Here is a 107,080-nt window from a genome sequence, read left to right on the forward strand (position 1 = left end):
GCCATGAGAATTACTCCAATAAATAGGGGGTGGGGGAAAGAATCGAAGGACAGTGGTGAAATGTCTGTTTTGTCCGTCTGGTTAAAAGACTGACCTCCGCACTTCACGACGCTGTCCGCCGACTGTCACAGGCGCGTGACAGGCCCCCTGGTGCCGGTACGGCCCGCCGCCCGTCACGGCGGGCTGCCCGAGCGGCTACCCCGCGTTACGAGAGCGTGGCGAGTTCGCCCAGGGCGCGGGCTGCCGGCGCCGGGTCGACCAGCCACTTCAGGTGGCTGCCCTCCAGCGTGCGGACGTCGTACGGGTTGTCCGGCGTCAGCTCGTCGCCCTCGCGGATCAGCCGGTCCTGGAGGGCGAGGGGCAGGCTCGCGTCGTCGGCCAGGCGGATGTAGGTCCTCGGTATACGGCCCCAGGTCGCGGCCTGCGCCCGGTCGGCGGGGCCGCCGGCGTCCAGGTTCTCGTCGGGCTGGAAGGTGTTCAGGAAGGCGAGGAACTGCTCGTCGGTGCCGTCGGCGAAGAAGGCCGCCTTGAACGCCGCGAGCGCGTCCGGGTTCGCGGTGCGGAAGTTGACGCGGAGCAGGCCGAGGTCGGCAGGGTTGCCGGCCAGCGCCGAGGCGAAGGCGGCGGGGTCGACCCCGGCCATCTCCGGCTCGGCGTAGTAGTCGCCGACGTCGAGACGGACCGGGCACCAGGCCGAGACGTAGACGATGCGGTCGATCAGGTCCGGGCGCGCGTTGGCCGCGGCCGTGGCCGTGATGCCGCCGCGGCTGTGGGAGACGAGGATCACGGGGCCGTTGCGCTTGGCCCGTTCCAGGATCCCGATCAGGTGCGCGGCGTTGTCGGCGAGCGTGACGCCCTTGATCGCGCCGGGCGCGGTGGCGAGGCCTCCGGGATCCTGCGGCGCCTGGTAGGCGGGGGTGAAGGTCGCCTGGAAGCCGTGGCCGGGCAGGTCGACGGCGACCGAACGGTGCCCGAGGAGGCCGAGTTCGCCCTGGAGGGGCGCGAAGGAGAAGGAGTTCGCGAAGGCTCCGTGGACCAGTACGTACGTCGGTTGCATCTGTGTGCTCACTTTCCGGCCGCCGCGGTTCGGCGGCGGCCATGACGGGGCTCCGGCTCGGCGAGCCGGTGCAGGGCCGGGGAACGGGTCGGCTCGGCTCGGCCCTACGGGATCAGTCCGATGTCCGGCGCAGGACCAGGCAGAGGAAGCCGAAGCTGTCCCGGTACGTGTGCAGCCACTCCGAGCGCTGGGTGGTGGCCGTCTCCAGCACCTGTGCGGCGGCCGGATCCTCGGGGTGGTCCAGGGCCCATGCGGCCAGCGTGCCCCAGCAGGCCCACTCGTAGGCGTCCAGCTCACTGCGGGTGCTGACATGGCCGTGGACGGGGGTCCATCCGTCGGCGACGACGAGGTCCACCGTGGTCGCCAGGTCGGCGAGGTCACCGAACATCTCGACGGCCTCGGGTGAAGGGGTACGGTCCCAGAACGCCTCGCCGATCAGGACGCGGCCGCCGGGAGCCAGGTGCTCGCGGGCCGCCGCGAGGGTGGGGAGAAGGCCGCCGAAGGCGTGCGTGGCGCCGACGCTGATCACCAGGTCGAACGGCTGCGCGGAGACGAAGTCCGCGGCCTCCTGTCGGTGGAGGAGCAGGCGCTCGTCGACTCCGAGTCCGCTCGCTGTCCGGCGGGCCTGCGTCAGGGCGGCTTCGGAGACGTCGACGCCCTCGGCGTGCAGCCGCGGGCGCGTGGCCAGGGCGCGCAAGAGCCATTCCGCCGTGCCGCATCCGAGGTCGAGCACGCGCTCGTCGCCACGCGGCAGGCCGCGTTCGAGCAGCAGGGCGACCGATTCGTCGGCGAGCGGGGACTTTATCGGGTGGTCGGCGTGGGCGATCATGGAGATCAGTTCGCGGCTGACCGGCGCGGCGTGCCCCGTGTCGAGGAGCAGCTTCGCGGCCACCGCCGTCCCGTCGGTGCGGATCGTGTCGGCGACGGCCTTCGCCCGTGCTTGCGTCTCGGGGGTCAGGGCGGTCCTGAGTGCGGCTGACAGGGATGCGAAGGTCGGGGTGGGGCCGTCGTGTGCCGCGCCGATGCCCAGGTCGGCCACGCGGGCGGCCCAGTGCGGCTGGTCCACGAACTGGGGTACCACCACCTGGGGTGCACCGGCTCGGGCGGCGGTGGTCGTGGTGCCGGCGCCGCCGTGGTGTACGACGGCCGCGACGCGGCGGAACAGGGACTGGTGGTTGACGTCGCCGACGGCGAAGCAGTCGTCCGCGTCGTCCGACAGGCCCAGGTCTGCCCAGCCGCGGGAGACGAGCACGCGGCGGCCCTGCGCGCGGGCCGCCTCGACGGTCGTGCGGGCGATGTCGGTGGCCGTGCTCATGGGCATGCTGCCGAACCCGACGTACACCGGTGGGGTGCCGGCGTCCAGGAACGCTTCCAGGTCGGCGGGCAGGGGGCGTTCGTCGGGCAGGATCCATGCGCCGGTCTGTACGAGGTCGAGGTCGGTCAGGTGCTGCCACGGGCCCAGGACCGGGTCCGCGGCCAGCCACGGCCGTTCGGTGAGGACGTGGTCGCGGACGTTGTCCACCGGTGCGAGGCCGATCGCCGTACGGTGGGCGTTGAGGGGCTTGAGGTAGAGGGCGTTGACCTTCTGGGCGTCCAGGTCCCACAGGGCCTGGTGGTCGGTCATGTCGGGCGGAGCGGGCGGGCCGGGCCGCGGCGAGGGCCGGTAGTGCGCGGAGGGCATCTCGAACGGGTGGAAGCCGGCGTACACGTAGCGGATGCCCAGTTTCTCGGCGACCGAGCGGGCGCCGGCCGGCATCAGGCCGCTCGCCACCAGCACGTCACAGTCCTCGGCCGCCCTGGCGACCGTGTCGAAGTGCGCGGCGACGAGCTCGGCCGCGAAGGCGGCCGCGTCCGACGGCGGTGCTCCCGTGCGCAGCGCGCGGACGTCCCGTCCGAAGGGCACCAGTTCGGCGCCGACGCCGGCCAGCAGTTCCGCGAACTCCTCGTCGGGCGGTGCGCACACGCGTACTTGCGCGCCGAGTGTTCGCAACTGCGCCGCCAGGGCCGCCAGCGGCGCGATGTCGCCGCGCGATCCGTATGCCATCAACAGCACGCGCATGTCGTGTTTCTCGTTTCTGTGGTGGTGGGGGGGAGGGTGGGGAGGGTGGCGGCCTCGGCGACCGAGACGTGCCGGAGCTCCATGACGTGTGCGGGTTCGGGCAAGGTGATGGCTTTCGTGGTCGGCCGACGGGGCGCCGGGCGGCGGCTGATGAGGCTGCGTCAGGCCGTGGTGCGCTGACTCCAGCGGTCGAGGGCGGCGTAGGCCGGGATCCACCGGGTGGTGCAGGCGGCGTACGCGGGTGCGGGCAGCCGGGCGAGGAGCCCGGCCGCTGTCGGTGCGTCGGCGCCGTCCAGCAGCCACGGCAGCAGCAGCGGTGCGTCCCGGTCGATGTGCCGGGCCTGGACCCGGCTGAAGTGGCCCCACTGTTCGGCTGTCAGCATCCGTTGGACCAGCGGGAGCGCCGTTTCCTCCTCGTGCTGGAGGTGGCCGGCCAGGCCGCGGGTCAGTGCGTCGGCGAGCTGGCCCAGCCGCAGCGAGCCGGCTCCGGGGTCGGTCAGTGCGCCGTCGATGGCCTCGATCACCGGGGTGATGGCGGCGTGTTCGGCTTCCATCACCTCCAGCAGCGCCAGGTCTTTCGGCCGGCCGGCCAGGTTCTGGCGCAGCGGCGGCCACAGTGCGTCGTCCTGGGCCGTGTGGTGGGCGTGGAGTGCCTTCTTGAACAGCGTCCAGCCGGCGGCGGTGGCCAGCACCTGCCTCGGGTCACGGTCCGCGGCGGTGGTGATCCGGTCCAGGTGGGCCAGTTCGCGGCGCAGGGCAGCGTGCATCGCGTACGTGACGCTCAGGTCGACGGCGTCGCTCATGGGCCTGCGGATGGGGGGTGTCGCACGCGTGACTGCATGCCTTAAACGATCTTGTGGTTCGCACGTAAGATCAAGGAACATTTGTGCGCGGTTCGATAACCGTTGGCTTATCGACGAAGGGCCGGGGGCCGGTGGAGCTGCGGGACATCGAGATCTTCCTGGTGCTGGCCGAGGAGCTGCACTTCGGGCGGACCGCTCAGCGGCTGCACGTCTCCCAGGCGCGTGTCAGCCAGGCCATCAAGAAGCAGGAACGGCGCATCGGTGCCGAGCTGTTCGCCCGCACCAGCCGCACGGTGCGTCTGACGGAGATCGGCCGCCAGTTCCGCGACGATCTGCAGCCGGTCTACGCGGGCCTGCACGAGTCCCTGGAGCGGGCCCAGCTGGCGGCCCGCGGCATCACGGCGGAGCTCCGCGTCCACCTGATGCCCTTCAACGTCGTGGATCTGTACCCCTACTGGAAGGCGTTCCGCGCGCGGTATCCGCACTGGGGACTCCAGATCCGCCAGGCGACCTTCACCGATGTGTTCGGCCAGCTGCGCAGCGGTGCGATGGACGTGATCGTCGCCTGGCTGCCGGTGGAGGAACCGGACTTCACCGTCGGACCGACCCTGTGCACCGATTCGCGGATCCTCGCGGTGGCCGCCGATCACCGGCTCGCGGAGCGGGACTCGGTGCCGCTGGAGCTGCTCGCCGACTTCCCGCACGGCACCGCCCAGGGCCTGCCGGACTACTGGGAGGACAGCTACCTGCCCTTCCACACCCCACGGGGCCGCTCGATCGAGCGGATCACGTCCGCGGCATCGGACAACGCCGATCAGCTGATCAACCACGTCGGCATGGGCGAGATCATCCACACCTTCCCCGGCCATGTCACCCGGCACTGGGGCATGCCGAACATCCGTTGGCTTCCCCTTCCCGACATGGCGACGATGCGTTTCGCCCTGGTCTGGCGGACCGAGGCCGAGAACGACCTCATCCGCGCGCTGGCCGGCACGGTACGGGACCTCGGCGTGTTCCGTTTCTGACGGGGCGGCGCATTCCCCGGACCGCGGGGGTCATTCCGCGGCCCAGCGCTGTGTGATCAGTGCGGCCTGCTCCCGCAGCGCCGCGATCAGTTCCTGGGCGGCGCCGGCCGAGGTGGACCGCAGTAAGGCGACGCTGATCTCGCGGGCGAGGTCGGGGTGGGCCAGGGGGCGTACCGCCAGGTCGGGCCGGTGGTACCCGAGGGCGAGGCGCGGGACGAGGGCGACGCCCGTGCCCGCCGCCACGAGGCCCTGGACGACCGCGTAGTCGTCGGTGCGCATCACGTGCAGGGGCTCGTACCCCTCCTGGGCGCACGCCCAGGCGAGCACGCGGTCGCAGGGGTCGTGGGGGTCGGCGGCGCCCACCCACGCGGTGTCGCGCAGTTCGGCGAGGGGGACCCGGTCCAGCGATGCGCACGGGTGGTCCTCCGGCATGACCAGGAGGAGCGGATCGGCCAGCAGGGGGTGGACCTCGAAGTCCTCTTCGAGGTCGAGGCGGTCGCCGGGCTGGGAGAAGACGAGGGCGGCATCGAGCTCCCTGGCGCGCAACCCGCGCAGCAGCAGCGGAAGTTCGCCTTCGGTGAGGGAGATGTGCACCCCTTGGCGGTGGAGGCGCTTGACCGCGGGCGCCAGCAGCAGGGCGCCCGCGGTGGGGAACGTGCCGATGTGCAGGGTGCGCGTGCCGCGCTCGGCGAGGCCGCGCACCTCCAGCTCGGCCTGGCGCAGTCGCTCGAGCACGGCCTCGGCGTGCGGCAGCAGGGCTTCGCCGAGTTCGGTCAGCGTGGCGCCGCGCGGTCCGCGCTGGACGAGGCGGGCGTCGAAGTGGGCTTCCAGGGCGGCGAGGTGGTGGGTGATCGTGGGCTGGCTGTAGTGCAGTGCGCGGCCGGCGGCGGCGAGCGAGCCCTCCTGCGCGATGGAGCGCAGTACCTGCAGATGCCTGACGTCGAGCATATAGACATCCTATGGAGGGGTAACGAAAAGTCCACCCTTCTTCGATGGCTCGGGGGCTGTCACGCTCCCCGGGTGAACATGAGAACCACCGATCAGCGCACCCACTCCCCCACCGGCCCCGGCGTCGGCGCCGGCCAGCTGTGCGCACCGTACGCCGAGGCGGTGCTGCGCCATGCCGGACGGGACTGGCTGAGGCTGAACGTCCCCGGCCACGCCGCGACGCCCGGCTCGGACCTCGCCGGTTTCTTCGGGCCGCGGATCACGGCCCTGGACTTCCCGCCGCTGCTCGACGGCATCGACCTCGGCCCGGACACCCCGCTGGACCGGGCCCTGGAGCTGGCGGCCGAGGCCTGGGGCGCGCGGCGCACGTGGTTCCTGACGAACGGCGCTTCGCAGGGCAATCAGATCGCCTCGATGGTCGCCCCCGCGCTGGGGCGCACGCTCGTCGTGCAGCGCAGTGTGCACTCCAGCGTGATCGACGGGCTGGTGCTGTCCGGCATGGACGCCGTGTTCGTCCAGCCGTCCGTCGACCCCGAGCAGGGCATCGCCCACGGGGTGAGCGCCGCGGACGTGGCGGCGGCGCTCGAGCGGACTCCGGACGCGGCCGCCGTGTACATCGTCTCCCCCAGCTACTTCGGGGCGGTCGCCGACGTGCGTGCCATCGCGGACGCCGCCCATGCCGCGGGAGTCCCGCTGATCGTCGACGAGGCGTGGGGATCGCACTTCGGTTTCCATCCCGGGCTTCCCGCGCGTGCGCTGTCCCTGGGCGCCGACCTGGCGACCTCCAGTACGCACAAGCTGGCGGGCAGCCTGACGCAGTCGGCGATGCTGCACCTGGCGGAGGGGCCCTTCGCGGACCGGCTCGAGCCGCTGGTGGACCGGGCGTTCCGGCTCGTCCAGTCCACCAGTGCGAGTGCCCTGCTGACGGCGTCGCTGGATCTCGCCCGCAGGAGTCTGGTCACCGGTGCGCAGGGGACGGGCGGCTCGGTCGAGGCCGCGGACACGGTGCGGGGCGTGGTGCGCGCGCTGGGCCGCTTCACGGTGGTGAGCGACGGGTTCCACGCCTTCCCGGACATCGTCGGCGCCGATCCGCTGCGGATCGCGATCGACACCCGCGCCGGCGGGATCGCGGGCCACGAGGCCAGGCGACGGCTCTTCCGGGACCACCAGATCATGGTCGAGGTGGCGACCGACGCGGCGATCGTCGCCGTGATCGGTGCGGGGTCCGCCCCCGACACCGACCGGTTCGTCGAAGCGCTGCACACCCTGCCCTCCCCGCTGACCGACTCGGCGGGCGTCGCCGGGGGCGTGCTGCGGCTGCCGGAGCCCGGTCCTGCGAAACTCACCGCCCGCGAGGCGTTCCTGAGTCCCGCCCGGGTCGTTGCCGCGGAAGAGGCCGTCGGACGGATCTCCGCGGACACGCTGGCCGCGTACCCGCCGGGCATCCCCAACGTCCTGCCGGGCGAGGTCATCACCGCCGAGGTCGTCCGGTTCCTCCAGCGGACCGCGGCCGCGCCGAACGGCCACGTCCGCGGTGCGCTCGACCTGGGCGTGACGCGCCTGCGCGTCGTCGCCTGAGACACCGGGCGGGCCCGGCGTTCCGCCCGGCGCCCCCACGCTCCCCTTCCCCACGGTCCCCTTCCCCGCGCGCCTTTCCCCGCGCTCCCCCGCGCCCTTTTCCCCCGCACACCGTCCCCGAGAGAGAGCACAGCCATGGCCGCACGCACAACGACCCGACGGACGCTCGCCGCCGTCCTCGCCGCAACCAGCGCCGTCCTGCTGCTGGGTGCCTGCGGCGACCAGACCGAGGCGGGCCGCAGCCCCGGCGCCGACGGAGCCGGCGCCGCGAAGAGCGACGCTCCCCTGTTCGCCAAGCTGCCCGCGGACATCCGGGCGGCCGGTGTCATCAAGGTCGGCACGGACGCCACGTACGCCCCGATGGAGTTCATCGAGAACGGAAAGATCGTCGGTGTCGACCCGGACGTCGCCGAAGCGCTCGGCAGGCATCTGGGCGTGAGGTTCGTCTTCACCAGCGGCACCTTCGACAGCCTCGTCACCTCCCTCAACTCCGGACGGCAGGACGTCGTGATGTCGTCGATGTCCGACACCTCGGCCCGCCAGCAGGGTCTGGACGACAAGGGGCAGAAGACCGGCAACGGCGTCGACTTCGTCGACTACTTCGTCGCGGGCTCCGTCGTCTACGTCCAGAAGGGCAACCCCCAGCAGATCGGCTCCATCGCCGATCTCTGCGGGAAGAGGACCGCCGTACAGCGGGGCACCACCTTCGAGGAGGTGGCCAGGACCCGGTCGAAGGAGTGCGAGGCCGCCGGGAAGCCGGCCATCGCGATCGAGTCCTTCCCGACCGACGCCGAGGCGCAGACACGCGTCAAGGCGGGCGGCGCCGTCGCCGGGATCAACGACTACCCCGTGGCCGCCCACCTGGCCCTCAAGGCCGACGGCGGAAACGCCTTCGAGGTCGTCGGCAACCAGATCGGGGCCGGGCCCTTCGGGATCGCCGTGGCCAAGGACAACCCCGAACTGCGCGACGCCCTCAAGGCCGCGCTGGCGGCCAGCATCGCCGACGGTTCGTACCAGAAGGCACTCGACAAGTGGGGTGCGGGCACGGGGACGATCGCCTCGGCGAGCGTCAACGCCGGCTCCTGACCCCCAGCACGCTGAAGGGCAGTCGTAGTAGCTGACGAAATCGACAGGTCTCCCGCCGAGCGGCGCCCGCCCCGGCGGGGGTCCCCCCACAGGCCGGCACGGCCGTGCCGGCCATCACGGCGGTTCCGGTCCGCCACCCCGGACGCTGGGCTGGGGTGGGTTTGCCCGTCAGGGGGTTGGGGGTGGGGGGTCCGGGTTCTTGGGGTCGCGGTCGTTGGTTTTGCCGGGGGGTTCGTCCGGGGAGGGGCCGATGCGGATCTCGAACTCGCCCGCGTACTTCTCGTGGCCCGCGATCACGGCTTCCTCCACCGCCTCCTCGGCGAGTTCGCTGCGGACGATCAGCGGGTCCTGGCGGAGGTCGCGCAAGAGGGCCCAGCACATGCCGATCATCACCAGGACGAACGGGGCCGCGACCAGGATCGTCAGGTGTTGCAGGCCCGCGAGGGCGTCGCCCTTGCCCTCGCCGACGAGCAGCATCACGGCCGCCACGCCACCGGTGACCACGCCCCAGAAGACGACGATGAACCGGGCGGGTTCGAAGGTGCCCCGCTGGGAGAGGGTGCCCATCACGATCGACGCCGCGTCGGCGCCGGAGACGAAGAAGATGCCGACCAGGACCATCACCAGCAGGCTCATCACGCCCGCGATCGGGAACTCCTGGAGCACGCCGAAGAGTTGCGCCTCGGGCGTGGTCGCGCCGGTGAGGTTTCCCTGCTCCTTCAGGTGCATGGCCGTACCACCGAAGATGGCGAACCAGACCAGGCTCACGGTGCTGGGCACCAGGATGACTCCGCCGACGAACTGACGGATCGTACGGCCCCGGCTGATGCGGGCGATGAACATGCCGACGAACGGCGTCCAGGAGATCCACCAGGCCCAGTAGAAGACCGTCCAGCTGCTCAGCCATTCGGCGACGTCACCGCCGCCGGTGGACGCCTCGGTGCGGCCGATCAGCTGGGGCAGTTCCTCGAAGTACGCGGCGAGGGAGGTGGGGATCAGGTCGAGGACCAGGATGGTGGGGCCGACGACGAACACGAAGGCCGCGAGGATGACGGCCAGCACCATGTTGATGTTGGAGAGCCACTGGATGCCCTTCTCCACGCCGGAGACGGCGGAGAAGACGAAGCAGACGGTCAGCACGCCGATGATGGCGACGAGCAGCCCCGTCCCGGCCTTGCTCAGCCAGCCCACCTCGTGCATGCCGCTGCCGATCTGGAGCGCGCCGAGTCCAAGCGACGTCGCGGAGCCGAACAGGGTGGCGAAGATCGCCAGGATGTCGATCACCCGGCCGGGTGCGCCCTCGGCGCGCTCCTTCCCCAGGAGCGGGACGAAGACGGCGCTGATCGTCTGGCGTCTGCGGCGCCGGAAGGTGCTGTACGCGATGGCCAGGCCGACCACCGCGTAGATGGCCCACGGATGCAGCGTCCAGTGGAAGAGCGTGGTGGCGAGCGCCGTCTGCATGGCGTCCGCCGAGTCGGCGGGGTCGGTGCCCGGCGGCGGGGTGGTGAAGTGCGCGAGGGGTTCGCTGACGCCGTAGAACATCAGGCCGATGCCCATGCCGGCGCTGAACATCATGGCGACCCAGGAGACGGTGCTGAACTCCGGTTTCTCGTGCTCCTGGCCCAGTTCGATGCGTCCGTACCGGCTGATGGCGAGCCAGAGCGCGAAGACGACGAACCCCGAGGCGGCCAGGACGAACGCCCAGCCGCCGTTGTGCATCAGGCCGTTCAGCAAGGTGTCGGAGACGCTCTCCAGCGAGCCGGTGGCCGTGACGCCCCAGATCACGAAGCCCAGGGTCAGCACGGCCGTCACGCCGAAGACCACCTTGTCGGTGACGGGTGCCTTGTCCTCGTGGGGGTGGCCGCCGGGCAGGGCCGCCTTCACGGGCAGCCGCGTCCTCTGCCTGCGTTTACGTTGCTCCTGGGACACAGGCGGCACCTTTCGCGATCACGGCCGATGGCTTCGGGTATCCCGTACCACGGCGTGCGCACCTGTCCCGGCATCAACAGGCGTCGTTCGGGCGCTCCGGTGTGCGTGATAGGCCGCACGGGTGTCGAGGAGCGGCGCCGACGGCTGCCGTGTCGCTGCCGGGGTTACCTGCCGGCCAGTCCCGCGTTGGCCCCGCCGCGCAGGTCCGCGAACCCCTGCGCGATGACGGCGGCCGGTTCCAGGCATGCCGTGCGGGTGTCCGCTGCCGTCGGCCCGGTGGCGCATCCCAGGGTTTCGTAGGTGCGGACCGCGGCTTGGAGTTTGCGGGCGGCGGAATCGAGCGTCGCGAATCCCTGGCGGCCGTCGATCTCGGTCAGGGCCAGGCCGGCGGCGTCGGACGTGGCGGCGGCTGCCGCCTTGCACTTCGCGGTGAACATCTGGGGCGATGACGTCGAGCAGGGAGAGTTCGCCCCCGCACCGAACTGCCGTTCATCCGCCGAGATGCGCTTCTCGACGGCGAGCTTCACCTTCTCGGCGGCCTGTGCCTTCGCCGAGACCGGCTCCGCCGACGGCGCGGAGGACGCGGCGGAGGAGGAGGCGGCCGAGGCGGCGGCCGAGGGCCGGTCCGAGGCCTTCGCCCCTTCGGAGTCGCTGCATCCCGTGACGAGCAGAGCCGACACACCCAACACGGCGGCTGCTCGCACCGCTTGCCACTTCATCTTCCGCTCCCCCTGTAACCGGTCGCGTCACCCTACCCGAGGGGGCGGTACAAGATCGGAGAGGCTTCAGGAGCGGGTACGCAGGCCCTGCGCCCGGCCGCGGCGATGCAGGGTGTGCAGGGTGAGGGCGGCGGTGGCCGCGGTGAGGATTCCCGCCGTCATGAATCCGTCGCGTGAGCGCCAGGAGAGCACCGACCAGCTGGACTGTGCGGAGAGCACCGAGCCCGTGCTGAGCCAGGAGCCGGCGCAGAGCAGGGAGAGGGAGGAGCCGATGGACGCGGCGGAGAGGGCCGAGCCCACCGAGCCGACCGACAGCACCGAGCCGACGGACCCGATCGACAGCACCGAACCCACCGATCCGATCGACAGGATCGAGTCCTTGGACCAGAGGGAGAGGTAGGACCCGTCCTTCCGGCACCACGGGTTCGCCGACGCATGTGGTGGGCGCATGGCATTCAGTGTGTCACGCGAGCGGTCCCCCGCACGTGCTGCCGCCGGGTGCGGCAGCACAGCGGGGTGGTGTGGTCGCCGGGTCAGATGACGCCCTGCGCCAGCATCGCGTCCGCGACCCGCTCGAAGCCGGCGATGTTCGCGCCGGTGACGTAGTCGCCCGGGGCGCCGTACCGTTCGGCGGTCTCGTGGGCGACGGCGTGGATGGAGCGCATGATGGCGGCGAGCTCGTCCTCCACCCGCTGCGCGCTCCAGGCCACCCGGCCGGCGTTCTGGCTCATCTCCAGGGCGCTGACCGCGACCCCGCCCGCGTTGGCGGCCTTGCCGGGCCCGAAGGCGACCCCGGCGTCCTGCAGGATCCGTACGGCCTCGGGGGTGGTGGGCATGTTGGCGCCCTCGGAGACCGCCTTGACGCCGTTCGCGACGAGCGTGCGGGCGTCGTGGGCGTCGAGTTCGTTCTGTGTCGCGGAGGGGAAGGCCGCGTCCGCGGGGACCTCCCAGACGCGGCCGCCGGGCACGTACCGTGCCGAGGACCCGCGCCGCGCCGCGTACTCGCTGACGCGCCCGCGCTCGACTTCCTTGATCTGCTTGAGCAGGGCGAGGTCGATGCCCTTGTCGTCGACGACGTAGCCCTGGGAGTCGGAGCAGGTCAGCGGGTTCGCGCCGAGCTGCTGGAGCTTCTCGATGGTGTAGAGGGCGACGTTTCCGGAGCCGGAGACCACCGCGGTCAGGCCGTCGAGGGATGCGCCGCGCACGTGCAGCATTTCGGCGGCGAACAGGACGCTGCCGTAGCCGGTGGCCTGCGGGCGGATCGCGGAGCCGCCCCAGTTCTGCCCCTTGCCGGTCAGGACGCCGGCCTCCCAGCGGTTGGTGATGCGCCGGTACTGGCCGAAGAGGTAGCCGATCTCGCGGCCGCCGACACCGATGTCCCCGGCGGGCACGTCGGTGTGCTCTCCGATGTGCCGGTGCAGCTCGGTCATGAAGGACTGGCAGAACCGCATGACCTCGGCGTCGGAGCGGCCGTGCGGGTCGAAGTCGCTGCCGCCCTTGCCGCCGCCGATCCCGAGGCCGGTCAGCGCGTTCTTGAAGATCTGCTCGAAGCCGAGGAACTTCACCACGCCGATGTCCACCGAGGGGTGGAAGCGCAGGCCGCCCTTGTACGGGCCGAGCGCACTGTTGAACTCGACGCGGTAGCCGCGGTTGACGTGGACCCGGCCGCGGTCGTCCTGCCACGGGACGCGGAAGAGGATCTGCCGCTCGGGCTCGGTGAGCCGCTCCACCAGGGCCACGGCCGGGTCGGCGTACTCGGGCCGGGCGGTGAAGACGGGGGCCAGGGTCTCGAGGACCTCCCGTACCGCCTGGTGGAACTCGGGCTGTGCGGGGTTGCGGCGCTCGATCTCGGCCCGCAGTGCTTCCAGCCTGTCCTTCGAGTCCTTCACGTGTGTCCCTCCAGGAAGTGCGCGGTGCGCGGACGACGGCAGGTGCATGATGCCCACGGGGCCGCGAATTCCGGTTGATTTCGAGTGCAGCGCGCCCCGAACACGCACTTTCGGAAAAGTTTTTCCGGAATGCGGCCCCTTTGCGGAGGCTACCGCGCACGGCGCTGCTCTGGGGAAAGCTTCTGTCCCGCGGACAAAAAACGTCCCCCCGTGCCGGTGCCCGTGCAGGCTTTCGTGAGCGCTCAGGCGTCGGGTGCGACGCCGCGGTCGGGTGCGCTCATGTCCCCGGTGGCGGGGATGCCGTCGGCGAGCCCGTAGCGCAGGTACACCGTGCCCTTCGGGCCGGCCGCCGGGGGCGTGAGGAGCGTGAGGTTGGTGGGTACCGCGCCGTCCTCGAACACCTTCTTCCCGACGCCGAGCACGATCGGGTGCACCCAGAGGTCGAGACGGTCGAAGAGCTTCTCGCGCAGGAGGGTCTGCACGAGGTCCAGGCTCCCGACGACCTTCACGTGCTCGTGCCGTTCACGGATCTCGCGCACCTCGGCGGCGAGGTCCGGGCCGATCCGGGTGGACCCGGCCCACGGGAGGTCGGGCCTGCCGCGGGAGGCCACGTACTTCGGGACGCTGTTGAAGAGCGCGGCGATCTCGCCGTCCTCGCCGCCCTTCTGGTGGGGCCAGTAGGCGGCGAAGATGTCGTACGTCCGCCGGCCGAGCAGGAGGGCGTCCGTGCCCTCGTACGCGGCACCGACCTGCGCCCCGGCGACCTCGTCCAGCAGGGGTGCCTGCCAGCCGCCGAAGGGGAACCCCGCCGGGTCCTCGTCGGGGCCGCCGGGCGCCTGCCCGACGAGGTCGAGGGTCGCGAACAGCTCGATTTCGATGAGGCCCATGGCGTGCTCCCGGTGAGTGGGTCGTCTCCGTCAAGAGATAGACCTGCGATCGCCCGCCCACTCATCGCCGCGCCGGGCCCCGGTTTCACCCGGTCGGAGGGGTGGAGCAACCTCACAGCGCCCTTGATTGCGGACAGTTTCGGTCCGCGATGGCAGGTGGGATCGGCGGGGCGCGGCACCCGGCCGTGGAGCGGGGGTGGGCAGCCGGCTCTGTCCGCCAGAGCGCTATGCCCCATTACGCACATATTCTGGGAAGTGTGATCGAGTCTGGACGGCCGCGGCTGCGTCGGCGCTACGGCCGGGGGTGGCTGGTACGACTGTCGCCGGTCATTCTGACCGTCGTGATCGCCAGCCTGGCCTACGCCACTCCGCGGGAGATGGCCTTCAGCCGGCTCCTGCCCGCGGCGCCGGCCCTGGCCGCCGCCATGTGGCCGGTCCTGCCCACCGTCCTGCTCGGGACGGTGTGCCTCTTCCTGATGGTCGGCCTCGGCTTCCTCTTCCCCGATCTGGGCACGTGGTGGACGGCCGCGGGGATCATCGCGGTCACCGTGGCCGCCGCGTACGGAAGCCATGTCCGCCTCCAGCGGGAGCGCACCCTCTTCCAGGTACGGCTCGTCGCCGACGCGGCGCAGCAGGTGGTGCTGAGCCCCATGCCGCACCGCCTCGGGAACATCGAGATCGAGTCGCTGTACCTCGCGGCGGCGGCGGAGGCCCGTATCGGCGGGGATTTCTACGAGGTGGTCGACACGCCGTTCGGGGTGAGGCTGCTCATCGGTGACGTGCGGGGCAAGGGTCTGCCGGCGGTGGGGGCGGCCGCGGCGATCGTCAATGCCTTCCGGGAGGCGGCGTACGGCGAGGTCGACATGGTCGACGTCGCGCGCCGGCTGGATGCCAGCAGTACCCGTTACAACGCCGCCTTCGCCCCCGACGGGCCGCTGGAACGCTTCGCCACGGCCCTGCTCGTCGAGATCCCGCGCGAGGGCAGTCGTATCCACATCCTCAACTGCGGGCACCCCCCGCCACTGCTCCTGAACCGCGGGAAACTCCGTGTCCTGGAGTCCGCCACCCCCTCGCCGCTGCTCAGCCTCGCGGAGTTGATCGGTGATCACTACACCGTCGACACCTTCGATTTCGCCCCCGGGGACCTGCTGCTCCTCTATACCGACGGGATCGCCGAGGCCCGCGCCCGTGACGGCGAGTTCTTCCCGCTGGCGGCCTGGATGGGCCGGCAGCCCCCGACACCGCCCCGCGAGCTGCTCACGGCTCTTCACGGCGACCTCCTGCGCTACAGCAGGGGACGCCTCGACGACGACATCGCCGCCCTCGCCGTACGCCTGTGCGAGCCCTGAGGGGCGCAGTCCCGGTGCGCGGTCACTGCGCCGGGGCCTGCCGCGGGGTGCGGGTGTCCGGGCGGAGGGCCAGGCCGGTGGGGGTGTTGAGGCCGGTGGAGTCCAGGGTGGTCTGGGCGCCGTCGGGGGGCACGCGCAGGACGCGGTTGTTGAAGCCGTCGGCCACGTAGAGGGTGGCGTGGCGGTCGACCGCGAGGCCGAGCGGGCTGCTCAGGCCGGTGGTGGGGACGGTGGTCTGGGTGCCGGTGCCGGCGGCGATCCTCACCACGCGGTTGTTGCCGCTGTCGGAGACGTAGAGGTCTCCCGTGGCGCTCAGGGCCAGTCCGGTGGGCTGTGAGAGGCCGGTGGTGGGGACGGTGGTCTGGCCGGTGCCGTCGGCCGGTACCTTCACCACGCGGTCGTTGACGAAGTCGGAGACGTAGAGGTCCCCGTCGGGTTCCAGGGCCAGGCCCCAGGGGTGCAGCAGGCCGGTGGTGGGGACGGTGGTCTGGCCGGTGCCGTCGGCGGGCACCTTCACCACGCGGTCGTTGAAGCTGTCGGCGATGTAGAGGTCGCCGACGGGGTCGACGGCCAGGCCCAGGGGGCGCGAGAGGCCGTCGGTGGGGACGGTGGACTGGCCGCCCCCGTCGGGGAGCAGCCGCACCACGCGGTTGTTGCCCGTGTCGGAGACGTAGAGGCTGCCGGTACGGTCGAAGGCCAGGCCCGTCGGGCGTACCAGGCCGTCCAGGGGGAGGGTGCTCTGGCCGCCGCCGTCGGGCAGGGTGACCACGCGGTCGTTGCCGTAGTCGGACACGTACAGCGGCGGGGAGGTGTGCGGGCGGGCGTCGTGGGGCTGGGTGGCGCCCACCGCGTGCGCGGGCAGCACGCACAGGAGCAGCAGTCCCGTGAGGGCGGCGAGGCCGCGGGGCAGCGGGCCGCGGGTCAGCGGTCGGCGGACCCGGCGGGCGGGGGCCGGGGGTTCCTGTCCGTGTGAGTCGGCCGGGACGCGTTCCACGATGCACCCACCTCGTGCGCGGGGGCCGGCCGTCGGTCGTGCCGGCCCGGTTCCGTCGACCCTAGGCGGCGGCCGCGAGCCGGTCCGCAGCCACGCCATCGGCGGCGGCGCGGGCCACTCCAATGCGCTGCCGCCCGTCACCCTCACCGGTCGGGGTGGCCCGCCCGTACGGGCCACCCCGCGGGAATCACTTCGACTGGTAGACGCCGAAGACGTCGAGCACCAGGTCGGCGTCCTGGTAGCCCTGGTTCCAGAAGGTGATGACGCCGTGGTCGCCGTCGCTCGCCTGCACCAGGTTCGGGACGGTCTCGCCGGCCGTCCAGTTCAGGGTGGAGGAGCCGGGGCGCGGCGCGGTGGGCGCGGCGGGTCCGCCTTCGGCCGGCAGCGGGTGGGGGCTCGGTGCCACCGAGAGGTATCCGGTGCCGCCGGTCTCGGTGACGGTGGTGTTCAGCACGTAGGCCTCGACGCCCGTCGCGGCCTCGGGCGTGAACCCCTGCGTGATGTACTCGCGGGCCCGGAACCGGCCGCCGGGCCAGCCGTAGGCCTCCTCGCGGGTGTCGAGCGTCCGGAAGGGGGTGAAGGGCAGGAAGGCGGCCTTGCTGTCCTTGCTGTAGTAGCCGACGACGTCGACCACCACGTGGGCCGGCATCCAGGACCCGTTGAACACCTTGATCGTGCCGTCCGCGGCCACCGGCACGATCACCGCGTTGGCCACCGTCTGGCCGGGCACGAAGTTCAGGTTCGACGCCGTGGGGACCGGCCCGCTGCCGGAAAAGGCGGTCAGGTGGCCCGGCCCCTGGGGTTCGGTCACCGTGACGTTCAGCGCCACGGCGGTGATGCCCTGGGGCACGCCCTGCAGGCCGCCGATCCGGGTCGTGAACGCGCTGCGCGCGGCGAGCTTGCCCCGGGGTGCGCCGAGTCCCTCACGGGTGTCCACGAACCGGGCGGGCGTCATCGAGGTGTAGCCGCCGGCCGAGGCACGGGTGAAGTAGCCGGTGACGTCGGCGATCAGGTCGACCGGCTGCGGGCCGCCGTTGTAGAGCTCCACGTACCCGTCCTCGCCGACCGGCACGATCACCAGGTTCGGGACGGAGCGGCCGGCCGTGTAGTTCAGGTTGGAGGTGCCGGGGCGGTCGTAGCCGGTGCCGGGCCAGGCGGTCACGTACCCGCTGTCGACGGTCTCGGTGACCGTGACGTTGAGGGCGACCGCGGTGACGCCGGCCGGGACGGCGGCGTTGCCGGCGATCTTCACCCGGGCGGAGCCCTGCGCTGGGACCTTGAGCGCGGGTGCGCCGGTGCCGTCGCGGGTGTCGAGGAGCCGGGTGGGGGTGTGCGGGGTGAAGTCGGAGCCGGGGGTGAGGAAGGCGCCCCCGTTGGCGGCCTGGACGGCGTTGGCGGTGTCGGTGACCGTCACCTTCACCTGGTACTCGCCGGACTTGTCGTACGTGTGCGAGTGGTGCAGTTCGGTGGTGCCCTGGGCGGTGACCGTGTCGGTCTTCCCGTCGCCCCAGTCGATGACGACGTCGAGTGCGAAGTCGGCGCTCGTGATCAGGGTGGTGAGTTCGATGCCGTGCGCGGTATAGCTGGTGCCGCTGACGTCGACCGCGAGGGCCGGGTTGGCTGCCGGGTCCGCCGCGGCCGCCGCGTCTGCCGCCGCCGCAGTCTGCGCGCTCTGGGCGGTCTGCGGTGCGGCGGTCTTGGCGTTCGCCTTGCCGTTCGCCGCGGCGGCGGCGGGCAGGGTGGTGCGGATCGTGCGGTCGGCCGGGCTGTGGAAGCCCTCGGAGGTGGCTGCCTTGGCTATCGCCTCGGCCACGCCGGCCGCGACGGGTACGGGATCCGCCGCCTGCGCGGTGCCCGGGATGATGCCGAGACCGGCTGCCACGAGGGCAGCGGTCATTACGAGTCGGTGGTTGCGCACCGGCCCCCCAGTTGTGGTGATGAGCGAGAAGAGGGGCCAACGTATGTAAGGCTCCGGCCAAGGGTCACGGAATCCTGGCGGGATTCACTCCATAGGGGCCAAGGCTTTACCGGCTGTGCGGTTTGTGATCGACAGGAGGCCGGCCGCGGGGTGGGCGGTCACCGTGCGGTCGGGCCCGCCGGTACGGAGGTGTCGGCGTGCCGGAGTTCGGCGAGCAGCTCGCTCTGCCCCGCCAGCAGTTCGGTGAGGATGCGCCGTGCGGCCCGCAGGAGTTCCGCCACGTCACCGCCGGCGAGGGCGTAGCTGACGGTGGAGCCGTCCCGTATCGAGACCACGATGCCGGACCGGCGCAGTACCGCGAGCTGTTGGGAGAGGTTGGACGGTTCGATCTCGATCTCGTTCAGCAGTTCGCGTACGGGTACGGGGCCGTTCTGGAGCAGTTCCAGTACGCGGATGCGGACGGGGTGTCCGAGCATGCGGAAGAACTCCGCCTTGGCCTGGTACAGCGGTACCTGCATGCGACAACACTCCCACCCGGTTCGGCTTTTCGTGAGCTGGCGGCCGGCCTCCATCCTCCCGCCCCTGGCTCCGGTCCACCCTTGGCTGATCACATTCGGATGTGCCGAGTTGAAGAGTCTTTCAACTCGTGGGCGTGCGGAGCCGGGAAGCAGGGGACGGTTACAGCTCCAGTTCCGCCTCGATGCGCTTGAGCTGGTGCCTGGCCATGGCCAGGTTCGCCCTGCCCTTGTCCAGGACGATGTAGAGGAACAGGCCGTTGCCGCCGCGGCCCTTGATCAGCCGGATGAGGTGGTACTGGCTGCCGAGGGTGATCAGCACGTCCTCGATCTCCTCGTCGATGCCCAGCATCTCCATGGTGCGGAGCTTGGCCCGGATCACATCGGTGTTGCCGGCCGCGGCCACCGTGAGATCGAGGTCCTTGCTTCCGCCCAGCGTTCCGAGGGCCATGCCGCTCGTGTAGTCGACCAGTGCGGCCCCCACGCTCCCCTCGATCGAGGTCATCGCTTCCTTCAAAGACGTCTCGACACTCACCATCAGTACTCGCTCCCTCGGTTCTTGACGGCCCCGGCCGGCTTCACGGCTCCGGCCGGGTGGTGACGGCCGACGCTACCGACTGGCCACCGGGAGGGTGGGCAAGATCTGACATTCGGCGGGAAACGGCCCCCCGTGCGGGGGGCGTTGTCAGCCGGTGTTCCGGTGCGGGCGGCGGCCCAGCGGCAGGAGGTACTGCAGGGGCTGGTCCGGGTCGTGGAGGCCGAGGAGTTCGTGGGCCAGGTCGTCGTGGAAGCCGCCCAGCGGGGTTCCGCCCAGGCCCAGGGCCGACGCCGTGAGCAGCAGGGTCTGGGCCAGGTGGCCGGTTTCCAGCAGGGCCAGGCGCAGCGCGCGCAGTCCGTAGCGGCGGCGCAGCAGGCCGAGGTCGGCGTAGAGGGCGAGGAGTACGGGTGCCTGGGCGACGCCGATCCAGTCCGGGTCGGCCGACGGGCGCGAGAGGTACGTCGACAGGGCGGTGATGTCCTCAAGCGGTGCCACCGGGCCGATGCGGCGCAGGGTCCGGCGCTCGGGGACGCAGTCGTAGGTGCCGGCGGGGAGCCCGGCCACGTCGAGGACGAGCAGGCGTACGCGTGCCGTGTGGAGGGCGCCCGCGCTGGGGTAGGGGCGGTGGGCCAGGGTACGGGTCGTGCCGTCGGCGAGGCGCTGCTCGCTGCGGCCGCTCTCGGTGAGGGAGTGCCACAGCAGCGCGCCGAGCGTGCCCGCGTCGAGGGGGCCGGTGAGGGCGCCGCGGAGGCAGGAGCGGGCGGCGAGGACGGCGCCCAGGGACACCTCGGGCAACGGATCGGCGGGGAGCGGGACTTCGGCGGCAGCGGCCGCGACGGTGGCCGTGGCCGTGGCCGTGGCCGGTTGGTCGTCGTCGGTCGGGGCGTACGGGCGCGGTGCCGAGTCCTCGCCGCGGCCGATCTGGAACTTGCTGCGCTCCAGGTACTGCACGTCGGGGGCGGTGTGACCGGGTGGGAAGAACCCGGCCGGTGCGTCGCCGGTTTCCAGCAGGGTGCGTGCGGCCAGCCGGCACACGGCCCGTTCCTCGTCGGGACTCACGCCCAGCCGGTTGAACAGCATGTGCAGCTGCGAGCCCCAGACCGCGGCCCGGGTCCGCTCCCCCAGGCCGTCGAGGCGTGCGTCGGCCTCCCGGACGTGTTCGGCCCAGTGCGCCGGCCAGGGCGCCGCCGTGCCTTCCCGCAGGCGGTCGCGCAGGTCGGCGGCGCGTGCGCCGAGGGTCGTGCGCTGGGCCGCGTGGACGGTGTTGACGCGGGTGTGGATCGCGGCGGCGGGCAGCAGCGGCACCTCGGTGACCCAGCGCCAGCCCGCCGCGTGCGCGCGCAGCCAGCGTGCGGCGGCGAGCCGGTCCATGCCGAGCGCGTACGCGGTGGTGTGCGCCAGGTCCGCGGCCGCGGTGATCCGGGACGCGGCCGTGCCGGCGGCGGGCAGCGCCCGCAGTACGTCGAGGGCGGTGCGGGTGGAGGCGCCGAAGACCGCCTCGGCGACGGGCAGCGCGCGCGGTCCGCCGTAGCGCCGGGTTTCGGGTACGTAGGGCACGGCGCGGACCTCGCCGTGCCGGGAGGTCCACGGGCCGGGCACGGCGGGCACCTGCCGCGCCTTGTGGGCCAGCAGGTCGGGGAGTTCGGGGAGCCGCGCGGTGGTCCGGACACGGATCCGTACGTGGGGGCCGTCCTCCCCGTAGCGGATGAAGAACCAGTCGTCGGCCTCGCCGGCGGCGACGAGGCGGTCGAGGAGCGGGGCCGCGTCCCGGACCAGGAAGCGGTCGGTGTCTTCGGTGGTGGAGTGCAGGAAGAGGTGGTGGCTCTGCCAGGTGCCGGCGGCGGTGCCCGTGCCGGTATCGGTGTCTGTGGTCGTCACGTCGTCCGGTCCTCGTCGTCGCATGTCGGTCGGGGTGGGTCGCGGGTCAGGGGAAGGGGTGCGGGTGCAGGGGCAGTTGCTCGTGGCGCCCGGGCCGGGCGGTGCGGCCCAGGCGGTGGGGCACCTCCAGCAGCCGGGGCAGGCCGAGGGTGCGCCGGTTGACGTGCCCGAAGGTCATCGGCAGGGCGCCGGGGACGACGGTCTTGACGCAGTGCAGGCCGAACCGCTCGCGCAGCCCCGGCTCGCTCTGGTCGACGGTGATCACCTCCAGTCCGGCGCGGGCCAGCCGCTCGACGGTCCGCGTCAGGAGGTCGGAGAGGTCGGGCACCGGGGCGGGGGCACCGGGCCAGGCCTCGGCGACCTGCACGGCCGGGGTGTCGGCGAAGAGGAACTCCAGGCGGGGGGCGGCCTCGGGCAGGGTGCTCAGCCCGACGTGGTCGTCCAGGGTGCGTACGAGTTCCGGGCGCTCCAGCATGGGCCGCAGCCGCTCGGGGTCGCGCGGCCCTCCCTCGGCGAAGGAACGGTGCGGTGCCTCCAGGACGTTGGTGACGGCCTCGGCGACGGCGGAGCGGATGGCGGCGCGCGGATCGTGGTGGGCGCCGGCCGCGAGGAACATCCGCGGCGCGTCCGGGTGGCCGCCCTCGTAGCGGCAGACCGCCAGGACGGCCGGGACGGCGAAGTCGTTGGTCGCGTCGAGGAGGAGCAGCCGGTAGCCGGCGGCGGCCGCCCGGTCCGCGAGCAGCAGGGTGTCGGTGTCCTCGGCCGGCAGGCGGACGCGGCGCAGCGGGGTGGCCGCGTACCAGGCCATGAGGAAGGCGTCGCGCTCGGCGACCTCGAACAGCCCGTACAGGGCGGCTTCTTCGGGGCTGTTGCCGAGCCCGCAGCCGTTGGAGGACTCGTACACGACGCGGGTGCGGTCGGGGCCGGGCACGTCCCAGTAGGCGACGTGCTCGGGGACCGCGGTCGGCCGGCGGTGGGTGAGGGACCAGCCGCGTACCCAGTGGAGCGGCAGGTCCGGGGTGTAGGGGGCGGTGGGCGAGCCGGGGTGGCCGTGGTGGGCGGGGTCGGGCAGGCCGAGCCGTTCGGGGTCCAGTGCCTGGCCGGGGCCCAAGTCGGCGAAGGAGGCCCGCAGGTCGGTGCGGCGGCCGGTCGGGCGCATGCCCGCGTACCGTTCGACGGCCTCGAAGAGGGCGATGCGCTCGCTGTCGGCGAAGGTGCGGGCCCGGCCGTGGCCGCCGTCGTCGACGGACCGGCCGTCGGTGACGACCGCGCTGGTGAGGCTGAACGCCGAGTCCTCGGAGCGGCGCAGCAGCCGGACCGGCCCGAACCGCTCGTCGTACAGGGCGGTCCGCAGTGCGGCGCCGGTGGTACGGGGGTTGGGGCCGCGCAGGACGGCCGGGTCGGGCATCGGGCGCGGTCTGGCGGGCAGGGGGCTGAGGGGGGTGTGCGCGTCGGACGGCAGCGGGCGGCACACGTGGCAGCCGCCGATCGGGCGGACGTGGTGGGTGGACCAGGTGCCGCGGCCCTGGTGGACGACGTGGACGACGGCGGAGTCCGCGTACGGGTCCGGGTTCGGGTCCGGGTTCGGGTCCGGGTTCGGGTCCGGGTGGTCGAGGAGCTGCTGTACGAGGGCCTCGACGGCCGGGGTCAGGGCCGGTGAGGGCACTCCGGCCAGGGTCAGCTTGGGGCTCTGCCACGGGACCCGGCCGCCCGCGGTCGCCAGTCGCTGGTACTCGGTGCAGGCGAGGCAGGCCGCGGCGCCCGGCCGGAGCACCGGGCCGATCACGGCGAGGGCCCCGTCGTAGCGGACCGGGACCAGGGTCAGGGGCCGGCGCAGGGCGTGGCGGCTCAGTTCCTCGGCGAGGCCGAGCGTCCAGTGGGTCAGCAGGACCGCGGCCCGGCCGGTGGTGGCCGCCAGGGCGGTGGCGGCGTCCAGTACGGGGACGGCGGCGCGGGCGGGGGCGGGCGCGGTCATCGGGTTTCCTCGGCGGTGCGCAGCACGGTGAAGCCGAAGGAGCGCAGCAGGCCGGCGGGTTCGGGGGCGGAGGAGGCCGGGGCGAGGGCGGCGGGGCCGGCTCCGGACAGGCGGTGCAGGGTGTTCTGGAAGTCTTCCTCGCGCCCGGCCAGTTCGGCGAGCCAGCCCCCGGTCCAGCCGAGGTCCTCCCAGGCGGCGGTGCGTGCGCCGGCCGCCGCCAGCGGGGCGACCGCGCCGCCGGAGGGCCGGGGCCGGCCGGCGGACGGCCCGGCCGCGGCGGTGCAGGCGGCGGTGACGGCGGCCAGCGCGGCGAAGGACGCGGCGTCGCCGGGCGTCGCCTCGACGGCCTCGCCGAGCACCGGGCCCGGCCCGCGCCCCGGCCCCGCCGGGGCGCGGCGGACCACGGCCCGGTAGGCCTGCGCACGGGGGGCCGCCCGGTGCACCTCCAGGCGCGCGGCGACGGCGAGCCGGTCGGTCAGGGTCGTCCACCAGTGGCGGAGCTGCGGGTGGCCGGACCATCGGGCCGGGTCGACCGCAGTGCGGCCGTCCGGGACGGCGGCGGCGAGGCGGCGTGCGGCAGCGTGGCGCAGGGCGCGGCCGCGGGCGTGCCCCGGGTCGGCCCCGACGGTGAACGCGGTGTCCCCGAGGAGCAGTTCGGCGGCCCGGCAGAACAGTTCCAGCCGGGCCAGGTCGAGGCGGGGCCCGCCGCCGGTCAGTGTGCGGGGCGTCCCGGCGTTCTGGGTGGCGGGGCCGGGCAGCGTGCAGGTGGCGAGGGGCACCGGGAGTTGGGGCAGCTCCCCCGGCAGCGGTCCGGGCAGGGGTCCGCAGCGGTGCTCCCCGAGGGCGGTGACCCGCCGCAGCGCCTCGTCGAGCCCGGCCGGGGGCGCGAGGCGGACGCGGCGGTCCGCGTCGATCCGTTCGGGGCCGAGCCAGCTGTGGTGGTCGGCGCGCGCGGGGCGGGTGTCGGCGAGGAGGACGGCGGGGATCCCGGGGAGCAGCCGCGGGTCCTCTCCCTCGGCGGCCGGGTCGGGCAGTCCGGCGGCCGCGCACAGCAGCCGGTGTGCTGCGGCGCCGGCCAGCAGCGCGGCGAACGCGCCCGGGACCTCAGGGGATTGGGGCTCGCCGGCGCTCCCGGCGCGGTCGGTGAGCCGGGCCTCCAGGGCCGCGGCGTCGGCGCGCGCCTGGGCGGCGCTGCCGGGGGCCGTCACGTATCCGGTGGCGCCGCCCAGGCCTGTCGCGACCGCCCGGCCGTATCCGGCGGCGCGGACGGTCAGCAGGACCCGGTCCCCGGGCAGCCCCGGGTCGGGGATGCCGGTGACGGGCAGACCGCAGGCCTCCAGCGCCCGTAGGGCGGCCGCGGCGGGCGGGGCGGCCAGGTCGCGGGCGAGGACCTCGGCGCGGGCGGTGGCGAGGGCGGCGGCCGCGTCCGCGGGGTGAGCGGCCGTGGCGTCGATCCACCGTACGACGGCAGCTTCCACCGAAGGGTGTTCGGCGGCGGGCGGTCCGGGGACGAGGAGGTCGTGGTCGGCGAGTTGGCCGACGAGGGTGTCGACGGCGACGCGGACGGCCGAGCCCGGCTCCAGGCCTTCCCGGAACTGTGTGAGACGGCCGGAGCGCAGGGGTTCCTCCAGCAGGCCCCACACCACCGGAACGGCGGTGCTGCCCTCCAGGGTGACGCTGCCGCGCCGCCCCCGCAGGTGCAGTCCGGCGCGCAGCGGGGTGACGGCGGTGCCGGGGCGCAGCCTGTCGCCGCCGCCCGCGCGGCCCCTGCCGGTGTCCGCAGTGGTGTCCGTGCCGGTGTCGGTGCCGGTGTCCGTGCCGGTGTCCGTGCCGGTCATGTCCGTGCCTCCACCGCGTCGATGACGGCGCCGATCTCGGTGCGCCAGTCGCAGCCGGTCAGGGCGGGCACGGCGCGGACGACCAGGTGCGCGGCGAGGTAGCGCTCCAGCGGGCGGACGTCGCAGACGGCCAGCAGCCGGTACAGGGCGTTCGTGCAGGCCCGGTGGACGAGGTAGTCGGGGCGGCTCCACATCGCGCCCTGCGGGTCGGCGCGGCGCAGCAGTCGGTGGAACTCGCTGTAGCGGGTGCGGATGTCCTGGTTCCAGCGCTCGTGCGCGGCGGTGTCCCCGGTGGCGGCCGCCCGGGCCCGGTAGGCGAGGGGATCTCCGTGCAGGTCGGCGCCGGCGTCGTGGCGCTCCTGCGTGAGCCGCCAGGCGCCCTGCGAGAAGCCGGCCCAGGCCTGTTCCCAGTCGTCCGCGCGCCCGTCGGCGATCCGTCCGACGAGGCCGGTCACGGTGTCGCCGGCCTGTTCCCCGTGCCGTTCGAAGGTGGCGCGCAGCCTTCCGTCCGGGTCGTCGTGGAGCAGGAAGTCCTCCAGGTGGGAGACGTAGGACCAGTGCCCGCCCGTGAGGCCGCCGGGGTGGGCGCAGGCGTGGGCCGCGAGGGCGGTCACCGCGAGGCGGAGCCGGGCCCGGTCGGTGTCGCCGTGTCGGCCGAGGAAGTCGGCGCCTGCCCGCAGGGCGTCCAGGCCGGACCGCAGCAGGTCCTCCCGCAGGCGGGTCCCGTCCGCTCCGAGCAGGCCCCGTACGGAGGACCGGTCGACGGGCTCGATCCGGACCGTGTTGTCGGGGAGGACCGGCCCGTAGGGCGGGGGAATGAGTTCGGCCCGCCCGGCCTCGGCGGCCCGTTCCAGGAGTTGGGCTTCGGTGAGGTCGCTGTGGGAGGGGTGCGCGCGCAGCCGGGCACGGATGCCCGCGGCCGCGGCGGCGGCGGTGTCGGCGACCCGGGCGGGATCGGTGCCCTGCAGGCGCAGTCGCAGGTGCGGGCCGTGCAGCCAGTGCCGCTCCACGTGGGCGGCGGTGCCGTCCGCGGCGGCGGCAGTGGCGAGCGGCAGCATCACCTCGCGCAGCAGCGGGGCTTTGACGGGGTGGTGGTAGTACGCGACGACGTCGAGCGCGCCGCTGTCGCGCGGGTCGTCTCCGGCGGGGGTTTCGGGGTCGGGGAAAGGCATGTCCGGCAGGCTCCTCTCCTGGTGCTGCGGGCTCGACGGGCTCGGCAGGCTCGGCAGGGGGGTCATCGCGGGTGTCCGTCCCGGTAGACCTCCAGGACGAGTTCGACGGCCCGGGTGGGCGCGGCCAGGCCGCCGGGTGCGGGCAGCGCCTCTTCCAGGACGACGCCGTCGGTGTGCCGGGACAGCCATTTGGCCAGGCAGCGCAGGTGCAGGGCGTTGCCGAGGTCCGCGAGGTGCGGTTTGGGGCGGGCCAGTCGGCTCAGGAAGTCCTCGGTGGCCCGGCCGGTGGGGGCGCCGGCCACCGGGTGCAGGAAGACCTGCTCGGGCAGGCCGAGCAGGGCGCGCCAGTGGGCCGTGGCGGCAGCGGGGACCCGGCCGGGGCCGGTGTCGGCGGCGAGGTCGGCGCGCAGCCGGGCCACCACGGCGGACGGCAGCAGCCAGCGGCGGCGTTGGAGCACCACGTGCCGGTGGCGGAGCCGGGAGCTGAGGGTGACGTGGCCGCCGGGTGCGGGCAGGGCCCGGCGGGGGGCGAGGGGCCGGAAGTCGACGACCCCGCCCGGGTGGTCGGCGAGGTGGGGCGCGATGCGGGCCGGCAGCAGCACGGGGGCGAGGAAGCCGGGGTAGAGGACGTCGAGCAGCTCGCCGGTGGTCCGCAGGCGTATCCGGACCTGGTCGGTGGCTTCGTCGTGGACGAGTTCCAGGTCGGCCTCGGCGATCGGGGTGCGGCGGCGGTCAGGGCCGATCTCGTCCGGGACGAGGAGGGGGTGGAGGTTGGCGTTGAACCCGCCGACGGGGCGGATCTGGGCGGGGCGGGCGCCGGGGCCGAGGCCGCGGCGGAGTTGGCGGGACACCTCGGCGGTGGCGCGGGGGTCCAGGGAGTCCAGGAAGCGGCTGGCGAAGCGGCCCCATCCGCCGTAGACGTGGTTGACGGCCAGCAGCCCGGAGGCGGGGTCGCGCTGGAGGAAGTAGGCGTAGCTGAGGGGCCGTTCGACGGTCGGGGCGGGGAGCCGCTCGCCGAGGGTCTTGAGGGTGTCGGCCGGCAGCGTCGCCTCGTCGCGGGCCTCGGCGGGATCGTTGCGGTCGCGCAGGGCGTCGGCGACTTCCGTACGCAGCCGGGCGAGGGGTTCGGTGGCGCTGGGGAACGCGTCGCGGTCGGCGGGGTCGAGGAGGGCGATCCGTCCGGCGGACTCCCAGGCGGCGGTGACGTCCGGGCCGAACTCCCAGGGGTGTGCGCAGCGTCCGCCGAGGCCGTAGCGCTCGACGAAGCGGTCCCGGACGGCGCGGCGGACGAGGTGGCCGAGGTCGAAGAGTTCGGCGAGGGCGGTGACCTCGCCGAGCGCCTCGTGGTCGGCGGCGCCGAGGAAGCCGTCGAGCGCCAGCGGGCGCGGGGCGACCACGTCCTCGGACAGGACGGTCAGCGGGGCGGAGGCGGTGGGGACGGGCCGGCCGGCGGCGGCCAGCTCGGCGGTCCAGCGTTGGGTGAGGACGGTGAGCCGCTCGGGGCGCTCCGCGGCCGGGGCGGCGGCGAACCGGGCGGTCAGCGAGCCGAGTTCGGCGATCCGGTCGGCGCGTTCGGCGTCCTCGGGGTGGCCGGGCGCGAAGGACCGTAACCAGGCGGCGAGGTGGTGCAGGGGGTCGGGGTCCTGCGGGGGGACGGGGTCCTGCGGGACCAGCAGGCCGGCGTGGGCGAGCTGGTCGAGGAAGGCGGCGGCCGCGGCCCGGCCGCCATCACCGCCGCTACCGCTATCGCCACCTCCGTCGGAGTCGGAGTCGGAGTCGGAGTCGGAGTCGGGGTCGGGGTCGGGGTCGGCGTCGGCCGGGCCGAGTGCCGCGGCCAGCCGCCGTGTCAGCTCCGCGAGCGGTACGGGGTTCTCGGCGAGGGCGGTGAGCAGGCGCAGCGGTCCGCCCAAGGCCACCTCCGCCTCGTCCTCGCCGGGCACGAGGTAGCGGCCGCCGGCGAAGGAGGGCCGGTCGCGGGAGTACGCGGCCCGCCCGTTGGCGGTCCGTGCGGTGCTGGTGATGCGGTGGGGCAGCGTGGTGCGGCGGTGCGGAGCGTCGAGGAGGGCGAGGGTCAGCGCGGTGGTCAGGGTGCGGTTGGCCCGTACGACGGGGCGCAGGGGGCCGTCGAGGACGGGTGCGGCGCCCCAGGAGGTGACCGGGCGGGCGGGGGCGCCTGCGGGGGCGGCGGCCAGCGGGCCCCATCCGACCGCCGTGAACCAGGACAGCGGGCTGGTCTTGGTGCTGGCCCGCAGGGCGTAACGCAGCACGGTGGGCTCCTCTTTGCGGGCCCGGCGGTCGGCCGCGCCGGTGGCGGCACGGTTCACGGCGCGCAGCAGGTCGGCGCTGGTCAGGGCGGTGGCCTTGGCGAGGGCGGGTTCGCGGCAGAGGGAGACGAGTACGGCGCGTTCGGCTTCGAGGGCGGGGCCCGCGGCGGCTTCGAGGGCGGTGAGGAGGGTGTCGCGGTCGGCGCGCAGGGTGAGCCAGGCGTCCAGCCGGGGAAGGCGGGCGGGCAGGTCGCCGAGGCGGGCGAGGACGGCGGGGCGGGGTTCGCGGCCGTTGTGCAGGGCCCGCCGCAGGGGCAGGACGACGTCGCGGTGGAAGTCGGCGGGGTGGTGGTCGCGGGCGGCGTACAGGTCGTCGCAGAGCGGTGCGGCGGTCAGGGCGAGTTCGGTGTCGATCCGGTGGAGGCGGGCCAGCAGGTCCCGGAAGGCGGCCGGGGCCGGGTGCTGGGCCGGGTGGGCGAGCACGGTGGCGCGGGCCAGCGCGCAGGGGGCGGAGCGTACCCGGTAGCCGTCGGCGCCGGGGGTGGAGTGCGGCTGCGGCATGGGTTTCCGTCCTGTGGGTGGGGGCGGGTGCGCGGGCTTCCCGCCGGGCGCGTGGCACGGCGGGAAGCGTCTGCCGAGCGGTCGTGCGGTGGTGCGGTGGTGCGGTGGTGTCTTCGTGCGGTGGTGCGCCCGTCCCCCTTAGACGGGGAGTTCGGGCATCTGCGGGTGGGCGCAGGAGGACGAGCCGCAGGAACAGGAGCTGCCGCCGTTGGACGCGCCGCCCTCGGGCAGCGCGACCGTGTCCCGCATGGAGGTCACGGTGAGTTCACCGAGGTCGAGTTCGTCGAGGTCGAAACCGGAGGACTGCGTGCGGTCGGTCATGGGGTTTCCTCTCGTGTGCGGGGTCAGGCCTCGAGGGGGACGGAGTTCTGCGGCTGGGCGCAGGACGACGATCCCTGGCAGGAGCAGGAGCCCCAGGACGCCCCGCCCTCGGGCAGTGCGGAGGTGTCCCTCATGGAGGTGACGGTGAGGTCGCCGAGATCGAGTTCCAGGTCGTGGAGTTCGAATTCGGGGGTACGTGCAGGGTCGGACATATAAGTCTCCCGGGGTGTGGAAGCGGAAAGCCGAAGGTGCACTGGACTTCAGTCGACCGGATCGCCGGGAAAGCATTGCGAGGTCGTCCGGACGGCGGCAAGCGTGCGGGGCTGCTGCTCGCTACCTGGGCAAGTCCGGTTCGACTTCGTCACGTTGCCGTCGGCGAAATCCGGCCACGGGGGTGTTCCGGCCGATGTTCCGGCCGCTCTCCAGTATTCCCCGGGGGTGCTCGAGCCCCGCCGGAGCGTAAGCGGCCGCATTTCTCGGCGGGTGCGCGGAAATTGCGCCGACCGGCTTGATTTCGGCGAATTCCCCGAGCGCGTTTATCGGTGCCGGCCGATGCCGGGCGGGGCCTGTCGGGTCGGGGGCGGCGGGTCGGGCTGGGCAGGGAAAGAGGCGTGCCCTGGGAACAGCCGAAGTGGCTGTTCCCAGGGCACGGTGGTGGGGCTGGGGCTGCCGGGCGGATCAGTAGGTGACCGTCGCGTTCAGGACGTAGCCCGTGACCCACGGCTTGCCGTCGCGGAGCGGCAGGTAGCTGTGGTCCTGGCCCCGCACGACAGACCACTCGCGCGAGTCGTACAGCCGGGTGGGCGTGACGGGTAGGCCGTGACGTGGCCACCGGAACGGGCTTTGGTTACGGTCAGGTTGAGGGCCACGGCGGTCGCACCGGCCGGAATGCCGCTGTTGCCGCCGACCTTCACACGGGTCGTGCCGTACGGGAGGACCGGGCCGGCGGCGGCGCCGGTGCCGTCGCGGGTGTCCAGCAGCCGGGTCGGGCCGTGCGGGGTGAACTTTGAGCCGGAGGCCTGGACCTCCACGCTGTTGGTGGCGGTCACGTTGTTGTTCAGGTCGGTCGGCGTGACCGTGACCTTGTGGGTCCCGAGCTCGGCGAACTTGTGGTCGGCCTTGAGGAGCTTGGCGTTGGTGGTGTGGCTGGTCCCGGCCTGGCCGTCACCCCAGTTGATCTCGACGCGGATCGAGGACTCGACGCTGGTGCCGATCTGGGACGCGAGGCTGATGCCGTGCGCGGTGGTGGCCTTGCGCACGGTGCGCTCGGCCGGGCTGTGGAAGACGGCGGAACCCGCCGCCGCGGCCTTCGCGGAGTCACTCCTGGCGGCCACGCTGCCCGTACGGTCCGCAGGCTCAAGTCGCCGGCGGCGCGCGGAGTGCCGGGGTGGCACCGGGGGTTGGGGCGGCCGGCGCGGCGCTGCGGCGTCAGGGGCGGCGGCGTCAGGGGCCGCCGGTGACCTTCCGCAGCTGGTACAGGTCCTCGGAATCCGGGCGGCCGACGCGCTGGTAGATCTTGGGCTCCCCCGCGGTGCCGCCGACGCTCCACGCCGGCCAGGAACACCCCGGGACCTGTACGCGGACCTTCTGGGTCCGCGCGCCCCGCCCGGGTTCGTACGACCAGGTGCCGGAGCCCGAGCACTGCGGTGGCCGGCGGTCGGGGTCGTCGCCGGGGCCGTACTCGGCGACGCCGAAGGCCGTGACCCGGCCGTCCGGCGTGAAGACCAGGCTTCCGCTCGTGTGGTCGACCCAGGTCCCGGGCACGGCCGCCGGCCCGATCGCCGGCGGCTCGTACGCGGGCAGCAGGCCGGCGGTGAGCCCCAGTGCGCCGAGCAGGCCCGTCCCCGCCACCGCCGCCGTACCCCACAGCGCCACTTGCCGACCCAGTCCCGGGTGCCGGGGCCGGGCGATCAGGGCGCCAGTCGAGAGCGATGCGGTGGCCATCGCCCAGAAGACGAGCGCGGGCTGCGTCTCCACGTGGTTGTACGAGGCGAAGGCCCAGATCGGCGGTGCCACCAGGGCCGCCACCGCCGGCGGTACCCACCACCAGGCCTCGCGGCCGCCGATCCGGCGGCCGAGCTGGTCCGCCAGCGCCACCGCCGGCAGTACGAAGATCAGGGACAGCAGGAACGCGATCACCGCGACGATCATGCCGAAGGAGAGCAGGCTCGCCGCGAGGGCGGTGTGGTCGACCGGGCTGTCCGGCGGCGGTTGCGTCTGGACGTACAGGAGGATCACGACGACGGTGAGCGCGACCTCCAGGCAGCCCACCAGCGTCGAGACCAGCAACATCCGGCCGTACGACCGTTTCTGATGCACGGCCAACCCCCTCGTGGCACGGCGAAATGAACGCTTCCGCCCTGCTCGGCGGCGCGCGCATCCATACTGCCAGCCGGACTGAACGTGTTCAATTCATCTTCGCGCCCGCCTCGCGCCGAGCGGTCAGGCGACCAGCTCGTAGATGCCGCGGGCCGCCAGCCACAGGCCGACGAGCAGGGAGAGCGTGACGATCAGCTGCTCCTGGTGCCGCTCGAGCCAGATCCGCAGGGCGTCCAGCCTGGTGCCCGCGGCCGCCGGCGCCCAGAGCGTGTACGTCTCCATGACGATGAGGCCGAGGGTGGCCAGCAGGCAGTAGCCGGCGAGTGCGAGCCAGTCGGTGAGGGAGGAGAGGTCCGCGGCGACGACCGTGGCGGCGCCGGCACCGACCAGCGCCCAGGGCTGCAGCAGCCAGGCCAGCCCGGCGGCCGTGACCAGTGAGGCGCCGTCCACCCGGGCGGTCCAGCGCGGCGGGCCGTGCGGGCGGGGCGGCCGACGGCGCCGGTGCGCTGCGTACAGCACCATCCCCAGCCCGATGGCGAGTTTCGCGCTCGCCGCGGCGGTCGAGGGCGCGCTGTGGCGGGCCGGGGGCTCGCCGCCGGTCAACAGCACCACGCACGCGATCACCACGACCAGGTTGGCGAGCCACGACAACAGGAACGCCATGCCCTTGCGGACGCCTCGCCGTGAGGAGAGCAGCAGGATGAAGGCGCTGTTGTGCAGGGGGCCCAGGGTGATGGCCGTACCGATCACGACCAGGTCGAGGACCATCAGCGCAGTCACTCCCGGAGGCCAGGGCCGTCCGCCGGCTTCGGACGGGTGGACCGGAGACGGGGTCGGGCGGCGCTGTGGCGACACCGCGTTCCGACTCTGCGTCCGGCGGCGCGGGCGGTCAAGCAGGCCACGCGCACGTACCCGAATGCCGCACGGCGGATGGCGGGAGGTCCGCCGCGGCCCACACCGCGGTCAAGGCCCTCGATCGGCGAGGGGGTCAGGACACCACGGGGGTGGCGTCCACTTCGGTCAGCTTGACCGTGTACAGGCCGCTGCGCTCGCTCTTCACGTCCGTCACCTTGAGCTGCGTGCCCGGTGTGAGGATGTACTCCTCCTCCCCCGTGAAGGCGGAGAAGCTCCTGATCCCGACCGCCTTGGCGGGCGTCACCTCGAAGAGCGTCCGCTTGCCGCGGCTGCCCAGGAAGGACCGCGCCACGTTCAGCTGGGAGGTGCACGAGGAGACGCCCCACCAGGTGACCGTCCGGCCCACCGGGTACTGCGCCCGCAGGTCCAGCGACACGCCGCGCCACAGCGGCTGCGTGTGCGCGGGCAGCCCCGAGACCGCCGAGAACAGCAGGCGCAGGTACGGCAGGTAGGGCGTGACCCTGGTGCGGTCCGGGGAGCGCAGGACGGCGTTGATCTCGCGGTAGAACGCGGACTCGCAGGTGTAGAGGTAGAGGGCGGCGATCGCGTCGGCGGACAGGCCGCCGGACGTCTCGTCCGCCCGCCGCTTGCCGAAGTCGCGTGAGCGGTCGATGTGTCCGGCGAGCCCGGACAGCGTCCGGGCGACCGGTGCGACGGCGTTCTGGAAGTCCATCAGCGGGGTGTCGAAGACGCCGGTGATCGCGGGGAGGACCAGGCCCTCGTCCTTGACGCTGGTGAGGCGCTCCAGGTACAGCTGGTGCAGGTTCATGGTCGACTCGATGAAGGCGCCCATGCGTGCCGCGACTCCCCCGTCCGCGCCGGCCGCCCCCGCGTTCCATCCCTTGCTGGGCAGCCAGTCGATCACGTCGGCGCCAAGCGAGGTGAGGGCCTCGTTCACCAGGGCGAAGTGGTCGCCCTCGCAGAAGAGGTCGCCCTGCGCCGCCGGGTTCGCGTGGTCGATGTGGCGTACCTCGACGTCCGGGTACTTCTCCTGCAGGCGCAGGACGACCCTCTTCAGGTTGCGGGCGTGCGCCCCCCACCACGCGAAGACGATCCCGCGGTCCTCCTCGTCGGCGTCCTGCTTGGCCTTGAGGATCTCCTCGACGATCCGTTCGGCGACGGGCCGCCAGAACGCCGTGTGCTGGTCGGCGCCCATCGCTCCGTCGCCGCTGGCGGTGAGCGAGGCGTTCAGCAGCAGCACGCCCTGGGTGAGCATCGCCTGGAACCACTCGGGCGGCTGGACGGTGTCCCGCTCCTCCAGCAGCGCGCGCACGTCGGCGATGGGCGTCTTCTTGGCTATGCCGTACTTCCACATCGCCGCCGCCTTGATGAGGCAGCGGATGCTGACGACCCTGCCGAACTGGCTGTCCTTCCAGTCGCTGAAGGTGTTGTCGAACATGGCGATGCCGGTCGCGCTCTCCGGCCGCGGGTAGGGGTTCTGGCCGAAGGCGACGACCTTCCACTTGTGCGGCGGGTTGGGCTTGAGGGCCTGGAAGGTCAGCTCGCGCACCGGGACGACCTCGGGGCTGCGGCCCTTCCCGATGAAGCGGGGGGCGTCCGGCAGCGCCTCGATGACCGGCTTCAGGAGCGGGAGCCAAGGCTCGCCGCCGCCGTCGAAGAGTTCGGTGAGAGCCAGGGGGTCGTTCGCGTCCGTCATGGCAGAGGGGCTCTCGTTCGTCGTGGTCGGGGCGGGGACGTGGCCGGCGGGCTGGCCGGCCGGGGCGGGCGGGGCAGGCGGGACGGTCTTCGGCACCACGATGCGCACCCGCTCCTCGACGGGGGCGTTCTCGATGCCGTTCAGCTGCGTGACGATCGTGGCGCGCAGCTCGTCGTCGTCCTCGAACCAGTGGTCGTGGAAGAGGGTGTAGCCGGTCCACATGAGGTTGGCGCAGACCCTGGCCGGGACCCGGCCGGTCTGCGCGCCCATCCCGACCAGGGCCACGGAGCGGATGCTGCCCGGCTTCTGCCGGTTCTGCCGGTGAACGGCCTGGAACGCGGCGGCGCACGCCAGGGCCACGTTCAGGGTGGCGCTCACGTTCTGCGAGGACTGGACCATGGTCGGCGTCGATATCAGGTACCGGGGGGTGGTCGCCCCCGAGGGGACGCAGACCGCGCTGCCCACCGGGAGGGCTCCGGCGAACCGATCGCGGATCGCGCGCTGCACGCGCACCTGGATGCCGGATCCGAGGTGGCGCTTGATGGCGGCGTCGACCCCGCCGTCCATCCGGCCGCGGGAGTTCGTCGGGGTGACCCAGGCGTCGACGTCCTCTTCGAGGATCGAGCCCCGGCGGATCTCGATGCCGGGGGTGTCCGCGAACGCCGCCCGCCATGCCTCCACCACGCGCTCGTTCACGTCGGTCAGCACCACCCTCAGCGTGGGCTGAACACTGCTGTCGGTCATCGTCCGCTCCTGTCGGGAAAGGCCCCTTGCAACACTCCGAACGTAACCGTCGGCACTGACAACGGCGCTCCGGTGCGGGGGTGGTGACCAGCCGTCACAGCTGCGGAAACGTCCCGCCGGGACCGTTCGGGCCGCGCCGGGGGCGTCGCTGCGGGTGTGTCGCGGCAGGTGTGTCGCTGCGGGTGTGTCCGGGGCGTGCGCGCAAGCTGGGACGGGGCCGCATGTCCGTCCGGTTCGCGGGAACCCGGCAGGGCAGGGGGGCGTTCGCGAAGGAGGGATCAGGGAGCCATGGCATCCGACTCGTCGCCGGTGTCCGTGCCGGCCACCACGGGCACCGTCACCACGGCCGTGCCGGCCCGCCTCGACCGCCTGCCGTGGTCCCGGTGGCACTGGATGATCGTGATCGGTCTCGGCACCGTCTGGATCCTCGACGGCCTCGAGGTCACCATCGTCGGCAACGTCGCCGGCCGCCTCGCCGAGGAAGGCAGCGGCCTGGACATCACCGCCGCCCAGGTCACCGGTGTCGCCGCCGCCCTCTACGTGGCTGGTGCCTGTTCCGGGGCGCTCTTCTTCGGATGGCTGACGGACCGCTACGGCCGCAAGAGGCTGTTCATGGTGACCTTGGTCGTCTACCTGGGTGCGACCGCGATGACCGCGCTCTCGTTCGAGTCCTGGTGGTTCTTCCTCTTCCGCTTCCTCACCGGTTTCGGCATCGGCGGCGAGTACGCGGCCATCAACTCGGCGATCGACGAGCTGATCCCGTCCCTCTACCGGGGCCGCGTCGACCTCATCATCAACGGCAGCTACTGGCTGGGCGCGATCGGCGGCGCCCTGCTGTCCGTCGTGATGCTGGACACCGACATCTTCCCTAAGGACCTCGGCTGGCGGCTCAGTTTCGCCCTCGGCGTCGTCCTCGGCCTGGTCATCCTGCTCGTACGCCGGCACGTTCCGGAGAGTCCCCGCTGGCAGTTCATCCACGGCAAGGAGGAGGACGCCGAGGAACTGGTGTCGTCGGTGGAGCAGCGGATCGAGCGGGAGAAGGGCGAACCGCTGCCGCCGCCGGCCGGCGAGATCACCATCCACCAGCGCAAGAGCATCGGCTTCGGCCTGATCGCCAGGACGGTCTTCGGCCGCTACCCGCGCCGCGCGGTCCTCGGCCTGTCGCTCTTCATCGGCCAGGCGTTCCTCTACAACGCGGTCACCTTCGGCTTCGGCACCATCCTCACGACGTTCTTCGACGTGCCGACGGGCAACACCGGCTACTACTTCGCCGTCATCGCCGCGGGCAACTTCCTCGGGCCCCTGCTGCTCGGCAAGCTGTTCGACACGGTCGGGCGCCGGATCATGATCTCCTCCACCTACCTGCTCTCGGGTGTGCTCCTGTTCGGCACGGCATGGCTCTTCGACCAGGGTTCGCTCACGGCGACGACCATGACGGCCTGCTGGTGCGTGGTGCTGTTCTTCGCGTCGGCGGGCGCCTCCAGTGCGTACCTGACCGTCTCGGAGGTCTTTCCCATGGAGACCCGGGCCATGGCCATCGCCTTCTTCTACGCCCTCGGCACCGCGGCCGGCGGCATCAGCGGCCCGCTGATCTTCGCCGACCTCACCTCGTCGGGCGTGGTCGGCGACACGGCGCTCGCCTTCCGGATCGGCGCCGCGCTGATGTGCGCCGCCGGCCTCGTGGCGGCCTTCCTCGCGGTCAAGGCCGAGCGCCGCTCGCTGGAGGACATCGCCGAGCCGCTGTCGGTGGCGAAGCCGGACCCGGCCGGCTCGCGGTGACCACGCCCTTCGTCGACGGCCTAGCGGCCGCTGTCGGTGAGCTCCGTCAGTTCCGTGCGTTCCGTGGCGATCGACGGTGACGCCCCGCGCTGGTGGGGTACGGGCGCGTGCGGGGGCGGGGCGGGGTGCTCGTCGTGCTGGAGGGCGACGGTGCGGGTCGGGGCGGGGATGGAGATGCCCTCCGTACGGAAGCGCCGGTGCAGGCGCTTGATGAACTCGTGCTTGATCCGGTACTGGTCGCTGAACTCGCCGACGCCCAGGATCACGGTGAAGTTGATGCGGGAGTCGGCGAACGTGTGGAAGCGGACGGCTCCTTCGTGGTCGGGGACCGCGCCGTTGATGTCGGCCATCACGCCGTCGACGACGTCGAGGGTGACGCGCTCGACGTGCTCCAGGTCGCTCTCGTAGCCCACGCCCACCTGGACCAGGATCGAGAACTGCTGTTCCGGCTGGGTGAAGTTGGTCATGTTCGTCCGCGCGAGACGTCCGTTGGGGATGATGACCAGGTTGTTCGACAGGTTGCGCACCACGGTGTTGCGCCAGTTGATGTCGACGACGTACCCCTCCTCGCCGCTGGTGAGCCGGATGTAGTCACCGGGCTGCACGGTCTTCGAGGCGAGGATGTGCACCCCGGCGAAGAGGTTGGCGAGGGTGTCCTGGAGTGCCAGGGCCACCGCCAGGCCGCCCACTCCGAGGGCGGTGACCAGGGGCGCGATGGACACGCCGAGGGTCTCCAGGGCGACGAGGACGCCCATCACGAGGACCACGATCCGGGTGATGTTGACGAAGATGGACGCCGACGCGGCCACCCCGGTGCGGGTCCCCGCCACGGACTGGACCAGGCCCGCGACGACCCGCGCCGTGCTGAGCGTGGCGATGAGGATGAGCAGCGCGGTCAGGGACTGGTTCACGAACCCCGAGACCCGGGCGGTGAGCGGCAGGGTCGTGGCGGCCACCGCGGCGCCGGCGATGAGCGCGGCGCCCGGGGCGATGGTGCGCAGCGCGTCGACGATGACGTCGTCGCCCTTCCACCGGGTCCGCTCGGCGTGCCGGCCCAGCCATCGCAGGAGGGCGCGCAGCAGCAGCCCGGCCGCGGCGCCCGCCGCCAGGGCGATGCCCGCGACGAGCCAGTCGTGGAGGACGAGATCGCGGTTCAACGGACCTCCTCCGCTGCGCGTTCCCGGCCCGGGGGTGTGGCGGCGGGCGCTGCCGAGCGTCGTATGAGGTGTGTCGTCACCTTGTCACCTGTCAGTTCGTCGTGCTGTAAGCCGCGTTCGGGCGTGTGTACGCATCCGGAACGGGCTGCCATCCTGCCCCATGGCGGGGTGACGGACCGCAGGCGGGGCGGCGGCTAGCGGCGTACGGCGGCGTGTTCGAGGACGGCGCGGACCTCGGCGGTGATCGCGCTCTCGTTGTGTTCGAACTCGGGGCCGGTCAGCAGCCGGGGGTCGGCCGGCAGGCCGGTGAGGACGGGGGTGTGGAGGTGCCCGCCGGGCAGGTGCGGGGCGAGTTCGGTGCGCAGCCGGTTGGAGCGGTAGGCGACCTCGTTGGACAGGTAGCCGCCTCCGCCGCCCGCCACGGCGCGCGAGCCGGGTGTGGGCCCGTCGGTCCGGTCCACGGGGGCCGTGGCGCCCGCCGGGATCTCGGTGACGTCGGGGTTGAGGAGGACGGGGTAGGGGCTCTGCACTGCGGCGGTCACCGCGTCCGCGGGGAGGGTGGTGCGGATGAACTCCGGGCCCGGGCCGAGGCCGGGGGCGGTCACGGGGTGTTCGCGGGTGCCGCCGGAGAGGGCGCGTGCGTTGTCGGGGTAGGGGTCGGCGGAGCGTGCGCGCCCGGCCCAGTCCTCCAGGGTGAAGATGCCGGGGTAGCCCTGGCTGACGGTGGTGATGATGTCGGCCGCGGCGGGGCCGGCGGTCAGGTGCGGGGCGAAGGCCCGCTCCACGATGCCGGCGTCGAAGTCTGCGTAGCGGACGGGCAGGACGACGGCGCGGATCTCGGCGGGGCTGCCGTCGGCAAGGGTCACGCGCCGGCCGTTGAGCTGGAGGGCGGCCGATCCGGACGGGTTGGCGCGGCGTATCTCGGCGTCGAGTCCGAAGGGGTCGAAGCCGCTGATGAAGACGCGTCGTACGCCGGGCGCGGCCTGGAAGGCGTTGTCGGTGAGGCCGCGGGAGGCGTCTTCGAAGCGGGCCCGGAGCGCCGCCCGGTCGACGGTGAACCTCGGCTGCCAGCGGGCGAGTTCGGCGGTCATGGCGAGCCGTGCCCAGTACAGCGGGCGGTCGTCCGCGGGGGCGAGGTCGCCGCCGGGCCGCTGTCCCTGGGCGCGGCGTACGGAGGCCTGCCAGAGGGCTTCGCCCCAGGTCCGCAGGAGCCGTTCGGCCTCGGCGGGGCCGCGCGTCGTGCACAGGGCGGCGGGCAGGCGCCGTACGAAGTCCCCGAGTCCGGCTCGTTCGACCAGGGCGGTGGTGCGGGCGTCCGCGAGGCGTGCCTGTTCGGCGTCGAGCGCTGCGGTCGCCGGGGGGCGGCAGGCCGGGGTGCCGTCGGCGGCGTGCGCGGGCGGGGCGACCGTCACGGGGAGGACGGTGACGAGGAGGGCGGCGGCCGATGCCGCACGACGTAAGAGCATCATGCGATGTGACATTACATAGCGGCTGTCACCCCCACCAGGCACACCGGCCGCAGCCGCCGGGACTGGCTCAACTGCGCCGCCGCAGCGTCCGGTTCGCACGCCCCGGGGCCGCCGGGCACGGTCCGCCCCGGGTCACTGCGGGGTGTGCCGGGGCCCGTCGGTCGGCGTTGGACAGGTTCAGGTGCTTCGGATGCCGTCGATGATGCGAGTCCAGTTGTCGCTACCGTGTCCGTTCTCGATCGCGTGCCGGTAGTGGGCCTGCACGGCCAACGGGAGAGCGAGGTCGAGGCCGAGTGCCGCGCTGGTCTCGACGATGTGGTCGGCCGTCGCGCCCATCATGGTGACCGTGCTGAGGTCGCCGGGATGCTCGCCGGCGTCCAGCGCGGCGCCGGGGGTCTCTTCGCCGGCCCTCAGGATGGCGCCGATCGAGTCGGCGGAGGCGAGCAGCTCCGGCAGCGTCTCCGTGGCCTTCATCCCTGCGGTGCCCAGCATCGCGGTGGCGTGCATCAGTGCGGACAGGGTGGTGAGGAACACCGCGAGCTGGGCTTGGTACATCATCTGGGCGAGGCCCGGATCCTCGCCCAGGTACTTCGGCGTGCCGAGGCGGGCCAGGGCCGCCTGGTGGCGGTCCATCACCTCGCCGGGGCCGCTGTAGTAGACGTGGGCGGCCTCCGTGCCGACCATCGGCGCCGGGACCATGACACCGCCGGTGAGGAAGGCGGCCTCGTGGCCGGCTGCCCACGTTGCCGCCTTGCGCGTGCGGTCGGGTGTGTCCGAGCTCAGGTTGACCAGCGTCCGGCCGGTAAGTGATGTGGTGGCGGTGTCGAGGATGTCGTACATCGCCTGGTAGTCGGTGAGGCTGAGGATCACGAGGTCGCTCGCTTCGAGCGCTTCGCCCGGTGTCGCCGCGAGCGTCGCCCCGTCGGCGACGACGCCCTCAGCCCGGCCGGCGGTGCGGTTCCAGACGGTGACCCGGTGGCCGGCGGTCAGGAGTGTGCGGGTGATCGCCTGGCCCATGGGGCCGAGCCCGATGACGGTGACGGCGCTGTTGCGGCTGGTGGTGTGGTGCTGTTGTTCGTTCACCCCTCCATGCTCGGAGAGGGCCACTAGTCTCGGAAGTACCCACTATTTCCTGGGGTACTTACCTTTTAGTAAGGGGGATCGGTGATGGCCAAGGCGCCGAGGCGCGGGCCTTACATCTGCGGCATCGACGCGGCGCTCGATGTGGTGAGCGGCAAGTGGAAGGGGCTGATCCTCTGGGAACTCGAAGCCCATCGCGTACGCCGCTTCGCCGCGCTCCGTCGCGGTCTGCCGGGAGTGAGCGAGAAGATGCTGACCCAGCACCTGCGGGAGATGGAGGAGGACGGGCTCGTGCACCGGGAGGTCTACGCCGAGGTGCCGCCGCGGGTGGAGTACTCCCTGACCGAGCACGGGCGCACGCTCAACCAGGCGCTCGGGGCGCTGGGTGCCTGGGGCAGTGAACGGATGCGTCGCGAAGGCCTTGAGGTGGTGGACGCGGCCGGGGCCTCACACGGCTGAGGGCCCCGGCCGCCGGCGCGCCCGTCAGGGGCGCAGGCCCGCTCGCCTGAGTGCGATCTCGGACAGAGCCGCGACGACCTGCTGGTCGCCGCGGCGCCAGGCGTCCGCGAGGCCGCCCGGCGGGGCGGGGACCGCGAGGAGGTCGCCCGGCGGTCCGGTGAGGGCGCGCAGCGCGAGCAGGTCGGCGCCTGCGGGTGCGTCGCGCAGGCGCCGGATGGTGGCGCTGCGCCGGATCCAGCGCAGGCGCAGGGGAAGCCACAGCAGGAGCACGAAGGCCACGGGGATGACGATGAGGACGACGGTGGCCAGGGTGGCCACCTGGCTGACGGCGTCCTGGAGCGACTGTCCGGCGTCGGCGATCCCGGTGCCGGCGTCGGCCGCGGACTGGAACGGCTTCTTCAGCAGATCGCCGACCAGCGGCACGTCCGAGGCCGTCTCGCCGGCGTCGTGGAGGGCGGTGGCGAGGCCTTCGCCGGAGCTCTCCACCTTCCGTCCGGGCTCGGCCAGCAGCATGATCGCGTCGTGGACGGCCAGGGCGAACCACACCGCGGCGGCGATCAGGACCACGGCGATCAGGTCCGCGAGGATCTGGCGGTTGCGCCGCGCTGGGGTCTGGGCGTAGAGAAGCATCGGCTGCTCCTGTTCCGGTCATGGCGTCGAGGAGCCGACCCCGGCCAGGTGTGCGGTGCCGGCGGCAGGGCTCGGCCGGTTGCTCGACCGTACGTCGGAATCGGCCCTTCCACCGGTGTTCACGGGTACACGTCCGCGAGCCGTTGCCGGGTTGGCGCAGCGTCGTCGATTCCGCCGTGGCGGGCCGTTGCGGGCCCGGGCGGGTCAGGGGGCGGCGGGCGCGTAGTGGTCGGCGTACTCCTGGAGGCGGGGGGCGAGCGGGCCGTCGGCGACGCCGGTGGAGTTCTCCCGCATCCACAGCTCGTTCTCCACGACGAAGCGGTACGCGAACTCCTCGAAGGTGTCGGCGCACCGCATCAGCGAAGCGGCCACCGCGGCCCGGACGTCCTCGGTCGGCTCCCCGTCCGCCCACCAGCCGGCGGACTCCAGTTCCACGTGCGAGAAGACCACGAACGCCTCGCCGCAGGGGTGCAGGTACAGGTACCAGATGACGCAGTCCTGCTGGTCCCGCAAGAACCGTACGAGGCGGGCACCCTCCTCCATCGGGCTGCGCAGCGGGCCGGAGAGGTGGCTCCAGCACGCCGTCACCGAGACCTCGTCGAAGGCGCGGTGGAGGCGCTCGCTGCCGTAGAAGGCGGCGAAGCCCTCGGGGAGCGCCAGCCCGGCCTCCCCCAGCTCGCGCGCCAGGGCCGCGAGGTGCTCCCCGTGTTCCGATCGCGGTCCGTCCGCCCCGCCGAGCCAGTCGAACCGGCCGTCGAGTCGCGCGGCGTCCAGCGGCGGCAGGCTCTCCACGGGATACACGTCGTAGGTGGAGGCGCAGGGCCGGAAACCTCCCAGGTCGGTCGCGCACCAGCCGGTGGGGAACGGAACGCTCGCCGCGGCGTCGGCTGCGGGCCCGGAAACGGAATCGGAAACGGACATGGAAAACCCCTTGGACGGTGGCCGGTTCGGCGCTGTGCCCGCATCCTCGCGCCCGCCACTGACAACGGCCGTCTTCGTGACCGCGGCGTCTGGCCGCGTGCGAGGATCCCCACCATGGATCATGAGGCGGTGTGGACGACGTACGCAGCGGTGGGCAAGCCCTCTGCGGGGCCCGAGGACGTACTGCGCATGGTGCGCGGTGGCGCCCGTACGGAGCCGGGCGGGCGCGTCGAGGCGCTGGTCGCCGAGTGCGTGCTGTGCGGCGGCGGAGCGGACGAGTTCGAAGCCGCCAAGGGCGAGTGCTTCTGCGTGGGTTGCTGCATACCTCTCGGCATCAAGGACGGGGAGATGCGGCCCGACGCCTACCCGTGGACGCTCGAACCGACCGAGACCCCGCTGCCGCCCGCCTCGCCGGGCCCCGGCTTCGAGCGGTCGGACCTCCCCCGTTGCCCCGCAGGGCACGACGTGTTCCAGGTGGCGGTCGCGCTCGCCCTCACGCGGGACGGGGCGGTACGGGGCATCTCGGTCGGCCTGAGGTGCCCCGAGGACGGCGCGCTGTGTCTGTACGTCGACAACGCGCGCGTGGTGCCGGGCGCGTCCTGAACTGGCGTCGGCTTCCGTTTAGTTCGGCGTTGGGCCTTCGGTCTCCGGCGGGGCGGGTTCGTTCTCGGCGGCCGGCGGCCGCCGCGTACGGTGTCGGCATGACGGGTGGGCTGTGGGCAGCGGATCGGTTCGCTGAACCCAAGCGGAGCGGCACGGGCCGCCGGCTCCACGGGGCGTCCTCGCGCCTACGAGGGTTTCCAGGCCGAGGGGACCGGCCAGGGCGCCGGGGCCGCCCTGGAGGCGGCACCTGCGGCGGTACTCGGCGGCGTGGGATGATCAAGAGATGACCGGAACGAGCAGTGAGGACGGTGCCGGCCTCCGGCGCGAGACCGAGCGGGTCGTCAACGAAGTGGCCCAGGAGCTCCGCACGTTGGACGACGGTGCCGCCTGGTTCTCCGGCCTCTCCCCCGCGGGCCGGCAGGAGGTGCTGCGGCAGGTCGGCGGGTACGCGATGCAGGCGCACATCACAGCCGCAGACGGCCGCGCCGGGGTGGCGCGGTCCGGGGCTCCCCGCCGATGAGCACGTGACGGCGTTCCGTGTGCTCGTCTCCGTGTTCGCCGTCGCCGATACCCGCCGCAGGGAGACGTACTGCAAGGGCGCCTGCGGACACGCGTGGCACAACCTCCCTGCGGCAGCCCAAGAATCGTAGCGACGGCTGCTCCCCACTACGGCCACTGTGGCTGATGGGGTTGTGGGGGAACCGTCGTTCCGTGTGTGCCGTCCGTAGGGGGCGGGGCGCGTTCGCGGCGGCCTCCTCGGCGGGCCGCAGTGGCATGGCCGGGGGGTGGGTGAACTGGCCCACGGCGCAAGGGGGGAAACGACATGGCTCTGGACACGAGGGAGCAGCCGGCGGGGGCGGGGGGCCGGGCCCGGGACGAGTGGTGGGGGGCGGTGGGCTGGGCGCTGCTGGGGGTGGTGCTGCTGGCGCTCTCCGCCGCGGTGGGCAGCCTGATCACGGGGCAGATCGCCTACGAGAAGTCGTTCCTGGGAGCCCGGCCGTGCGCCGAGGCGCGGGAAGAGCGGGAGGCGCAGGGGACGGGCGCCTGCCTGCGTACGGTCCGTGCCACCGTGCTGTCCGCTCAGGCCGCCAAGAGCGGCCCGAAGAAGGCGACCATTTTTCAGGTGCGGCTGCGGGCGCCCGTTCCGGCTCCCGCCGATCGGCCGTTCAACCTCGATCCGGACGGCGAACTGTCTCGGCTGGTCAAGCCCGGTGCCGAGGTGGAGGTCGTCACCTGGCGGGACGTCCAGGTCTCCGTCCGCCACGACGGAGTCAGTGAGACGCTGCCGGGGCTGCCCGACGAGGCGACCATGTACGTCGGGATCACGCTGGTCGGCGTGTGGATGACGGGGGTGGCGTTCATCGCCGCGTTCGGCAGTGCCCGCCGGGCCCGCTGTCATGCCACCGGCCGCCCCGTCACGCCGCGGGTCGGCTTCGGCATGGCGAAGGTCCTGTGTGTGGTGGTGGTTCCCCTCGTCGTGTCGTTCTTCGCCATGACGGTGTGGGACGCCTGGATGGCGGCGGGCACGACGGTGGCCGTCTGGGCGCTCATCGCGTTCCCTGCCACGCTCGCCGCCCTGCGGTGGGACCGCGACAGCTGAAGCCGGCCTGTCCGACCGTCAGGTCCGGTACGGCCTAAGGTCGGTGGCATGAAGATCAACATGTTGACGCTGCCCGTGGCCGAGACCGGGGTCGACTCCTGGCTGGCGGTCCTGGCCTCCGCCGCGGCGGCCGACCTGCCGCAGTTGCCCGCTCCCTCGCGGACGGAGGTCGCCGGCCGGCTGCGCGTGCCGTCGGGCCGCGGACGGGCCGTGCTCTGGGCGGCGGAAGAGGGTGCGGGTGTGGCCGCTCTGGTCCTGTTCTCGGAGGAGGCCAACCGGCACACCGCGTTCGTGGACGTGCTGGCCGTGCCGCCGCGGGCGCGGCGCCGGGGCGTGGGCACGGCCTTGTGGGAGCGGGTCCGTGCGGAGCTGGTCGCGGACGGGCGGACCTCCGTCGAGGCGATGGTGGACCTCGGCGGTGCGGGGCAGGCGTTCGCCGAGTCGCTCGGGTTCGTGAACGTGCTGCCGATGGCCTGGTACGAGCAGGAGTTCCCCGAGCGGCCCGCGCCGGTCCCGGCCACGCCCGGCTACGAGCTCCTCGCCTGGCACGGCCTGGTGCCGGACGCCTGGGCTCCGGCCGCGGCGGCGGCCCACGGGGCGATGGAGGATGCGCCGAGCGGGGACATGGACCTGCGGCTCGAGCCCTGGACCGCGCGGCGGCTGCACTTTGTGCAGCAGCTGGTCCTGGACCGGGGCGGGGAGCTGATCACGGTCGCGGCGGTGACCCCCGAGGGTGAGGTGGGGGCCTACACGGAACTGGTCCTGCCGGATCCCTGCGGCACGCGCGCGCTCCAGTACGACACGGTGGTCACCCCCCGCCACCGCGGCCGGGGCCTGGGCCGCGCCGTGAAGCTGCACATGGCGGCCCATGCCGCCGGCCGGTATCCGGCACTGCGCCGGATCGCCACCACGGTGGCGGACGAGAACACGCCCATGCGGACGGTGAACGAGTCCCTCGGCTACCGCCGCGAGCGCGGTACGGCGTACTTCCAGCTCAAGCTGTAGCCGCGCCGTCTAGCGTTTCAGGTAGGCCAGGACGGCCAGGACGCGGCGGTTGTCGTCCGCGGAGGGTTCGATGCGGAGTTTGGTGAAGATGGCGGCGGTGTGTTTGGCGACCGCGCTCTCGCTGATGAACAGGGCGTGGGCGACGGCGGTGTTGGAGCGGCCCTCGGCCATCAGGGCCAGGACGTCCAGTTCGCGCGGTGTCAGTTGCGCGGTGGTGCCGCGGGCGTCGCTGCGGGCCAGGAGCCGTGCGATGACCTGGGGGTCCATGACCGTACCGCCGGTGGCGACGGTGCGGACCGCGTCGATGAACTGGGTGGTGTGCGTGATCCGGTCCTTGAGGAGGTAGCCGATCGCGCCGTGGCCTCCGGCGAGCAGTTCGTGTGCGTAGAGCTGGTCGACGTACTGGGACAGGACGAGGACGGGCAGGGCGGGCCGGGACCGGCGTGCTTCCAGGGCGGCTTGGAGGCCTTCGTCGGTGAAGGTGGGTGGCAGGCGGATGTCGACCACGGCCACGTCCGGTTCCTCTTCGAGGAGGGTTTTGAGCAGGGCGGGGCCGTTGTCGACCGCGGCGATCACCTCGAAGCCGTGTTCCCGCAGGGTGCGCGTCAGCCCGTCCCGGAGGAGGAAGAGGTCTTCGGCGAGGACGACGCGCACGGTATCTCCAAGGTCGCGGTGGTCGGGCCGCCCCGCGGGCTGTGCAGGACGAGGGTTCCGTCGAAGGGGTCCAGCCGGCGCCGTACGCCCCGCAGTCCGCTTCCGTCGGGGTCCGCGCCGCCGCGGCCTTCGTCGGTGACGGTGACGCGCAGGACGTCGTCGGCGTGGCTGAGGCGGATGCGGACCGCGGGGGCGCCGGAGTGCTTGGCGGCGTTGGCGAGGAGTTCCGCGACGGCGAAGTAGCCGGCGGACTCGACGGGGGCGGGGAGCCGGCCGTGCAGGGCCACCTCGATGTGCACGTCGAGGTGGCTGTCGAGGGCCAGGGAGCGCACCGCGTCGCCGAGGCCGCGGTCGGCGAGGACGGGGGGCAGGACGCCGTGGACGAGTTCGCGGAGGTCCTGGAGTGCCCGCTCGGCGGTGGCCCGTACGTCGCGCAGGAGTGCGCGGGCGGCCGGGGGGTCGCGGTCGAGGAGCCGGGTGGCTTCGTCCAGGGTCATGCCCAGGGCGACGAGGCGGGCCTGTGCCCCGTCGTGCAGGTCCCGCTCGATGCGCCGGAGTTCGGCGGCCTGGACGTCGAGGACGTCGGCGCGGGAGCCTGCGAGGTGTTCGATGCGGCGGGCGAGTTCGGTGGTGTGCGGGGCGGCGAGCAGGCGTCCGCTCCAGCGTGCGTGCAGCCGCAGGGTGGCGGGGGCCAGCCGGATCCCGGCGAAGGTGAATCCGAGGCCGAGCAGGAGCGCGGCGAGCATCGCCGGGGTGGAGTCGACCAGGATGAAGGCGTACCAGTTGCCGTCGCCCAGGCGCCGCCAGACGAAGGGCTGCACGGCCGCGCCGAAGAGGCCGTACTCGAGGAGGGCCGGCGGCAGCGCGGCGAGCAGTGCGCCCGTCCACGGCTCCGCCCAGGCCCAGCGCAGGTCGTGCCAGAACCCGTCGTCGCCGAGGAGTGCGCGGGCCTGCCGGTGGCGGCCGGCGGTCCCCCGGGGTGCGGCCGGCCGGGGTGGGAGCGGCTGCGGCGGGCTGATCACGGTTCCCGTCCAGCGGGCGGCCCGGGCGCGGTAGCGGTCGGACATGCGGCGCAGGAACGCCGCGGCGGGCGGGAGCAGGAGGAAGCCGATGCCGACGGGCAGGAGCAGCAGTGCCCCGACCACGAGGGTGCCGGCCCCGGTCACGGCGAGCGCGGTGAGCGAGAGCAGCTGGCATCGGCCGATGTCGGCGAGTTGGCCCCTGATGCCGGGGCGTATGTCTGCCTGTGCCATGCCCACCTGTGGTTCCGTCATGTCAGCGCGGTGCGTGCGCTGTTGCGGCGGTGATCCTATCCGGCGCGCTCGCCGTGCGGCGGGCTCGGGCTCGGGCTCGGGCGAGCCATGGGAGCGCTGCGGCCAGGCAGGCGGCGCCGAAGACCATCATGGGGGCCGCCGCGGGCGACGTCTCGTCCGTCACGAGCAGCAGGCCGAGGTTGACCAGGGTGTGGAAGCCGCCCGCGAGGAGCAGCCGGTTGCTCCGTACGCGTTCCAGGGCCAGGCCGAGGATCACGGACATCGCGACGGTGGCCGTCAGGAATCCGGCCGCGTACGCCGGTCCTTGTGCGAGGGCGGGTACGTGCCACAGGCCCCAGACGGTCCCGACCAGAGCGGAGGCGGTGACCGGGCCGAAGCGGGTGCGCAGCAAGGGCTGGAGGTAGCAGCGCCAGCCGATCTCCTCGGCGCAGGCGCCGAGGAGCTGGGCGGCCACGAGCAGGGCCAGGGGGTGTGCCAGGGCCGGGGGGTTGGTGGCGGGGAGCGTGCCGGAGGTGAGCAGGATGCCGCCTGCGGACAGGGCGATGATCAGGGCGGGGGTGAGCAGGAGGGCCGTCCGGCCGGTGGCCGACCGTGGTGCGCGGCCTGCCGGCCGGCCGGCGCGGGCGGGCAGGGTTCCGGCGAGCCGGTCCTTGGTCCGGGCGGGCCACAGCAGGGCCACGGCCGCCACGGCGAGGGCGGGGCCGAACTGGGTCAGTTGCACCACCTCGGGTGGTATCCCGGTCGCGGGCTGGAGGGCTCCGCAGATTCCCGCCGCGACGAAGGCGACGGCGAGGAACACCCCTGCCTGGGCCGCCCATCCGCTGCGTTCCGCCTTTTCCCGCACCTGGACTTGTACCTGCGCCTGCGCCTGGCCCTGCTTGTGGTCCGGCATGCTGCCCGGCCTCCCCCGTGGGTCGCCGGGGGCGCGGCTCTCACGCCCCCCGTCTTCGACTTTGCCGGTGAGGGGTGCGGTCCGTCCTTGTACGTGGATGCCGAGGGGGGTGTATCCAGGTACACCCCTCCCCCTCGTTGCCGGGCGTTCCGCGGCCGGGGTCAGGGTGCGGTGGTGGACGGGTTCAGCGCGTTGTCCAGCCGCCGTCCACCGAGAGGGTCGTGCCCAGGACGAAGGAGGCGCGGTCGCTGCAGAGCCAGGCGGCCGCCTCGGCGATTTCCGCCGGGTCGGCGATGCGCGGGAGGGGGGCCGACTGGAGGAGGACGTCTTCCATCGCCGGGTTCTGCTGGAGCCAGTTGTCGATCATCTCGCTGCGGGTGGAGCCGGGGGCGATGGCGTTGATGCGGATGTTGTGGGTGGCGTACTCGCAGGCCGCGGCCTTGGTGAAGCCGAGGACGGCGTGTTTGGAGGCGATGTAGGTCGCTGTGACCGGGGTGGCGACGAGGCCGGCGGTGCTGCTGTTGTTCACGATCGAGCCGCCGCCGCCTGCCAGCATGGCGCGGATTTCGTGGCGCATGCAGTTCCAGACGCCGCGGACGTTGGTGTCCATCACGGTGTCGTAGGCGTCTTCGTCGAGCAGGTGCATCGGCTGGGGGGTCGCGCCGACGCCGGCGTTGTTGAAGGCGGCGTCGAGGCGGCCGTGGGCGGCGACGGCCGCGTCGACGGCGCGGGCCACGTCCTCGGTGCGGGAGACGTCGGCGACGACGTACTGGGCCTGGTGGCCGGCGGCGCGCAGTTCCCGGGTGAGGGCGGCGAGTTGGGGTTCGCGGCGGGCCACCAGGGTCACCGAGGCGCCTTCGCGGCAGAAGACGCGTGCGGCGGCCGCGCCGATGCCCGCGCTCGCGCCCGTGATCAGCGCCGATTTGCCCGCCATCAGAGAATTGCTGGTCTCCCCCGTCACGGCGCGACCGTAACACGATGGGATGGGGGGCGTGATGAGAAGAAGAGTTGTGCTGGTGACGGGTGCGGCCGGATTCGTCGGTTCCGTGGTGGTGGAGCGGCTGGTGAAGGAGGGCGTGGGAGTACGGGCGTTGGCGCACCGCTCTGATGTGCCGTCAGGGGTGGAGGGTGTGCGGGGGGACCTCGTGCGGTCCGGGTCGCTGCGCGGGCTGTGCGAGGGGGTGGACTGCGTGCTGCATCTCGCCGCGCGGATCGGGGGCACGGCCGAGGAGTGCCGGGCCGTCAACGTGGACGGTACGCGGGCGCTGTTGGCGGAGGCGGAGCGGGCCGGGGTGCGGCGGATCGTGCAGCTGGGCACGGCGGCCGTGTACCGGGAGGGGGCGCACCGGGGTGCGGTGGAAGGGGAGCTCGCCGAGGAGCCGGGGTCGGTGACCAGTGTGACCCGGCTCGTCGGTGAGCGGATGGTGCTGGCGGCGGGCGGGGCGGTGGTGCGGCCGCATCTGGTGTACGGGCGGGGGGACCGTTGGGTGGTGCCGTCGCTGGTGCGGTTGCTCGCGCGGTTGCCGCACTGGGTGGAGGGCGGGCGGGCCCGGATGTCCGTGGTGTCGGTGGATGCGCTGGCCGGTGCGATCGCCGAGTTGGCCGTACGGGAGGAGGGTGCGAGCGGTGTGCTGCATGCGGGTCATCCCGAGCCGGTGACGGCGCGGGAGTTGGTGGGGACGGTGGCGCGGGAGCTGGGGTTGCCGCTGCCGAGGGGGGAGGTGGACCTGTCCGGGGCGCTGGAGCTGGTGGGGGGCCCGGACGGTCCGGATCCGGTGGTGCGGCGGCAGGTGTCGCTGCTGGCGGTGGACCACTGGTACGACAGCGGACGGCTGTGGGGGCAACTGGAGGCCTCCCCCGGGGCGCGGTTCTCGCAGGCGTTCGGTCAGTACGCCGACTGGTACCGCGGCGAGGGCCGGCAGGTGCGCCGCTGACTCGCCCCTGGGCGTGGCGGGGCGGCCGGTGGGGGCTGCGCCGGTCACCGCAGGGGGAACATGGCGTGGCTCTCTTCGTGGCGGCCGGTCACCGTCGAGGTGAAGACGGTGCGGCCGTCCTGGTGGCCGGTGATCTCGACGCGGCCGGGTGCGACGACGGTGGCGTCGACCCAGCAGGGGGTGTCCAGTTCCGCGTACTGGTGGAACTCGGTGGACAGGCCGGTGGGGGTGAACGTACCGGGGAGGTGGAGTCCGCAGGCGGCTTGGCGGGCGGCTTCGACCAGGACCATGCCGGGGTGGTGGTCGTTGGCGTGCTCGAAGAGGATCGGGTGGTCGAGGTCGGGGTTCAGCAGCCAGCGGCCGGGCCGGTCGGCGGGGGCGAGGACCACGTCGAAGGGCACGAGCCGGCCCGCGGAGGCGGCGGGTACGGGCGTGCGGCGGGCGAGCGGGCGCGTTAAGCCGACGTGCCCGCGGTCGCCGCGCAGCCGGCGGTAGGTGGTGGGGGCGACGCAGGTGAAGCGGGCGGTGCCGGAGGCGGCGAGTTCGCCGTCGCGGTGGATGTCGACCTGGAGGAAGCCGGAGAAGCGGCTGCCCTTCCAGATGAAGTCCGTGCAGCGGGCGGTCATGTCGAGTTCGCTCGGGCCGCGGCCTATGCGCAGCTGCTCGGGGCGGGTGGTGAAGTCCAGGCTCCAGAGGAGGACGTTGTGGCCGAGGGGGACTCCGTAGACGGCGTGGCAGAGGTAGAGGCCGGCCTGTCTGATGGTCTCGCCGGCCTGTACGGGGTCGTGGCCGCGGCCGTCGGCGCTGGTGAAGAAGGTGTGGGCGCGGGGCCACTGTCCGGTGAGGGAGAAGGTGTCGTCGCAGATGCGGTCGCAGCCGGTGAGGAAGACCTCGGCGAGTGAGCTGCGGTGGACGTACTCCCTGGGCACCGTGGTGGTCAGTACTGGGGCCTCGTTGCAGCGCGTCCAGGGTTCTCCCACTCCCCTGAGCGGGAGGACGGGCGCGTGGTTCCGGGTCGTCAGCATGGTCATGGGACCTCTCCCGCAGAGCCGTTTGACGGATGGGACGGGTTGCGTACGCGAAACGCAAGATACGTACTCTCCGGTTTGGTTTGCAAGGTGCGGAGGGAGAGTGGATGTCGCTCGTGCGCCATGGCCGGGGGTGGCCGATCAAGACAGTGCGGGGCCGCCGTGACGTCGACCAGCGAATATCAGGATGGCGGCTGTCGCTCGCGATGCGGGGGATCACGGGCCAAGTGGGAGAAGGGCTTCCGGTCATATGCGCCGGTCCGGCAGGCCATGGTCACATGTTGTTCAACGGGCAACGTTCAGGCCTTCCTTGAGTGATCGCCGTGTGGCGGAACCCGTCCGGCAAACCATTGGCAGGCGGGGTGGGGCAATGTCAGAATCGGGGCCGCCGCCGGTCACTAAAGAACCGGATGGATGGTTTCTGAACGCAGGGTGTCGGCAGTCCGCTGCCCCCTGTGACCGATGTTCGCCGCCATCCTGGAGAGCCGTCAGATGAACCGTCAGTGCCCCATAGCGATCGACCTCTCCGGAGCGGACGTGCACGCCGAGGCGGCGCGCATCCGGGAGCAGGCGCCGGCGACGCAGGTGCTGCTGCCCGGCGGGGTGACCGGCTGGGCCGTCAACCGGCACGCCGACATCCGCAGGCTGCTGGTGGATCCGCGGGTGTCGAAGGACGCCTACCGGCACTGGCCGGCGTGGATCAGCGGAGAGGTCGGCGCCGAGTGGCCGCTGTCGATCTGGGTCTCCGTGCAGAACATGATCACCGCCTACGGGGAGGAGCACACCCGCCTGCGCAGGCCGGTGGCCGCCGCGTTCACCTCGCGGCGCGTCGCCGCCCTGCGGCCGAGGATCGGGGAGGTCGTGGACGGGCTGCTGGACGGCCTGGCCGCGCTGCCGCCGGGCCGGGTGGTCGATCTGCGGGCGGGCTTCGCGCACGAGCTGCCGACCCGGATGGTCTTCGAGCTGTTCGGGATCCCGGAGCGGTCGTGGGCACCCCTGCACAAGATCATCAAGGGTTTCTTCGACACGACGATCACGGTCGAGGACGCGCAGCGCAACGCCGCGGACATGGACGTGACGATGGCCGACGTGGTCGCGTACCGGCGGGCGCACCCGGCGGACGACATCACCAGCGTGCTGATCGCCGCACGGGACTCGGGCGGGGAGGAGGACGGGGTGCGGCTCAGCGAGAAGGAGCTGGTCGACAACCTGATCCTGCTCTTCACGGCCGGCTACGAGACCACCGTCAACCTGATCTGCACCGCCCTCCACGAACTGCTGCGCCACCCGGAGCAGTTGAAGTCCGTAAGGGAGGGACTCGGATCCTGGGAGGACGTGGTCGAGGAGGCGCTGCGCATCGAACCGCCGGCCTCGTACGGGCTGTTGCGGTTCGCGGTGGAGGACATCGACATGGGCGAGGGGGTGGTGATCCCGCAGGGGGACCCGATCCTGGTGTCCTTCGGCTCGGTCGGGCGGGACCCGCAGCTGCACGGGGCGGGGGCGGAGCGGTTCGACGTCACGCGCGAGACGCGCGGTCAGCACCTGTCCTTCGGTTTCGGGACGCACTACTGCCTGGGCGCGACCCTGGCGCGGGCCGAGTGCGCGATCGCCGTGGAGCGCTTCTTCGAGAGGTTCCCGGAGGCGGAACTGACGGTCCCGCGGGGCGGAGAGCTGCCGCGAGTGGCGTCGTTCATCTCCAACGGGCTGCGGGAGCTGCCGGTGGTGCTGGGGGCCGAGAAGCGGGGTGTGTGAGGCGCAAGGGAGGGAAGTGATGGAAGGGGGTGTGGGGTTTTGGTGGAGAGGTGACGGATTGTGATGCCCGGCTGGGGAGAGGCGCTTGACTAAAATACGGACCTTCTGGTTGGTTTTGATGAGGTGACGGATGATGGGGTGACGGATCCTGTCAGGGGATCCGTCAGGCACGACCCATGGACAACGGAGGCACCGTGGCACGGCAAGAGCGTGCGGTACGTACGCGTCGCGCGATCTTGGAAGCGGCGGCGGCGGTCTTCGACGAGCGCGGCTACGACGCGGCCACCATCGCCGACATCCTCGCGCGGGCGGGGGTCACCAAGGGCGCCCTCTACTTCCACTTCTCCTCCAAGCAGGAGCTGGCCCAGGGCGTGCTCGAGGAGCAGTTCGCCGAGGGCGGGGTACCCCACCGGGAGAGCAAGCTCCAGGAACTCGCCGACGTCGCCATGGTGTTGGCGTACCGGATGAAGCACGAGCCGATGCTCAGCGCGGGGGCCCGGCTCTCCCTGGGCCCGGGCATGCGCGACATCTTCGGCGGAGGGTCCGTACCGGGCTGGATCGACTTCACTCGCGCCCTGCTCAGCGAGGCGAAGGAGCAGGGCGAACTGCTCCCCCACGTCGATCCCGCCGAGACGGCCTGGATCCTGTCCGCCTGCTGGACGGGCGCCCAGATCTTCTCGCAGACCCTCAACGACCGGACGGACCTCGAACAGCGGGTGGCCGCCGTCTACCAGCACATCTACCCGAGCATCTCCACGCCCGCGGTGCTCGCGCGGCTGGACCTGGGCCCCGACCGGGGGCGGCGGGTGACCGCGGAGATGGGCATCGGGACCGACCCGGCGCAGGAACCCGAGCCGGCGCTGTCCTGAGGCCGCGCCCGCGGTGCGGACCGCGGGGTCCAGGCGCGCGGTGAAGACGTGTGGCGGCGGGGTATACGACGTAGGGAGTGCGGCCGCAGGGCGGGTTGGCGTAGGCCTCTTACGCACGTCGGCTCCAGCGGGGCACAAGCCGCGCTCCGGTGCGACCGCAGACGGTGGCCGACAAGATCTTGTACCCCCCTGGGCAAACCGCATTGACGGTTTGTGGAGACTCCATGGTCAAGCAGGAGCGTGCGGCCCGCACGCGAGAGACTCTCATCCGTGCTGCCGCGGAGGTGTTCGCCGAGCAGGGTTTCGTCACCGCGTCGATCGCGGCGATCAGCCGACGGGCCGGGGTGAGCGCCGGCGGGCTGCACTTCCACTTCGAGAACAAGACCGTGCTCGCCCAGGCCGTCGAGGACCGGGCGGCGCAGGCGCTGCGGCAGGTCACCACCGAGCGGTGGGGCGCCGTCGCGGCCTCGTCCGGTGCGGTGGACGGCAACGCCCTGCAGGTGCTGGTGGATTCCTCCCACGCCCTGATGGCCCTGCTGGCGGCGGACGTGGTGGTGCGGGCCGCCTTCCTGCTGTGCGCGGACGTCTCCCGCAGGAGCGCGATCGACCTGCGCCGGCAGTGGCGCCTGTGGGTCGAGGCGGTCGCGCGGGCCGCGGCGCGGCAGGGTGCGCTGGCCGACGGGCTCTCCCCGCGGGACGCGGCGGGCGTGGTGGTGGCCGCCACCGTGGGGCTGGAGGCCCTGGGAGCCCGCGAACGGGACTGGCTGGCGCCCCACGCCCTCACCCGGTTCTGGACGCTGACACTCCCCCAGCTCGCGGCCGACGGGACTCTGGGTGGGCTGGTGGCGGAAGGGTCGGCCGGTGAAGCCGGCCGCGGTTCCACCCCGTAACGAGGCGCCGTACCAGACTGATTGGTCTGTTTGAAGAGCCGTGGGAGTCGGTTCCGGGGCCCCGGGTGGGGGCGATCAAGGGATGTGGAGACCGTCAGGGGATGCGCGTCGACTGGTGAAACCCCAGCTGGGAGTGGGTTTTTGAGCGTTAGTCAGGTGGCGTCGGTCTGTAAAACAGCGCAACCGGTTTGATATTGACAAACCGTCGGTCCTGTTTTCTACTTGCTGTGCGACTCATCCAAGGACAGGGGAGTACGGCGTGGACATCGATGTACTGGGCGCGTTGGCTGTGCGGGAGAACGGGATCTCCATCACGCCGACCGCCCCCAAGCCCCGGCAGGTCCTGGCGCTCCTGGCCCTCCATGCCGACCAGGTGGTGCCCGTATCGGCGCTGATCGAGGAGCTGTGGGCGGGCGAACCGCCGCGCAGCGCGCGCACGACGCTCCAGACGTACGTCTTGCAGTTACGCGCCCTCATCGCGACCGCTCTGGAGCGGAGCGCGGCCGGCGGCACGGAGGCCGGTGCGGATCCCCGCGATCCGCGGGATCCCGGCGATCCCGTGCGGACCGCGAAGGACATACTCGTCACCCTGCCGGGCGGCTATCTGCTGAGCAGCGGCGGCGGAGTTCTGGACGTGCGGGAGTTCGACCGGCTCGCCGGGACCGGCTACCGCGCCATGGACGCGGGCGACTTCCCCGCCGCGGCGCGGCTGCTGCGCGAGGCACTGGCCCTGTGGAGCGGGCCGGCCTTCGCCGACGTGCAGGGCGGGGTCCAGCTGGACATGGAGGCCAGACGGCTGGAGGAGACGCGGCTGTGCGCCCTCGACCAGCGGATCGAGGCGGACCTGCGGCTGGGCCGGCACCGGGAGTTGCTGGCCGAACTGACCGTGCTGGCGAGCCGGTACCGCACGCACGAGAACCTGCACGGCCAGTTCATGCTCGCCCTGCACCGCTCGGGCCGGCGCGGCGAGGCGCTGGACGTCTACCAGCGGCTGCGCGGGACGCTGGTGCGCGAGCTGGGGCTGGAGCCGTCCGTGGCGCTGCGGCGCCTGCAGCGCTCGATCCTGATGGCGGGCCCCGAGGGCCTCACTGAGCCGGGCGTCGAGCCCGGGGGCGAGCGGCTCGTACGGGTCTGAGGCGTGCGAGGCGTGTGAGGTGTGCGGGGTGTTGAGGTGTTGAGGTGTTGAGGTGTTGAGGTCTCCGAGGCCTTAGGGGTCTTCGTCCTCCGGCCGGTCAGGGGCCGTCGAGGTGCGCGGGGTCCTGTCGGTCGGCGGCGGGGCGAGAGGGGACGGCTCGGTGCAGGAGAGGTCGGAGCGAACCCGTAGGCGGCTGGTCCATGCCGCGGCCGAGATGTTCCACCGCAACGGCTACGCCAGCGCGACGCTGGGCGAGATCGCGGGCGCGGCCGGGGTGACGAAGGGGGCGCTGTACTTTCACTTCGCCTCCAAGGACGAGCTGGCGGAGGCCGTGCAGCAGCGGGGGTACACCCTGCTGCACGACGAGGTACGGGCCCTGCGCGAGTCGGGGGCCTCGCCGTTGCAGGCGCTGATCGACATCACGCACTGGCTGGCCGCGGCGCTGTACGAGGATCCGGCGATCCCGGCGAGCTTCCGGATCACCAAGGAGTGCGGGGCGGGACCGCGGGGGCCGGTCGGGGCGCAGTCGGTGGTGGTGGACTTCCACGCGGCGTGGATCTCGGCGGTCTGTACGTTGCTCCGGCTGGCGCGGGACGCGGGTGAACTGCCGGCGGCGGACCGGGCGTGGGAGGGCGCGGAGGCGCTGGTGGCGGCCGTGGCGTGCGGGATCGAGGTCCTGTCCGGTACCGGGATGCCGTACCGGGAGCTGCAGCGGAAGGTGGCGGCCCTGTGGGCCCTGCTGCTGCCGGGCCTGGTGACGGCCGAGAGCGTACGGAAGTACCGGGCGCGGGCGCCGGGTGGCGCGGCGGGCGGGCCGGGGTCCGACGAGGCCGCGGAGTTCCTCGGGGCGGGGCGGGAGGGGGCGGGCGGTGGAGCGGGCGGAGCGGCCTGTGAGCGGTGAGACGGTGGTGCCGCTGTGGGCGGCGCCGCTGGGAGGGACGGCCCGCGGTGGTGCGACCGCCGTCGAGGGGAACGGGAACGGGGACGGGGTGACGCCGCCGGGTGCCGTGCGGGCGGGCGTGGTGCTGCCCGGTGACGCGGACCGGGCCGACGCGGCGGGCGCGCAACTCCCTTAGGGGGGCGCGGTGATCGCGGAACGGACCAGTGGGCAGGTGGGCCGGGCGTCCAAGGGGGCGCCCGGCACGGGCAGCGCGGACAGAGGCCGGACGGGTACCTGACGTCCGGCGTTCGCGTTGGTGTCGGTGGTGCTGTTGGTGGTGCTGTTGGTGGTGGTGTTCCGGTGCGGCCGGTGCTCGGGTGAAGTGGTCCTCCCCCGGGCCGGGTTCGTGCGTGTTTCGCCTGGGTGCGGGCCTGTTCCACGGCTGCGGGACGGGGCGTGGAGAGGGGCTCGAAGGGGGCTTGAGAATCCGGTGACATCGGTCAAGTACCGCTACCGTGCCCCGAGTCGAAGGCCGAAAAACGAGGGAGTCGACGACTTGCGGAGGAGACCGTGAAGATTAAGGTGCTGGGTCCGTTGAGTGCCGAGGTCAACGGGGGTTCGATCGTTCCGACCGCACGCAAACCGCGGCAGATCCTGACGCTCCTCGCCCTCTACCCGGGCCGGGTGGTGCCGGTGCCCACGCTCATGGAGGAGCTCTGGGGCACCAACCTGCCGCAGAGCGCTCTCACGACCTTGCAGACGTACATACTCCAGCTGCGCCGGCAGCTGGGTACCGCCATGGGGCCGGGCGGCGGCGGCCCGGGCAGCGCCGGTGGCGCGAAAGAGGTCCTTGTCACGCGGCACGGCGGATACCTGCTGCAGATCCCGCCGGAGGCGGTGGACGTGCACGAGTACGAGAGCCTCGTGACCCGGGGCCACAGCGACTTCGAGCAGGGCGACGACGAGAGCGCGGCGGCCATGCTGCGCGCGGCGCTCACGCTGTGGCAGGGGCCCGCGCTGGTCGACGTACGGGTGGGCCCGATCCTGGAGATCGAGGTGATGCGGCTGGAGGAGAGCCGGCTGGTCACCGTGGAGCGGCGGATCGACGTGGACCTGCGGCTGGGCCGGCACACGGAGCTGCTGGCCGAGCTCACCGAGCTGATCGCACGGCATCCGCAGCACGAGGGGCTGCACTCGCAGGCGATGGTGGCGCTGTACCGGTCGGGGCGCCAGGCGACGGCCCTGGACGTGTACCGGCGGCTGCGGGGCCGGCTGATCGAGGACCTGGGAGTGGAGCCGTCGCCGCAGCTCCAGCGGCTGCACCAGGCGATGCTGACGGTCGATCCGGCGCTGGACGTGCAGGCGGGACCGAAGCGGGGGTCAACGTTCGACCTGTACGCGGTCTGAGCCCGGGACCCGGCCGGCCAGCGCGGGTGGCCGGGCGGGGCGGGTGGCCGGGCGGGGCGGGTGGCGGGGCGGGGCCGCGGGTGTCGGTCGTCTGTCGGGGGGTGCCGGCGGCTGTCGGTCCGCTGTCGGCGGCTTGTTGGCCGGCCCTGACACCTTTCGGGAGACGGCCGGCCGGATCCCACCGGGCGGCCCGGTCCCGAAGGAGCCACCATGCACACACCCGTCACGATCATCGGCGCGGGACTCGGCGGACTCGCGCTGGCCCGTGTCCTGCACGTCCACGGGATCCCGGCCACGGTCTACGAGGCGGAGTCCTCCCCGGCGGCGCGCACGCAGGGCGGGATGCTCGACATCCACGACTACAACGGCCAGCTCGCCCTCGAGGCGGCGGGTCTGATGGACGAGTTCCGCGCCATCGTCCTGGAGGGCCGGCAGGCGATGCGGGTCCTCGACCGGGACGGGAGCGTCCTGTTCGACAAGGCCGACGACGGCACGGGCGGGCGCCCCGAGGTGCAGCGCAGTGAACTGCGCCGGATCCTGCTCGACTCGCTCCCGGCCGGCACCGTCCGGTGGGGGCACAAGGCCGCCGGCGCCCGGGCCCTCGGCGGGGGCCGCCACGAGGTGACGTTCGCCGACGGCGGCACCCTCGTCACCGGCCTGCTGGTCGGCGCGGACGGCGCGTGGTCCCGGGTGCGGCCGCTGCTGTCCACCGCCATGCCCGAGTACGCCGGCACCTCGTTCGTCGAGACGTACCTGTTCGACGCCGACACCCGCCATCCCGCCACCGCGAAGGCGGTCGGCGGCGGGATGCTGATCGTGCCCGCACCGGGCAGGGAGATCTTCGCTCACCGGGAGAGCGGTGACACCCTGCACACCTATGTGGCGCTGGCCAGGCCGCTGGACTGGTTCGCCGCCATCGACTTCACCGACGCCGCCGCGGCCACCGAACGGATAGCGCGGGAGTTCGACGGCTGGGCGCCGGAGGTCACCGCGCTGATCACCGACGGCGACACCGCGCCGGTCCTGCGTCCCCACTACGTCCTGCCGGACGGGCACCGGTGGGACCGGGTGGCGGGGGTGACCCTGCTCGGTGACGCCGCGCACCTCGGGGTCCCGAACGGCGAAGGCGCCAACCTGGCCCTGCTCGACGGCGCCGAACTCGGCAAGGCCCTCGCCGCGCACCCCGACGACGTGGAGGCCGCGCTCACCGAGTACGAGCAGGCCATGTTCGTCCGCAGCGCCGAGGTCCCGAAGTTCGAGGGTGTCGAGCTCTCCGAGATCTTCTCGGCTGACAACACGGCCCACGGCCTGATCGACATGATCACCGAAAAGGGCCGATGACCCGCCGCCCTGTGCGGGGTGCCCGCCTCTAGGGGCAGGACTCCTCGTTCTTCACCGTGCCGAAGTCGATCTTCGTGTCGGTGCCGGTGGTCGTGCCGGCGGCCGGGGTCTGCGTGCAGACCTTCCAGTTCCGGTCGAGGACCTGGTTGCGGTTCTTGCCGAGCGCGTCGTGCGAGGAGAGGAAGTAGAACCCCGCGGCTTGCGCGCCGTCTTGGGCGGTCTGGAGGACCTGGCCGACGAAATTGGGGACGGCGGCCGCCGGCTTTCCCCCCTTCGGCGGGGCGGGGACGCTGCCGGCCGGGGCGGGCGCGGCGGTCGTGGCGGCGGGAGGCGCGGCGGGCGCCGGGGCGGCGCTGGTACCGGTACTGGTGCTGGTACCCGTGCTGGTGTCCGCGGCCTGCGGGTCGCACCCGGTGAGGGCGAGGCATCCGACGGCGGCGAGCAGAGCGATGGTGCGGTATGTGCGCATCGCGCCACTCTGGCGCGGCGCGGGGGGCCGAGAGGCGGCTGTGACCGATCCGTAACGCGCGAAGCCCGCAGACGGCGGGCGGCCGCGGGGCGGTTTATCGCGTCTGCGGTACCGGGGACGGGCGGGGCGCGGGATAATCGGGTTCATGGTCATGCACTCCTCCAGCAGCGCGGCGCCGTCGGCGGCCGAGGTGTTCCGCGCCCGGTACGCGAGCCGACTGCCCGCTTCGCTGGAGGAGCTCGCGGGTCCGGAGCACGGGGTGGTCGAGCTGCCCCTGCACGTGGCCTGGTCCGGGCTGCGCGCCTACGACCTGGACCGGCCCCGCCTGCGCATGGGCCTGTACCGCACCGTCCTGGCCGAGGGGCAGCACGAGGACCTCGTGACCCTGCTGAACCGCGACCTCCTCGTGGCGCAGTGGCCGGTCCTGCGCACCCTGGTCAGCAGACATGTGCGACAGGTCTGGGAGGAAGCCTTTCCCGAGCTCGCGAGCGCGAGGTCCGTCGCCGCGTGAAGCTGAGCGACCTGCACCGGCGGCTGCTGGCCGCCGTCATCGACATCGGCGCGCCGTATCCGCTCGTGATCACCGGCGGGTACGCCGTTCAGGCCCATGGCCTCGTCGAGCGGTTCAGCCAGGACCTGGACGTCGCCACCGAGAACCCGGCTCCGATGGCGGAGATCGTCGCGAGCCTGGAGCGGGGACTGGCCGCACGGGGCTGGCAGGTACGCGTGATCGACGTGGACTCGTTGTCGGCCCGGCTGATGGCTGTCGACCCGGACACCGGCGAGCAGTGCGAGGTGGACGTCCTCAAGGAGCATTTCTGGACGCCGCCGGCCCAGACCGAGTACGGGCCGGTCCTCGCCTTCGACTCCGTCATCGGGACGAAGGTCCGCGCCCTGGCCGACCGCGGCGCCGTCCGCGACCTCATCGACGTACACGCCGCCTCCCGGCATCGCACGGCCGCTGAGCTGGAGCGCCTCGGCGCGCGGCACGGCCGGGACGAATTCCGCCTCCACGACCTCATCGACCGCCTGGCCGGCGCGGACTGGGTCGACGACGAGGAGTTCACCACGTACGGCCTCACCGAGAGCGAGACGGCTGAACTGCGGGGCTGGGCCCAGCGCTGGGTGAGCGATCTCGACCAGCGCCTGCACGACGGCGACGACGAGGTCTGACGGTCCCGTCGGGAGCGGCCTGGGGGTTACAGGCCGAGGATGAGTCCCACCGCGGCGGCGGAGCCGAGGTGGGCGGCGGTGAGCATGAGCCATTCGATGATTCCCATACGCAGGCGATTGCGCGCCAGTACCCGCCACTCGAGGACGATGCCCGCGACGGCGGCGGTGAGCAGGGGGATCCACAGCAGGGCCCACCAGGACCAGACGCCGCCGAAGCGGAGCACGGCGCAGGCCGCGCCGGTGAGCGGCACCATCAGCGACCAGGACGGTGTCTGGCGTGGGTCGTCGGAGTGTTCCGTGGTTGAGGGGTCGTTCACGGCGGGCGGCCTTTCGTGCCGGAGTTGTCGGGTCATGGCGGAGGGCGCGCCGCACCGGTGGGGTGCGGCGCGCCCTCCGTCACATCTCGACGTCTCGGTGGAACAGCTCCCGGAGCGTTCGGCGGTGTCCGTGGCTGTGCCGAGAACGTAGCCCGGCTCGAGGGGGTCCCTCAAAGGGTTGGGGCCGCGGGCGTGTTCAGGAACGGATCGTTTCCGCCGTGTCGCAGGCCGTCGGTACCTCCGGGAATGGGTTCAAAGGTTCCGCAATCGCCTTCGGCTCACCGGGTTTTGGCCAAACCGTCGAACGCGGCGCGCGGTGCGCGGCGTGTCGCGGCGTTCGTCGACGGCCATGGGCGGGCGGGGTTCGGCGTCTGGGCCAGCCGATGTCGTCGTCCGGGTGGGTCTTCTCGGTCGGGTCGGCGGGCCGGGGGGCTGGGGACACCGATGGCCTCATGATCGACTCCAAGGCGCTGAATGCGAGAAGAGCGGGCTCCGGCCGGTGCCGGGGCCGGGTTCTGGAGAGTCTGCCTCGGTCGGTTCGAGGAACGCTTGAGGAACACATGACGTGCGCATGAGAGCCGTCGCGAACCCCTGGCAAAGGTTTGCCCGCGTGTTGCCGGGCGTCCTACGCTCGATGGCGGTTCCCGACAGATTTCTTGCCCGCGACCTCAGGGATGCTCATGCTGCGACAGCCCGCGTTCGGACACCGCCTGAGAAAGCTCCGGATGGCCCAGGGCCTGTCCCAGACGGCGCTGGCCGGCGAGGGCATGTCCACCGGCTACCTCTCCCGTCTGGAGTCGGGCGCACGGCAGCCGACCGAGCGGGCCGCGGGGTACCTGGCCGGCCGACTGGGCCTGGAACCGGCCGACTTCGAGGAGCCGGCCACCGGCTCGCTGGCCCATGCGCTCACCCTCGCGGCGTCCACCGGCTCCCCCGACGCCATCGAGGCGCTGCGCCGGGCCCTGGCCGCCGAGGGGCACGAGCCGCCGGTCCTGCGCTGGCAGGCGCTGTGGCTCCTCGCCCGGGCGGCCCGCGTCCAGGGCGACCACGCGCTGGAGTTGGAGCGGCTCACCCGGCTGGTCGCGCTCGGCGAGGAGGTGGGCGTGTGCGAGCTGCGCGTGCGGGGCCTGACCCGGCTCGCCCGCTGCCTGCGGTCCATCGGTGAGATCAACCCGGCCCTGGACGCCGCCGTCGAGGCCCACCGGATCGCGCTGGGAGAGGAGTTGGGGGTGGAGGACCGGGCCACCGCCCTGCTGGCGCTGGTGTCCGTACAGGCCGAGGCGGGCCGGATCGGGGACGCGCGCGTGCACGCCGACGAGCTGACCGTCCTCGTCGAGGGGCGCTCCGACGCGCTGTGGGCCGAGGCCATGTGGACGGCCGCCGCCGTCCGGATGCGCCAGGGCGACTACCCGGGTGCGCAGGCCTGCCTGGACGACGCCCTCGAGCGGTTCGGCAGTCAGGAGGACCTGGTCCTGTGGATCCGGCTGCGGCTGGCCACGGCCCGGCTGCACCTGCAGAAGCTGCCCGCCGATCCGGAGCAGGCACGTCGGCGCGCCGCCGAGGCCGAGGCCGCCCTCGCCTTCGTGGGCACGCCGGCCCTTCGGCAGGACCTGACCGCGCTCAAGGCCGACCTCGCGTTCGCCACCGGCCAGTACGACGACGCGCGCGCCCTGCTGGGCCAACTGGCCGCCGACCAGCCGAGGATGACCTACCGCGGCCGGGTGCGGCTGGAGATCCTGCGCCATCAGCTGCTGATCCTCGGCGGCGACCCCGCCGGGATCCAGGGCCTGCGCGATCTGGCCCAGCAGGCGCAGGAGGACGCCAACATCGACCTCGCCGCCGAGATCTGGCGGGTGCTGGCCGACGCACTGACCCAGGCGGGACAGGCCGGACAGACCATGGGTCAGGCCACCGGACAGGCCGCCGATCGGGCCGGGCGGGCGGGGCGGCTCAGCGGGGCCTCGGCCGTCGGCGGTTGAGGAAGGCTCAAGTCCCCTGGTGCAGCCTGTGGTGCAGCCCGGAACGCATCGCAGGAACGATCAGAGGGGTGCCTCTCATGCCGTCGCAGCGCGTGCACGCGAGCGAGCGGACGGCGTGGGTGGCCGCCCCGGCCGGCGTGGTCTACGGACTTCTGGCCGACGCCGTCCGCTGGCCCCTCCTGCTGCCCTCGCACGTCCACGTCGAACGGATGGACTTCGACGGGGTCCGGGAGCGGCTGCGGGTATGGGACGTGCGCGAGGACCGGGTCCGCTCCTTCCACGTGCGCCGGGTGCTGTACCCGCACTCAAGGACCGTCGCCTTCGAGCAGGAGGACACCGCCCGCCCGGGCGTGCCCACCACCGGCGTGTGGACGGTCGAGGCGCTCGGCGAGACCGAATCGCTCCTGACGTTGCGTCAAGAGCGCACGCTGGAGGGGCTGCCCGCCGCCGAGACCGAGCACAGCCGGCGGGAGTGGCAGGCGGAGCCGGCCGAGCAGCTCGCCCACGTGAAGGGGGTCGCCGAGCGCTGGGAGCGCCTGGACCAGCTGCTGTTCTCCTTCGAGGACAGCGTGCGCGTGGACGGCCCCGCCGAGCTGGTCTACGACTTCCTCTACCGGATCGGGGACTGGCCCGAGCGCGTCCCGCACGTGGAATCGGTGGGCGTGGTCGAGGACGTGCCCGGCGTGCAGCTGGCGACCGTGGACACCTGCGCCGCCCCCGGCGGGCGTACGGTCACCACCCGCTCGGTGCGGCTGTGCTTCCCCGCGGCCGCGCGGATCGTCGACAAGGAGCTGACGACGTCCCGGCTGATCGCCGCGCACAGCGGCGAATGGTCCCTGGTCCCGGACGGGGACGGCGTACGGGTCGTCTGCGCCCGGCGGGTGATGCTGCGGGAGGACGCGGTCGAGGAGGTGCTGGGGGCGGGGACCGACCTCGTGGAGGCCCGCCGGTACGTACGGACGTGGCTGGGGCGGGCCGGTACGGAGACGCTGCGCCTGGCCAGGTGGCACGCCCAGAGCGCCGTACGCCGCCTGCGATGAGCCACGCACCCACGAGCCCACGAGCCCACGAGCCCACAAGTCTGCGATGAGCACGAGAAGGAGGTCGTGACCATGGTTGCCGCCCGGTCCCGCCCGGAGCCGCTCGACGCTCCCCTGCACCTTGCCGGTCCCGAAGGCCCGTGGGACGAGGTGGGCGACCGGCTCGACGACGCAGGCCGGGCGGTGGTCTGCACGACGTGGGGCCAGTGGCTGGCCGCCGTGCTGCTCGACCCCGCGCTGCGGCCCCTGCTCGGGCGCGACTGGCCGCGCTACCGGCAGACGGCGGCCGCGGCCGGCCGGATGCGCTTCGCCGTCTCGCGGTTCGTGGTGAAGCACTCCGCCGCGGCCGCGCTGAACGTTCCCGTGGACACCGTGGAACTGGGCTACGAGCCGGACGGGCAGCCCCTGGTGCGGGGTGCGGGCGAGGACCTGGCGGTGAGCCTGGCGCACACCGGTGAGCTGATCGTGGTCGGTGTCAGCCGTACCGGTCCGATCGGTGTGGACGCGCAGCCCGCGGACCGTGACGTCGCCGCCGAGGTGCCGCCCGAGCAGTGGTGCACCGCGGCGGAACGCGCGGCACTGGCCGCACTGCCCGCAGGCGAGCGCCGGGCCCGGCTGCTGTGGCTGTGGACCCTGAAGCAGGCCCGTACCAGGGCGCTCGGGCACGGGCCGCACCACGGTTTCTCCCCCTTCGGGTTCGACCGCGACGAGCGGGGCCGTGTCGTTCTGGTGGGCGCGCCGGACGAGGAGGGGGACGCGGACGGGGAGGGGGACGCGGACGGGGAGGGGGGCGCGGACGGGGAGTGGACGTTCACCACCCATCGCGTCCTGGAGCGTTGTCTGGTCGGCGCCGCGCACCGGCGCCGGCCCGCCCCGCCGGCGGCCGGGAAGGCGCAGGTCGACACCGGTTCGCGAAGCGCTGCAGCACCACTTGAGGAAAGGGGAACCGGGCCCGGGGACCACTTACCCTTTCTGCGACCGGTGACCTCCGGGTGGGGCGAGGGAAGGCGGACGCCGTGAACGCAGGGGAACTCTCCGCGGTGCCCTTCGCGCCGGTTTTCCTCTGTCGTGTCCGTGTCCGTGTCGGTGACTGACAAGAGCGCGGACGGGCCCGGGCCGGTCCTCGCGGTGGTGCACGAGGCGGGCCGTGCCGCGCCCGGCTCCGCTCTCGTCCTGGGTCTGCGCGGGCTCCGCCACGACGCGGACGCCGAGATGTTCGCCGCCCGCATCGCCGAGCGCCACCGGCGCCTGCGGGTCACCCTGGAGGGCCACGGCCCGGGCCGGCACACCCTGCGCCTGCTCCCGGAGACCGGCCCGCCCGGCCCCGCCTCACCGGGCAACGCCTCGCCCGGCCACGCGTCGCCGGGCCCCGCGGGCCTGGGCCCCGAGCTGCTGGCCGACCTGCTGGGCCCGTACCCGGGCGCCGGTGAGCCCCTGGCCCTGGCCGGGGACCGGCGCGAGCTGCTCGCGGAGGCCGTCAGCCGTGCCGACGGGCCGGACCGGTACCTGGAGCAGGTCCACTGGAACTGGTCGGGTCCGCTCGACCGGGCCCGCTTCGACGCGGCCTGGCAGTCCGTCTGCGGGCGGGAGTCGGTCCTGCGGGCCGCCTTCGACTGGACGGCGGTGCCACGGCTGCTGCTGCACCCGTACGCCGAGGTCGAGATCGTCCACCGCACCCGTACGGACACCACCTGGCGCGAACTCCTCGACGCGGACCGGGCGCAGGGGTTCGCCCTCAACCGTCCGCCGCTGCTGCGCCTGACCCTGCTGGAGGGGGAACCGGGGGCGCCCACCCGGGTGTTGCTGACCTGCCACCGCGCCCTGCTCGACGAGCGCGGCGTGCACCTCCTGCTGCGCGCGTTCTACCGGGCCTACCTGGCCGCGGGCGCCCTGCCCGGCGGTGAGCGCCGCCCCGACCTGCGCGACCACGCGCGCTGGCTGGCCCGGCAGAGCGCCGAGGGCGCCCGGGAACTGTGGACGCGCGCGGCTCCCCCGCGCGGCGCCGCGACCGCGCCGGGACGCCCCGGCCCGGACACCCGCCAGAGCGGGGAGGGGCGTCTGCGCCGGCGGCTGGAGGACCCGTACGGGCCGCGGCTGCGTTCCTGGGCCGCGGCGCGGGGGGTCGGCGAGAGCAGCGCCCTGCACATGGTGTGGGCGCTGCTGCTGTACCGGGCGGCCGCGGCCGAGGGTCCCCTGCCGGTGAGTTTCGGCGTGCGGGTCTGCGGCGGCGACATCGCGCTGCCCGGCGCGGCCGGTATCCCCGGGCTGCTCGGCAGTGCGCTGCCGATGACGGTGCGGGTGGATCCGGCGGCCCCGCTGGCCGGCCTGTTGCGGCAGGTGCACGACGCCCGGCTGGACATGGGCGCCTATCCGTGGGTGTCGGCCGACCGCATCCGCGAGTGGAGCGGCCGGGGGCCGGGCGAGCGGCTCACCGACACCGTCATCGTCTTCGACGGCCCGGCCGATCCGGGGGCCGACGTGGAGGGTGAACTGCGGGCGCAGGGCGTCGGCGTGGACGCGCCGCGGACCGTGGGCGCCGGCGGCGGTGTGCCCGTCACGATAGTCGCCCGGCACGAGGGCGGCGGAGCGCTGGTGCTCGACGCCGTCTACGACCGGGCGCGTCTGGCGGACGCGGACGCCGCCGCCGTCCTCGGGCAGTGCGTCGGTCTGCTGCGGGCCCTGGCCGATCTGCCGGACCCCGATCCCACGGTCGGCGGGGTGCTGGGCCTGCTGGCGGACGTCGAAGCCCCTTCCATGGCCGCCGGGCCGCCCGCGGTGCGGCGTACCGGGCTGCGCACGCTGCGCGGCGGGGCGTCTTCGGCGGAGGTGATCTGTCTGGTGGGGGTCCCGGGGGTGGTGGGCGGCTGCTACGAGCGGTTCGCCCGCGACCACCAGGGCCCGCAGACGATCGTGGTGTGGGACCTGGACGGTCCGCCCGGCGCGATGGTGCCGGGCGCGGTGCCGGCCGCCCTCGCCGGGCTGCTGGCCTGCGGCAGGCGGCTGGTGCTGGGCGGGTGCGGGCCCGGCGCGGGGGCGGCGTACGAGCTGGCGCGGGTGCTCGCGGACGGGATCGGATCGCCGGTGAGTGTCGTCATGACGGGCCTCGGCGGTCCCCGGAGCAGCGCGCAGGCGCTCGCCCGGGGGCTCGCGAGCATGGCCGTACGGCGCGACTGAGCGCGCCCGCCCGGGCAGGGCCTAGGCGGCGTAGAGGTCGAAGGTCGAGGTGCGGCGCGGTCCGGCGAGGACGTCGAGCTGCGGGTCGACGGCGAGCATGGCCTGGTGCAGTCGCTGGAGTTGCGGCGACGGTTCCACGCCCAGGTCCTCGATCAGCCGGCCGCGCAGCCGGCGGTACACGTCCAGGGCGGTGGCCTGCCGGCCCGAGCGGTACAGGGCCACCATGACCTGCGAGTGGAGTCCCTCGTGCTGGGGGTGACGTGCGGTCAGTTCGGTGAGCTCGGCGATGAGTTCCGCGTGCCGGCCCAGCCTCAGGTCGGCGTCGATCCGCCGTTCCACGGTGACCAGGCGGCTCTCCTCGAGGCGCATCACCTCGATGTCGAGGATCGGTCCGACGCGTACGTCGACCAGGGCGGGGCCCCGCCAGAGGTCCAGGGCGGCCCGGTAGCGGGCGGCGCAGACCTGGCTGTCGCCGGATTCGAAGGCCGACTGGCCCTCGCGGACGAGGCGTTCGTAGTCGTGCACGTCGACGCCGTCCTCGGGTATCTGCAGGAGGTAGCCGCCGTGCCGGGTGACGAGTACGTCCTTGGCGCCGCCGGGGGCGTCGGGTCCCATGGCGGTGCCCAGCCGTCGGCGCAGTTGGAGGATGTACGTCTGCAGGGTGGTCAGCGCGCTCTGTGGCGGCGCGGTTCCCCAGATCTCCTCCATGAGGGTGGGAACCGGTATGACGCGCCCTGGATAGAGCGCGAGAAGCGACAGGAGCTGTCTTGGTTTGCCCGCGGTCGGAACGATGGATCCCCCGTTGACCTCTGCGCTCAGCGGACCCAGAACCTGAATTCTCACGGTCTCCTCCGTACTTCCTTGGCTCTTTTCCTCCGGTGGCCAAGGAGCTGCCCCCGTTCGAGGCACGCTAGCCGGGGTGGATGTGCTCCATCTCTTTCCTGTAGTGGCTTTCGAGCCGCCGCCGAGCGGTTACGGCCAGTCGATCAGGGCGGTGGCGGTGCCGGCCGGGGTGGCGGCCGCGGTCGGGGGGACCGGCCAGTCGATGGGGCCGCCGTCGGCGTGGGCGGCCGCGCCCGCGGTGAGGACGGCGGTGGCGGCGAGGGCGGCGGTGGCGACGATGCGGGCGATGTTCTTCATGGCGACTCCTCCGTGGCAATGTTTTGAATCGTGTTGGCAAGTCCTCTGCCAAGAAGATTGGCAATGTCTGCTCGGGATTTGCTCGTCAATCGCTTGAGAAAGGCTGGAGGGAAGGGCGGACAACGCCCGCCGGCCGCCCTTTGCGTGCATGCGGCGCTTTGGTGAATTGCCGTGACCTGCGCGGGAGTTGCTTTGACAGGGGGTGAACGGGGATGTGCCAGATGTTGCCAAGGAGCCGGAACTCGAGCATCGCCGGAGCGGGCATTGCCAAGACTGCCAAACAATAGGCAATGTATTGCCAAGCGTTCTGGCAATGCGTGGAACACAGGGTCGTGGACGTGCCACGGCCCCGACAGCGGGGGGAGGCCCCTGAATGAATGCGCCGATGAATGCGCCGACGTACGACTCGGACCGAACGGCCCACCTGGACACGGCGGGTACGGGCCGGATGCCGGACGGCGTGCGCGCCGTGCTCGCCGCCTGCACGGCCCGCGACGACCGCTTCGGGAGCCGCGCGCTGAAGGAACACCTCGGGCCCGTCCTGGACACCGAGGTGCACGACCGTCTCGGCGGCCTGCTGGGCGTCCCGGCCGGCGACACGGTCCTGACCACCGGCGCGGCCGCGGCCTTCGACGCCTTCGTCCGCGCCACGGAGCTCGGCCCGGGCGATCGGATCTGGACCACCCCGCACGAGGGCGTGGACCACCTGACCACCCTCTACGCCCTGCGCGACCGCACCCGTTGCCGGCTGGAGGTGGTCCCGCTGCGCGCGGACGGCGACCTCGACCTGGACTGGATGCGGGCCCACATCGACGAGGACGTCGCCCTCGTCTCGGTGGTCCACGTCTCCTCGGCCTGCGGGACCGTCAACCCGGTCGAGCGGGTGGGCCGGCTCCTGGCCCCCCACCGGGCCCGGTACGCCGTCGACGCCTCCCACTCCGTCGGGCAGCTCCCCGTCGACGCCGCGCGCATCGGAGCGCACCTGCTCACCGCGGACGGCTGGAGGTTCCTGCGCGGCCCGGACGCGGTGGGCTTCGCCTACGCCGCGCCCGGGGTGTGGGGTGGCCGCCCGCCCGCGCCCGCCCCGGCGGCCGTGGCCGCGCTGAACGCCGCCCTCGCCCACCACTCGGCCGCCTCCTGCCTCCCGTACGAGGACCTCCTGCCCCGGCTGCGCGCCGTCGTCGAGCGGACGCCCGGGATCGAACTGCTCGCGCCGGGCCGGGAGCAGGCCGGGATGCTGGCGTTCCGTCACGGCGAGGTCCCGGCCGCGCTCATCCGCCGCGGCCTGGCCCGGCGCGGGGTCGTCCTGCGCAAGAGCGTCGCGCAGGAGAACCCGCTCCACCCGGCCGCGCGGGACGGCGCGACCGCCGTGCGGGCGTCCGTCCATCACGACAACGGTGCCCAGGACATCGACCGCTTCGAGCAGGCCCTGCGGGAGGTCCTGCGGGAGGAGCGGGAGAAGCGCGCGTACAGCGGCGCGGTCTTCGCCGCGGCGCCGGCCGCGGTCGGCGCGGACGGCCCCGGCGGGCCGTCGCCGTACCGGGCGAAGCCGGCCGGCCGCCGCCATCTCACCCTGCACCGGGCGACCTGAGCCCTGCCGCCCCGGGCGGGGTCCCCACCCCGCCCTCAGCCACCCACCCTCAGGCCGCCGGGCCGACAGGCCGCCGGGCCCGCACGCCGCAACGGCGCCAGGACCACGTCTCGTACGGGGTTCGAGCGGACTTCCACGGCGTCTTGAGTCCCGCGCAGGACGGTGGCCGCAATCCGGTCTTCAGATCTGGAGGATCCACATGACCATCACCGACGTGTCCACCCTGCCGGGCAGAGACCCTGCCGCGGAACTGGCCGGCATCAAGGCCCTGGCCCTGGCCGGCCCCGACGAGCGGGCCACCGAAGCGCAGCACGCCAAGGGCAAACTCACCGCCCGCGAACGCATCGCACTGCTGCTGGACGAGGGCTCGTTCCACGAGATCGAGGCGCTGCGCCGGCACCGCGCGAGCGGTTTCGGGCTGGAGCAGAAGCGGCCCTACACCGACGGCGTGGTCGCCGGCTGGGGCACGGTGGGCGGTCGCACCGTCTTCGTGTACGCGCACGACTTCCGCATCTTCGGCGGGGCGCTCGGCGAGGCCCACGCGGAGAAGATCCACAAGGTGATGGACCTGGCCGAGGCGGCCGGGGCCCCGCTGGTCTCGCTCAACGACGGTGCCGGCGCCCGTATCCAGGAGGGTGTGTCGGCGCTGGCCGGCTACGGCGGCATCTTCCAGCGCAACACCCGCTCCTCCGGGGTCATTCCGCAGATCAGCGTGATGATGGGCCCGTGTGCGGGCGGGGCCGCCTACTCCCCCGCGCTCACCGATTTCGTGTTCATGGTCCGGGGCACCTCGCAGATGTTCATCACCGGCCCCGACGTGGTGCGTGCCGTCACCGGTGAGGAGATCAGCCAGAACGGTCTCGGTGGCGCCGACGTGCACGCCGCGGTCTCCGGGGTGGCCGCCTTCGCCTACGACGACGAGCAGAGCTGCCTGGAGGACGTACGGCACCTGCTCTCGCTGCTGCCGTCCAACAACCGCGAGACACCGCCGCGCGAGGACGGCGAGGACCCCGCGGACCGGCGTACCGAGGCGCTCGCCGCCATCGTGCCCGCCAATCCGCAGCAGGCGTACGACATCCGCCGGGTGATCGAGGAAGTCGTCGACGACGGGGACCACTTCGAGGTCCAGCCCGGCTGGGCGGCCAACGTGGTGTGCACGCTGGCCCGGATGGACGGGCACGTCACCGGTTTCGTCGCCAACCAGCCCGCCAGCCTCGCCGGGGTCCTCGACATCCACGCGAGCGAGAAGGCGGCCCGCTTCGTGCAGTTCTGCGACGCCTTCAACATCCCGCTGGTCACCCTGGTCGACGTGCCCGGTTTCCTGCCCGGTGTCGGCCAGGAGCACGGCGGGATCATCCGGCACGGCGCCAAGTTGCTGTACGCGTACTGCAACGCCACCGTCCCGCGGATCTCGCTGGTCCTGCGCAAGGCGTACGGCGGTGCCTACATCGTCATGGACTCGCGTTCCATCGGTGCGGACCTCGCGCTGGCGTGGCCCACCAACGAGATCGCCGTCATGGGCGCCGAGGGCGCGGCGAACGTCATCTTCCGCCGGGAGATCGCCGCTTCCGCCGACCCGGACGCGACGCGCGCGCAGAAGATCAAGGAGTACACGACCGAGCTCATGCACCCGTACTACGCGGCCGAGCGCGGTCTGGTCGACGACGTCATCGATCCGGCCGAAACCCGCTCGGTGCTGGTCGGGGCCCTGGCCATGCTGCGTACCAAGTACGCCGACCTGCCGTCGCGCAAGCACGGCAACCCGCCGGTATGACGGCCCGGGAGGCCGCGGCGGCCGCCGGGCCGGGGGCGGGGGCGGGGGCGCAGCCGTGGCGGATCGTGCGCGGGCGTCCCGACGCGGCGGAGACGGCCGCCGTGCTGGCGGTCCTGAGCGCCCTGCTGGGCCGGCGGACGGTCGAGCGGGTGGAGCCCCCGCGCACGGAGGCGGCCGGATGGGACCGCACGGGCGGGTTCCGGCGCGCGGGAACCTGGCGCGAGCGCTGATCCGTCGTGCCCCGAGTGCCCTGCGGCACGCTCTGGACGTCGGGTGAGCCGGACGTCTGGTGAGCGACGGAGGGAACGAGGATGAGCGTGAAGACGAGAGAGATGTCTCCCGAACGGCCCGTGGCGCTGGTCACCGGGGCGACCAGCGGCATCGGGCTGGCCGTCGCCCGGGACCTGGGCGCCCGCGGCCACCGGGTGTTCGTCTGCGCGCGTACCGAGGCCGCGGTCAAGCAGACCGTCGCCGATCTGCAGGGTGAGGGGCTGAGCGTGGAGGGCGCGGCCGCCGACGTGCGCGACCGCAGCGCCGTACGGTCGCTGGTCGCGTCCGCGGTGGCGGCGTACGGGGCTCCGGTCAGCGTTCTGGTCAACAATGCCGGCCGCAGCGGCGGCGGCGTCACCGCGGAGATCACCGACGAGCTGTGGCACGACGTGATCGACACCAACCTCAACAGCGTGTTCCTGCTGACGCGGGAGGTCCTCAACGGCGGCGGCCTCAGCGCGCAGCCCTGGGGCCGCATCGTCAACATCGCCTCCACGGCGGGCAAGCAGGGGGTCCTGCTCGGCGCCCCGTACTCCGCCTCCAAGCACGCCGTGGTCGGTTTCACCAAGGCGCTCGGCAAGGAACTCGCGCCGACCGGTACGACCGTCAACGCGGTCTGCCCCGGATATGTGGAGACGCCGCTGGCGGCGCGTGTGCGCAGCGGGTACGCGCAGGCGTGGGAGACCACCGAGGAGTACGTCCAGGAGCAGCTCGAATCCAAGATCCCGCTCGGCCGGTACTCCACTCCCGAGGAGGTGGCGGCTCTGGTGGGCTATCTGACCACCGATCTGGCCGCTTCCATCACGGCGCAGGCGCTCAACGTGTGCGGGGGGATGGGGAACTACTGACGCCCGGCTGCCGTCGGCTGCCGCCCGGGGACGCGCAAGAGGGGGAGGGCCGCGGACGGTGGATCGTCCGCGGCCCTCCCCCGCTGCCGCTCTCCCGGCCGTTCACAGGACGGTCGGTGGCCCCGAGACGTCCCAGACGACGGCCTGCGGGGCGATCCGGGCGTCCCGCCAGTCGGCCAGGGCGGCGGCGTCCACCTGCTCGTCCGAGAGCAGTACGTGCCGCAGCGCCGGCAGGGCGGTGCGGCTCGCGCGGGCGGCCGCGGCCAGCCGGGCGAAGGCGGACGGCAGTTGTGTCACCACGGTCACCTGCCGCTCGGCCAGCAGCCGGGCGAACGCGCGGGCGTCGCAGGCGGTGTCGCGGTCCACGACGACGGTGCGGGCGCCGCTGAGCAGGGGTGCCCAGATCTCCCGCATGCCCAGGTCCAGGCTGAGGGAGTGGAAGTACGTCCACACCTCGTCCGGCCCCGGCTCCAGCATCGGGACCACGGCGTCCACCCACGATAGGACGTCCATGTGGGTGACGGGCCGCACGGTCAGGGCCCGGCCGGGATCGCCGGCGGCGGGCAGGGCCAGGAAGGCCGTGTGCGGGGGGATCTCGCGGCCCGTCGCCGTCTCGGGGCGTGCCGCGACGACGAAGGGGCCCGCCTTGGCCAGCGGGATCTCGTCGCGCAGCAGTCCGCTGTCGGAGATGACCATCTCGACGCCGGCGTCGCGCATCAGGTGTTCCTGCAGGCCCGCGTTGTGTCCGGGTTCCAGGGGCAGCACGGCGGCTCCGGTGCGCAGCGCGCCCACCACGGCGGCGGGGGCGGTGCTGGAGCGCTGTGCGCGGACGGCGACGGCCGCGCCGGGTCCCGTCCGGCCCGACAGGCGGCGTGCGATGTCGTCGGCGAGCCAGTCCAGTTCGAGGTGGGTCGTCTGCTGCGCGGTGTCGCGGGTGCGGACTTGGGTGGGATGGCGGGCGGCGGCGGCCGCGAAGCGGATGTCGATGCGGTCGCGGCGCGCGGGCCGCCCGGCGGCCGGGTCGAGCCCGATCCGTCCGTGCAGAGCGGCCAGGTCGGCGGACAACTGGTCGAGCTCCGGATGGTCCGGAGTGGCGTTCATGCGGCCTCCCAGCGGGCGGGTCGTGACTCCGGGGCCGATGGTGTCGCAGGGGACCGGAAAACGGCTCAAGTCCCGCCGCACAGGGGAACTTGACGGTCTGTCGGAAATCGGTGGACGGCTCCTGGACGGCGGCTCGACGAGCGGTCGAGGCTCGCTCCAGACGCCTGGCCCGCCCCCTGGGGGCATGCCTACGATTCTGGGGCTCACGCCGAAGCCACACTCTCTCCGTCGCGCTCCGAGGTGACCACTCGTAGACGCAGGCATATGGAACTGAGCTTTGTGGCTATGGCCCGTCTCGCGAGACTGGACTTGACTGTACTCATGACTCAGAACACGCAGATCACCCTCGTCATCGGCGGTCACGGCAAGACCGGCCGTCGCGTCGCCGAGAAGCTTTCCGCCCTGGGCCGCCAGGTCCGGATCGGTTCCCGCAGCGGCCGGCCCGCCTTCGACTGGCACGAGCCCGCCACCTGGGGTCCGGGGCTGGAGGGCGTCGACCGGGTGTACGTGACCTACTACCCCGACCTCGCCTTCCCGGGCGCCGCCGAGCAGGTACGCGAATTCTCCAAGGTGGCCGTCGCGAACGGTGCGCGCCGTCTGGTGCTGCTGTCCGGCCGCGGCGAGGAGGCCGCGGAGGTGTCGGAGGAGAACCTGAAGGCCTCCGGCGCCGACTGGACCATCGTCCGCTCCAGCTGGTTCAACCAGAACTTCAACGAGAGCTTCTTCCTGGAGCCCGTACTGGCCGGGGAGATCGCCCTGCCGACCGGTGACGCGGTGGAGGCCTTCGTCGACGCCGACGACATCGCCGACGTCGTGGTGGCCGCGCTGACCGATGACAAGCACATCGGCAAGACGTACGAGCTGTCGGGCCCGCGCCTGCTCAGCTACAGCGATGTGGCCGCCGAACTGACGAAGGCCACCGGGCGCGAGATCAAGTACATCTCGGTCACCAACGAGCAGTACCGCGCGGTGCTGCGCGAGAACGACCTCCCCGAGGAGTTCGCGGACCTGTTCACCATGATCCTCGACGGGCGCAACGCGCACCTGGTGCACGGTGTCGAGGAGGCCCTGGGCCGCAAGCCCAAGGACTTCTCCGACTTCGCCCGCGACGCCGCGGCGTCGGGGGTCTGGAACGTCTGACGGCGCGAGCCCTCACCACCGCTGCGTCCCTTATCGCTCCTTGACCGGGCGGCGACTCTGGTACGGCCGCCGCCCGGTACTCGGGGTTGGGGGGACGCACACCCGCACACCCGCGCCACCGCGCTCGACAGACCGGCAGGAGGCTCCCGTGCCAGCTCCCCCGTCGTATTCCAGCGAACACGGACTGGAACACGTTCCCCCGCACTTCCACGGCTTCGCCCTGATGCACATCGCGATGCGGCGTGACGCGGCCCGGCTGCGTGCCGCGGCCCCCGCGTGGAACGGCGCGGGCACCGAGTGGTGGCAGCGGCTGCGCCAGGTCATCGAATGGCACCACACCAGCGAGGACGACGTGCTGTGGCCGGGACTGCGCCGCCGGGACGCCGACTTCGACGCGCAGGCACGCGAACTGCACGAGGACCACGAGGAACTGGACGCGGCGATGGCGGCCGTCTCGACGGCGATCGCCCACCGCGGCGACGGCCTGGTCCGGGCGGCGCAGACCTTCGAGGGCGTGCTGCGCGACCACCTGCGCGACGAGGAGCGGATCGTCTTCCCCGTCTTCGACCGGCTCGGCGAGCGGGCCTACCTCGCCGAGGAGCGCAAGGTCGTCTCCAGCGCCCCGATGCGCGTGATGACCTACCTCCAGCCGTGGATGTTCGACGGCGCTTCCCGCCAGTCGGTCGCGCACGTCGCGGCCACCATCCCGCCGCCCGTCCGGCTGATCGGCGCCACGCTGCTGAACCGGCGCTACGAGCGCACGTTGAAGGGAATCCTGAAGTGAGCAGCACGACCACGCAATCGGTGACGCTGGTGGCGGCGACGGTGGGGACCGGGTTGATGGCCGGGCTCTACTTCGCCTTCGACATCTCGGTGATGCCGGGTCTGGGCCGCGGCGACGACCAGACGTACGTGACCGCGATGCGGAACATCAACGAGGCGATCGACAACGGCCTGTTCGGGCTGCTCTTCCTGGGTGCCTTCCTGGCGACCGGGGTGGCGGCCGCGCAGCAGCAGCGTGGCGGGCGCCCGGACGCGGCGCGCTGGGGCTGGCTGGCGTTCGCGTTGTACGGGCTGTCGCTGGTCGTGACCGCGATCGTGAACATCCCCCTCAACAACCAGCTGGCCCGGGCCGGCGCCGATGCGGCGGCGGCCCGCTCCCGCTTCGGCGGCCGGTGGGCCTCGGGCAACATCGTGCGTACGGTGGCCTGTACGGCGGCCCTGGCCGCGCTGGGACGGGCCCTGACGCTGCACGGCCGCGCGTCGGTGTAGCCCCCGGCGGCCGCGGCGACAACGGCGGCGGTGGCAGACGCTGTGGCGCTGCGCCGCTCCTCCCCCCGCGAACGGCGCCCGCTCTCTTCTCCGTCCCCCGCGGGAGAGCGGGCGCTTCGCCGTGTGCGGAGACGGTTGCGGGGTTGCGGGCCGGGGGACAGGACGCTCGAGGCGAGAGGATGTACGCATGGACACGCTCACCGGACTGCTGGAAGGCCCCAAGGCCCGGGGGGCCTTCCTCCTCAAGTCCGTCTTCAACCCGCCCTGGTCGCTGCGCGTGGAGGACCGGGCGCCGCTGTCCGTCGTCACGATGGTGCACGGCGACGCGTGGCTGGTTCCCGAGCACGGCACTGCGGTGGTGATCCGGCCGGGCGACGTGGCCGTCGTGCGGGGTCCCGATCCGTACACAGTCGCGGATTCCCGGGACACGCCGGTGCAGATCACGGTCGGACCGGAGCAGCGGTGCAGTACCGAGGCGGGTGAGGACGTCACCGAGACGATGGCGCTCGGTGTGCGGACCTGGGGGGACGATTTCCAGGACGCCGGCTCGGCCGTGATGCTGAGCGGCACCTACCAGGCGCCGAGTGAGATCGGCCGGCGGCTGCTGAGCGCGCTGCCGACGATTTTGGTGCGGCCGGCCGAGGCCGCCGACACCATGCTGGTCGCTCTGCTGGCGTCGGAGATCTCCAAGGACGAGCCGGGCCAGGAGATCGTTTTGGACCGGCTGCTGGACCTGTTGCTGATCGGGGTGTTGCGGACCTGGCTGGCGGCGCCGGGCAGTGGCGCGCCCTCCTGGTACCGGGCCCAGAGCGATCCGGTGGTCGGGCCGGCCCTGCGGCTGCTGCACGAGAATCCGGCGCACGGCTGGACGGTCGAGGAACTCGCCCTGAAGGTGGGGGTGTCGCGGGCTTCGATGGCGCGCCGGTTCACCGAGGTCGTGGGCGAGCCGCCGGTGGCCTATCTGACCGGTTGGCGCCTGGCCCTCGCCGCGGACCTGCTGCGGGAGCCGGACGCCACCATCGCGACGGTGGCCCGGCGGGTGGGCTACAGCTCGGCCTTCGCCCTGTCGACGGCGTTCAAGCGGGTGCGGGGCATGAGTCCCCAGGAGTTCCGTTCGGGCGCCCACCCGGTCGCCGCGCCGCAGGCCCCGCAGCGGGCGCACACGGTGGTGCTGCCCGGTCGCTGACGTCCGGCGATGGACACGGGCCCGGGCGGGGATGAACGCGAGCCCGGGCGCCGGGGCTTGTGGCGCCCGGGCCCGGGCCGGTGTCCGTGTCCTACGTGGGGGCCGCCGAGGAGGTCAGCAGGGGCGCGGCGGCCTTCTCGGTCGGCCGGCGGGGGCCTTCGCGTGTCACGGCGGTCAGGACCAGGTCCGGGCCGGCCAGCCAGCGGCCCCGGTAGTGCGGGTCCACGGGCGGGGGCGGGGAGGGGTGCATGGTCGCCGTGAAGGCGCCGTCGGGGGAAAGGGTGAGGGTGGCGTCGCGGAAGCCGAGCCAGATGCCGGTGGCCGGGTACCAGGCCTTGTAGGCGGCCTCCTTGGCGGAGAAGAAGACGCGGTCCCACGGGACGGTGGGGTCGGCCGAGGCGAGGGCGGCCAGGTGGGCGCGTTCCTCCTCGGAGGCGATCAGGGCGAGGACGCCCCGGGGCAGCGGGCCGGCCGGCTCGGCGTCGATGCCGACGGCGGCCGTCACCGAGGCGTGGGCGGCCACGGCCGCGCGGTAGCCCTCGCAGTGGGTGATGCTGCCGACCACCCCGGACGGCCACTGGGGGGCGCCGCCCGGTCCCGGGAGGAGGGCGGCTGTGGGGCGGCCGAGGTCGGTCAGGCAGCGGCGGGCGCAGGCCCGGGCGGTGGCGAACTGGGTGCGCCGGTGGGCGCGGCGGCCCTCCATGAGGGCCGCCTCGGCCGGGAAGAGAGGGGCGGGCGCCGCGTCGTCGAAGGCTTCCGATGACGTGACGCCCGGGGGAAGGAGTTCCTCGATCATCGGGCGGCGAGCTCGGTGACGGCCGCGACCGCGAGGAGCGGGCGTTCCAGTGCGAGCATGTGGCCCGCGCCGGGTACCGGTTCGAAGCGGGCGCCGGGCAGGACCTCGGCGAGGGTTTCGGCGAGCGCGATGTCGATCACCTTGTCGCCGTCGCCGTGCAGGACGACGGCGGGGGTGGTGACCGATTTCAGGGCCTCGCGGACGTCCCAGCCGCGGGTGCAGCGGAAGAAGTCCGCCCGGACGCGGGGCGTGGTGGCGGCGAACATCTGCCGGTTGACGTCGCGCACGACGGGGTCCACGTCCTTGCCCATGGTGGAGCCGAGCAGTTTGCCTCCCAGCCAGGGCCGGCGCAGGGCCCGGGAGAACAGCGCGCTGCCCATCATCTTCACCTCGCTGTCGGGGGTGTCCTGGCCGTGTGCCGCGGTGCCCAGGAGGACCAGGCCGCGCAGCCGGCCCGCCGAGGGCGAGGTGGCGGCGTAGGTCAGGGCGGTGAAGCCGCCGCCCGAGTGGCCGACGAGGACCGCCTCGCGGGCGTCGGTCTCGCCCAGGACGGCTGCCAGGTCCGCGCTGAGGCGCTCCACGGAGACGGGTGTGCGGCCCAGGGTGGACGCGCCGTGGCCGCGCTGGTCGTAGAGCACGACGCGGTGTCCGGCGCGGATCAGGCGGTCGGTGACGGTGCCCCAGGCGCGGCGGGTGTGGGCCCAGCCGTGCAGCAGGACCACGTCGGCGCCGCGGGGTGCTGCGTTCAGGGGGGCGAGTACGGTCACGGCCAGTTCCGCGCCGTCGTCGGTGCGGACCGTCAGTTCGCTGGTGGCCTCGGGGGCGGCGGTCACCGGGGGGCCGCCGACAGCTGGCGGTCCAGTGACTCGAAGGCGGCGAGTGTGGCCTTGGAGTGTTCGGCGCCCAGGTCGGCGACCTTGGCCAGGGCCTTGAGCCAGCCGTGCGGGCTGCCGGTGAAGTGCATCGAGACGCGGGTGCGGCCGTCCGGGAGCGGTTCGAGCAGGAAGGTGCTCGGGCCGCGGAAGACGCCGTCCACGTACTCGATGTCGAGTCGGCGGCCGGGTTCCACGGCCACGGTGCGGGAGGTGAAGCGCAGCTTCAGCCCGCCCTTGTCGACGCCTTTGGTGTGCACGACCACGCCCACCGTGCCGCCGACCTCGTCGGGGGCGCCGGAGACGGCGGTGAACGTGTTGTGCGGGACCCACCACTTCTTGGCGCCGCGGAATTCGGCGACGAGGGCGTCCCAGACGGCATCCGCCGGGGCCTCGATCACCGCTTCGTCGATCAGGTCGTACGTCGTCATCTCGCAGCCTCCACTCGATATGGGAAAGGCGGTGGGGGCGGGGTCCCTCTCCCCTGCCCCCACCGCCGGGTCTCCACGGCCGGCCGGCCGGCCGTCAGGCGAAGAAGCCCTGGCCGGGCGTGAAGATGTTGTTGGGGTCGAACTTTCGCTTGGCGTTGACGAAGCCGCTCCAGCGGTTGCCGAAGTGCTTCTGCCAGTCGGCGCCCGTCATCGGGATGGAGCCCACCAGGTAGCGCTTGGCGCCGCTGGCGACCGCGATGTCGTACAGGCGGCGGTTCTGGTCGATCATGCCCTGGATGTTGGGCTCACCCGGGTTGGGGAAGCGCAGCAGGTCGAAGAGGTAGACCACGGACTCGTTGGGCATCATCGCCAGCGGCCGCTTGATCTTCGACGTGTAGAACGGGTAGAAGAGCAGGAACCCGCCGCCGAGGGAGGTGTCGTCCAGCTCCTGCTCGACGCGCTTCATGAACGCCTTGGTCTTCGAGGCGGGCAGGAACATGCTCAGCCACGGCTTGGGCGTGTACCAGTGGCCGCCCTCCTTGAGGTACGCCTCGTAGGCGTCGAGGCGGAACATGTAGTCCCGGAAGGAGACGTCCTCGATGACGGCGTCGGCGCGGACGTCCTTCAGGTCGCACAGGAGCTTGGTGCGGTTGGGCGGCGTCGTGTTGTAGGTGGCGCCGACCTCCAGCTTGTACCGCCAGCCGGAGTTGTCCGGGGTGCGGAGCATCTCGCCGGCGTGGACCTGGAAGCGGCCGTCGGCCAGGACCTTCTCCGAGTCGGCGAGGTACTGCTCGACGGTGCTGTAGAACAGGCTGAAGATGACGGCCCGCTTGGGGGCCGGGATCAGCTTGACGGTGGCGCGGACGATGATGCCGACCTGGCCGCCGCCCGACAGTGCCGCGTTGAACAGTTCCGTGCGCTGGGTGGCGCTGGCGGTGACGAGCTTGCCGTCGCCGGTGACGATGTCGATCGACTGCACGGTGTCGCAGAGCAGGCCGTACTTCTGGACGGTGCCGCCGATGCCGCCGATGCTGATGGTGCCGCCGACGGAGATGTAGAGGTAGTCGGGGAGCGCCGGCGGAGTCTTGCCCACCTTGAGGGTGGCGTCGGTGAGCTGGCCCCAGGTCACTCCGGCCTCGACGACCGCGGTGTCGTTGCCGATCGAGATGATCTTCGACATGCCCTTGGCGTCGATGGAGATGCCGCCGGGGACGCGTGCCTGGCCGTAGACCGAGTGGGACTCGATGTCGTTGCCGGTGCCGCCCTGGCCGTTGACGGCGACCTTGATGTTGTTGGTGCGGGCGTATTCGACGATCTTGACGATGTCGTTGGTGCCGCCGGGGCGCAGCACCGCCCACGGCTTGCTCGCGGCGCCGTCGAAGAGGTGCCCGAAGTCGTTGGCGAAGGCGTCGACCACGCCGGGGGTCGTCTCCAGGGTGCCGACCAGTCCCGGGACGGGGACGACGTCGGAGTTGCCGGCGGCCTCGGCGGCCGTCGCCCAGGTCTGGGACACGGTGTTCCAGCCGACGACCGCGACGGCGGTGGTCGCGATCCCGCCCAGGACCCGGCGGCGGGACGGCTCGGCCGGGGTGCCCGCGGCAGTTCTGTGGGTGCTGCTCATCTCGTGCGTCTCCTACTGGTGAGGTACCGGCTTGGTGCTGCGCACCCGGGAAGCGAGCTGGTACTCGCTCAGGTCGAGGCGCTTGGTCCCGCGACGGAAGCGCCAGGTGTAGGTGGGGAAGACGGTCGTGTTGCGGCCGTTCGCGTCGAGGTACCAGCTCTTGCAGCCGCCCGACATCCAGACGGTGCCCTCGAGGTGCTGGTCGAGTGTGCGGTTGTAGGCGTCCTGCGCCTCCTGGCGGACCTCGATGCTGGCCAGGCCGCGCTTGTCGGCCTGCTTCAGGGAGTCGACGACGTACTGGACCTGCGCCTCGATCATCACGGTCTGCGAGGAGTGGCCCAGGGCGGTGTTCGGGCCCAGGAGCATGAAGAGGTTGGGGAAGCCGGCGATGGTGGTGCCCCGGTGGGCGGCCATGCCGTCCTTCCAGGCCTCGCGCAGCTGGACGCCGCCCTTGCCCCAGATCCGGCGGGCGACCGGGCGGTCGGTGGCCTGGAAGCCGGTGCCCAGGATGATGGTGTCGACCTCGCGCTCCACACCGTCGGCGGTGACGATCGACTTGGGGCGGACCTCGGTGATCCCGTCGGTGACGATCTCGACGTTGGGCTGCTGGATCGCCGGGTACCAGGTGTTGGAGAACAGCAGGCGCTTGCACGCCACCAGGTAGTCGGGGGTGAGTTTGGCGCGCAGCGCCTCGTCCACCACCGACTTCTTCAGGTGGTCGCTGGCCATCTTCTGGACCTTTTCGGCGAGCTTGGGGCGCTTCCAGAAGAAGGCCAGGATCTCCCGGCCCCACATGTTGAAGCCGCGCCGGAACTGCTGGTATCCGGGGAGCGAGCGGAGCAGCTTGGTGTGGAGCTCGCTGTTGGCCTTGTCGGGCTTGGGGCCGATCCAGGGGGGTGTGCGCTGGTAGAGGTCCAGCTGTCCGACCTCGGGCTGGATCTTGGGTACGAACTGGATGGCGGAGGCGCCGGTGCCGATGACGGCGACGCGGCGGCCGGCCAGGTCGTGGTCGTGGTCCCAGTTCGAGGAGTGGAAGATCTTGCCCTCGAAGTCCGGCAGTCCCTTGATGTCGGGGACGGCGGCCTCGCTGAGGTAGCCGGTGCCGGTGACCAGGAACTGGGCGGTGTACTGGCCCTGCGAGGTCTCGATCTTCCAGTGCCGCTCGCCCTCGTCCCAGCGGGCGGCCTCCAGTTCGTGCCCGAACCGGATGTGCGGGCGTACGCCGAAGCGGTCGGCCGTGTCGCGCAGGTAGGCGTACAGCTCGTCGCGGGAGGCGAACGTCGACTTCCAGTTCGGGTTGCGGGCGAAGGAGAACGAGTAGAGGTGGGACATGACGTCGCACGCACAACCCGGATAGCTGTTGTCGCGCCAGGTGCCGCCGACCTCGTCGGCCCGCTCGAACACCAGGAAGTCGTCGATGCCCGACTGCAGCAGTCGGATGGCGGTGCCCAGGCCCGAGAAGCCGGTGCCGATGACCGCGACCCGCAGGTGCCGGGTGGGTCCGCGGCCGCCGGGGGCCGTCTCGGTGCCCGTGCGTGCTCCGCCGTCCTTGGCCGGCTCAAGAATGCTCGTCACGTCGACCTCCTCAGCGGCGCGTGATGGTGACGCGGAAGTTGTTGAAGAACTTGTCCTCGAGCGTGTAGGCGAAGATGTCGAGGTAGCGCTCGAAGCGGGAGACGACCTCTTCGCCCTCCAGGGCCACGGCCTCGTCGCGGCGTTCGGCCAGCAGGACCAGCCAGGCGCGGCAGGCCATCGCGAAGGACTCGCGCTCGTTGACGATCTCGTCGATCTCGAAGAGGCCCTCGGCGGCGGCGGACAGCTCGCTCAGGTGGGGGATGTGGCAGCCCTCGAACTCGGAGCGCTGGAGGAACTTCAGGTCGTCGAGGAGCGCGCGGTTCATCGGCAGCGCCTCGGCGGTCATGGTGTGCAGTACGAACTTGGCGCCCGGGTTGAGGGCGTTCGCGACCTGCTGGAAGAAGTACCGGTAGCGCTTGGTGCGCTCCTTCGGCGGCAGGTTGGAGGAGACGAAGTGCTCCAGGGCGTTGATGCAGAACGCGGCGTCGTACTTCTCGCTGTCGTCGGCGACCTTGTAGTCGGCCCAGCTCTGGACCAGCGTGGTGATCCGCGGGTTGCCGAGGCCGTCGATGAAGGCTTCCTGGGTGCGGGAGAGGGTCAGGCCGACGGCCCGCTCCGCGCCGTGCACGGTGGTGAGGCGGTTGAGCATGGTGCCCCAGCCGCAGCCGATGTCCAGGACGCGCTTGGTGGTGCCGGCGCTGACGTTCGCGAGTTCGGCGAACTTGTCGAGCTTGCGCTCCTGCGCCTCGTCCAGGGTGGCGACCAGGTCCTCGCCGTCCTCCCAGTAGCCGCCGGAGTACATCATCGTGGGGCCCAGCAGGAGTCGGTAGAAATCGTTGCTGACCTCGTAGTGGTGCCTGATCGCATCGACCTCGGGGTCCACCGACTTGGGGGCGACCGTTGTCATCCTGATCCTCTTTCCTGCGTGTCCGGCGGGCCTTGTTTTCCGAATTCGCGACCGAGAAAACCCGATGCCCCGCAAGGCGTGCGCAAGAGGGCCCGGATTCGGGATCCGGTGTGGTGTTGCGCGTTCCTTGCGGGGGCGGAGCTTTTATCGCTCTCGAAAACAAGACACGCACTGCCGAGTTGCATTGCCGAGAGAGGACCGACCCCATGTCGCTGCCCACCATCGAAGAACTGGCGAGCCAGCTCGAGGCCGTCTCGGGTGCCGCGGAGGTCAGCCCCGACGCCCCGCTCCAGCACATCGCGGACGTCGACTCGCTGGACCTGATGGAGTGGCTGTACGGATTCCAGAACCAGTACCCGCACATCCCGGCCGACGAGTCCCTCTTCGCGGACCTCGACGACACGACCACGCTGCGTGACGTCTACGCGAAGATCGTCGACCTCGTCCCGGCTCAGGCGTAGCGAGGGGTGACGTGACCGGCTTCGACATCACCGGGTGGGGCATGTCCGTACCCGAACGCATCGTCACCAGTGCGGAGCTCGCCGAACGGTTCGGCGTGGACGAGCACTGGGTCGTCAGCCGCTGCGGCATCCGCGAGCGGCGGGCGGTCAACCCGGGGCAGACCACCGCCTCCCTGGCCGTCGAGGCCGGCCGGCGTGCGCTGGAGAAGGCGGGGCTGACCGGCGCCGACATCGCCCACCTCATCGTCGCGACCGCCACGCCCGAGCAGCCCTCCCCGGCGACGTCCGCGTTCGTCCATCACGAACTGGGCGTCTCGGGGAGCGCGCACGACGTCAACTCCGAGTGCGCGGGCTTCGTCTACGGGCTGGTGTCCGCGATGGCGTTGATCGCCATCGACCCCCGCCCGATCCTGCTGATCGGGTCCGACACCCACACGCTGACGGCCAACCCGGCCGACCGTGACCTGTCGATCCTCGTCGGTGACGGGGCGGGCGCCATCGTCCTGCAGCCGGGCGCGGAGAACCGGGTCAAGGCGTGGAACCTGGGCGCCGACGGCGCCTGCACCGGCTCGCTGAAGGTCCTGGCCGGCGGCAGCCGGATGCCGACCACCCAGGAGACGCTGGACGCGGGCCTGCACTACGCGCAGATCAACGGCAACGAGATCTACCTCAACGCCGTCCGCTACACCGTCCGTACGGTGCGCGAGACGCTGGAGAACGCCAAGGTGGAGGCGGCCGACGTGGACCACGTCGTTCCGCACCAGGCCAACATCCGGATCATCAACTCGATCCTGTCGCACACCGGTCTGCGCCAGGAGGCGCTGATCACCAACCTCCAGAAGTACGGCAACACGGCTTCGGCGTCGATCCCGATCGCGCTGACCGAGGCTTTGGAGGAGGGCCGTATCAAGGCCGGTGACAAGGTCCTGCTGGCCGGCTTCGGAGCGGGCATGACCTGGGGTTCGATCCTGATGGAATGGGGCGGTGTCGCGGCATGAGCAAGAACAGTGCGGGACAGCGGCCCGAGTCGCCGGTCGCGCTCGTGACCGGTGCCTCGGGCGGCCTCGGCCAGGCCCTGGCGCTCGAACTCGACGCGCTGGGCTGCCGGGTCGCGGTCCACTACAACAGTGCCCGTGAGGCCGCCGAGGCCGTGCGGGAGAAGCTGGTGAACCCGTCGGTGCTGGTCACCGGGGACGTCGGTTCGTGGGAGGCCACCCAGGCCCTGCACGAGCGGATTTCCGCCGAGCTCGGCCCGGTGGACGTCCTCGTCAACAACGGGGCGATCCGCAAGGACAGCCTGATGGCGATGCAGAACCCGCAGGACTGGGCGCAGGTCATCCAGACCAACCTGATCGGGTCGTTCCACACCGCCCGGGTCTCGGTGCCGCACATGCTGCGGCAGCGGTGGGGCCGGGTGATCAACATCGTGTCCCCGTCGGGCATCATCGCGACGGCCGGGCAGACGGCGTACTCGGCGTCCAAGGCGGGGCTGATCGGCTTCACCCGTACCCTCGCGGCGGAGTGCGGCCGGCGCGGGGTGACGGTGAACGCGCTGTCCCCCGGGTTCATGATCACGGGTATGACGAACACCCTCCCGGACCGGGTCATCGAGGGCATGGAGGGCAAGGCCCCCATCCCCCGCTTCGTCACGGTCGAGGAGGTGGCCCGCAGCGCCCGGCTCTTCCTGGAGCAGGACTGCATGACGGGCCAGGTCATCAGCATCGACAGTGGTGTGTCCATCACCTGACCCCCACGCCTCCCCTCCCCCGGCCCCGGCCTCCCACCCCCAGGGGAGGCCGGGGCCGCTCCCCGTGCCCCCGTGCCCCCGCGGGGGCACGGGCGGTAGGGCCGGTACGAGTACAGGTACGGGTACGGGTACGGGGGCATGGCGAAGGCCGCCGCGGAGTCCGCGGCGGCCTTCGGCGTGCGAGCGGTCAGGCCGCGGGGAACGAGGTGGCGGGATGGGTGACGGGGTGGGTGACGCAGCCGTGGTCGGCCAGGGAGCAGGGGCGGGGGGCCGACGCGCGGTGGTCCATCTCGAAGACCCCCATGAGCACCGGGTCCAGGCCGGCGGCGGAGCGCGGGGCGAACGGGCGGGGTTCGGGGGTGCGCAGCAGTTCCAGGTAGGCCGCCTCCGTCTCGGGCGCCGGGTCGATCCCGAGCTCCTCGGCCAGTACCTCGCGCAGCTGCTGGTAGCTGCGTAGTGCCTCGGCCCGGTTGCCGGCCCGGGTGTGGGCGGCCATCCGGCAGCGGTAGGCGCTTTCCCGGAAGGGGGCGCGGCGCACGGCCTCCTCCGCGTAGCGCAGGGCGTGGTGTTCGTCGCCGAGGGCGGAGGAGGACAGGCTCGCGGTCTCCAGTGCCTTCAGGCGGACCTCTTCGAGCTGCTCGCGCATGGCGTTGACCCATTCGCCCTCGTGGGAGGGCAGGAACGAGCCGCGCAGGTTCGACACGGCGCCGGCGGCGAGCTGTTGTGCGACGGCGTAGGCGCCCTCCGCGTACGCCTCCGCGGCCTCGGTGACCGCGGTCTCCGCGCATTCCACGTCGACGGCCGCGTCCTGCGGTATCCGCAGGAGGTAGCGGCCGCCCTGGGCGACCAGCGGGGTGACTCCCGGCTGGTCCTGCGGTGTGGTGACGAAGGTGCGGACGCGGCTCACGAGGCTGCGCAGCGCGGAGGCCCAGGTGTCCGGCAGGCCTTCGGGCCATATGGTCTCGGCCAGTTGGTCACGGTCCGTGCCGCCGGTCCGCTCCAGGATCAGGCGGGCGAAGGCCACTTGCGCCTGGGCGCTCGACAGGTGTTGCGGCGCTGCTCCGTCCGGCTCGATCGTGACAAGACCTATGAGTCTGATCAGCACTATGCACTCTCCGAAACGGTCGGCTTCCGGCCGTGTCCCCCCTAGCTCGTGCGATTCAGAGGATACCGGCGGGCCGTCTCGGCATGTCAACAGCGACCGGCAAAACATTCCTTCGCGAATGAAAGCCGAGGTCCGGGGATTGTCCTTCGCTTTTCGAGTACGGCTATGGCCTTCCTCTTGCGCCGCTATTGCGCCCCCCGAGTCTTAATGGAATTCCACTAGAGCCCCGCCGGAACAACGGCGGAGCACCGATGGAGTTCCGGGTCCGCCGGACGATCGCGACGAGGAGAAGCACGTGAACGCATCCGCCGCCTGGAGCCGACTCGAGCCGAAGCTGGCCTACTTCCGCGACCGTGTCCGGTCGCTGGAGTACGAGCCCAACCGCAAGAACAGCTTCGTCGCCTACACCGTCGAGCGGGATTCGGCGTACGCGGACCAGGACGGCCGGCGCCTGCTGATGATGTCCGGGTACAGCTACCTGGGTCTGGCCGGTGACGAGCGGGTGGTGTCGGCCGCGAAGGCCGCCGTCGACCGCTACGGCACGGGCAACCACGGGGTGCGGGCCCTGGCGGGTTCCACGCCGCTGCACGAGGAACTGGAGGCGGAGGTCGCCAAGTTCGCGGGCCGTGAGCAGGCGCTGGTGTTCGGTTCGGGTTATGCGGCGAACGTGGGCACCGTCGGGGCGATCGTCGGTCCCGGCGACACGGTCTTCATCGACAAGTACGACCACGCGAGCATCGTCGACGGCTGCAAGCTCTCCGGCGCGACCGTCACCCGTTTCCGTCACAACGACGTCGCCCACCTGGAGCGGCGGCTGGCGGCCGCCCCCGACACCGGTGTCCGTCTGGTCATCGTCGACAGCGTCTACTCGATGGACGGTGACATCGCCCCCCTCGTCGAGCTGCGCAAGGTGTGCGACGCCCACAACGCGCTTTTGATGGTCGACGAGGCCCACGCGCTCGGTGTCATCGGTGCCACCGGCAAGGGCATCGAGGAGCACTTCGACTACGAGGTGAAGGTCGACGTCAAGCTCGGCACCCTCTCCAAGGCCATTCCGTCCATGGGCGGTTGGGTCGCCGGCTCCGCCGAGCTGATCCACCACCTCAAGTACGCGGCCCGCCCGTTCCTGTTCTCCGCCGCGCTCGGCCCGGCGCAGAGCGCCGCGGCGCTGGAGTCCCTGCGGATCCTGCAGCGCGAGCCGGAGCGCGTGGAGTTCATCCAGCGCGAGTCCGAGCGGTTCCGCACCACCTTGCACGAGGCCGGCATCAGCACCGTCGACAGCGAGACCGCCGTCGTCCCGGTCATCGCCGGTTCCGACACCGCCGCCTACGACTACGCCACCGTGTGCCGCAAGAACGGTGTCATCGGGCTCCCGGTGGTCACCCCGGCCGTCCCCAACGACCTGGCCCGGCTGCGGATCGCGATCACCGCGGCGCACACCAAGGCCGACCTCGACTTCGCGGCCGAGGCCTTCATCAAGTCGGCGCGCGAGTGCCGCATCATCTGACCCCCCTCACGACGACCGCCCTCACGCCTTAGGGAGCAGACATGCCTGGACCGTCCAGGGGCAGTTCGGCGCTTGTGCCCGTCGCCATCACCGGCATGGGCGTGGTCACCCCCGGCGGGTGCACCCCGGACGAGCTGTGGGACACGCTGCGGGCCGGCCGGTCCACCGCCGCCGAGCTCACCCACTTCGACCTCGGCCGCCACCGGGTGCGGATCGGCTGCCGGGTCCGCGGCCTCGAGGGCCTCGCCGGGCTCGTCCCGGCCAAGGAGGCCCGCCGGATGGACCCCTTCGCCCACTACGGCACGGCCGCCGCGCTCGCCGCGCACCGCGACGCGGGATCCCCCACCGTCGAAGCCGGGCGCACCGCCATCGTCGTGGGCAACGCGGTGGGCGGCCGGGCCACCAGCGACCTGGAGTCCGCCCACTACACCGAGGGCGGCCCGGCCCGGGTCAACCCTTTGATGCCGCTGATGACCATGCCCAACGCGGCCGCCGCGCACATCGCCATCCGCCTCGGCTGGACCGGTCCCGCGCTGACCGTCGCCAACACCTGCGCCAGCGGCGCGGACGCGATCGGGCACGCCCTGATGCTGCTCCAGACCGGCCGCGCCGATCTCGTCATCGCCGGCGGCGCGGAGCACACCCTCACCCCGGTCACCCTGGCCGGCTTCGGCAACCTCAACGCGGTCTCCTTGCGCAACGACGACCCGGAGCACGCCTCGCGCCCCTTCGACAAGGACCGCGACGGGTTCGTGATGGGCGAGGGCGCGGGATTCGTCGTCATGGAACGGCTGGAGGACGCGCGGGCGCGCGGGGCCCGGACGTACGGCCTGGTCGCCGGGTACGCCGCCACCGCCGACGCCCACCACCTCGCGATGCCGCTGCCCGACGGGGCGGGAGCGGCGGCCGCGATGGCCGCGGCCATCGCCGACGCCGGGCTCGACCCGCACGACATCGTCCACGTCAACGCCCACGGCACCTCGACCCCGCACAACGACCGCTCCGAGGCCGCCGCCCTCACCAAGGTGTTCGGCAGCGCCCAGCCGCCCGTGACCGCACCCAAGTCGGTCATCGGCCACCTGATCGGCGCCGCCGGAGCCGTGGAACTCATCGCCACCGTGCAGGCCATGCGGCACTGCGAGGTACCGCCCACCGCCAACCACGAACAGCTGGAGCCAGGAATGGACATCGACGTCGTCCACGGCGCGCCCCGCGCCGTGCGCCCGGGACCCGCGATCACGAACTCCTTCGGGTTCGGCGGCCACAACTCCTCCGTGGTGGTGACGCCGGTATGACGCTGCTGTCCCTGCCCTCCCCCCTGCGTACGCTGACCGTCACCGAACCCGAGATCACCGACTACCGCGGCGCGGCCCGGCGGGGGCTGCCCACCGCCCGGCCCGGTCAGGCCTCCCCCGTCCACACCTTCGTCCTCGCCCACACGGTGGCCGAGCAGACCGTCGCCGCGCTGACCGCCGCCGAGCCCGGCCCGGTCTCGGTGGTCCACCTCGGCCAGGACATCCGCACGGTGCGGCCGGTCCGGCCGGGCGAGCAGGTGAGCGTGGCCCTGGAGGTGGCCGGCATCCGCAAGGAGCCGCGCGGCGCCCGTATCGCACTGCGGGTCCACCTCGTCGGCGAGGACGGCCCCGAGCCGTTCGCGGAACTGACCATCTCCGCCCTGCTGGTCGGTGCGACGCTGCTGGAGCCCTTCGGTGACATCGGCGTCGGCCCCGCCGCCCCCGCCCCGGCCGGCGCGGGCACACCGCAGAGCGCGGTGCACGCGCTGACCACCGACTGGATCACCGCCTACGCCCACGCCTCCGGTGACCTCAACCCCATCCACCTCGACGCGGACGCGGCCCGCGGGGCCGGTTTCGACACCGTCATCGCGCACGGCATGAGCGTGGTCGCCCTCGCCGTGGAGGAGGCCGTGGACCGCTTCGCGGCCGGCGACTCCGCCCGGGTGCGGGGCCTGGGCTGCCGCTTCTCGGCGCCGGTGCCGCCCGGTATCCCGCTGGAGATCCTCCTGCAGCCCGACGCCGAGGCCCGCGTGGTGCGCTTCACCTGCAAGACGCCGAAGGGCGCGGCCGTGAAGTCGGGCTGGATCGAGCTCGCACAGCCGGCGCCGCAGGAAGGAGAAGAACAGCCATGACGACGAGCGTCCCGGCCGTCCCGGCCGTCGAACTCGGTCTCCTGGGAGGGTTCCTGACCCAGGTCCGCGACCGCCCCCACGCCACCGCGCTCCTCTTCAACGGGGAGGAGACCAGCTACCGCGAGCTGTACGAGCTCGCCGGCCGCGAACGCGACCGCCTCGCGCGCCTGGAGCTCGCCCCGGCGGTGCCGGTCGGTGTCCTCGCCGACAAGTCCCCCGCCGCCGTGGCCCTCGTACTGGGCTGCCTGCTGGCCCGCCGGCCGCTGCTGCTGCCGTCGCCGGCCCTCGCCGACACGCTGCTCGCCGATCTCTTCGCCCAGGCCGGCTGCGCCCGGGTGCTGGCGCCCGGCGGCCGGCCGGCCAGGGTCACGCCCAACCCGGCCGTCCCGGCCCAGCCGCTGCCGGCCGAGGAGGCCGCGGACGTGGCCTTCATGCTCACCACCTCCGGCTCCACCAGCCTGCCCAAGATCGTCCCGCTGAGCCTGGACGCCGTGGACCGCTTCACCCGCTGGGCCTCGAACGCGTTCGGGATCGGCCCCGACCGCACCGTCTTGAACTACGCCCCCCTCAACTTCGACCTCTGTCTCCTGGACGTGTGGACCACCCTGGCCCGCGGCGGGCGCGTCGTCCTCGTCGACCCGGCGCTGGCCGCCCACGGACGCCACCTGCGCGACCTGGTCCTGCGCCACGACGTCCACATCGTGCAGGCCGTCCCGATGGCCTTCGGACTGCTCCAGGACGCCGCCGACAAGACCGGCGACACCTTCCCCGGCGTCGAGCACGTCATGTTCACCGGCGACGCCATCGCCGACCGCACCCTCGGCGCGCTGCCCACCCTCTTCCCCAAGGCCCGCATCCACAACGTCTACGGCTGCACCGAGACGAACGACAGCTTCGTCCACGAGGTCGAGACCGCGGACGCCTGCGCCGGCCCGCTCCCGCCCGTCCCGATCGGCCGCCCGCTCCCGGGCGTGGGGGCCCTGATCCTGGACCCCGACACCGGGGCGCTCGTGGAGGGGCCCGGCAGCGGAGAGCTGTACGTCTCCACGCCCTTCCAGACCCGCGGCTACCTCGACCGCACCCGGCACGCCGACAAGTTCACCGCCCACCCGCTGGGCCTGGACGAGCGGCGCTGGTTCCGCACCGGCGACCTCGTGCGGCGCGACGCGGCCGGCACCCTGCACCTGAGCGGACGCACCGACTTCCAGGTCAAGGTCCGCGGGGTCGCCGTCAACACGGCCGAGATCGAACGGGTCCTGCAGGAACACCCCGACGTGCTGGAGGCGGGCGTCGCGGCCCTGCCCGACCCGATCGCCGGCAAGAGGCTCATCGCCGCCGTCCAGCGCGCCCCCGGCTCCCCCCTGACCGGCCTGCAACTGCGCACGCACTGCGCCCGGCACCTGCCCAGGGCAGCGGTCCCCCACCAGCTCACGCTGAGCGACACCCCGCTGCCGAAGACCGCCACCGGAAAGGTCGACCGCAAGGCGCTCGACCAGCTCGACTCCCCCACAGCCACGCCCGCCACGACATCCGTCGCCACACCTCTCGCCGAAGGAATCCCGTCATGAGCAACATCGACACCATCAAGAACTTCGTCATCACCGAGTTCCTCCCGGGCACCCCGGCCTCCGAACTCGCGGTCGACCACGACCTGCTCAACGACGGGGTCATCGACAGCCTGGGCGTCCTCAAGCTGATCGCCTGGGTCGAGGACCGCTTCGAGCTCGCCGTCGGCGACGCCGACCTGGACCCCAACAACTTCCGCAGCGTCGAGGCGATCGACACCTTCATCGCGGAGGCCCGCCGCACGGCGGCCGCCTAGAACCACCCACCACCACCCGACCCGGACGAGACGGAGACCGACCGTGCACGACGCACTCACCGGCCTGCTGGAGCAGCGGGCCCCGGTCGGCCGGGAGACCTGGCGGTCCTGGTGGGACCAGCTCGGCGACGGCCAGCTCGACAAGAGCGAGGTCCTCGCCCTGCTGGCCTCCCTGACCAGCCGGCTCCCGGACCACCAGACCCTGCGCCACCTGCTGGACTCGCTCGCCGAGCGCCGGCCGGCGGCGACGGTGACCACCTCCTGGGAGGGCACCGTGAACGTCGTCGGCACCGGCGGCGGGCCCAAGACCTTCAACATCTCCACCGCTTCGGCGTTCGTCGCCGCGGCCGCGGGGGTCAAGGTCGTCAAGACCGGGTCGCGGGCCTACACCAGCTCGCTGGGCTCCGTCGACCTGCTGGAACGGCTCGGTGTCCGTCTCACCTCCTCCTACGCCCAGACCGAGGACACCCTCGCCGCCCACGGGATCGCCTTCGCCGGGCCCTTCGTCTACCCGGCGCAGCTGACCCGGCTGGCGCGGACGGTGGCCCCGTACTCCATGAAGCCCTTCGGCCGCTTCCTGAACGCCCTCGGGCCCTTCCTCGCCGACCTGCCGGTGACCGCCCAGGTCACCGGGGTGTCGGCGGCCGCCCCCCTGGACACCCTGCGCCGGCTCGCCGCGACCACGACGACCCGCCGGATCTGGCTGACGTCGAACGACACCGGCGCGGACGAGCTGCTGCCCTTCGCCACCAACACCGTCCACGGCCAACACTGTTCGACCCGGATCATCCGGCCGGGCGAACTCACCCCCGGCGACGGCTCCTTCGGGGACCTGCGGCCGGCCGCCGAGCCCGCCGCGGCCGTCGACCACTTCCTGGCCGTGCTGGCCGGCACGGCGGGCCGGGTGGCCACCCACACGGTCTGCCTGGGCGCGGCCGCCCTGGTGGTGGCCTCCGGCGTCCGCCGGGACTGGCCCTCCGCCCTCGCCCTCGCCGAGGGCGCGGTCCGCTCCGGCGAGGCCCACGACCTCGCCCGGCGCCTGGCGGCGGCACCGGCCCGCACACCGGCGGTGGCCCGTGCCTAGGCCTACGGCGCCGACCCGCCCCACCCCGGCCCTGGCCAAGAACCCGTCGCCGGCGGCGCCGGCCGCACAGCGGGCGGGGACCGACACGGCCCCGACCCCGGCAGCCGAACCCGCACCCGCACCCTTCTTTCCGACCCGGCGGCCCGGCGCTACCCCCGGCCTGGCCCTGTTCCTCAACGCGGGCGACCCGCCGCTGCCGGTCCTGCGGGACCTGGTCCTGATGCTCGATCAGGAGGGTGTGGACTGCCTGGAGTTGGCCGTCCCGTTCCCCGACTCGGTCACCGACGGCCCCGTCGTGCGGCGCTCCGCCCGCCGGGCCCTGGAGCGTGGCGGCGCCGACCTGGACGACGTACTCGCCTTCATCGCCGACGTACGGCCGCACCTGGCGCACCTGCGGATCGCCCTCCTCGCCGACTGGAGCCACTCCCTCAAGCACCGCGACCTCGCGGCCACCACCCGCGAGATCGCCGCGGCGGGCGCGGACGGACTCCTCCTGCACGCGCTGCCCCCGCGCCTGCGCGAGGCGCACCTGGAATCGGCCCGGGCGGCCGGGCTGCCGGTGGTCACCACCTGCTACGCCAGCAGCCCGGCGGAGGTCCGGGCCCAGGCCGCCGCACAGGCGGGCGCCTACCTCTATCTCGTCGCCCACTACGGACGCAGCGGGACCGCACCGGCCGCCGGCCATGCCGCGCTGGCGCAGACAGTGACGGAACTGCGGGCGCACACGACGTCCCCGATAGCCGTCGGCTTCGGGGTCAGCACACGGCAGGACGTTCAAGCCGTCGGCGCATCCGGCGCCGACGCCGCGATCATCGGCTCCGCCGCGGTGGCCGCCGTGGAGCGGGCGCAGGACAGCGGCCTCGATGTCACCGCCGCCTTCCGCACGTTCGTCCGCTCGGTCCTGCCCGAAGTGCCGCACTGACCTTCCCCTGCCAGCGGAAGCGAGCTCCACCCCTCATCAGCACCATCCGTGCACCACCTCACACCGGGAGATTGCCATGATCGTTCGCGACATCGAGTCCGTGAAGACCGTCGAGTGGGGCAACGGCCTCAGCCGCCGCTTCCTCCTCGCCGAGGACGGCCTGGGCTACTCGCTCACCGACACCACGGTGCTCGCCGGCACCAAGTCGCGTCTGGAGTACGTCAACCACCTGGAGGCCTGCTACTGCATCGAGGGCTCCGGCGAGGTCATCGAGCTCGACGGCACCTCGCACGAGATCGTCCCGGGCCGGATGTACGCCCTCGACCAGCACGACGCCCACTTCCTCGTCGCCAGCCCGCACGAGGACCTGCGCCTGGTCTGCGTGTTCTCGCCGGCCCTGCGCGGCGACGAGGTCCACAGCCTCGACGCCCACAGCTCCTCCGCCTACTGAGGCGCGCCCGGCGCGCCCCCGCCCGTCCGAACCGTCAGCCGAATCAAAGGGGTCCATCGTGATCCGTTGGAACGCCGACCAGGCAGATCTGCGCGAAGGCCTGGAGCGGTGGGGAGACGCACTCAGCGCAGACCACATCGAACTCGACGAGCAGTCCGCCTTCTCGCAGGACAAGTGGAAGCTCGTGCAGAAGACCGGGATCCTGGGACTGCCCTTCGACGAGGACCACGGAGGCCTCGGACAGTCCCTCCTGACCACCATGTACGTGCTGGAAGGCCTCGGCGAGTACAACCGGGACTCGGGCCTGAGCTTCTCGGTCACCACGTCCATCTGCTCCACCGGGATCCCGATCCAGCAGTTCGGCACCGTGGACCAGAAGGAGCGCTACCTGCCCGGGATCTGCTCGGGCGAGACGATCGGCGCCCACGCCATCACCGAGGCCGAGGGTGGTTCGGACGCCATGGCGATGGCCACCAGGGCCGTGCGTGACGGGGACGACTTCGTCATCAACGGCAGCAAGGTCTTCGTCAGCAACGGGCCGATCGCGGACGTGATCGTGGTCTACGCCCGGACCCATCCGGACGGCGGCCCGCTGGGCACCACCGCGTTCCTGGTGGACCGCGACACCCCCGGGGTGAGCGCCGGCAAGCCCATCAAGAAGATGGGGTTGCGGACCTCTCCGCTGAGCGAACTGTTCTTCGACGACGTACGGGTGCCCAGGAGCGCGGTGCTGGGCCGGGTCGGAGGCGGGTTCCTCGTCCTGGACCACGTGATGAAACGGGAGATCCTCTTCTCCTTCATCGTCAACGTGGGCGAGATGCAGCACCGGCTGCAGCGGTGTGTCGACTACGCGAAGACGCGCAAGTCCTTCGGGAAGGCGATCGGTTCGTACCAGACGATCGCCAACAAGATCGTCGACACGAAGATCCAGCTGGAGACCGCCCGCAAGTGGCTCTACGACACCGGGGAGAAACTCCAGGCGGGCGAGAACGTCACCGTGGACCTGGCCATCGCCAAGCTCGTCACGAGCGAGAGCAACCTGGCCACCAGCATCACCGCCGTGCAGATCTTCGGCGGCCACGGCTACATGTCGGAGTTCGGCCTCGAGCAGGACGTGCGCAACGCGTTGGGCGGCACGATCTACTCGGGGACGAACGAGATCCAGTACAACCGCATCGCCTCGATGCTGGGACTGGGCAAGTGAGCACCACCCGCCCGCTGTCCCGGACGCTGCTGAAGGTCTGCGGGGCCACCGGCCCCTCGGACATCGAGGCGGCGGCGGCCGCCGGGGCGGACTGCGTCGGCCTCTGGCACGGCGTACCCGGCGGCCCGTCGGAACTCGACCCGGACGGGCTCGCCGCCCTTGTGGCGGCGGCCCGTCCGGCCGGGCTCCTGCCGGTCCTGGTGACGTTCCTGGCCGACCCGCGCGAACTGGCCCGGATCGTGCGGCGCACCGGCGTCGCCTGGGTCCAGCTCCACGCCTACCAGCCGCCGGCCCTCGTACGGGCGCTGCGCGAGGCCCTGCCCGCGGAGGTGGGCCTGGTCAAGGTGCTCCACGTCGACGAGGCGGGCGGCTGTGTGGAACGCCCGCTGATCGGTGCGTACGAACGGGCCGGCACCGACCTCTTCCTCCTCGACGCCGCCACCGGGGACGGCCGGATCGGCAGTACCGGCACCCCGCTCGACCCGTCCCGTCTCACGTCCCTGCTGCCCCGGCTCACCCGGCCCTTCCTCCTGGCCGGCGGTCTGACCGCGGCCAACCGCCCCGCCTACGAGGACGTCGTACGCCACCACGGTTTCCGCGGCATCGACGTGGACACGGCGGCGCGCGACCAGGGCAGTGGCCGCTTCGGCGTCCCGGAGATCGCCGCCCTGGCCCGTGCCTGGCGCACGGGCACCCCTGTCCCCCACTCTCCCCAGCTGGAGCTTTCGCGATGACGAAGCAGAACCGGAACGGCTTCCCTTTTCTCGAGGCCCTCCTGGCCTCGCCGACCCCCGTGGTGATGGAGGTGAAACGGCGCGACGCCCACGGCTACGACATGCTCGGCGGCCGCACCCCGGCCGCGATCGTGGAGGCGTACGAGACGGCGGGCGCCCCGTGCATCTCGGTGGTGACGGGCCGCTGGTTCGGCGGCTCGCCCGCACTGTTGCGGGACGTGGCCGCGCTGAGCGGTCTTCCGCTCCTGCAGAAGGACTTCATCACCAGGAAGGACCAGATCCGCACGGCCAGGGAGCTCGGCGCCTCGGCGGTGCTGCTGACGGCGGCGCTGCTGCCGGCGTCGAGCATGCGGACCCTGGTCACGGAGTGCCTGCTGGCCGGGCTCACACCGTTCGTCGAGATCACGACGGAGGCCGAACTCGAGGCGGTCCACCACCCCGAGGAGTGTGTGATCGCCGTCAACAACAAGGACATCAGGACCCGCGAGCGGGGCGCCGGCGACCTGGGCCGCTCCCTCGACCTGCTCCCGGCGGTCCGTACGGCCGGCGCCGCCTGCCCGGTGAGCGCGAGCGGCATCGACGGCCCGGCGACCGCCGCCCAGCTCCTGGACGCCGGGTTCGGCGGGCTGCTGGTGGGCACCTCGCTGCTGCGCACCGGCTCCCCCGTCGAGTGGGTGGACGCGATGGCGGGCGCACGGAGGGGGCTGGCCCTGCGATGAGCTCCCTGACGGGCGGCGCACGCCCCCACACCCTGAACGCCGCGGGCATCCCCCTGTCGGGTTTCCTGGCCCTGCCCGAGGGCCGGGAGGTCCGCTCCACGATCCTGGCCGTCCACGGCCGCGGCATGCGGGCCGCGTACTGGAGTGCCCTCGTCCCGCTCGCCACCGCTCTGGGCCACGCGGTCCTGGCGCTGGACCGGCCGGGCTACGGCGACTCGGCGGAGCTGCTGCCCGAGGGGCAGAGCCTGGCCGGCCAGGCGGAAACCCTCCACGCGGCCCTCAAGGAGCACGCGGCCGGGCACGCCATCGGCGCGGGCGTGTTCCTCCTGGGCCACTCCGACGGCGGCAAGGTGGCCCTGCACACGGCGGCCACCGACGGCGCCGTGCCCCTGCTGGGCCTGGACGCCTCGGGCGTCGGCCACCACTACAATCCCGAGGCCCTGCACTTCCCCTCCACCCTGGGCGGCGGTGCCTCCAAACTCAACTGGGGCCCCCTGAACCTTTATCCGCGCGGCACCTTCCAGGCCAGCCGCGCGCTGCTGGCACCGACCCCGCCGCGCGAGTCCGCGGAAACCGTCCGGTGGCCGGGCCAGTACGAGGACCTGGCCCCCCGCGTTCGCGTCCCCGTGCGTCTGACCTTCGCCGAGCACGAGGCGTGGTGGCAGCTGGACGACCCGGCGCCGGCGTCGATGGCGGCCCTGCTGACCGCGGCCCCCCACGTCAGCGTGGAACACCTCCCCGCGGCGGGCCACAACATCAGCCTCGGCCATGCGGCCACCGCCTACCACCTGCGCGTCCTGGCCTTCCTGGAGGACTGCCTGCGCCTCTAGCCGGCCGCCCCGGCGCAGGCCCCCGCAACGCCGATCGGCCGCGCCCCCCACACGGGGGCGCGGCCGATCGGCGTTCACCGGGGCGGCGGGGCACTCAGGCGGCCACCACCCGGCGCACCAACTGGTCGCGGATCCGGGCCGGGAGCGCCGGCGCGAACCGCTGGAGGTAGTGGTCCATGTGGGAGTCGTCGCCCACCAGGAAGGGGAGGTCGAAGACCAGCAGCTTGCGGACCGCCAGCAGCGGCAGCGGGGCGCGCAGCGGGCGGAAGGACTCGTTGTACAGGCCCGGTTCCTCGCAGACCGGGTGGAACTGGCCGATCATCAGGCCCTCGGCGACGAACTCGTCCTTCGCCTTGCGCTGGAGTTCGTCCAGCTCCACGGAGTCCGTGGGGTCGAAGCCGGGCAGGACCAGCAGGATGGTGAGGAGTTCGCGGTCCTCGGGCGAGAGCGGCTGGGAGAGGACCGCGTGGCGGGTGCGCAGCGAGTCGACGGCCATGGCCAGGTCCTCGCATCCGGCGGAGGGCAGGGCCAGGTGGAAGAGGTCCTTGCGCAGCGAGGGCTGGGTGTAGGGGCACACGGGTCCGGTGCGGCCCAGTTCGGGGTGGCTGGAGACGAGGAAGTCCCGGCTCCACATGAGGACTTGCAGCAGCGGGCCGATGGCTTCGGGCGGTGCCTCGCCGCGGGCGACCTGGCTGCTGGTCCACGACTGGATCAGGTCGTCTCCCCTCATCGGGGGTTCCTCCACATCGGTCGCAGTACGGGGCCGCCGTCGGGCAGGGTGATGTCGGCGCCCAGGCGGTCGAAGCCGGCGCGGCGGGTGACGGCTTCGCCGCCCGGTGAGCTGGCCTCCGTGTAGGCGCCGACGCCGTCGGCGTCGGCGCGGGCGGCGATCTCGGCGAGGAGGTCGGACATCAGGCCGCTCTTTTGGTGGCCGGGTCGCACCGCGCCGAAGGAGGCGTAGTAGTGCGGGGTGTGCGGGTGGCGCTCGGCCTGGAGGCGGGCGATGGTGCGCAGGGCGTCGGTGTGCTCGCCCAGGGCGTGGGCGAAGGCGGCGTCCAGCGCTTCCTCGTCCGGTTCGGCGCCGGGCGGCAGGAACAACAGCACCGCTTCGCCGTCGGGGGTGGTGAGGATCGCGTCGTGGGCGGCGGAGAGTTCGACGAAGACCCGGAAGAACCCGGGGAGCAGCTCGGCTCGCAGCCGCTCGTCGGGGATCATCCAGCGGGTCAGCGCGTCGTCGTGGAAGGCGGCGGACATCAGGGCGGACAGGTGGTCGACGGACGGCCGGTCGGGCCGGGGTAACGCGGTGGGGCCGGACGTGTTCGGGGACAAGGCGGGGACCTCCGGTCGGAAGGACGAGAACGGGTGGGGAGGGGCGAGATGGGACGGGACAAGGGCGGGGAGGGGGCGGGGGTGCTTCAAGGGGGGGGGTGGGGGGCTGCGGCCTTTGGCGGTGGGGGTGTTGGCCGTCAGGAGGCCGTGCGGCCGCGCGCGGCCAGTTGCTCCACGCGGGCGTGCAGGGTCGGCAGGTAGTGCTCGGACTCCGGCTTGATCAGGACGCTGCGGATCACCCGGGCCGCCTGCGCGTCCCGTGCCACGTGCGGGTGACGGCGTACGAAGGCGTCCGCGTCGGCGCGCAGCACGCTCAGGAACACGGGGTCCGCCTCCGCCGTCATGCCGTCGCGCAGCAGGCGCTCGGATGCCGCGTCGATCGAGGACAGGGTCGGGTCGGCGCAGGTGGGGAAGTAGGTGACGATGTCGAGGTCCGGGCGCTGGTAGAGCTCCAGTTCGTCGGAGGCGGTCAGCAGGTCGGCCCAGCGCAGTGCGGCCCGGCGGTTCGCGGCGAGGATCCTGCCGAAGCCGTCCGGGGTGAGCGGCAGCAGTTGCAGGGTCAGCCACAGGGCCGCGGCGGCCGCGCCGGCGCGTGAGCACTCCAGGCTGATCTCGCCCAGGTGCAGGTCGGCGTCGGTGAAGTAGGTGTACGGCGAGTCGTGCGCGAAGTGCCGGCCGGCCCGCGGGTCGGGGAAGAGGACGGCGCCGCAGCCGTAGGGCTGTAGGCCCTGCTTGTGCGGGTCGACCACCACCGAGTCGCATGCGGCGATCGCCCGCCAGGGGGCCGGGTCGATGTCGCCCGTGCCGGCGCGGCCCAGGATCGCGTAGAAGCCGCCGTAGGCGGCGTCGACGTGTACCCGTGCCCCGTACCGGCGGGCCAGCGGCAGGACTTCGTGGACCGGGTCGACCGCCCCGAGCCCGGTCGTTCCGGTGGTGACGACGACGGTGCCGATGTGTCCGGCGCGCAGCGCGCTCTCCAGCGCTTCGAGGTCGATGCGGCCGTTCGCGTCGGTGGGGATGCGGTGGCCCTCCATGCCCAGGACGTGGCACATCCGCTCGTGGGTGTAGTGGCATTCGCCGCTGTAGGCGATGCCGCGGCCGGGGTGGAGCTGGCGGGCGACGTAGAGGGCTTCGAGGTTGGCCATGGTGCCGCTGGTGGTGAGGTGTCCGACGTGTGCGTCGAGGCCGAACATGGCGGCGAGGTCGGCGACGGCCTCGCGTTCCATCTCGGTGGTGGCGGGTCCGCCCTCGGCGGCGTGGTTGTTGGGGTTGAAGAGCATGGCGGTGAGGTAGCCGGTGACGGCCGCCGGGTGCGGCGGCTTGACCATCTGTCCTGCGTAGCGCGGGTGGAAGAACGGATAGTTGTGGTCCATCCGTTTGGCGAGGCGGTCGAAGGCCTCGCCGAAGGCGTCGGGGTGGATGCGGTGCGCGTCGTGGGTCTCGTAGGGGCCGAACTGCCCTCCCCACCGCTCCGCCACCGTGAGCGCGCGCGGCAGCCAGTCGCGTAAGTCGTGCAGGTCGTGCAGGTCCACGGGAGCCTCCCCCAGCGGCCGCCCGGTTCGGCGGCACGAGTCGGGCGTACGCGGTCGTACGTACGCATGAGGAGGGTTACGAAGGCCCCGCAAGGCCCGCGCAACGCCTGACGCCCGCACACCATCTGGGCTCCAGTGACGCGCTAGCCGCGTCTGGTCCACTCGCGGCGCGACAGCCATGCGGGGCACTGCCCCGCCGGCTGCCCGCAGGCACCGGCACACCGGCCGCCGCACACCGGGCGCCGGCCGTCCTCGGCGCGCCCGGTGCCGCTCTCGGGCGTCTGCCCGCACCCACTCTTGCCAGGAGGAAATCCCATGGTCACCAGACGCAGTCTGCTCGGCGGTGCCGTCGCCGCGACCGGCGCCGGTCTGCTCACCGGCGGGGGGCTGACGCCGTTGCTCAGTGCCCGGACCGCCCAAGCCTCCGGGGCCGGCGCCGGCGGGGGCAAACCGGTCACCGTTCCGGCGCCGTTCACCGTGCGGATGCCGACCCTGCCGGTGCTCCAGCCGATATCCACGCTGGGCGGCCAGGACACCTATGCCGTCACCATCAAGGAGGTGGCGCGGGAGATCATCCCGGGTGTGCAGACGAAGGTGTTGACCTACGACGGCCAGTTCCCGGGGCCGGTGCTGCGGGCCCGCAGCGGGCGGAAGGTGGTGATCCGGCACCGCAACACCCTCACCATGCCGGTCTCGGTCCACCTGCACGGCGGCAGCGTCTCACCGGAGAACGACGGCGGCCCGATGGACACCTTCGCGCCGAACACCTCGCGCACCTACACCTACCCGAACCAGCAGCCGGGCGCCGGCCTGTGGTTCCACGACCACGCGCACCACATGGAGTCGGAGCACGTCTTTCGGGGGCTGTCGGCAACCTATCTGCTCTCGGACGACACGGAGCGGTCGCTGCCGCTGCCGTCCGGGCAGTACGAGGTGCCGATCGCGCTGCGCGACGCCCGCTTCGACGAGGCCGGACAGCTGGTCTACGTGATGGACGACGTCTTCGGCCGGACCACCATCCTGGCCAACGGCCGCCCGAGCCCCTACTTCGAGGTGGCGGCCCGCAAGTACCGCTTCCGGCTGCTCAACTCCTCCAACATGCGCTTCTTCCAGCTGCGGCTGTCGGACGGCGGCCAGATGATCCAGATCGGTACGGACGGCGGGCTGCTCGAGCACCCCTTCACGACGGATTCCATCGGGCTGTCGCCGGCGGAGCGGGCGGATGTGGTCATCGACTTCTCCCGCTACCGGGTCGGTACGAAGATCGTCCTGGAGAACACCCTGGGGCCCGGCACGCCCGACCAGGTGGGCAAGGTGCTGCGCTTCGACGTCGTACGGACGGCGTCGGACGCGAGCCGGGTGCCCGACACGCTGCGCACCCTGCCGGCCATGGCCAAGGCCACGGTCCAGCGCACCGTCGTGCTCAGCATGGACGAGGACGGCCGCCAGGAGCCGCGGGGGTTCATGGACGGTCAGGTCTGGGACTACCAGCGCATCGACCAGACCATCGCGCACGGCAGCTCGGAGATCTGGACGGTCACCAACGCGAACAAGATCGTTCCGCACAACTTCCACATGCACCTGGTGCAGTTCCGGGTGCTGGAGCGCAACGGGGCCCCCATCGCGCCGGGTGAGGCGGGGCTGAAGGACACGGTCCGTCTGTTCCCCGGCGAGACGGTGAAGCTGCACGCCACCTTCGACACGTACAAGGGGACGTACGTGTACCACTGCCACCTGCTGGACCACTCGGCGATGGGCATGATGGCCAATTTCCGTATCCGGTAACAGGGCCTGCGGGGACGGGCCGTTCGAGCGGGGGTGGGGGAACCGGCCAGCTCCGCTCGACGCGCTCTCAAGGACGGGCCGAGGACCGGGCGGCAGGATCCTCGGCAACAGACCATGTCCGGCCGTGTCCCCCACGTCCGACCCTGCCCGATCCGACCACCGTCCCCACACCACCTGGAGTGAGATGTCCCGCCGTCTGTTCACCTCGGAGTCCGTGACCGAGGGCCACCCCGACAAGATCGCCGACCAGATCAGCGACACGATCCTCGACGCGCTCCTCTCCGAGGACCCCGCCTCCCGGGTGGCGGTGGAGACGCTGATCACCACCGGTCTCGTGCACATAGCCGGCGAGGTGACGACGAAGGCCTACGCGCCGATCGCGCAGCTCGTCCGGGACAAGATCCTCGAGATCGGCTACGACTCCTCGCAGAAGGGCTTCGACGGCGCCTCCTGCGGCGTGTCGGTGTCCATCGGCGCCCAGTCCCCCGACATCGCCCAGGGTGTCGACACGGCCTACGAGAGCCGTGTGGAGGGCGAGGAGGACGAGCTCGACAAGCAGGGCGCCGGCGACCAGGGCCTGATGTTCGGCTACGCCTGCGACGAGACCCCCGAGCTGATGCCGCTCCCGATCCACCTCGCGCACCGGCTCTCCCGCCGGCTGTCCGAGGTGCGTAAGAACGGGACGATCCCCTACTTGCGCCCCGACGGCAAGACCCAGGTCACCATCGAGTACGACGGCGACCAGGCCGTCCGGCTGGACACCGTCGTCGTCTCGACGCAGCACGCCTCCGACATCGACCTGGAGGCCCTGCTGGCCCCGGACATCCGGGAGAACGTGGTCGAGTACGTGCTGCGCGCTCTCGCCGAGGACGGCATCAAGCTGGAGACCACGGGCTACCGGCTGCTGGTCAACCCGACCGGCCGTTTCGAGATCGGCGGGCCGATGGGCGACGCCGGCCTGACCGGCCGCAAGATCATCATCGACACCTACGGCGGCATGGCCCGCCACGGCGGCGGCGCCTTCTCCGGCAAGGACCCGTCCAAGGTCGACCGCTCCGCCGCGTACGCCATGCGCTGGGTCGCCAAGAACGTGGTCGCCGCCGGCCTCGCCTCGCGCTGCGAGGTCCAGGTCGCGTACGCCATCGGCAAGGCCGAGCCCGTGGGTCTTTTCGTGGAGACCTTCGGCACCCACACCGTGCCCACCGACCGCATCGAGCGGGCCATCACCGAGGTCTTCGACCTGCGCCCGGCCGCGATCATCCGCGACCTGGACCTGCTGCGCCCCATCTACGCGCAGACCGCCGCCTACGGGCACTTCGGCCGTGAGCTGGCGGACTTCACCTGGGAGCGCACCGACCGCGCCGAGCGGCTGAAGGCCGCCGCGGCCGCCTGAGCACCCGGCGCGCACCGCCCGCGCCACCGGGCACCCCCACCCCCCACCCTGCCCCCACTTCCTGCCCCGCCACATTCCGCCCCGCCGACATCAGACCGGTTCACAGACCAGTTCACAGGAGTCCACGTGCGTATCGCGGTGACCGGATCCATCGCCACAGATCACCTCATGGCCTTCCCGGGCCGGTTCGTCGACCAGCTCCTCCCCGACCAGCTGGAACACGTCTCGTTGTCCTTCCTCGTCGACACCCTCCAGGTGCGGCGGGGCGGAGTGGCGGCCAACATCGCCTTCGGCCTCGGCGGCCTCTTCCTCGACCCCCTCCTGGTGGGCGCCGTGGGCCCGGACTTCGCCGAGTACGAGGTCTGGCTCAAGGAACACGGCGTCGACACCGGCTCGGTGTACGTCTCCTCCGAGCACCAGACCGCCCGCTTCATGTGCATGACCGACCAGGATTCCAACCAGATCGCCGCCTTCTACGCGGGCGCCATGGCCGAAGCCGGGCGCATCGACCTGCACGGCGTCCATGACCGCACCCCCCTCGACCTGGTGCTCGTCTCCCCCAACGATCCCGGCGCGATGGTCCGGCACACCGAACAGGCCCGGGAGCTGGGCATCGACTTCGCCGCCGACCCCTCGCAGCAGCTCGCCCGCCTCACCGGCGCCGAGGTGCACAGCCTGGTCACCGGAGCCCGCTGGCTGTTCACCAACGAGTACGAGTCCGCGCTGCTGCGTGAACGGGCCGGGTGGAGCCACGCGGAGGTCCTCGACCGGGTGGGGACCTGGGTCACCACCCTGGGCGCGCAGGGCGTCCGTATCGACCGCAAGGGCGAGCCGGCCCTCACCGTTCCCGCCGTCCCCGACGTCCCTGCCCAGGATCCGACCGGTGTCGGCGACGCCTTCCGCTCCGGCTTCCTGGCCGCCGTCAGCTGGGGGATGGCGCTGGAGACCGCCGCGCAGCTCGGCTGCGCGATGTCCGCGCTGGTCCTGGCGACGGTCGGCTCCCAGGCGTACGAGATCCGGCCCGAGCCGCTGCTCGCCACCGTTCGCGCGGTGTACGGGGAGCATGCGGCCGGGCTGCTGGCACCGAAGCTGGAGCGGCCGGCATGACGACGAACTCACAGAAGCGGGCCGATGCCCTGCGGGAGGCGCTGGCGACCCGCGTGGTCGTCGCCGACGGGGCGATGGGAACGATGCTCCAGGCGCAGGATCCTTCGATGGAGGACTTCCAGCAGCTGGAGGGCTGCAACGAGGTCCTGAACGTGACCCGTCCCGACATCGTGCGTTCCGTGCACGAGGCGTACTTCTCGGTGGGTGTGGACTGCGTCGAGACGAACACCTTCGGTACGAACTACGCGGCGCTGGCGGAGTACGACATCGCGGAGCGCAATTTCGAGTTGTCGGAGTCGGGTGCCCGGATCGCCCGGGAGGTCGCGGACGAGTTCACGGCGTCGACGGGGCAGCAGCGGTGGGTGCTGGGGTCGATGGGGCCCGGTACGAAGCTGCCGACGCTGGGGCACATCACCTACGGGAAGATCCGTGACGCGTACCAGATCAATGCGGAGGGTCTGATCACGGGCGGCGCCGACGCGCTGCTGGTGGAGACGACGCAGGACCTCCTGCAGACGAAGTCTTCGATCATCGGTGCCCGGCGGGCGATGGAGGCCCTGGGTGTCACCGTGCCGCTGATCTGCTCGGTGACGGTGGAGACCACCGGCACCATGCTGTTGGGTTCGGAGATCGGTGCGGCGCTGACGGCGTTGGAGCCGTTGGGCATCGACATGATCGGGCTGAACTGTGCCACCGGCCCCGCCGAGATGAGTGAGCACCTGCGCTATCTGGCGCGCAACGCCCGTATCCCGCTCTCCTGCATGCCCAACGCCGGCCTGCCCGTCCTCACCAAGCAGGGCGCCCACTACCCGCTGTCCGCGGCCGA

102 protein-coding genes and 1 pseudogene are annotated in these 107,080 nt (G+C 72.6%); 53 read left to right on the forward strand and 50 right to left on the reverse strand.

The window, feature by feature from the left end:
• Window positions 1-205 precede the first annotated feature (205 nt).
• The 4 genes and pseudogenes from AB0D29_RS28155 to AB0D29_RS28170 form a co-directional block, all read right to left on the reverse strand.
• Window positions 206-1,057 carry an alpha/beta hydrolase gene (locus AB0D29_RS28155; protein WP_362858052.1) on the reverse strand — a complete coding sequence of 284 codons (852 nt, stop codon included), beginning with the start codon at window positions 1,055-1,057 and terminating at the stop codon, window positions 206-208.
• A 112-nt stretch (window positions 1,058-1,169) separates the two neighbouring features.
• A complete protein-coding gene (locus AB0D29_RS28160; protein WP_362858176.1) occupies window positions 1,170-1,886 on the reverse strand; it encodes a class I SAM-dependent methyltransferase in 717 nt (238 codons plus the stop codon).
• 39 nt (window positions 1,887-1,925) lie between these two features.
• Window positions 1,926-3,116: pseudogene (locus AB0D29_RS28165) on the reverse strand (glycosyltransferase); the annotation flags it as partial.
• A 161-nt stretch (window positions 3,117-3,277) separates the two neighbouring features.
• Window positions 3,278-3,919, reverse strand: coding sequence for a hemerythrin domain-containing protein (locus tag AB0D29_RS28170; protein WP_362858054.1), 642 nt, complete (start codon window positions 3,917-3,919; stop codon window positions 3,278-3,280).
• Window positions 3,920-4,050: 131 nt separating this feature from the next.
• Between AB0D29_RS28170 and AB0D29_RS28175 the strand changes: the two genes are divergently transcribed.
• Window positions 4,051-4,944, forward strand: coding sequence for a LysR family transcriptional regulator (locus tag AB0D29_RS28175; RefSeq protein WP_362858055.1), 894 nt, complete (start codon window positions 4,051-4,053; stop codon window positions 4,942-4,944).
• 30 nt (window positions 4,945-4,974) lie between these two features.
• On the opposite strand, the gene AB0D29_RS28180 is transcribed toward AB0D29_RS28175, so the two are convergent.
• Window positions 4,975-5,892 (reverse strand): LysR family transcriptional regulator, encoded by a 918-nt coding sequence (locus tag AB0D29_RS28180; protein ID WP_362858056.1) that lies wholly within the window; start codon window positions 5,890-5,892, stop codon window positions 4,975-4,977.
• Between the two features lie 78 nt (window positions 5,893-5,970).
• Between AB0D29_RS28180 and AB0D29_RS28185 the strand changes: the two genes are divergently transcribed.
• The gene (locus AB0D29_RS28185; protein ID WP_362858177.1) at window positions 5,971-7,470 is read left to right on the forward strand and encodes an amino acid decarboxylase; all 1,500 of its coding nucleotides are present in this window, start codon (window positions 5,971-5,973) and stop codon (window positions 7,468-7,470) included.
• 135 nt (window positions 7,471-7,605) lie between these two features.
• On the forward strand, window positions 7,606-8,556 hold the full coding sequence (locus tag AB0D29_RS28190; protein ID WP_362858058.1) for an ABC transporter substrate-binding protein: 951 nt from the start codon (window positions 7,606-7,608) through the stop codon (window positions 8,554-8,556).
• 168 nt (window positions 8,557-8,724) lie between these two features.
• Here AB0D29_RS28190 and AB0D29_RS28195 read toward each other — a convergent pair whose 3' ends face one another.
• From AB0D29_RS28195 to AB0D29_RS28215, 5 genes are all read right to left on the reverse strand, one after another.
• Window positions 8,725-10,446 carry a BCCT family transporter gene (locus AB0D29_RS28195; RefSeq protein WP_362858178.1) on the reverse strand — a complete coding sequence of 574 codons (1,722 nt, stop codon included), beginning with the start codon at window positions 10,444-10,446 and terminating at the stop codon, window positions 8,725-8,727.
• Between the two features lie 203 nt (window positions 10,447-10,649).
• Window positions 10,650-11,204 carry a hypothetical protein gene (locus AB0D29_RS28200; RefSeq protein WP_362858060.1) on the reverse strand — a complete coding sequence of 185 codons (555 nt, stop codon included), beginning with the start codon at window positions 11,202-11,204 and terminating at the stop codon, window positions 10,650-10,652.
• 66 nt (window positions 11,205-11,270) lie between these two features.
• Window positions 11,271-11,654 (reverse strand): hypothetical protein, encoded by a 384-nt coding sequence (locus AB0D29_RS28205; RefSeq protein WP_362858062.1) that lies wholly within the window; start codon window positions 11,652-11,654, stop codon window positions 11,271-11,273.
• 83 nt (window positions 11,655-11,737) lie between these two features.
• Window positions 11,738-13,093: an NADP-specific glutamate dehydrogenase gene (gene gdhA / locus AB0D29_RS28210; protein ID WP_362858063.1), complete on the reverse strand. Its 1,356-nt coding sequence runs from the start codon at window positions 13,091-13,093 to the stop codon at window positions 11,738-11,740.
• Window positions 13,094-13,335: 242 nt separating this feature from the next.
• The gene (locus AB0D29_RS28215; protein WP_362858065.1) at window positions 13,336-13,980 is read right to left on the reverse strand and encodes a dihydrofolate reductase family protein; all 645 of its coding nucleotides are present in this window, start codon (window positions 13,978-13,980) and stop codon (window positions 13,336-13,338) included.
• A 257-nt stretch (window positions 13,981-14,237) separates the two neighbouring features.
• Between AB0D29_RS28215 and AB0D29_RS28220 the strand changes: the two genes are divergently transcribed.
• Window positions 14,238-15,329 (forward strand): PP2C family protein-serine/threonine phosphatase, encoded by a 1,092-nt coding sequence (locus tag AB0D29_RS28220; RefSeq protein ID WP_362858067.1) that lies wholly within the window; start codon window positions 14,238-14,240, stop codon window positions 15,327-15,329.
• 22 nt (window positions 15,330-15,351) lie between these two features.
• Here the strand turns inward: AB0D29_RS28220 and AB0D29_RS28225 are convergent, their stop codons facing one another.
• The 15 genes from AB0D29_RS28225 to AB0D29_RS28295 all read right to left on the reverse strand — a co-directional run bounded on the left by AB0D29_RS28225 (window position 15,352) and on the right by AB0D29_RS28295 (window position 34,938).
• Window positions 15,352-16,191 (reverse strand): hypothetical protein, encoded by an 840-nt coding sequence (locus tag AB0D29_RS28225; protein WP_362858179.1) that lies wholly within the window; start codon window positions 16,189-16,191, stop codon window positions 15,352-15,354.
• Window positions 16,192-16,510: 319 nt separating this feature from the next.
• Window positions 16,511-18,220: a PKD domain-containing protein gene (locus AB0D29_RS28230; RefSeq protein WP_362858068.1), complete on the reverse strand. Its 1,710-nt coding sequence runs from the start codon at window positions 18,218-18,220 to the stop codon at window positions 16,511-16,513.
• 179 nt (window positions 18,221-18,399) lie between these two features.
• Window positions 18,400-18,759 (reverse strand): metalloregulator ArsR/SmtB family transcription factor, encoded by a 360-nt coding sequence (locus tag AB0D29_RS28235; RefSeq protein ID WP_362858069.1) that lies wholly within the window; start codon window positions 18,757-18,759, stop codon window positions 18,400-18,402.
• A gap of 160 nt (window positions 18,760-18,919) precedes the next feature.
• Window positions 18,920-19,294: a hypothetical protein gene (locus AB0D29_RS28240; RefSeq protein ID WP_362858070.1), complete on the reverse strand. Its 375-nt coding sequence runs from the start codon at window positions 19,292-19,294 to the stop codon at window positions 18,920-18,922.
• Window positions 19,295-19,441: 147 nt separating this feature from the next.
• The gene (locus AB0D29_RS28245; protein WP_362858072.1) at window positions 19,442-21,172 is read right to left on the reverse strand and encodes a thiopeptide-type bacteriocin biosynthesis protein; all 1,731 of its coding nucleotides are present in this window, start codon (window positions 21,170-21,172) and stop codon (window positions 19,442-19,444) included.
• Window positions 21,173-21,218: 46 nt separating this feature from the next.
• Window positions 21,219-23,147: a TOMM precursor leader peptide-binding protein gene (locus AB0D29_RS28250; RefSeq protein WP_362858074.1), complete on the reverse strand. Its 1,929-nt coding sequence runs from the start codon at window positions 23,145-23,147 to the stop codon at window positions 21,219-21,221.
• Entirely contained in the window at window positions 23,144-24,985 is a 1,842-nt protein-coding gene (locus AB0D29_RS28255) for a hypothetical protein (RefSeq protein ID WP_362858075.1), read from the reverse strand. The genes AB0D29_RS28250 and AB0D29_RS28255 overlap by 4 nt, the downstream gene beginning before the upstream one ends.
• Window positions 24,982-26,157 (reverse strand): lantibiotic dehydratase C-terminal domain-containing protein, encoded by a 1,176-nt coding sequence (locus AB0D29_RS28260; protein WP_362858077.1) that lies wholly within the window; start codon window positions 26,155-26,157, stop codon window positions 24,982-24,984. Before AB0D29_RS28260 ends, AB0D29_RS28255 begins: the two co-directional genes overlap by 4 nt.
• 62 nt (window positions 26,158-26,219) lie before the next feature.
• A complete protein-coding gene (locus AB0D29_RS28265) occupies window positions 26,220-28,982 on the reverse strand; it encodes a lantibiotic dehydratase (RefSeq protein WP_362858078.1) in 2,763 nt (920 codons plus the stop codon).
• A 138-nt stretch (window positions 28,983-29,120) separates the two neighbouring features.
• Complete coding sequence (locus tag AB0D29_RS28270) at window positions 29,121-29,303, reverse strand: thiazolylpeptide-type bacteriocin (protein WP_030721918.1); 183 nt, start codon at window positions 29,301-29,303, stop codon at window positions 29,121-29,123.
• Between the two features lie 23 nt (window positions 29,304-29,326).
• Window positions 29,327-29,515, reverse strand: a complete 189-nt coding sequence (locus tag AB0D29_RS28275; RefSeq protein WP_362858080.1) for a thiazolylpeptide-type bacteriocin — start codon at window positions 29,513-29,515, stop codon at window positions 29,327-29,329.
• A 486-nt stretch (window positions 29,516-30,001) separates the two neighbouring features.
• Window positions 30,002-30,637, reverse strand: coding sequence for a hypothetical protein (locus AB0D29_RS28280; protein ID WP_362858082.1), 636 nt, complete (start codon window positions 30,635-30,637; stop codon window positions 30,002-30,004).
• A 109-nt stretch (window positions 30,638-30,746) separates the two neighbouring features.
• Window positions 30,747-31,622 carry a hypothetical protein gene (locus tag AB0D29_RS28285; protein WP_362858083.1) on the reverse strand — a complete coding sequence of 292 codons (876 nt, stop codon included), beginning with the start codon at window positions 31,620-31,622 and terminating at the stop codon, window positions 30,747-30,749.
• 123 nt (window positions 31,623-31,745) lie between these two features.
• Window positions 31,746-32,390 (reverse strand): GAP family protein, encoded by a 645-nt coding sequence (locus tag AB0D29_RS28290; protein ID WP_362858180.1) that lies wholly within the window; start codon window positions 32,388-32,390, stop codon window positions 31,746-31,748.
• Between the two features lie 220 nt (window positions 32,391-32,610).
• Window positions 32,611-34,938: a macro domain-containing protein gene (locus AB0D29_RS28295; protein WP_362858085.1), complete on the reverse strand. Its 2,328-nt coding sequence runs from the start codon at window positions 34,936-34,938 to the stop codon at window positions 32,611-32,613.
• A 288-nt stretch (window positions 34,939-35,226) separates the two neighbouring features.
• On the opposite strand from AB0D29_RS28295, the gene AB0D29_RS28300 reads away from it, so the two are divergent.
• Window positions 35,227-36,717 carry an MFS transporter gene (locus tag AB0D29_RS28300; RefSeq protein ID WP_362858087.1) on the forward strand — a complete coding sequence of 497 codons (1,491 nt, stop codon included), beginning with the start codon at window positions 35,227-35,229 and terminating at the stop codon, window positions 36,715-36,717.
• A gap of 20 nt (window positions 36,718-36,737) precedes the next feature.
• Here the strand turns inward: AB0D29_RS28300 and AB0D29_RS28305 are convergent, their stop codons facing one another.
• From AB0D29_RS28305 to AB0D29_RS28315, 3 genes are all read right to left on the reverse strand, one after another.
• Window positions 36,738-37,874: a mechanosensitive ion channel family protein gene (locus AB0D29_RS28305; RefSeq protein ID WP_362858088.1), complete on the reverse strand. Its 1,137-nt coding sequence runs from the start codon at window positions 37,872-37,874 to the stop codon at window positions 36,738-36,740.
• Between the two features lie 194 nt (window positions 37,875-38,068).
• Window positions 38,069-39,343 (reverse strand): pyroglutamyl peptidase, encoded by a 1,275-nt coding sequence (locus AB0D29_RS28310; RefSeq protein WP_362858090.1) that lies wholly within the window; start codon window positions 39,341-39,343, stop codon window positions 38,069-38,071.
• 177 nt (window positions 39,344-39,520) lie between these two features.
• On the reverse strand, window positions 39,521-40,426 hold the full coding sequence (locus AB0D29_RS28315) for an NAD(P)-binding domain-containing protein (protein WP_362858092.1): 906 nt from the start codon (window positions 40,424-40,426) through the stop codon (window positions 39,521-39,523).
• Window positions 40,427-40,510: 84 nt separating this feature from the next.
• Between AB0D29_RS28315 and AB0D29_RS28320 the strand changes: the two genes are divergently transcribed.
• On the forward strand, window positions 40,511-40,882 hold the full coding sequence (locus AB0D29_RS28320; protein ID WP_362858093.1) for a helix-turn-helix domain-containing protein: 372 nt from the start codon (window positions 40,511-40,513) through the stop codon (window positions 40,880-40,882).
• A 24-nt stretch (window positions 40,883-40,906) separates the two neighbouring features.
• Here AB0D29_RS28320 and AB0D29_RS28325 read toward each other — a convergent pair whose 3' ends face one another.
• Entirely contained in the window at window positions 40,907-41,512 is a 606-nt protein-coding gene (locus AB0D29_RS28325) for a hypothetical protein (protein ID WP_362858095.1), read from the reverse strand.
• A 204-nt stretch (window positions 41,513-41,716) separates the two neighbouring features.
• Window positions 41,717-42,433, reverse strand: coding sequence for a hypothetical protein (locus AB0D29_RS28330; RefSeq protein WP_362858097.1), 717 nt, complete (start codon window positions 42,431-42,433; stop codon window positions 41,717-41,719).
• A 114-nt stretch (window positions 42,434-42,547) separates the two neighbouring features.
• Here AB0D29_RS28330 and AB0D29_RS28335 point away from each other — a divergent pair, with 114 nt between their 5' ends.
• The 5 genes from AB0D29_RS28335 (at window position 42,548) to AB0D29_RS28355 (ending at window position 45,641) form a co-directional block, all read left to right on the forward strand.
• Window positions 42,548-43,036, forward strand: coding sequence for a hypothetical protein (locus tag AB0D29_RS28335; protein ID WP_362858099.1), 489 nt, complete (start codon window positions 42,548-42,550; stop codon window positions 43,034-43,036).
• A gap of 283 nt (window positions 43,037-43,319) precedes the next feature.
• Window positions 43,320-43,556, forward strand: coding sequence for a DUF5958 family protein (locus AB0D29_RS28340; protein WP_362858100.1), 237 nt, complete (start codon window positions 43,320-43,322; stop codon window positions 43,554-43,556).
• A gap of 31 nt (window positions 43,557-43,587) precedes the next feature.
• Entirely contained in the window at window positions 43,588-43,686 is a 99-nt protein-coding gene (locus AB0D29_RS28345; protein WP_362858181.1) for a DUF5958 family protein, read from the forward strand.
• A gap of 173 nt (window positions 43,687-43,859) precedes the next feature.
• On the forward strand, window positions 43,860-44,636 hold the full coding sequence (locus tag AB0D29_RS28350) for a hypothetical protein (protein WP_362858101.1): 777 nt from the start codon (window positions 43,860-43,862) through the stop codon (window positions 44,634-44,636).
• Between the two features lie 48 nt (window positions 44,637-44,684).
• Window positions 44,685-45,641, forward strand: coding sequence for a GNAT family N-acetyltransferase (locus tag AB0D29_RS28355; protein WP_362858102.1), 957 nt, complete (start codon window positions 44,685-44,687; stop codon window positions 45,639-45,641).
• A gap of 9 nt (window positions 45,642-45,650) precedes the next feature.
• Here the strand turns inward: AB0D29_RS28355 and AB0D29_RS28360 are convergent, their stop codons facing one another.
• The 4 genes from AB0D29_RS28360 to AB0D29_RS28375 all read right to left on the reverse strand — a co-directional run bounded on the left by AB0D29_RS28360 (window position 45,651) and on the right by AB0D29_RS28375 (window position 49,395).
• Window positions 45,651-46,295: a response regulator transcription factor gene (locus AB0D29_RS28360; protein WP_362858103.1), complete on the reverse strand. Its 645-nt coding sequence runs from the start codon at window positions 46,293-46,295 to the stop codon at window positions 45,651-45,653.
• A complete protein-coding gene (locus tag AB0D29_RS28365) occupies window positions 46,247-47,548 on the reverse strand; it encodes a histidine kinase (protein WP_362858104.1) in 1,302 nt (433 codons plus the stop codon). Before AB0D29_RS28365 ends, AB0D29_RS28360 begins: the two co-directional genes overlap by 49 nt.
• Window positions 47,549-47,570: 22 nt before the next feature.
• Window positions 47,571-48,461: a CPBP family intramembrane glutamic endopeptidase gene (locus tag AB0D29_RS28370; protein ID WP_362858106.1), complete on the reverse strand. Its 891-nt coding sequence runs from the start codon at window positions 48,459-48,461 to the stop codon at window positions 47,571-47,573.
• Between the two features lie 184 nt (window positions 48,462-48,645).
• A complete protein-coding gene (locus AB0D29_RS28375) occupies window positions 48,646-49,395 on the reverse strand; it encodes a glucose 1-dehydrogenase (protein WP_362858183.1) in 750 nt (249 codons plus the stop codon).
• 61 nt (window positions 49,396-49,456) lie between these two features.
• Here AB0D29_RS28375 and AB0D29_RS28380 point away from each other — a divergent pair, with 61 nt between their 5' ends.
• On the forward strand, window positions 49,457-50,395 hold the full coding sequence (locus tag AB0D29_RS28380; protein WP_362858107.1) for an NAD-dependent epimerase/dehydratase family protein: 939 nt from the start codon (window positions 49,457-49,459) through the stop codon (window positions 50,393-50,395).
• Window positions 50,396-50,439: 44 nt separating this feature from the next.
• Here the strand turns inward: AB0D29_RS28380 and AB0D29_RS28385 are convergent, their stop codons facing one another.
• Complete coding sequence (locus AB0D29_RS28385; protein WP_362858108.1) at window positions 50,440-51,426, reverse strand: ScbA/BarX family gamma-butyrolactone biosynthesis protein; 987 nt, start codon at window positions 51,424-51,426, stop codon at window positions 50,440-50,442.
• 459 nt (window positions 51,427-51,885) lie between these two features.
• Between AB0D29_RS28385 and AB0D29_RS28390 the strand changes: the two genes are divergently transcribed.
• The 8 genes from AB0D29_RS28390 to AB0D29_RS28425 all read left to right on the forward strand — a co-directional run bounded on the left by AB0D29_RS28390 (window position 51,886) and on the right by AB0D29_RS28425 (window position 59,697).
• The gene (locus AB0D29_RS28390) at window positions 51,886-53,175 is read left to right on the forward strand and encodes a cytochrome P450 (protein WP_362858109.1); all 1,290 of its coding nucleotides are present in this window, start codon (window positions 51,886-51,888) and stop codon (window positions 53,173-53,175) included.
• A gap of 194 nt (window positions 53,176-53,369) precedes the next feature.
• The gene (locus AB0D29_RS28395; RefSeq protein ID WP_362858110.1) at window positions 53,370-54,044 is read left to right on the forward strand and encodes a ScbR family autoregulator-binding transcription factor; all 675 of its coding nucleotides are present in this window, start codon (window positions 53,370-53,372) and stop codon (window positions 54,042-54,044) included.
• Window positions 54,045-54,268: 224 nt separating this feature from the next.
• Window positions 54,269-54,934 (forward strand): TetR/AcrR family transcriptional regulator, encoded by a 666-nt coding sequence (locus tag AB0D29_RS28400; RefSeq protein ID WP_362858112.1) that lies wholly within the window; start codon window positions 54,269-54,271, stop codon window positions 54,932-54,934.
• A gap of 259 nt (window positions 54,935-55,193) precedes the next feature.
• Window positions 55,194-56,069 carry an AfsR/SARP family transcriptional regulator gene (locus AB0D29_RS28405; RefSeq protein WP_362858113.1) on the forward strand — a complete coding sequence of 292 codons (876 nt, stop codon included), beginning with the start codon at window positions 55,194-55,196 and terminating at the stop codon, window positions 56,067-56,069.
• A gap of 160 nt (window positions 56,070-56,229) precedes the next feature.
• On the forward strand, window positions 56,230-56,970 hold the full coding sequence (locus AB0D29_RS28410) for a ScbR family autoregulator-binding transcription factor (RefSeq protein ID WP_362858115.1): 741 nt from the start codon (window positions 56,230-56,232) through the stop codon (window positions 56,968-56,970).
• Window positions 56,960-57,145: a hypothetical protein gene (locus AB0D29_RS28415; RefSeq protein ID WP_362858116.1), complete on the forward strand. Its 186-nt coding sequence runs from the start codon at window positions 56,960-56,962 to the stop codon at window positions 57,143-57,145. The genes AB0D29_RS28410 and AB0D29_RS28415 overlap by 11 nt, the downstream gene beginning before the upstream one ends.
• A gap of 374 nt (window positions 57,146-57,519) precedes the next feature.
• A complete protein-coding gene (locus AB0D29_RS28420; protein WP_362858117.1) occupies window positions 57,520-58,356 on the forward strand; it encodes an AfsR/SARP family transcriptional regulator in 837 nt (278 codons plus the stop codon).
• Window positions 58,357-58,566: 210 nt separating this feature from the next.
• Complete coding sequence (locus AB0D29_RS28425; protein WP_362858118.1) at window positions 58,567-59,697, forward strand: FAD-dependent monooxygenase; 1,131 nt, start codon at window positions 58,567-58,569, stop codon at window positions 59,695-59,697.
• A 28-nt stretch (window positions 59,698-59,725) separates the two neighbouring features.
• Here AB0D29_RS28425 and AB0D29_RS28430 read toward each other — a convergent pair whose 3' ends face one another.
• Complete coding sequence (locus tag AB0D29_RS28430; protein WP_362858120.1) at window positions 59,726-60,166, reverse strand: hypothetical protein; 441 nt, start codon at window positions 60,164-60,166, stop codon at window positions 59,726-59,728.
• Between the two features lie 145 nt (window positions 60,167-60,311).
• Here AB0D29_RS28430 and AB0D29_RS28435 point away from each other — a divergent pair, with 145 nt between their 5' ends.
• Window positions 60,312-60,677, forward strand: a complete 366-nt coding sequence (locus AB0D29_RS28435; protein WP_362858121.1) for a hypothetical protein — start codon at window positions 60,312-60,314, stop codon at window positions 60,675-60,677.
• Window positions 60,674-61,339 carry a nucleotidyl transferase AbiEii/AbiGii toxin family protein gene (locus AB0D29_RS28440; RefSeq protein WP_362858123.1) on the forward strand — a complete coding sequence of 222 codons (666 nt, stop codon included), beginning with the start codon at window positions 60,674-60,676 and terminating at the stop codon, window positions 61,337-61,339. The genes AB0D29_RS28435 and AB0D29_RS28440 overlap by 4 nt, the downstream gene beginning before the upstream one ends.
• Before the next feature lie 26 nt (window positions 61,340-61,365).
• On the opposite strand, the gene AB0D29_RS28445 is transcribed toward AB0D29_RS28440, so the two are convergent.
• Window positions 61,366-61,656: a hypothetical protein gene (locus AB0D29_RS28445; protein ID WP_362858125.1), complete on the reverse strand. Its 291-nt coding sequence runs from the start codon at window positions 61,654-61,656 to the stop codon at window positions 61,366-61,368.
• 680 nt (window positions 61,657-62,336) lie between these two features.
• Between AB0D29_RS28445 and AB0D29_RS28450 the strand changes: the two genes are divergently transcribed.
• The 4 genes from AB0D29_RS28450 to AB0D29_RS28465 all read left to right on the forward strand — a co-directional run bounded on the left by AB0D29_RS28450 (window position 62,337) and on the right by AB0D29_RS28465 (window position 67,849).
• On the forward strand, window positions 62,337-63,635 hold the full coding sequence (locus tag AB0D29_RS28450) for a helix-turn-helix transcriptional regulator (protein WP_362858126.1): 1,299 nt from the start codon (window positions 62,337-62,339) through the stop codon (window positions 63,633-63,635).
• Between the two features lie 77 nt (window positions 63,636-63,712).
• The gene (locus AB0D29_RS28455; protein WP_362858127.1) at window positions 63,713-64,675 is read left to right on the forward strand and encodes an SRPBCC family protein; all 963 of its coding nucleotides are present in this window, start codon (window positions 63,713-63,715) and stop codon (window positions 64,673-64,675) included.
• Window positions 64,676-64,747: 72 nt separating this feature from the next.
• On the forward strand, window positions 64,748-65,695 hold the full coding sequence (locus tag AB0D29_RS28460; protein WP_362858185.1) for a 4'-phosphopantetheinyl transferase superfamily protein: 948 nt from the start codon (window positions 64,748-64,750) through the stop codon (window positions 65,693-65,695).
• Between the two features lie 66 nt (window positions 65,696-65,761).
• Complete coding sequence (locus AB0D29_RS28465) at window positions 65,762-67,849, forward strand: condensation domain-containing protein (protein ID WP_362858129.1); 2,088 nt, start codon at window positions 65,762-65,764, stop codon at window positions 67,847-67,849.
• A gap of 21 nt (window positions 67,850-67,870) precedes the next feature.
• Here the strand turns inward: AB0D29_RS28465 and AB0D29_RS28470 are convergent, their stop codons facing one another.
• Entirely contained in the window at window positions 67,871-68,692 is an 822-nt protein-coding gene (locus AB0D29_RS28470; protein WP_362858131.1) for an AfsR/SARP family transcriptional regulator, read from the reverse strand.
• Between the two features lie 129 nt (window positions 68,693-68,821).
• A complete protein-coding gene (locus tag AB0D29_RS28475) occupies window positions 68,822-68,989 on the reverse strand; it encodes a hypothetical protein (RefSeq protein ID WP_362858132.1) in 168 nt (55 codons plus the stop codon).
• Between the two features lie 385 nt (window positions 68,990-69,374).
• On the opposite strand from AB0D29_RS28475, the gene AB0D29_RS28480 reads away from it, so the two are divergent.
• From AB0D29_RS28480 to AB0D29_RS28495, 4 genes are all read left to right on the forward strand, one after another.
• Entirely contained in the window at window positions 69,375-70,580 is a 1,206-nt protein-coding gene (locus tag AB0D29_RS28480) for an aminotransferase class V-fold PLP-dependent enzyme (protein WP_362858133.1), read from the forward strand.
• Window positions 70,581-70,779: 199 nt separating this feature from the next.
• Window positions 70,780-72,354, forward strand: coding sequence for an acyl-CoA carboxylase subunit beta (locus AB0D29_RS28485; protein WP_362858135.1), 1,575 nt, complete (start codon window positions 70,780-70,782; stop codon window positions 72,352-72,354).
• Window positions 72,351-72,584 (forward strand): acyl-CoA carboxylase epsilon subunit, encoded by a 234-nt coding sequence (locus AB0D29_RS28490; RefSeq protein WP_362858137.1) that lies wholly within the window; start codon window positions 72,351-72,353, stop codon window positions 72,582-72,584. Before AB0D29_RS28485 ends, AB0D29_RS28490 begins: the two co-directional genes overlap by 4 nt.
• A gap of 102 nt (window positions 72,585-72,686) precedes the next feature.
• Window positions 72,687-73,472 carry an SDR family NAD(P)-dependent oxidoreductase gene (locus AB0D29_RS28495; protein WP_362858186.1) on the forward strand — a complete coding sequence of 262 codons (786 nt, stop codon included), beginning with the start codon at window positions 72,687-72,689 and terminating at the stop codon, window positions 73,470-73,472.
• A 102-nt stretch (window positions 73,473-73,574) separates the two neighbouring features.
• Here AB0D29_RS28495 and AB0D29_RS28500 read toward each other — a convergent pair whose 3' ends face one another.
• The gene (locus tag AB0D29_RS28500) at window positions 73,575-74,573 is read right to left on the reverse strand and encodes an AMP-binding protein (protein ID WP_362858138.1); all 999 of its coding nucleotides are present in this window, start codon (window positions 74,571-74,573) and stop codon (window positions 73,575-73,577) included.
• Between the two features lie 321 nt (window positions 74,574-74,894).
• On the opposite strand from AB0D29_RS28500, the gene AB0D29_RS28505 reads away from it, so the two are divergent.
• The 4 genes from AB0D29_RS28505 to AB0D29_RS28520 all read left to right on the forward strand — a co-directional run bounded on the left by AB0D29_RS28505 (window position 74,895) and on the right by AB0D29_RS28520 (window position 78,171).
• On the forward strand, window positions 74,895-75,713 hold the full coding sequence (locus AB0D29_RS28505; RefSeq protein ID WP_362858139.1) for an NAD(P)H-binding protein: 819 nt from the start codon (window positions 74,895-74,897) through the stop codon (window positions 75,711-75,713).
• Between the two features lie 148 nt (window positions 75,714-75,861).
• Window positions 75,862-76,497 carry a hemerythrin domain-containing protein gene (locus tag AB0D29_RS28510; protein WP_362858141.1) on the forward strand — a complete coding sequence of 212 codons (636 nt, stop codon included), beginning with the start codon at window positions 75,862-75,864 and terminating at the stop codon, window positions 76,495-76,497.
• Complete coding sequence (locus AB0D29_RS28515; RefSeq protein ID WP_362858142.1) at window positions 76,494-76,985, forward strand: anthrone oxygenase family protein; 492 nt, start codon at window positions 76,494-76,496, stop codon at window positions 76,983-76,985. The genes AB0D29_RS28510 and AB0D29_RS28515 overlap by 4 nt, the downstream gene beginning before the upstream one ends.
• Window positions 76,986-77,172: 187 nt before the next feature.
• The gene (locus AB0D29_RS28520; protein ID WP_362858143.1) at window positions 77,173-78,171 is read left to right on the forward strand and encodes an AraC family transcriptional regulator; all 999 of its coding nucleotides are present in this window, start codon (window positions 77,173-77,175) and stop codon (window positions 78,169-78,171) included.
• A 91-nt stretch (window positions 78,172-78,262) separates the two neighbouring features.
• On the opposite strand, the gene AB0D29_RS28525 is transcribed toward AB0D29_RS28520, so the two are convergent.
• The 6 genes from AB0D29_RS28525 to AB0D29_RS28550 form a co-directional block, all read right to left on the reverse strand.
• Complete coding sequence (locus tag AB0D29_RS28525) at window positions 78,263-78,967, reverse strand: 4'-phosphopantetheinyl transferase superfamily protein (RefSeq protein ID WP_362858144.1); 705 nt, start codon at window positions 78,965-78,967, stop codon at window positions 78,263-78,265.
• A complete protein-coding gene (locus tag AB0D29_RS28530; protein WP_362858146.1) occupies window positions 78,964-79,800 on the reverse strand; it encodes an alpha/beta hydrolase in 837 nt (278 codons plus the stop codon). Before AB0D29_RS28530 ends, AB0D29_RS28525 begins: the two co-directional genes overlap by 4 nt.
• Complete coding sequence (locus tag AB0D29_RS28535; protein ID WP_362858147.1) at window positions 79,797-80,270, reverse strand: SRPBCC family protein; 474 nt, start codon at window positions 80,268-80,270, stop codon at window positions 79,797-79,799. The genes AB0D29_RS28530 and AB0D29_RS28535 overlap by 4 nt, the downstream gene beginning before the upstream one ends.
• 94 nt (window positions 80,271-80,364) lie before the next feature.
• Complete coding sequence (locus AB0D29_RS28540) at window positions 80,365-81,891, reverse strand: FAD-binding protein (protein WP_362858149.1); 1,527 nt, start codon at window positions 81,889-81,891, stop codon at window positions 80,365-80,367.
• A gap of 12 nt (window positions 81,892-81,903) precedes the next feature.
• Window positions 81,904-83,466, reverse strand: coding sequence for an NAD(P)/FAD-dependent oxidoreductase (locus tag AB0D29_RS28545; RefSeq protein ID WP_362858150.1), 1,563 nt, complete (start codon window positions 83,464-83,466; stop codon window positions 81,904-81,906).
• 10 nt (window positions 83,467-83,476) lie between these two features.
• Complete coding sequence (locus AB0D29_RS28550) at window positions 83,477-84,373, reverse strand: class I SAM-dependent methyltransferase (protein WP_362858151.1); 897 nt, start codon at window positions 84,371-84,373, stop codon at window positions 83,477-83,479.
• A gap of 206 nt (window positions 84,374-84,579) precedes the next feature.
• On the opposite strand from AB0D29_RS28550, the gene AB0D29_RS28555 reads away from it, so the two are divergent.
• The 3 genes from AB0D29_RS28555 to AB0D29_RS28565 are packed head-to-tail and all read left to right on the forward strand — an operon-like array spanning window position 84,580 to window position 86,581.
• Entirely contained in the window at window positions 84,580-84,834 is a 255-nt protein-coding gene (locus tag AB0D29_RS28555) for a hypothetical protein (RefSeq protein WP_030390264.1), read from the forward strand.
• 11 nt (window positions 84,835-84,845) lie between these two features.
• The gene (locus AB0D29_RS28560) at window positions 84,846-85,832 is read left to right on the forward strand and encodes a ketoacyl-ACP synthase III (RefSeq protein WP_351288468.1); all 987 of its coding nucleotides are present in this window, start codon (window positions 84,846-84,848) and stop codon (window positions 85,830-85,832) included.
• Window positions 85,829-86,581, forward strand: a complete 753-nt coding sequence (locus AB0D29_RS28565) for an SDR family NAD(P)-dependent oxidoreductase (RefSeq protein ID WP_362858152.1) — start codon at window positions 85,829-85,831, stop codon at window positions 86,579-86,581. Before AB0D29_RS28560 ends, AB0D29_RS28565 begins: the two co-directional genes overlap by 4 nt.
• A 187-nt stretch (window positions 86,582-86,768) precedes the next feature.
• On the opposite strand, the gene AB0D29_RS28570 is transcribed toward AB0D29_RS28565, so the two are convergent.
• On the reverse strand, window positions 86,769-87,686 hold the full coding sequence (locus tag AB0D29_RS28570; protein ID WP_362858154.1) for a bacterial transcriptional activator domain-containing protein: 918 nt from the start codon (window positions 87,684-87,686) through the stop codon (window positions 86,769-86,771).
• 295 nt (window positions 87,687-87,981) lie between these two features.
• Here AB0D29_RS28570 and AB0D29_RS28575 point away from each other — a divergent pair, with 295 nt between their 5' ends.
• From AB0D29_RS28575 to AB0D29_RS28630, 12 genes are all read left to right on the forward strand, one after another.
• Window positions 87,982-89,193 (forward strand): aminotransferase class I/II-fold pyridoxal phosphate-dependent enzyme, encoded by a 1,212-nt coding sequence (locus tag AB0D29_RS28575; protein WP_351301108.1) that lies wholly within the window; start codon window positions 87,982-87,984, stop codon window positions 89,191-89,193.
• A gap of 41 nt (window positions 89,194-89,234) precedes the next feature.
• Window positions 89,235-90,488, forward strand: a complete 1,254-nt coding sequence (locus AB0D29_RS28580) for a beta-ketoacyl-[acyl-carrier-protein] synthase family protein (protein WP_362858156.1) — start codon at window positions 89,235-89,237, stop codon at window positions 90,486-90,488.
• Window positions 90,485-91,342 carry a MaoC/PaaZ C-terminal domain-containing protein gene (locus AB0D29_RS28585; protein WP_362858157.1) on the forward strand — a complete coding sequence of 286 codons (858 nt, stop codon included), beginning with the start codon at window positions 90,485-90,487 and terminating at the stop codon, window positions 91,340-91,342. The genes AB0D29_RS28580 and AB0D29_RS28585 overlap by 4 nt, the downstream gene beginning before the upstream one ends.
• Window positions 91,339-92,910, forward strand: coding sequence for an AMP-binding protein (locus AB0D29_RS28590; RefSeq protein ID WP_362858158.1), 1,572 nt, complete (start codon window positions 91,339-91,341; stop codon window positions 92,908-92,910). Before AB0D29_RS28585 ends, AB0D29_RS28590 begins: the two co-directional genes overlap by 4 nt.
• A complete protein-coding gene (locus tag AB0D29_RS28595) occupies window positions 92,907-93,164 on the forward strand; it encodes a phosphopantetheine-binding protein (protein ID WP_362858160.1) in 258 nt (85 codons plus the stop codon). The genes AB0D29_RS28590 and AB0D29_RS28595 overlap by 4 nt, the downstream gene beginning before the upstream one ends.
• A gap of 43 nt (window positions 93,165-93,207) precedes the next feature.
• Window positions 93,208-94,248, forward strand: a complete 1,041-nt coding sequence (locus AB0D29_RS28600; RefSeq protein ID WP_362858161.1) for a hypothetical protein — start codon at window positions 93,208-93,210, stop codon at window positions 94,246-94,248.
• The gene (gene trpA, locus AB0D29_RS28605; protein WP_362858163.1) at window positions 94,241-95,170 is read left to right on the forward strand and encodes a tryptophan synthase subunit alpha; all 930 of its coding nucleotides are present in this window, start codon (window positions 94,241-94,243) and stop codon (window positions 95,168-95,170) included. The genes AB0D29_RS28600 and trpA overlap by 8 nt, the downstream gene beginning before the upstream one ends.
• 76 nt (window positions 95,171-95,246) lie before the next feature.
• Window positions 95,247-95,621 (forward strand): ectoine synthase, encoded by a 375-nt coding sequence (locus tag AB0D29_RS28610; RefSeq protein ID WP_030721055.1) that lies wholly within the window; start codon window positions 95,247-95,249, stop codon window positions 95,619-95,621.
• A 58-nt stretch (window positions 95,622-95,679) separates the two neighbouring features.
• Complete coding sequence (locus AB0D29_RS28615; protein WP_362858165.1) at window positions 95,680-96,825, forward strand: acyl-CoA dehydrogenase family protein; 1,146 nt, start codon at window positions 95,680-95,682, stop codon at window positions 96,823-96,825.
• Window positions 96,822-97,559: an N-(5'-phosphoribosyl)anthranilate isomerase gene (locus AB0D29_RS28620; protein WP_362858166.1), complete on the forward strand. Its 738-nt coding sequence runs from the start codon at window positions 96,822-96,824 to the stop codon at window positions 97,557-97,559. Before AB0D29_RS28615 ends, AB0D29_RS28620 begins: the two co-directional genes overlap by 4 nt.
• Complete coding sequence (locus AB0D29_RS28625) at window positions 97,556-98,278, forward strand: indole-3-glycerol-phosphate synthase (protein ID WP_362858168.1); 723 nt, start codon at window positions 97,556-97,558, stop codon at window positions 98,276-98,278. The genes AB0D29_RS28620 and AB0D29_RS28625 overlap by 4 nt, the downstream gene beginning before the upstream one ends.
• Window positions 98,275-99,108 (forward strand): alpha/beta hydrolase, encoded by an 834-nt coding sequence (locus AB0D29_RS28630; RefSeq protein ID WP_362858169.1) that lies wholly within the window; start codon window positions 98,275-98,277, stop codon window positions 99,106-99,108. The genes AB0D29_RS28625 and AB0D29_RS28630 overlap by 4 nt, the downstream gene beginning before the upstream one ends.
• Before the next feature lie 94 nt (window positions 99,109-99,202).
• Here AB0D29_RS28630 and AB0D29_RS28635 read toward each other — a convergent pair whose 3' ends face one another.
• The 3 genes from AB0D29_RS28635 to AB0D29_RS28645 all read right to left on the reverse strand — a co-directional run bounded on the left by AB0D29_RS28635 (window position 99,203) and on the right by AB0D29_RS28645 (window position 101,915).
• Window positions 99,203-99,838 carry a DUF6875 domain-containing protein gene (locus AB0D29_RS28635; RefSeq protein WP_362858170.1) on the reverse strand — a complete coding sequence of 212 codons (636 nt, stop codon included), beginning with the start codon at window positions 99,836-99,838 and terminating at the stop codon, window positions 99,203-99,205.
• Window positions 99,835-100,437, reverse strand: a complete 603-nt coding sequence (locus AB0D29_RS28640; protein WP_362858171.1) for a hypothetical protein — start codon at window positions 100,435-100,437, stop codon at window positions 99,835-99,837. Before AB0D29_RS28640 ends, AB0D29_RS28635 begins: the two co-directional genes overlap by 4 nt.
• A gap of 137 nt (window positions 100,438-100,574) precedes the next feature.
• Window positions 100,575-101,915, reverse strand: a complete 1,341-nt coding sequence (locus AB0D29_RS28645) for an aminotransferase class V-fold PLP-dependent enzyme (protein WP_362858187.1) — start codon at window positions 101,913-101,915, stop codon at window positions 100,575-100,577.
• Window positions 101,916-102,284: 369 nt separating this feature from the next.
• Between AB0D29_RS28645 and AB0D29_RS28650 the strand changes: the two genes are divergently transcribed.
• From AB0D29_RS28650 to AB0D29_RS28665, 4 genes are all read left to right on the forward strand, one after another.
• Entirely contained in the window at window positions 102,285-103,754 is a 1,470-nt protein-coding gene (locus tag AB0D29_RS28650; protein ID WP_362858172.1) for a multicopper oxidase family protein, read from the forward strand.
• 184 nt (window positions 103,755-103,938) lie between these two features.
• Window positions 103,939-105,147: a methionine adenosyltransferase gene (gene metK / locus AB0D29_RS28655; protein ID WP_362858173.1), complete on the forward strand. Its 1,209-nt coding sequence runs from the start codon at window positions 103,939-103,941 to the stop codon at window positions 105,145-105,147.
• Between the two features lie 126 nt (window positions 105,148-105,273).
• On the forward strand, window positions 105,274-106,254 hold the full coding sequence (locus AB0D29_RS28660) for a carbohydrate kinase family protein (RefSeq protein ID WP_362858174.1): 981 nt from the start codon (window positions 105,274-105,276) through the stop codon (window positions 106,252-106,254).
• Window positions 106,251-107,080, forward strand: an 830-nt coding sequence (locus AB0D29_RS28665) for a homocysteine S-methyltransferase family protein (RefSeq protein WP_362858175.1), incomplete at its 3' end; no start/stop codon positions are given. The genes AB0D29_RS28660 and AB0D29_RS28665, both read left to right, overlap by 4 nt.

It is taken from the genome of Streptomyces sp. NPDC048424 (assembly GCF_040651555.1).
Taxonomy (GTDB): Bacteria; Actinomycetota; Actinomycetes; order Streptomycetales; family Streptomycetaceae; genus Streptomyces.

Excerpts from the sequence above, each read along its gene's own strand:
- AB0D29_RS28155 (WP_362858052.1), bottom strand. The coding sequence starts at position 1,057 with ATGCAACCGACGTACGTACTGGTCCACGGAGCCTTCGCGAACTCCTTC.
- AB0D29_RS28160 (WP_362858176.1), bottom strand. The coding sequence starts at position 1,886 with ATGATCGCCCACGCCGACCACCCGATAAAGTCCCCGCTCGCCGACGAA.
- AB0D29_RS28170 (WP_362858054.1), bottom strand. The coding sequence starts at position 3,919 with ATGAGCGACGCCGTCGACCTGAGCGTCACGTACGCGATGCACGCTGCC.
- AB0D29_RS28180 (WP_362858056.1), bottom strand. The coding sequence starts at position 5,892 with ATGCTCGACGTCAGGCATCTGCAGGTACTGCGCTCCATCGCGCAGGAG.
- AB0D29_RS28185 (WP_362858177.1), top strand. The coding sequence starts at position 5,971 with ATGAGAACCACCGATCAGCGCACCCACTCCCCCACCGGCCCCGGCGTC.
- AB0D29_RS28190 (WP_362858058.1), top strand. The coding sequence starts at position 7,606 with ATGGCCGCACGCACAACGACCCGACGGACGCTCGCCGCCGTCCTCGCC.
- AB0D29_RS28200 (WP_362858060.1), bottom strand. The coding sequence starts at position 11,204 with ATGAAGTGGCAAGCGGTGCGAGCAGCCGCCGTGTTGGGTGTGTCGGCT.
- AB0D29_RS28205 (WP_362858062.1), bottom strand. The coding sequence starts at position 11,654 with ATGCGCCCACCACATGCGTCGGCGAACCCGTGGTGCCGGAAGGACGGG.
- AB0D29_RS28215 (WP_362858065.1), bottom strand. The coding sequence starts at position 13,980 with ATGGGCCTCATCGAAATCGAGCTGTTCGCGACCCTCGACCTCGTCGGG.
- AB0D29_RS28230 (WP_362858068.1), bottom strand. The coding sequence starts at position 18,220 with ATGACCGCTGCCCTCGTGGCAGCCGGTCTCGGCATCATCCCGGGCACC.
- AB0D29_RS28235 (WP_362858069.1), bottom strand. The coding sequence starts at position 18,759 with ATGCAGGTACCGCTGTACCAGGCCAAGGCGGAGTTCTTCCGCATGCTC.
- AB0D29_RS28240 (WP_362858070.1), bottom strand. The coding sequence starts at position 19,294 with ATGGTGAGTGTCGAGACGTCTTTGAAGGAAGCGATGACCTCGATCGAG.
- AB0D29_RS28250 (WP_362858074.1), bottom strand. The coding sequence starts at position 23,147 with ATGACCGCGCCCGCCCCCGCCCGCGCCGCCGTCCCCGTACTGGACGCC.
- AB0D29_RS28255 (WP_362858075.1), bottom strand. The coding sequence starts at position 24,985 with ATGACCGGCACGGACACCGGCACGGACACCGGCACCGACACCGGCACG.
- AB0D29_RS28260 (WP_362858077.1), bottom strand. The coding sequence starts at position 26,157 with ATGCCTTTCCCCGACCCCGAAACCCCCGCCGGAGACGACCCGCGCGAC.
- AB0D29_RS28265 (WP_362858078.1), bottom strand. The coding sequence starts at position 28,982 with ATGCCGCAGCCGCACTCCACCCCCGGCGCCGACGGCTACCGGGTACGC.
- AB0D29_RS28270 (WP_030721918.1), bottom strand. The coding sequence starts at position 29,303 with ATGACCGACCGCACGCAGTCCTCCGGTTTCGACCTCGACGAACTCGAC.
- AB0D29_RS28275 (WP_362858080.1), bottom strand. The coding sequence starts at position 29,515 with ATGTCCGACCCTGCACGTACCCCCGAATTCGAACTCCACGACCTGGAA.
- AB0D29_RS28290 (WP_362858180.1), bottom strand. The coding sequence starts at position 32,390 with ATGGTCCTCGACCTGGTCGTGATCGGTACGGCCATCACCCTGGGCCCC.
- AB0D29_RS28295 (WP_362858085.1), bottom strand. The coding sequence starts at position 34,938 with ATGACCGACAGCAGTGTTCAGCCCACGCTGAGGGTGGTGCTGACCGAC.
- AB0D29_RS28300 (WP_362858087.1), top strand. The coding sequence starts at position 35,227 with ATGGCATCCGACTCGTCGCCGGTGTCCGTGCCGGCCACCACGGGCACC.
- AB0D29_RS28310 (WP_362858090.1), bottom strand. The coding sequence starts at position 39,343 with ATGATGCTCTTACGTCGTGCGGCATCGGCCGCCGCCCTCCTCGTCACC.
- AB0D29_RS28320 (WP_362858093.1), top strand. The coding sequence starts at position 40,511 with ATGGCCAAGGCGCCGAGGCGCGGGCCTTACATCTGCGGCATCGACGCG.
- AB0D29_RS28325 (WP_362858095.1), bottom strand. The coding sequence starts at position 41,512 with ATGCTTCTCTACGCCCAGACCCCAGCGCGGCGCAACCGCCAGATCCTC.
- AB0D29_RS28330 (WP_362858097.1), bottom strand. The coding sequence starts at position 42,433 with ATGTCCGTTTCCGATTCCGTTTCCGGGCCCGCAGCCGACGCCGCGGCG.
- AB0D29_RS28335 (WP_362858099.1), top strand. The coding sequence starts at position 42,548 with ATGGATCATGAGGCGGTGTGGACGACGTACGCAGCGGTGGGCAAGCCC.
- AB0D29_RS28340 (WP_362858100.1), top strand. The coding sequence starts at position 43,320 with ATGACCGGAACGAGCAGTGAGGACGGTGCCGGCCTCCGGCGCGAGACC.
- AB0D29_RS28350 (WP_362858101.1), top strand. The coding sequence starts at position 43,860 with ATGGCTCTGGACACGAGGGAGCAGCCGGCGGGGGCGGGGGGCCGGGCC.
- AB0D29_RS28355 (WP_362858102.1), top strand. The coding sequence starts at position 44,685 with ATGAAGATCAACATGTTGACGCTGCCCGTGGCCGAGACCGGGGTCGAC.
- AB0D29_RS28365 (WP_362858104.1), bottom strand. The coding sequence starts at position 47,548 with ATGGCACAGGCAGACATACGCCCCGGCATCAGGGGCCAACTCGCCGAC.
- AB0D29_RS28370 (WP_362858106.1), bottom strand. The coding sequence starts at position 48,461 with ATGCCGGACCACAAGCAGGGCCAGGCGCAGGCGCAGGTACAAGTCCAG.
- AB0D29_RS28375 (WP_362858183.1), bottom strand. The coding sequence starts at position 49,395 with ATGGCGGGCAAATCGGCGCTGATCACGGGCGCGAGCGCGGGCATCGGC.
- AB0D29_RS28380 (WP_362858107.1), top strand. The coding sequence starts at position 49,457 with ATGAGAAGAAGAGTTGTGCTGGTGACGGGTGCGGCCGGATTCGTCGGT.
- AB0D29_RS28385 (WP_362858108.1), bottom strand. The coding sequence starts at position 51,426 with ATGACCATGCTGACGACCCGGAACCACGCGCCCGTCCTCCCGCTCAGG.
- AB0D29_RS28390 (WP_362858109.1), top strand. The coding sequence starts at position 51,886 with ATGTTCGCCGCCATCCTGGAGAGCCGTCAGATGAACCGTCAGTGCCCC.
- AB0D29_RS28400 (WP_362858112.1), top strand. The coding sequence starts at position 54,269 with ATGGTCAAGCAGGAGCGTGCGGCCCGCACGCGAGAGACTCTCATCCGT.
- AB0D29_RS28425 (WP_362858118.1), top strand. The coding sequence starts at position 58,567 with ATGCACACACCCGTCACGATCATCGGCGCGGGACTCGGCGGACTCGCG.
- AB0D29_RS28430 (WP_362858120.1), bottom strand. The coding sequence starts at position 60,166 with ATGCGCACATACCGCACCATCGCTCTGCTCGCCGCCGTCGGATGCCTC.
- AB0D29_RS28435 (WP_362858121.1), top strand. The coding sequence starts at position 60,312 with ATGGTCATGCACTCCTCCAGCAGCGCGGCGCCGTCGGCGGCCGAGGTG.
- AB0D29_RS28450 (WP_362858126.1), top strand. The coding sequence starts at position 62,337 with ATGCTGCGACAGCCCGCGTTCGGACACCGCCTGAGAAAGCTCCGGATG.
- AB0D29_RS28455 (WP_362858127.1), top strand. The coding sequence starts at position 63,713 with ATGCCGTCGCAGCGCGTGCACGCGAGCGAGCGGACGGCGTGGGTGGCC.
- AB0D29_RS28460 (WP_362858185.1), top strand. The coding sequence starts at position 64,748 with ATGGTTGCCGCCCGGTCCCGCCCGGAGCCGCTCGACGCTCCCCTGCAC.
- AB0D29_RS28475 (WP_362858132.1), bottom strand. The coding sequence starts at position 68,989 with ATGAAGAACATCGCCCGCATCGTCGCCACCGCCGCCCTCGCCGCCACC.
- AB0D29_RS28480 (WP_362858133.1), top strand. The coding sequence starts at position 69,375 with ATGAATGCGCCGACGTACGACTCGGACCGAACGGCCCACCTGGACACG.
- AB0D29_RS28485 (WP_362858135.1), top strand. The coding sequence starts at position 70,780 with ATGACCATCACCGACGTGTCCACCCTGCCGGGCAGAGACCCTGCCGCG.
- AB0D29_RS28490 (WP_362858137.1), top strand. The coding sequence starts at position 72,351 with ATGACGGCCCGGGAGGCCGCGGCGGCCGCCGGGCCGGGGGCGGGGGCG.
- AB0D29_RS28495 (WP_362858186.1), top strand. The coding sequence starts at position 72,687 with ATGTCTCCCGAACGGCCCGTGGCGCTGGTCACCGGGGCGACCAGCGGC.
- AB0D29_RS28500 (WP_362858138.1), bottom strand. The coding sequence starts at position 74,573 with ATGAACGCCACTCCGGACCATCCGGAGCTCGACCAGTTGTCCGCCGAC.
- AB0D29_RS28505 (WP_362858139.1), top strand. The coding sequence starts at position 74,895 with ATGACTCAGAACACGCAGATCACCCTCGTCATCGGCGGTCACGGCAAG.
- AB0D29_RS28520 (WP_362858143.1), top strand. The coding sequence starts at position 77,173 with ATGGACACGCTCACCGGACTGCTGGAAGGCCCCAAGGCCCGGGGGGCC.
- AB0D29_RS28525 (WP_362858144.1), bottom strand. The coding sequence starts at position 78,967 with ATGATCGAGGAACTCCTTCCCCCGGGCGTCACGTCATCGGAAGCCTTC.
- AB0D29_RS28535 (WP_362858147.1), bottom strand. The coding sequence starts at position 80,270 with ATGACGACGTACGACCTGATCGACGAAGCGGTGATCGAGGCCCCGGCG.
- AB0D29_RS28540 (WP_362858149.1), bottom strand. The coding sequence starts at position 81,891 with ATGAGCAGCACCCACAGAACTGCCGCGGGCACCCCGGCCGAGCCGTCC.
- AB0D29_RS28550 (WP_362858151.1), bottom strand. The coding sequence starts at position 84,373 with ATGACAACGGTCGCCCCCAAGTCGGTGGACCCCGAGGTCGATGCGATC.
- AB0D29_RS28555 (WP_030390264.1), top strand. The coding sequence starts at position 84,580 with ATGTCGCTGCCCACCATCGAAGAACTGGCGAGCCAGCTCGAGGCCGTC.
- AB0D29_RS28565 (WP_362858152.1), top strand. The coding sequence starts at position 85,829 with ATGAGCAAGAACAGTGCGGGACAGCGGCCCGAGTCGCCGGTCGCGCTC.
- AB0D29_RS28580 (WP_362858156.1), top strand. The coding sequence starts at position 89,235 with ATGCCTGGACCGTCCAGGGGCAGTTCGGCGCTTGTGCCCGTCGCCATC.
- AB0D29_RS28585 (WP_362858157.1), top strand. The coding sequence starts at position 90,485 with ATGACGCTGCTGTCCCTGCCCTCCCCCCTGCGTACGCTGACCGTCACC.
- AB0D29_RS28590 (WP_362858158.1), top strand. The coding sequence starts at position 91,339 with ATGACGACGAGCGTCCCGGCCGTCCCGGCCGTCGAACTCGGTCTCCTG.
- AB0D29_RS28595 (WP_362858160.1), top strand. The coding sequence starts at position 92,907 with ATGAGCAACATCGACACCATCAAGAACTTCGTCATCACCGAGTTCCTC.
- AB0D29_RS28610 (WP_030721055.1), top strand. The coding sequence starts at position 95,247 with ATGATCGTTCGCGACATCGAGTCCGTGAAGACCGTCGAGTGGGGCAAC.
- AB0D29_RS28625 (WP_362858168.1), top strand. The coding sequence starts at position 97,556 with ATGACGAAGCAGAACCGGAACGGCTTCCCTTTTCTCGAGGCCCTCCTG.
- AB0D29_RS28630 (WP_362858169.1), top strand. The coding sequence starts at position 98,275 with ATGAGCTCCCTGACGGGCGGCGCACGCCCCCACACCCTGAACGCCGCG.
- AB0D29_RS28635 (WP_362858170.1), bottom strand. The coding sequence starts at position 99,838 with ATGAGGGGAGACGACCTGATCCAGTCGTGGACCAGCAGCCAGGTCGCC.
- AB0D29_RS28650 (WP_362858172.1), top strand. The coding sequence starts at position 102,285 with ATGGTCACCAGACGCAGTCTGCTCGGCGGTGCCGTCGCCGCGACCGGC.
- metK (WP_362858173.1), top strand. The coding sequence starts at position 103,939 with ATGTCCCGCCGTCTGTTCACCTCGGAGTCCGTGACCGAGGGCCACCCC.